The organism is Rhodococcus sp. MSC1_016 (assembly GCF_023667485.2).
Classification (GTDB): Bacteria; Actinomycetota; Actinomycetes; order Mycobacteriales; family Mycobacteriaceae; genus Rhodococcus_F; species Rhodococcus_F oxybenzonivorans.
Genome location: NZ_JAMOZI020000001.1, coordinates 1,776,611 through 1,891,953, shown reverse-complemented (window position 1 = coordinate 1,891,953; position 115,343 = coordinate 1,776,611). Strand labels below are relative to the sequence as shown.

The following is a 115,343-nucleotide window of genomic DNA, read 5'->3' as shown; positions in this document are numbered from 1 at the left end:
CCGCTCTGGAGTCGGCCACCACCGCGGGCCTGACGGGCATCGCCGCCCTGCCCTACACGGCCGATGACGGTGTACCGGACGACACCTATGCAGAGCGTGCGGCATCGCTCGTCGCTGCCGGTGCCGCCCGGGTGATGCTGCGAGACGAGAGCGGAGTCCTGACACCGGACCGGGCGCACACCCTTCTTCCCGCACTGGCCGAGGCCCTCGGTGACACTCCGCTCGACCTGCACACCCGATGCCACACCGCGCTCGGGACCGTCGTCGCCCTCGAGGCCGGCCGGCTCGGCGTCCGCGGCATCGACACCGCACTGCCCTCGGTGGCCAACGGGCCCTCCCTTCCGTCGCTGCCGTCCTTGATCCGCGTCCTGCGACACGACGAGCACTACCAGGATCTGCCCGTCCTCGATGCTCTGTTGTCCGCCGACGCGATCCTCGCCGAGATCGCCGATCAGGAAGGTTTTCCCGCGGCAACCCCGTGGCCGTTCGATCTGGCTGCGTACGTCCATCAGCTGCCGGGCGCGGTGGCGGCCGACGTGCACCGTGCCCTGCGCGAGCGCGGGCGTTGGGCCGACCTGCACCAGTTCGCCGCCGAATGTGCGGTCGTGCGCCGCGAGATGGGCTCGCCGCCGATGGTGGCTCCCTTCGCCCGGGCGATCGCCGAGCAGGCGATGTGCCATTTCGACGGCGAGCAACGGTACGAGAGCCTGCGGCCGGTGCTGCGCCGATTGCTGCAGGGCGTGTACGGCACGGTTACCGGTGACCTTCGCAAAGACCTCCAGGCCAGGGTCGGATCGATACTGTCATCGGAAATCGTCTCGCCAATGCTCGGCTCGGGTATCGGAACCGATGAGGACGTCCTGCTCGCCTGGGTCGCCGGAGTCCCGGTGGCCGGTGTCCCGCGCCGCGACGACGAGGTGACGCCGTACGAACCGCTGACACCGTACGAAAGCCTCACTCGCGGCCTTCTCGAGCGCGCCGGCCGCTATGCCACGCTGACGGTGCGTGCGCCCGGTATCCACATCCACCTGCAACAAGAAGGGTGAACCCTGTGCTTGCCAACCTTCGAACCCTTGTCGAGGCCGACCACGCCCGAACAGGTCAGCGCCGGACAATCACCCTGACCGACGGAACACTCCGGGATGCGCATCAATGCCTGTGGGCGACCCGGATGCGCACCGAACACATGTTGCCCATTGCGAACAAGATCGCCGACGCGGGCTTCGGCTCCGTCGAGGCCATCGCGATGGTCGGCTTCGACGCGGGAGTCCTTTTCTTGCAGCAAGACCCGTTCGAACGGGTGCGGCTGCTCGGTGACCGGATCACGACAACTCCCCTCCGCGCAGCCATCCGCAGCAATTTGCTGCACGGCTTCTACCCGCAACCGGACGACATCAACGAGCTGTTCGTCGAGCGGATGTTCGTCAACGGCATCCGTGACTTCGCGGTCCTCGACTCCCTGCACTCGTGGGACAACGTCGCACCCGGGATCCGCGTCGCGAAGCGGCTCGGTGCGAAGGTCACGATCGCCCTCGTATACAACCTCGCACCGGGATACGACGACGACTTCTACGTCCGTCAGGCCAGGGAGGTCATCGACCGGTTCGGCGTGGACACGATCTGCCTCGCCGACGCCGGCGGCAGCCTGACCGTCGAACGCACCCGGACCCTGGTACCGGCCCTGCGGGCCGCGATCGGCGACACCCGGCTGGAGCTGAACACGCACTGCTTGACCGGGATGGGCCCGCAGGTCGCGCTCGAGGCGGCCGTGTACGGCGCAGATCAAATCCTGACCGCCATCGATCCGCTGGCCAACGGCAACTCGCTGCCTTCGGCTCAGATGATGGCCCGGGATCTGCGCGCCCTCGGGTTCGATGTCGAGGTCGACGACCGGTCACTCGACGAGGTCGGCGACTACCTGGGCAAGCTCGCCGCACAACTGGACTACCCCGTCGGAGTCCCCGCAGAGTACGACCCCACCAACTACCAGACGCAGTACGCCGGCGGCGCCATGTCGAATCTCGAGGCGCAGCTGAAAGCCGCCGGAATCGCCGACAGACTGCCGGCGGTGATCGAGGAGATCGGGCGGGTCCGTGAGGAATTGGGTTCCCCGGTCATGGCCACACCGTTCCCGGCCATCGTCGCCGCCCAAGCGGTCATGAACGTCCTGAACCCCGAGCGCTACTCCGTGGTGCCGGACGAGGTGAAGAAGTACGTGTGCGGATACTTCGGTGCGCTGCCGCTGCCCGTCGACGACAACGTCAAGGACCTCGTGATGAACAACGGGTCGCGCGACATCTCAGAGACACCGCCGCACCTCGACCCGATCCTGCCGGAACTACGCAGGCGGCACGGGCACCTCTCGCCCGACGAGATGATCCTGCGATACATGTACGGCGATGAGAAGATCGACGCACTTGTCCCGGTCGAGGACACCTTCAGCGTCGAGCAGTCGGTCGTCGAACTGATAGCAGGACTGCGGCGGATGCGGACCAAGCACAACGTGCGCCTGGTCGCACCCGGAATCGAACTGCGGGCCAATGGCTGACACCACGCTGCGCCCGGAGCCGCGCTCCGCACGCGAGACCGCGCTACGTCCGGAACCGCGCCCGACCACCGAGACCGCGGCGTACTGGCACGCCGCCCGCGAGGAACGCCTCACGATACAGCGCTGTGAGCGGTGCGGGCGGCACCAGTTCTACCCCCGCGCCTTCTGCACGGCCTGCCTCTCCGAGGACCTCGAATGGGTGGACTCGGCAGGTGCGGGGAGCATCTACACCTTCACGATCTGCCGCGTACCGGCCCATCCCTCGATGGCGGACAAGGTTCCCTATGCAGTGGCCGTCATCGAGCTCGACGAGGGCGTGCGCCTGCTGACCAACATCGTGGACTGCCCGATCGACCGCATCCGCATCGGGGCTCGCGTCGAACTGCGTTTCGAACGGATCAGCACTACCACGGTTCTTCCCCAATTCACTCTGACAGATCGGGACGGCCGATGATCACCGACTACTTCGACTCAGGTGCCGCACGATTCCCGGAGCGAACGTTCCTGCAATCGGAGACAGTGCGGCTGAGCTACCAGGACGTCGTGACCACGTCGCACGCGATCGCACACGGGCTGACCCGGGAAGGATTGGGGACCAGAAGGATCGGCATACTCTCCCCCAACCACCCCGACAGCTTCGTCGCGATGCTCGGCGTCCTGCGCGCGGGCGCCACCTATGTGCCGCTCAACGCCCGCGACCAGATCGCAGACCTGATTTGGTTCATGCGATTCACCAAGGTCTCGGCGTTGATCTACCACGAACAGTACCTCCCCCACATCGACCGGATTCGGGCCGAAGTACCCACGCTCACAGCCTGTATCGCGTTCGACGAGCACACCGCACCCGGACTCAGCACCGAGGCCTGGCGGCGGATTCACAGTGGACAAACGTGCGAGACCCGTCGAGACCTCGACGACATCGCGCTGATCAAGTCCTCCGGCGGCACCACCGGCCGGCCCAAGGCGATCATGCAGAGCCACCGCTGCCTGCTCTCCGCCTACCGGATCGCCAACCAGTTCACCGCACCCGCGAAGGATCCGGTGCACCTGGTGGTGGCACCGCTGACCCACGCCGCCGGCGCGACGGCAATGGGGCTCTCCGCCTTCGGCACCCGCAACGTGATCGCGCCGTCGACCGATCCCGCGACCATCCTCGAACTGATCGAACGAGAGCACGTCACCCACATCTTCCTGCCGCCGACCATGATCTACCGGATCCTGGCGCACCCGAACGCCCAGACCCGCGACTGCTCCTCCCTCGAATACGTCATCTACGGCGCCGCCCCCATGTCCGTCGACAAACTTCGCGAAGGACTGGCACTGTGGGGTCAGGTGTTCGTCCAGTTCTACGGCCAATCCGAGGCACCGGGCGTGATCACCTGCCTGTCTCGGCAGGACCACTACCTGGGCGACGATTCCGCGGCAGTGAAACATCTCGCGTCGGCCGGCAGGCCTACCGGGGCGTGTGAGGTGGTACTGATGGACGAGGCCGGCAACGTCGTCCCCGCCGGTGAGCGCGGGGAGATCGTCGTCCGCGGTGAGCTGGTCTGTCCCGGGTACCTGGACAACCCCGAGGCCGACGCCGAAGCCCGGCGGTTCGGCTGGCACCACACCGGAGACATCGGGGTCTTCGACGAGAGCGGCTACCTGTACGTCGTCGATCGCACGAAGGACGTGGTGATCTCCGGGGGTTTCAACATCTACCCCAGCGAGATCGAACAGCTGATCTGGTCGCATCCCGCCGTGCAGGACTGCGCGGTCGTCGGCGTGCCCGACGAGGACTGGGGTGAGCGGCTCACCGCCGTCATCGAGCTGAAGTCGGACGCCGAGGTCACCGCCGAGAGCATCGTCGAGATGTGCCGGAACCGGTTCGGCAGCATGAAAACACCCAAGCAGGTCGAGTTCTGGCCCACACTCCCGCGCAGCTCGGTCGGCAAGGTCCTCAAAAAAGACGTCCGCGCCCAGCTCGTCACCGCACACACGATGGCGGACTGACAGATGGCGGACAAGAGCACGCTCGCGGGGCGATACGCCATCGTCGGGGTCGGTGAAGCCGGTCTGGGCAAGGCACCTGCAGGGGCCACCGCACTGTCGCTGCAGTGCCAGGCGGCACGCCTCGCACTGCTCGAGGCCGGGCTCGGTCTGGCCGACATCGACGGAGTCTTCGCTCACTGGGACGACCGCGCCAACGCGCTCCTCGTCGCGGAGTACCTGGACATTCACCCCCGGTACGTCGACAACACGGTCGTCGGTGGCCAGTCCAACATCACCCATCTGGTCCACGCGATGGCAGCGATCGAGGCCGGCTTGTGCGAGGTCGCCCTCGTCACCTACGGCAGCACCCAGTATCTGGACAAGAGTCGCGCGCGGGGCGGCGTCTCCCATGATCCACGCTCACCGATGGGCCAGTTCGCGACGCCGTACGGAATGCTCAACCCCGTCGGGTTCTATGCCATGCTTACCCAGCTGTACATGAGCCGCTTCGGTGGCACACCACAGGATCTCGGAGAGGTGGCCCTCGCCGCCCGCCGCTGGGCACAGCTCAATCCGAACGCGGCACGCCAGGAACCTCTGACTATGGAGGACTATCTCGCGTCTCCGATGGTCGCGGATCCGTTGCGTAAGCTCGACATCTGCCAGATCAACGACGGCGCCGGTGCCATGATCCTGACCAGCGCCGACCGTGCCCGCGACCTGGCCCGAAAACCGGTGTCGATCCGCGGTTTCGGTGATACCTACCGACATCACATGACCCCACTCGGTACCGAGGACTGGCTCGACAACGGAGCACTACGCGAAATCGCCGACGACGCACTGGCGATGGCGCAGCTCGACCGCCAGGACATCGACATGGCCCAGATCTACGACGCCTTCACCATCAACGTGCTCGTTGCGCTAGAAGCACTCGGGTTCTGTGAACCAGGTGGTGCCGGCACATTCGTCGGTGGCGGGCGAATAGCTCCCGGCGGGACATTTCCGCTGAACACCTCCGGTGGTGGGCTTTCCTTCAACCATTCCGGTCAGTTCGGAATGCAGCTGATGATCGAGGCCGTCCGTCAGCTGCGCGGCGAATGCGCCGCACGCCAGGTCCCGGATGCGCATACCTGTCTCGTACAGGCCGGGGGAATGGTCATGTCCGCACACATGGTCATGATCCTCGCAACCGACTGATCAATCCCCCGAATTCGGCGACCCTTCGCTCGTAAATGGTCGCTGCCTTCGCCGACCCCGAAAACAACCCTAGGAGGTTCGTCGTGTCTGAAAATACCGTCGCACCAGACGTTCTGGTGACTGCCAACCTGCTCTCTCGTCTGGATCGATTACCGATGACGAGGACAGCCCTACTGACCACAATTCTGGTGACCGTCATCTGGGTTGCGGAGGGCTTCGAGACGGGGGTCATCGGCCCGATCCTGCTGCTCGTCAAGGAGCCATGGGGTCTGTCCGCTCAGGGAACCGCTCAGCTCGGAATCGCATCCACGGCGGGCATCATCGTGGGTGCAGCCCTCGCCGGCCGTGTCATCGACCGCTACGGCCGTAAAGTGGTCCTACTCTGGGGCGTCTCACTGTTCTCGCTGTTCTCCGCACTGTGCGCGGTGTCGGCGGATGTCGGCTGGATCATGGCGATGCGTCTCCTCGGGGGCCTCGCGCTCGGAGCGGTCTTCCCCATTCCGTACCTCATGCTCTCGGAACTGCTCGGGACCCGTTCCCGTGCCAGGATGATCGCGGCGGCGTCTGCCATGCTCGCGCTGAGCTACCTGATTCCTCAGGCCGCTGCTCTTGCCATGGTCGGCCACCTCCCCGTCGATCTGACGTGGCGCATCCTGTTCCTCCTCGGCGCCCTGCCGATCCTGGCGGTGCCCTTCATCTCCCGGTATCTGCCCGAAAGCCCGCGGTGGCTGTTACTGAAGGGGCGTGGAGACGACGCTCGGGAACTCGTCGAGCGGATGGAACGCGAAGCCGGTTACGAGCACGACAACCACATGGTGCATCCCGGGATCGCTGCAATCGTGCAGGCTGAGTACGACGCCGGCACCGAACCAGGTGACAGGCGTAGTGACCTGCTGCGTCGGCCCCTGCTCAGCCGCTTCTTTCTGTGCCTGCTGATCTGCGCCGGCGCAAGTGCCGGCACCTACGTTCTCTTGGTGTACGCCTCGATCATGTACGCGGACATGGGGATGTCCGCCCAGGGAGCTCTGGTCACCACGATCGGAATCATGATCGCCGGCGCGGTGGGGGCGATCTCGGTGGGGCAATGCGCCGACAGACTCGGCCGGAAGAAGACCTTCCTCGTCTACAGCCTCGGCGCCATCTTCGGATTCGGCCTGCTCGCGTTGTCTCACAACATTGCCGTCGCTGTCGTCTGCGGGCTTGTCAGCGCGTTCTTCTGCACCGGCCTGGTGCCCTTCACCAAGCTGTTCACCTCCGAGCAGTTCCCCACCCATGCGAGGGGAACCGCTGCCGGATTCGTGGAAGCCGCGAGCAGGTGCTTCGGTGGAGTCCTCGTCGTCGCGTCGATCCCGTTCATCCAAACCAACCTCGGCACCAGCGCGCCGTTCTGGTTCATCAGCGCCATCTTCGTTCTCTGCCTCGGACCCGTCATGCTGCGCGCCCGTGAAACCAGAGGGATGAGTATTGATCAAGCAGGAGCCGTCTGAAATCCGATCACCATGACATCCTCACCAACCCCGCGGCCGAGGATGTCCGAGCCGGAACAACTCAGCCGTAAGCACTTCAAGACGGGCCGCATGCCGAGCTCAGACCCTTTCATCGATCACTGAATGCTTTTCTATGACAACTACACTCGCGTGAAAGCCCCCCGACGAGCTCGCCGGGCACCTCCGACCGTCCACCCACGAGATCGGACAAAGGTGTCGGTGACCCGCCTGGCAGCAGCACCAGTTGTTGCGGCGGACCGTGCAGGCCCACCGCGCGGGCGGCGCACACCGCGAACGGACTGTCCGGCGGCGCCGCACTGCACCGGATCGACGCCGACAAGATCCGCCTGGTACCCGACAACATCTCGAAGGAGTGGCCCCGACCAACAACCCGCACAAATTCTGACCGGTTTTTCAGAAGACAGATCGTCTCCGCCAGAACATCATCACCGTCCTCGATCCAACCCAAGCGTTCTACCTCCTCCCGCTCGCCGTGTCCTCCTCTCATAGAAATGAACAGTCTCACCATGAGAATCCGCAAAGTCTCTACCACCGCCATCCTGGCGATCGCCGCCGTAAGCATCGCTGCCGGCACTGCGCAGGCCGCCCCCACGACCGCCGAGGCTCCCGCGAACATCCAGAGCGCCCAGCAGGGAGTCGACTGGACCGTCAATCGTGACGGAAACCGTGTCATCGTTCAGACCGCATCCGGAACGTTGGCCACCGAGGGCAACCGCCTGGTGGTCCGTAACGGCCAGGGTGTCGTCGTGGAGTTCGTACCGTTGGCACTCGCAGTCGACGGCGCCGTCCACCCCGTCACCGCGCAGGTTTCGGGCAACACTGCCGCGCTCACCGCCGATACCGATCCCGCCGTCGCGAAACCTGTGCCCAACTACAGTGGGCTTCACGACGTAGATCTTCCTGCTGCAACTCTTGCGGTGCAGCCACCAATCATGTTGACCTCCGCGATCGGCGGCTTCCTCGGTGCCGCTACGGGTCTGGTCGGCGGCTGCGTGCTCGGCGCCGTCGTCGGGGGTGTTGTTTCCGCGCCGGCAGCCCTGCTCTTCGGGGCCGGCCCCCTCGCCGGCTGTATCGGTGGTGCCTTGATGCTCGGCGCCGGTGCCGGGCTTGCGGGCACGGCAATCGGAGGTCTCGGTTCCGCCGTGGCGAATGCACCACAGTTCATGCAACTGCTCAACCAGCCGCCCGCACCCAAGAAATAGTCGTCACGAGAACTCGGGTGGTTCCCACCGACGAACCGGGGTAGGCCTCGGACTTCGCGTGTGATGCAGCGTGGCCATAACGACGACGCTGACGCCTGTTCGAATGTGACGTCGCACCCGTGGAAGGGCCTATGCGCGCTCGGAGGCCGATACCGTCGGAAGGGTATTCGGCTCCCGCCGCGCCCGGCACCGCACCACCGAGTTCTTGGCATTCCGACGCAAGTTCGGCACTGAAGTGCCCGCCGCTCTGGCAGTGCATCTGGGGATCGACAACGCCTGGAAGCACAGACACTCGCAACAAGCCTCTGCTCACATCGCAACTGAACGGATCTTTTGTGACAACTACACCCGCGTCGGGGAACCCCGACGAGCTCGCCGTCCCCCTCGACCTGCTGTTGACCAACGGGACCAGCGGGTTCGCCGCACGCATGCTGCCGAACAGGTCCTGGATCAGGGCGGCCCGAAGTCTGGTCGATCAGCCACACACCCTCACCCTTCGCGGTGGTGCGCTCGTCCGCGAACTGGGCGCGATTGCCGCCGGCACCTCCGACCGCGCACCGGCACGATCAGACAAACGTTTCGGTGACCCAGCCTGGCAACAGAACCCGTTGTTGCGGCGCACCATGCAGGCCTATCTCGCGGCCGCGCACACCGCGAACGCACTGTTCGACGACGCCTCCCTGGACTGGCGTGACGCCGAGAAGATCCGCTTCGTACTCGACAACATCCTCGAAGGGGCCGCCCCGACCAACAACCCGGTCCTGAGCCCCCTGGGATGGAAGGCGATGATCGATACCGGGGGCCTGAGCGCTGTGCGCGGTGTGCGCACCTTCGCCCGCGACATGCTGGCCAGCCCGCGTGTGCCCGCCATGGTCGAACCGGATGCGTTCGCGGTGGGCGAAACCGTGGCCACCACGAAGGGCGCAGTCGTGCTGCAAACCCGGGCCTTCGAGCTGATCCATTACGCACCCCAAACCCCAACGGTGCATTCGACTCCGCTGCTGATCGTTCCCCCGGTCATCAACAAGTACTACATTCTCGATATCGCCCCGGAGCGGAGCCTGATCGAATACCTGGTACGGCAAGGGCAGCAGGTCTTCGCTATTTCGTGGCGCAATCCGCTGGCCCGCCACCGCAATTGGGGAACGGACACATACGGTGCGGCGATCATCGAAGCCCTCGGCACAGTGCAGACCGTCACCGGTTCCGGCAACGCGCACCTGCTGGGAACCTGCTCGGGTGGGATCCTCGCAGCCATGACGGTCGCCCACCTGACCGAGATCGGCCAAGGCGAGCGGGTCGCGGGCCTCACCCTCGCCGTCACCGTCCTGGACCAAACCAGAGCCGGGTTCGCATCGGCGGTCATGAGCGAACGCGCCGCCAGCGCCGCCATCCGCTCGTCCGCATCCAAGGGCTACCTCGACGGCCGCGCGATGACCGAGATCTTCGCCTGGTTACGCCCGACCGACCTGGTGTGGCGTTACTGGGTCAACAACTATGTGCAGGGCCGACGTCCGGCACCGTTCGACGTGCTGTTCTGGAATGCCGACACCACCCGGATGGCCGCAGCGCTGCACCGCGACCTCGTGCTGCTCGGCGTCCGCAACGCGCTCACTGTACCGGGAGCGGTGAGCATGCTCGGCACACCCGTGGATCTGGGGACAATCACCGCCGACGCGTACGTCGTCGGAGGAATCGCAGACCACATCAGCCCGTGGCAATCCACCTACCGCAGCGCCCGCCTGCTCGGCAGCAAGGACAACCGATTCGTGCTCTCGTCGAACGGTCACATCGCCTCGATGGTGAACCCACCGGGTAACCCGCGAGCGTCGTATCGGTTCGGGCAGGCCGACGCGGACACGGCGAACGACTGGATGACGTCCGCGGAGGAGGCCTCCGACTCGTGGTGGCCCGACTACGCGCGGTGGCTCGCCGAACGCAGTGGCCCCGACATCGAGGCACCGGGCACCCTCGGCTCCCGCGAGTACCCACCCCTCGCACCGGCTCCGGGCACATACGTCCATCAGAGCTGACAGCCACTCGAAGGAAGACGATGAGCACTCATCTCGCAGAACCGGCCGATCTACTCGGACTGATCGGACAGACGGTCGGCACCACCGACCTTTACTACCTCACGCAGTCTCAGATCAACCGATTCGCCGACGCCACGGGTGATCATCAGTGGATCCACACCGACATCGCACGCGCAGCACAAGGGCCCTTCGGTGGCACAATCGCGCACGGTTACCTGACATTGGCGCTCACACCACAGGTACTCGCCGAGGTCCTCACCGTCGACGACGTGACGGCCGCCCTCAACTACGGTCTGAACAGGGTACGGTTCCCGGCGCCGGTGCCGGCCGGTTCCCCGATCCGCGCGACGGTGGCCGTGACCGCTGCCCAGCAAAAGCATGGCGGCATCGAGGTGGTGTTCGGGGTCACGTTCACCGTTGACGGTGAACACCGTCCGGCCTGTATCGCCGACGTCGTGGTCTTGTACCGGTGACGGTGACGGAGTTGTTCGGCGACCGTCACCGGTCCGACCCGACGACCCTCGCCGTCGGTTGCCAGCGGATCCGGGTGAACGTACGCCGCGGTACCGGGATACCGCTCGTCCTGTGCAACGGAATCGGCGCCGGACTCGAGGTCCTCGACCCGCTGGTGGCCGAACTCGACCCGAAGACGACGATCGTCCGTTTCGACGTGCCCGGGGCAGGCGGATCCCCGGCATCGCGCCTGCCCTACGGGTTCCCGTACCTCGCGTGGGTGCTGGGACGACTGATCACCACACTCGGATTCGACGTCGTGGACGTGCTTGGATTGTCGTGGGGCGGTGCCCTGGCGCAGCAATTCGCACTGCAGAACCCCCGCCGCTGCCGCCGACTGGTTCTCGTCGCCACAGCATCCGGGGCACTCATGGTGCCGGGTCGTCCGCGGGTCCTGGCGAAAATGCTTACCCCGCGCAGGTTCACCGACCCCGACTACGCCGCATCGATCGCCGGCGAACTATACGGCGGTGCAGCCACCCGCAACCGCGACGACATCACCAAGCTATTCCTGCAGCAACTCCACGCAGGTTCCCGCTCGGGTTACCTCCACCAGCTGCTGGCCGGTGCAGTGTGGACCAGCCTGCCCGTGCTACCCCTGATTCGGCAACAGACTCTGATCGTCGCGGGCACCGACGACCCAATCATTCCAATCGCCAATGCCCGAATCATGAAACGGTTTCTCCCGCACGCCATAGTGCATACGCACGCGGGCGGCCACATCGACCTGGTCACCAACGCGACTGAACTTGCCCCAGTGATCGAAACATTCCGTCATATCTAGAGGAACCTGCCGGTTCGAGTCGTCCTCTGCGGGCTTCACCAATGGGGTATCCAGATGCCTTCGTCCACCCTTCTTCGACTTTGAGGGCCAACCACATCCGCGTCGGCAGACCAGTTGAGGGCACAATCTTCACGCTGATCGCGGTGGTTCTCCTCGAGGAGACTCTCCAACCGACCGGACTCGAAAAGTCCAGTTCACTTACTCTCGTTCGCGGACAATGGTTGGTCCCCACGGTGCTGCTATGGAACGCATTCATGACCAACCTGGCCGCGTTCTATGCAGTTCAGAGTTGGCTCCCAACAATCATTCAGCTCAAGGGCACTCTCCGAGCCTGGCTATTGCCCAAACCGTGTTGACCACCATCGGCGAAGTTGCGGCGGCAACCGTCGTTGGACCCGCGATGGACCGTATCAACGCCTTTCGAGTCCTTGGATCCGTCTACCTGGGTGGTGCAGTCTTTGTGGCGATACTCGGATCGGTTCTGATGGGAACATCCGCCGGGTCGCTCTTGATGGCGGCGTTCCTCACGGGTACCTGTGTCGCAGGTGGACAAATGAGTGTGATCGCGTTGGCAACGGTCGTGTATCCAACAGCGATGCGGCCAACTGGTGTGGGCTGGGCGCTGGGCATCGGTCGACACCCACCGACTCAGTGTGGATGGCGAATACGCTTGTTCTCCCTCACCATCAACGGTGTCGGCGGCGTCGACCAGGTACGCGGCATGACTGGGTGCGCCGGCAAAGCATGGTGTGCATGGGTTTCGCACCAGTTGCGGAAGCGCCGCCAATCGGAGGCATAGACCCTGCCGGCGCCGGGTGCCCGGGATGACGTGACAGCGCCGGCGATTCGTGTGGCTGCCCCGTCGCTCAGGTCCGGCGTCCACCCCAACCGGGCGGACCCGACCACATCCGAGTCCTGATTCGGTTCCACTTCCTTTTCGATTGTCACAAGCCGGACCCTACTGGGGTCACCGACACGGTCGTACGGTAGGAAACGCTGTGGGACCTGCACTCTCAGCGACTCGTGCAGGTCTCTGTCGACGACTCAGCTATTGCACTAGTTCGGCGGCACGTTTGTACAGGTCGATTCCCTTGTCGCTGTCCACGACAAGGCGTGGGGCGTTCGATGACAAGTCCGGGATGACCGAGAGGGTGAGAACCTCCCTGTCGGACAGGTTCGCGGTGTAGCTGACTGTGACTGACTGCTGAGAACCGTCCGGAGTCAACGTGATGATCTGTTTGCCCTTCGCCGGGACCCCATTGAGGTCGACCGGGTCGGGAACACGGAAGAACCCTTCACCTCCGGGCGCCCGCAACGAGCAGAGAAATTGCAGCGGCGCCCAAGACTCCGTCTGCGCGATAGCGTGCACATGATGATCCGAACGAAGGGATCCGGTGCGTGGCGGATGCGGTTGCTGGCACAGATCCGGGCAGGCATCGAAGAAACCCGACTCTCCGTCATCGCTCCCCGGGCGGAACGAGTACTCGAGGAGCCCCGAATCGGCTCGGTCAGCTACCGCTCGCTGCCTGCGAGGTCGAACGTCGGCCGAGCCCGTCCGTCGCCGACAACAAGCGCGGCGACTTCCCAACCAACTCCGCCTACCTGTTTACTCTAACGTCAGTCGGTGCCGCGGAGGTACGCGGCGAAAATGGCATTGAGCGAAACGATCTCGTTGATGGCGGTTCGATAGAACACCAACGACTCCGTGAGAGCAATCAACTCCCCGACGCGGTCCCCGGAGGCGGTCAGGCCCGCTTTGGTGAGGGCTAGCGCAGTCACTTCCCGGGAGATTGCATGCACCTCCGACTCCGATGTCAGCTTCGCTCGAAGGCCTGGAACCTCATCGAACTCGAGGATAAGGGCGTAGCGGGCTCTCATGTCGTCGCGGCGGGATGCGAGAGTCTCGACGAGCCGGGTGAGTAGAGAGGCGAGCTCGTCGACGTCGACTCGGTGTCCGCGGTCGAACGTCGCGTCGAGCGAGGCAGCGAGCTCTTCGGCATCAGCCTTAGAACGTGCTGCAAGCGCGTCGACGATGAGCTCCATCAGCGCGAGCCGCGTCCGTGCATGGTAGGAGGTCGATCCCTGTGGGATCCCCGCCTCGCGGTCAACGGCTCGATGCGTCAGGGCGCGCACACCATTACGGGCGATGATGCGGATTCCGCTCGTGGCGATCACCTCTCGCCGTTCACTGCTACTGGCCACGGAAGACACACCCGGATGCTACAGGTGTAGTGTCTCGATGTATCAAACGCTACACCTGTAGTGGGCTTGCCAGGTTCCGGCCACAAAGACGCGCAGCGCAGACCAGGAGAACAGCGCAATGATGATCGACTTCCTTCCCGACCCGAACCTCTACCCTTTCCAGTCGCGGTGGTTCGATTCGTCAGCTGGCCGGGTGCACTACATCGATGAGGGGACGGGGCCGGCAATCGTTTTTTGCCACGGTTCACCGACATGGAGCTTTCTCTACCGCCACATTGTGACCGGCCTTCGTGATCGGTACCGCTGCATCGCTGTGGACTACCCGGGCTTCGGCCTGTCTGAGCGGCCCATCGACTTCGGCTATACCGTCGCCGAACTCACGACGGTTGTCGGTGAACTGATCGACCACATCGAACTCGACGGCTTCGTCGTCATGGGGCACGACTGGGGCGGTCCGATCGGGCTCGGCGCAGCAACGACACGCGCAGATCGGGTCGCAGGGATCGTGCTGAGCAACACCGTGTTCTGGCCAATCGAGCCGCTGGCGAATCGGGTATTCAGCGTGATCATGAGCAGTGGCCCTATGCAGCGGCGCATCCTCGAGCAGAACCTGCTCGTGGAACAGTTCCTGCTCGGCAAAGCCGGCCCCGCACTGACCGATGCAGAGGCCGCGCACTATCGCATGGTCCAGCCCACGACGGACGCCCGATGTGCGCTCGCGGTCATGCCCCGCCAGATCCGCGCCGCACATCCACTGCTGGAGAAGCTCGCCGACGACGTTCCCGACCACCTCGGGGACAAACCCACCCTGGCGGTATGGGGAATGCGGGACATAGTGTTCCGGCCGAAAGCCTGTATCCCGCAAATTCGCACCTCCTTCACCGACCTCGAGATCGTCGAGCTCCCACACGCCAAGCACTTCATCCAAGAAGACGCCCCCGATCAGATCACCGCAGCGATCATCGAGCGCTTCTCCTGAACGAGGATCACGTTGCGGCCTACAGCCACCGTCCGCGCGATGGGGCGTCGCGCTCTCGCGTGCGACTCGAAAACTGGCAACAACGAGCCGTTCCCATGAAGTCTGGCTTTCCTCGCGTAACCAGCGGTACGGCGACCAGATCATCCCCGCATTCGCAGGGCGGACTTAATCCGGTACCCACCCACCCTGCGCCCAACTTCGTGGTCCCGCACCGTGACAGCGCTTCGGTGAACGCACCCGCCACCGCGACCTTCGACACGGGGCAGGCATAGGTCGGGTTCGCCCGGGAAGTCGGTGTGATCACCGAGCACCGTTGAACCGAGCACCCCGCCGACGTCGGAGCTCGATCGGACAGTCGTACCCTCGACGCGGCGTGAGCGACAGTCTCCATGTGACGCGGTTTGGCCGGATTTCAGAGCGGGTTCCACCATCGGACGAAGTTGTTCCACTCGAGGATCAACGGCCATACGCCCTCCTCGAGTGGATTCGCCAAGAAGAGGTCCGGTAACAGTCCGATCATCACCGACTCCTCTAGAACTGATTCCACCAGGTCGCGAACGAGTTCCACCACGTCCACGGCCACAACGTCACGTTCCCGATGCCTGCAGGAAGGTCGAACACAACACCAATCATGACTACACCTTTCGGGATAACTTCCCGACCGTGCTGTGTATCGGCGCCGCGGCCCTCAGCGCTACACCGGCGACAATTCGCCACAAGGGGCAGAGGCAGCAACCACCCACGCGACCGGGTGTCGTTCGTTCAGGGTGTTGACCTGTGGCGACGACCCTGATGTAAGCATTGGTCGTGAAAGCCGCACCGCCCGCAGGCGTACAGGGTCGCGGTTGACGGCCTGCCACACTCGGATCCACTCCACGAGGTGGGTCGCGCGCACTGCTTCGCTATCGGCATCAGCCCGTCGAGGACGGTGTGCGGGCGATTCGGGTTCGCGTTACAGCAATCCTGTCGGGGTCGCCCGATACCCCCGCGCCGACCACCGGTCTCGCTCCCCGGTGCTCGACGAACTTCGAACGTGTCATATCGTGCCCCGATGAGAACGCCAACACTGCGACGGGATGGAGTGGTTCCGGGGTAACTCCGCAGCCCATTGTCCTGGCTCTGTCCTCCTCAGAGTGCGAGCAGCCGCTGGAAAAACTCGCGGTACCGCTTAAGCGCGAGACGAAGATCCTCCGTCGAGCCCTCTTCGCCCCGAGCCCACTGCTCCTCGAGCCGGGAACGGGCCTCCGAGAATCCGGTGGTGATCCGATCGACGACGTCCGACACGAGACCATCGGCCTTGTGAACACACTCTCTGGGATCATCGACGAAGCCCGACTGAACCTCGTCCCAACGCGAGCGGAGGACCGACAACTCGTCCTCACCAAAAAGTGTCTGATCAGACGCTGATTCGGTCTCCTCGGCGGACGGTTGGGCTTTCTCCGTCGAGCGGACGGGCTCCTCAGTCGACCGCTGGTCCCCAACCGGATAACTAGAGGTGTCAGTGGACCGCTGCTCCTCGACCGGAGAACCAGAGGCGCCCGTGGACCGCTGGGTGCTCTCGGCTGCAGGGCCGGGAGCCTCGGTCGACGATTCGGTTGTTTCGGTCCGCCGTGCGGCTCCCTCACCCGACGTGCCGGGCGCCGTCGTCGGTGATTCCACCCGCCCGGTCGGGCTGGCGCTTTCGGGTTGCTGATCTGGGGTGGTCATGCGCGCGTCTCCTTCGGCTTGTCTTTGTTCTCATCCGTCTCGAGCAACTGCTCGAATAGCGCCCGATAGTGCACGAACGCCTCACGCTGATCCTCGGTACCGACGTCGCCCTGCTCCTGCGCCAGATAAATGCTGTGTGCCCTTCGGTAGTTCTCGACGACCTTCGGGTGATCCACCGAAATGTCGGCCGCCCGCTGATCGAAGTCGTCGATCGGGTAACCACGCTCGCGCATGACCTGGATCACGAGCCGGTCTGCGGCCCCGACCGCACCGGACGGATTGTCGACGAACTCGATCTGCACCGTCCGCCACGAGTCGGCGTACTTCGCACGCGCCTCGGGCGGCAACGAGACGATATCGAGCTTCTCCCGCTTTCGTTCGCGCGCGGCGAGCTCGTCCTCCGCGGCATCGAGGTTGCCGACCTCTCCCACAGTCCGCTCGTACTCGGGACCAAAGCGTCCCCTCAGCCGTTCCGTCCGCTGACCGCTGCTGACCGAGCGGGCAACGATGACCGCCACCACGGCAATCACGACGATAACCGCGATCAAGATCCATCCCCAAACAGGCATTCCTCAGACCTCCTCGTCCCTCGAACGGGAATACCCGCGCGGCTTGTTCGGAAACGCAATTGCGCTGAGTCGGTCGTCGTAAGGCACACGGCGGAGGTCGACTATCGACGTTGACGTCGAACGTGGAGATGCTCGGAATCCGCCGCGGGAGTCGGTATCACCTAAGGGTCGAGGAGCCGCCACCGACCCTGCGGCCGTGGCCCGCCGGGCCCGTGCAGGGTCGTGGTCTCACGCCGTGGTTCCGACGTATCAACAACAATGCGGCTTCGGCTGGGGGTCAGCGGGCTTTGCCGGTGATGATCTACACGAGGTCGTCGCGGCAACGAGGCGGCGGCTTCGTCCCGATCGACTAGCCAGCGCAACACCAGCCCATTCATCCACGTGAGGATGAACCTGGACCTGTTCGGCCGAGGTGGTGACCGAGGCGACCCCGGCTCGGCTCGCGCACAGGTCGAGGAACGCGACGGTTTCAGCGTCCATGGTGCGGTACTGCCGCTGCGCGATCTCACCCGTCGATCGGCTCCTGCACCACGCCCACGTCATCGTGACCAAGGGCAATTCACACCGCCTCCCCGACGCCCTCACCGGCAAAGGAGTGCACCCACTCGACAGACGACGCCGGACCAACGGCACCGGTCACCACCGGTCTTTACGACTACACATCCGGATTGTTGATGTCCACAGATCCGGAGAGCTCATGTCCGCCGGCCCAGGCACCCTCGTGTCCGTTGACAGCGCTTCATCCTGGGCGGTCAGACCAGTGCCGCAGGTGCGGGCCCGGGACCTCGTCTTCCGGGTCCGAGAGTTGCCGAATCCCACAGCTAGACTTGCCGATTCCGATGAACTGCCAGAACGCCGGAAACGCCGACACTGTCCGCATCAAGGCGGTGATCTGCGCTCGCGCGTTGAATCCGCCGTCGGTAAAGAACGTGTAGACGCGGCCGGCCAGGGTCGCGGCGATCGCTTCCCGGGTGAACGCGGTGAGTTCACGCAGCATCCTCGCCGGCAGGTGACAGAGGAGGGTCGGCTCGCTCGCGCGCAGGTCCGGGGGCTCGCGGAGGAAGAAGGAGATCGGGGTTGCGGTGAACCGGCACAGCGCCAGGAACTGCTCCCACGTCGGGTGATGCCCAGCTCCCAGTGATCGACGTCGGGTTCTTTTGTCCCGCAGTCGATATCTATCTTCGGTCCTTCGAGCCCGTTCATGTCGACGGCGGCGGTAGCGCGGTTATCACCTGCGTGCCGGACCGCAGTTCGGCGACGTCGTGCACGACGGCCCGCGCGCGCTCGACATCGGCAGAACCTGCCGCGATCGGACACGGCCGAGGACGCACTCGCCGTCCGAGACGGGCTCAGGGGCCGGTCATCGACCGGCTACCCTTGTCAGTCTTTCTGTGCGGCGCGGCGCGATGGGTCAGACCAAGCTCACTGCAGGAGAATCTTGTGAAGACCGGGGGGTACACGCCCAGGACGGGGCCACATCCGAGTGGATGCGGCCCCGTGGAGGTTTGTCAGACTCCCCGCACGCTCTGGGCCTGCGGACCCTTCTGCCCCTGGCCGACCTCGAACTCGACACGCTGGTTCTCGTCGAGCGACTTGTAGCCGCTGCCCTGAATCTCGGAGAAGTGGACGAAAAGATCAGCTCCGCCATCGTCCGGCGTGATGAATCCGAAGCCCTTTTCACCGTTGAACCACTTCACAACGCCCTGTGCCATGCTTCGTCTCCCTGCAGCAAAGTGCGAGCCGGGACCTCACAGCGAAGCCCCGATCTCATGCATGATCCTGCCAGCATCGGGCACCGTTCACCGGCACGGTGCCACCGAGGACGTCATTACATCGTTCACTGCGGTCACTCGTCCAAGAGACGGGCAGTGAGTTCCGGCATCAGGTGGACGTCAGGCTGCCGGAAGGGGGCTGGCGGGTTCAGGTATGTTTCCGCACATGAGAGCCGCATCGTGGTTGAGCGTGGCGACCGGGGTGCTGTCCGGCGCCGCCGTTGCCGCAGCGTGGCGGAGGGCATACCTTGCCGATCAGGCAAGGCTCGACGCCGAAGCCGAGCGGGACGCGGCATTAGCGCAAGTTGCCGAAATAAGGCGGACTGCCGTGCGGCAGGTATGCCCACGTCCGCAGAACGTCGACTTCCACGTACAACGCATCCGGGGAGCGGTCGACCGGTTCCGGCTTCGGAATGTCGGGGGCGGCACGGTCACGGACGTGCGATTCGTCATCGACCCCGCGGAGGAGCGGAACCGCCGCATTCCGACGCCACACTGGCTACAGGACGAGCCGGTGACCTTGCTGCCGAATCAATGGGCTGACTTCGGTGCGAGCGCTCTCACGCTCGTTGCCGGTTCCTGGCGAATAGTGTTTCCGGCGTTTGTCACCGTCCTCTGCGAAGAAGGCGGTACACCCTTGCGAATAAACCTGCCTACCGCCGGCGAGGCCGAAGACGACTCAATCAGCTGACCACTCGATTCGGCTTTCCGACAGACTGGCGTGGTCGATGCCGCCGTCACCCGACACAGACCAGCACACCCACGACCGCCACTGCAACCAGCGAAGCGCCGCCGCAGATCAACCACGCCCGCGTCGCCAGTTGCCGCCACCGCTCGCACCGCTCGTCCACGTCTACGTCCGAGCCGCTCAGATTCGGATCGGACGCTCGGGACGTCGAGAGGCGGCGAACCTTCGCGTCCGCTCGCGCCGCCACACCGAACGCGACGGGCACCATCAACAGTGCAGCCACCAGTAGAGCCACCATCGCACCCATGCCCGTCCCGAACACTGCCGTTCCTCTCATACCAACAGGCACCGTCACAGGTACCGCGCATTGATCACAGGCCAGGCGGTACCCACAGGCACAACCACGCCGCCGCCGTCAGCTCCATCGCTGCACGGCCACCGCCCCGCGTCTTACTTCGCGACGCCAGGCATCGGCGGGAGACCATGAAGCGCCGCGGGACTACACGCCGGGCATCGGGAACTTCCACACCGCCACCACAATCACGCCCATGATGAGTGCGGCGTAAAGAACGGTGCCAACCACACCGACCCGCAAAGTATTCAGCAGATTCGAGCCCAGGTTCTCGGTGATTCGTGCCATGACATCTCTTCCTCACGTGCAAATATTCTCGACTGCCACATCGACGGTGGCGTACGGCCTACCAGCTACCTTGGACCGTCTTCGACACCTGCACATCGGCCGAACTACCTACACCCATACCCGAAATCAGGTCTGGAGGTTTGGGTCCCGGTATAGGTTGGCAACCCAACATCCCCGAACGCCAGGCTTCTCCGAAGAATTGAGCTGTGTTATACGTCACATGACGGGGGCCTCGAACCTGAGGTCAGTCGTTTCCCACACGTTCTCACGAATAGTCGACATCGCACCTACCGGTCGGTTACTGAGGTGCGCCGAAAATAGTGCAATGGCGTGGGTCACACTCTCTGGACTTCGGGGCGTCGGCTATCGAAAATCATTGTTGCGCTGCTCGTTACTACGTGCAGATTGTCCGTGTAGCGCCCCCGCCCGCTGATATACATCGTTGGCGGGGGCTGCGCTTGGCTGCGCCGCCACATCACACCCTCACCGGGCGATCAGGGGCCCGCCCGCAGTGCGCCAGTGGACGAGGCCGCCGCTCATGTTGACTGCGTCGAATCCGTTCTCCACCAACAGGTTCGCAGCGCCGGCCGAGCGGATTCCGCCCGTGCAGAAAGTGATGAGCAGGCGGTCGTCAGGGAACTCCAGGCACCAATCGAGTAATTCCTCCAGTGGCGCACGCACGGCGCCGGGGATGTGAACCCGATTCCACTCGAACCGGCGTCGGACGTCGACAACGAGCGCGCCATCTTCGACGAGGCGAACCGCCTGCGCGGCGCTGACCGCCGGCGGCCGGTACAGGTAATGTCGAAAACTCATGCGCTGCGAGCCTCCTGCCGCAGGTTGACCATCGTGAGGGGGCCGCTGAGCACGGGCACGAGCGCACCGACGCGGGTCCGGGTCGTCAGACCGCGACCGAGAAGTGCCGTGACAGCGACGGCCAGGTAGAGCGCACCGTGGATCGGACCGAGGATGCGAGCCACCGTGGCGTCGTGCACGGTGCCGAGGTTGATCAGCAACGCCAGGACACTGACGGTCTCGAGCGCCGAGAGCGCCGCAAGAATGCGCAGCAACCCGGTCATACGTAATCCGATCCGGGCCGCACGATCATGAGCACGACGACTACCACCCACAGCAGGTTGAACAGGCCGGTCACCATGCCGAGGCGCCGGAGGTGGTCTCCGTCGCCGGGTGCGGTGAGCGCATGTTGCTGCATTGGGGCGATCTGCAGGGCGAGTAGTCCACCGGCAAGGGCAGTGAGCACCATCGCGACCACCACCCAGACCTCGCTCGTGCGGCCTTGCACGGATGCGAGGACCAGGCCGACGAGGGGGACTGCGAGCGCCAGGACCCCATAGCGGGTGATCCGGTGCAGCACACGGGCGGCGTGGATGCTCCGCTCGACCTGCGTCGCACCACTTGCCGGGGCGGTCACCGGCGCGTATCGGGGGAACAGACTGGTGGTCACCGCGACCGGACCCACGAAGAGGATGCCCGCCACGACATGGACGGAAAGCAACAGCGATTCCATAACCTTCAGCCTAACTGAAGGTTGGTGATGGGGGTCAGTCGGTGGCCGACATCACCCGCAGCATGTGCACCCGCAGGACCTCGGTCAGCTCGGGATGCTGCGCGGCGAACTCCGCGTCGAGTCGGGCAACCACCTCGGCCGCCCGAGCCAGCAGTGATTCCCCCTTCGCCGTGACCCGCAGAGTGGACGCCGCCCCGGCATGCGCAGTCCCGTCGTCGACCAGCCCGGACACGACGAACGCCGCGACCGCCGTGTGAGCGCTCTGCACAGTGATGCGGGACCGCCGAGCGAGCTCGCTGAACGAGATACCCGGCGTTCCGCGAATGTGCCCCAACAACCCGTACCTCCGGGTGGTCAACCCGAGCGGCTTCAACCCCTCGGCGAACGCGGCATCCCACACTCGGCCCACCGTCAGCAGCGCGACCGTGGGACTGAAAGGAGGAAGCTCCGACATGGGAGAAGGCTACCCATCGAACTCGATCGCATTCCGCATGCTCCGTTTCACGCCACGTCGACGAGGTCTTACCGATAATCGCGGTAACGTCTATCCTGTCGAGATGCCCACTCCAACGGTCTTCATCACCGGCGCTGCAGCCGGGATCGGACGTTCCACTGCCCTCGAATTCTCCCGCGCCGGATACCTCGTCGGGGCCTACGACATCGACGCGACGGGCCTCGCCTCGTTGCAGGAGGCGATCACGTCGGCCGGTGGGCGCGTCGTCACGGGCGTTCTGGACGTCACCGACCCCGAGCAGTGGGAGAAGCGCCTGAGAGAGTTCGACGCCGAAGCGGGTGGTCGTCTCGATATCCTCGTCAACAATGCCGGCATTCTGGTCGCGGGCCGGTTCGAGGAAATTCCGCTGGAGGTACACAAGCGGCAGATCGACATCAACGTCAACGGTGTCGTCTACGGAACACACGCCGCCTTCCCCTACCTGAAGGCAACGCCGGGCGCACAGGTGATCAATCTGTGTTCCGCCTCGGCGATCTACGGTCAACCGGAACTCGCCACCTACGGTGCCACCAAGTTCGCCGTGCGCGGCATCACCGAGGCACTCGACCTCGAATGGGCCGAGTACGACATCTCGGTGAAGGCGATGTGGCCGTTGTTCGTCAACACCGCCATGACTGCAGGCGTATCCACGGGCACCACCAACTCGCTCGGTATCAAACTGAGCGCCGACGACGTGTCAGCGAGCATCTTCAAGGCGACTCGTCCCTCGAAGCGGCCGTACCACAAGGTGCATTTCCCGGTGGGCCTGCAATCGAAAGCGCTGTCGTTGGGGTCCCGCTTCTCCCCCGCGTGGCTCACTCGTGAGGTCAACCGCAGACTCAGCCACACCTAGAGTCGCATGCTCGGCGCCGGTTTCCGTTCGACGTGGGAGGTAATCCTCTGCCCGGCCGGAATCCGGCGCGACCACGCGGATCTACCCTACGGAAGTCGGGTAGTGCTACTCATGTTTCGCGCAGAGTCAACCGCCAAACTGGGTTGCATGACACCGACACCGACACCCAGAACGACGACCGCCTTCTTCGTTCAGGCGGGTATCGCCTTCGCCATCAGTTTCGCAGGATCGCTCATCGGAATCGCCTATCTGCCCATCGATCCGTGGCAGCGTGGCTTTCTCTGCATGACGTTGCTGTTCCTGGTGACGAGTACGTTCACGCTCGCCAAGGTGGTGCGTGATCATCAGGAGGCATCGACGGTACGCGTTCGCGTGGACGAGGCGCGGCTCGAGAAGTTGATTGCCGAACACGACCCGTTCAAGACGGTGGCCTGATCGCGCCGAGATGCCGTGCAGTCACCGCACAACACCGGCGGCGACTCGCTATGCTCCGGCGATGCACTCTGCGAGATCGTCGATCGCCGTACGCTCGGTCATTTCACTCTGCGCAGTGATCATCAGCGCGGGAGCCCTTCCCGCGCATGTTTCGGCGCAGCCGCCAAGTTCCGTGAGCACGGCATGTGGTGAGGCACTGACGAAGCCGGAGCTCGCGCGGATCATCGAACTCTCCGACCTGTCGACTCTCCCGGACACCCCGTCACTGGAACGCCTCGAGGACGAGGTGGCCCGTCACGCGGAGATCACCGCCGTTCTTGTGCGCCATCACGATCGGCGCGGACTGTTCTCCCTCGGACTCGACGCGGTGGAACACTCTGCGGTGATGCCTCTGCAGCGCGACCCCACTGCGTTCGCGGATCGCCGGTGGGCACCTGCGATCAGTTCGGATCTGCTGCGCCGGTATCTCCGCAACCTGCATGCCGAGTTCACGGGCACCGCCGTCGAGCCACAGTGGGAGCGGTACTTCTCGCTGTCGAAGCAGTGCTCGCTGAGTCCCGCCCGTGTCGCGATGGTGGGGTACAACGCGCACATCACGATAGATCTGGCACGGGCAGTTGCGTCTTCCGGCACCGCCGCCGATGACATTCCCGACTACTACGAGATCGTCGATTCCATTGCTCGCGACGGCGACACCATCGTCTCCCGTACCAAAGAAATCTACGGTGCCGATCTCGGGCCTCTGTGGCGGTTCTACTTCGTCGGCGAGGGTCTCGATCGCCTGGCCGGATCCGATGTTCCCTCGGATCTTCTCCTACGCGCTGCGGACAGTGGTTACAACACTGTCACTCTCGCCAATGGCTTCGCACTGCAGTCACCCAACTCGGCGCCGGTCGCTGAGGCGGAGATGGCGGCGCTGGCACAGGCAACCGACGCCGCGCTGGAAGTCCTGTCCGATTTCGGTGGGCTCTGACGGGTATCGCCCTCCTCACCCCACTGTCGTGAATTCCCCCGCCGCGGACCATCTCTGCCGTTCGGCGGCGAAGGCGACGGTCTGCCCGGCGCGGAATTCGCTGATCGAATCGGCGTGCGCGCTGAGAAACCGCTCATGATCGGCGAGCGAAAATGTGCCGTCGGTGATGTCGATGCCACCCCCGCGCCCTGCTGCGACGTCGGACCGCAGATCCATCAGTTCCTCCGGTTCCACGGGATACCAGGAGATCCGGTCGAAGAAGCGAAGCAACCATGGAGTTCCGTCCTCGAACGGACCGGACTTCTCGGGGTGGCGGTGGTTCCACACTTGGGTCGTGCGGCCGACGAACTGGTATCCCCCGGGTCCTTCCATTCCGTAGATGCACAGGTACGCCCCGCCGATCCCGACCGCGTTCTCGGGGGTCCAGGTACGTGCCGGGTTGTACTTCGTCGTCACGAGCCGATGACGTGGGTCGAGGGGTGTTGCCACGGGCGCGCCGAGGTAGACATCGCCGAGACCGAGCACCATGTATTCGGCGCCGAACACGGTGTCGAATACGTCGTCGACACTGCTTAGACCGTTCATGCGGCGGATGAATTCGATGTTCCACGGGCACCAGGGGGCGTCGGCGCGAACTCCGTGCATGTACCGCTGGATTGCTTCCCGCGTCGAGGGGTCGTCCCAGGACAGCGGCATCCGAACGGACCGACTCGGAACGACGAGCTCGTTCGCCGCGGGCAATGCGTCCTCCGCGTCACCGAGCAATCCCATGAGCTTGGGAATGGGCAACACATCCGGATCGACCCGGACTTGCAGAGAACGGATCCCCGGGGTGAGGTCCAGAAGGCCGGCCGGCTTCTCGATCTCGAGCCGCTGATGCAGTGCGTGGGCCCGGGCCCGAAGAGCAAGATCCAGGGTCATGTCACCGTATTCGACCAGGACATTGTCGTCGCCGGATCGACGGTAGGTGACGGCGGTGTCACCGTCGCGGCGGGCGATCACGCCGTCGTCGCCGTCACCCGCGGTGGAGAAGACGGAGGAGTGCGCAGCGCGACGGGCAGGACCGAGCGCGCGGGTCGACGCCGTCCTATTTGCTTTGATGGGTACGAATCGCACCGTGTCGCCCGGGGCCAGCTGGCCGAGCTTCCATCGTTCCGCCACGACCACGGTGACCGGGCAGACGAAACCCCCGAGGCTCGGTCCGTCGGGTCCCAACAGGATCGGGGTGTCCCCGGTGAAGTCGAGTGCGCCGACGGAATACGCGTTGTCGTGAATGTTGGACGGGTGCAGTCCCGCCTCGCCGCCGTCGGTCCGGGCCCAGTCGGGTTTCGGACCGATCAGCCGCACCCCTGTGCGGTCCGAATTGAAATGCACCTCGTAATCGGTTCGGTACAACGTGTTGATGTCGGACCGAGTGAAGAATTCGGGAGCGCCGTGTGGCCCTTCGGTGACCGCGATCTCCCAGCGTCGGCACATCGCCGGAACATATTCGGCGGGAACGCCCTTCACGGACCCGTTCGCGTCACCGATTGCGAGGATGTCACCCGGTCGCAGGGTCCGGCCCTGGTGACCGCCGAACTTGCCGAGGGTGAACGTCGAGGCGCTCCCGAGGTAGTCCTCGACCTCGAGACCGCCCTGCACCAGCACGTAGATCCGCAGTCCGGGACCGGACACGGTACCGACGTCGAGAACTCCCCCAGCCGGTACGTGTATGGGGCGCCATTGCGCCGCCAGGTCACCGTCGACGGTGACCGGTGCCGGTGCACCCGTCACACACACCACCGTGTCCTTGTCGAACTGCAGGGCGGGACCTGCCATGGCGCACTCGAGTCCGGCGGCGCCCTCGTCGTTTCCGAGCGCACTGTTGCCGAGCCGGAAGGACAGATCGTCCATGGGGCCCGACGGCGGAACTCCGATGTGCCAGTAGCCGGTCCGGCCCGGAAAGTCCTGCACCGTGGTGAGCATGCCCGGCCGCTGCACGGTGATTTTGCCGGTCATCGCCGGACTCCCGTCGGGCGTGTCACGATCATGCGCACCGGTGTCGGATCGAAACCGTTGCACGGATTGTTGATCTGCGGGCAATTGGACACCAGTACCAGAACATCTCGTTCCGCGCGCAAAGCGAGCCGCTTGCCGGGGGCCGAGAGGCCGTCGACGATCCCCAGTGTCCCGTCCGCCTCGACGGGGACGTTCATGAAAAAGTTGATGTTCGACACGAGGTCGCGCTTGGCTATCCCCCACTTGGAACCCTCGGCGAGAAAGTTCTCCACGCACGCGTGCTGGTGTTTGGTGTGGTGGCCGTAGCGCAGCGTGTTCGATTCTTGCGAACAGGCTCCACCGACGGTGTCGTGGGAGCCGACTTCGTCCGCCACGAGGGTCATCAAGGCGTCGTGGTCGTCGGATCTCAGGACACTTCCGGTGGTGAGGAAGAGATTGCGCTGTGCAGACACGGTCGCGGCCGCCGAGTACCGCTGCCGGTGGTCGTCTGCGGCGTAGACAAGGGTGTCCACGGCCTGATTGCCGTACAGGTCGACGATGGTGAGGACGTCGCCGGCCTCGACGACGGCGGACCACGGCCCGCGGGCGCCGACTTCTTCGTCCAGGACGACCGTACCCGGTACCAGGGCGGCGGTGTCGATGCTGGTGGTCATGCCTGCTCCTGCCCCTGCGACTGCGCGGCAGCCCAGATGTCTTCAGTGTTGAGGAATGCCCGCCGGTATTCCGGCTCGGCTGCTGCGGGTACTTCGAAGCGTCCGCCCGACCACGCGAGTATCTCGAGCGCGGTCGTGTCGAAGGTCGGCGACGGGTCCAGCGGGTGAGCGGTGTTCGCGATCAGGACGACGAGTGGGAGATGCAGAACCAGCTCGACTACTGCGCCCGGTCCCGCCGAACCGATGCTGTTCAGGGAGCCGTCCGCGCCGACTCGTACTCCGTGGAACAACGACAGTGACGGTGGCAGATCACGTCGTTCGAGCCCGTGTTTCGCCGCGGCCACCGTGAAGAGTTCGCGGCCTGCCGGTGACGGTGAATGCAACGAACCGTCACCGTATTTCGCAGCGTTGGACGCGAGCGACGTAGTGCCGCACAGTGCGTCGTGGTGTCCGGACGTGTCGGCGACGACGGTGGCGAGCAACCTGCCTTGATCCGACAGCAGCGGATGTCCTTCACCGATATACGCCTGCCACGGCACTTTGACCGTGTCGGCGACGTTCAACCGCTCCCACGGCGCGTCTGCGCGGAACAGCAGAAGGTGTGCGCAGGCCAACCCCTCCACATCTCGCAGCCGCACACGTGTTCCGCGTTCGAGAACCTTGCTGGTGTAACGGCCGCCTGGAACCGTCTCGGCCCACGTCAGGGCCGCCGGGTCGACATCGGCGGGGGGCGCCGGCCACGCCGATGCCGGGACCACGGGCATCGATCCGGTGACCGCGCCCGCCTGGGCGCGCGCGTGTTCTTTCGCGGCAGTGGTGGTCGAGGTATCCGCTGAGGTCATGTCAGGCTCCGATCGTGACGGGGTTGGGGGTGCTGCGGCCGCGCGGGAAGCACAGAATTCCGAGTGCGATCACAGCGGCGACGGTGACGGGTGCGGCCCACCGCAGAAGCGGGTAGGCACCGCTCGGGTCGAAGACCTCGGCTCGCGGCCACGAGAGGTTCACCACCATGAGGGCGCCGTAGCCGACAGCCAGAATGTTCACGGGTAGGCCGAGTCGTCCCAGCGAGAATAAACTCCGGCCGTCCGCGTCCACCTGCGGGCCACCGTGCGGCCAGCCCTTCAGGCGGCGGACCAGGAGGGGCACCGTGACCATCAGATACGCGAGGTAGATCAGGATGATGCAGACACTCGACAAGGTGGCGAATATTGCGGAGTTTCCGACGTTCACCGCGAGGATCGCGATGCAGACGACACCGATGAGGACGGACGGGGCGATGGGAGTTCCTGTGCGCGCGTTCACCTTCGAGAGCACCTGCGAGGCGGGCAACCGACCGTCGCGGGCCATGGAAAACACCAACCTCGACGCCGCGGTCTGAATGGCGAGTGTGCAGACGAACACGGCGACCGCGACATCGGCCAGAAGCAATGTGCCCCAAGGCGAACTGAGAATCGACGACAACACGTACGGCAGACCCTCCGCGGCGAGGCGTCCGTCGGTCAAGCTCGGAGCCGCCATCAGCGCGCCGATGATCATCAGGCCACCACCGAGCGCCGAGACAGACAGCGCCAGCCGGATCGTGCGCGGGGCCACCCGCCGCGGGTTCCGCGTCTCCTCCGCGAGCTCGCCCGCCGAACCGAACCCGACCATCACGTAGGCGGCCATGAGGCCGGACACGATCCACGCCCAGCCGTAACCGGGGTCGGTGCCCGCCGCACCCGTGTCGAATACGACCTGCGGTCCCCGCTGCGCGTGCGTGAGGAACATACCGACCACAGCGACGACTCCGACGATCTCGCACGTGACACCGATGTTGTTGATGCGCGACATCCAGTTCACACCGATGCAGTTGATAAAGGTGGTGAGTACCAGCAGGACCGATCCGAGCAGGACCGCGTTGGCGGCACCGCTGGCGGACGTCAACGTGCTGTCTTCGCCGATGATCTGGAATCCGCTCCACACGTTCGGAAGCACCACTTGCAGTGCGATCGCCGCGGCCGAGGCCGTAACCATCTGCGCCAGGATCATGAACCAGCCGGCGAACCAGCCCACCACCTCCCCGCCCATCCGGCGCGACCACTGGTAGATGGCACCGGAGATGGGATACCGAGCAGCCAATTCGGCGAAGTTGAGCGCCACCATGAACTGACCGACGAATACCACCGGCCACGTCCAGAAGAACGCCGGTCCGGCGAATCCGAAACCGAGACCGAACAATTGGAAGATCGTCGTGAGGATCGACACGAAGGAGAAACCGGCCGCGAACGAAGCGAACTTCCCCAGTTTCCGGTGCAGTTGCTGCTCGTAGCCGAATTTACCGAGGTCGCCGGAGTCGTCGATTCTCCCGGCCCCGGTCGGAACAGGAGGTGCAAGTACCGGTGCGGACGGCACTTGCGCAGTCCTCGTAGGTGTACTCAAGGGCCTTCTCCTTCGGCGAGAGCAATATCTGTCGATCGATAGTTTTCTCTCGCGCCCGACCGGATGGGTGACGCGGACGTATACAGATCGGCCCCCGCCGTAACAGGATCGTTGCGAACGTTTCGAAGGTATGACGAAAAGCTCACGGCGGGTGTCCACGGTGGCGTGGAAAACCGACCTGACATCATGAGTAGGTGAGCACCGGGCCGGGACGACCGCGACTGACCAGTCAACGCAGGCCGGGTCGGACGACGCCCGAGGAGATACTCGACGCCGCCGGAGAGCTGTTCACCACCAAGGGCTTTGCTGCCACCTCCACGCGCGAGATCGCCGACATGGTGGGCATAAGACAGGCATCGCTTTATCACCACTTCGCCAACAAGGAGGAGATCCTGGTGGCGCTCCTCGAGGAAACAGTGTCGCCCGCGCTCGCCGCCGCCCGAGTCCTCGAGAAGATCGATGCGCCTGCCGTCGTACGCCTGCACGCACTCGCCACCTACGACGTCACCCAGCTCACCGGCACGCGCTGGAATCTCGGAGCCCTCTACCTCCTGCCCGAGCTACGCACCGAACGCTTCGCCCCGTTCCGGGCCCAACGTACTCTTCTGCGCTCGCACTATCAGCATTGCGCCGAACAGGCGCTCACCGAGATCACGGCCGGCGACACCGAATCAGCACCCGGCCTCACCGATCTCCCTTTTCGCATCGTCGAGAGCGCTATCGCCACCCGGGCGGACGTCGAAAGCGGAGCGGTACCGACACCCGAGAACACCGATGCCGCTGCCCTCCTCGCCGACGCCTGCTTGCGCGCACTCGGATGGTCGCAGCCACTCGACGAAATCCGAACGCAGTCGCGGATTCTCCTCGACCACACGACAGGTGGCACCTCCCGCGACCTTCCGCCGCCGGCGTCGGATCTGTGAGATAAAGTCTGGCGAACGCTTACTACCTGGGGGGTTATCTTGAGCGATGTCTTCGTCGTCACAGACGGCATTCGGCGTTACGGTGCGACGGCGGCGCAGGCCGCGGAGCAGATCAGTAGTGCTGCAGCGATCGACCTCGGTGCCGACCTCGCCGCGCTGGCGCCGGTGTTCGGTCCGATCGGAGCCGACTTCCTCGCGTCCTTCGCGGTGGCGCAGGGCAACCACGCCAAGTCGGTCGCCGAACTCGCATCCCACTACGCTCACACCGCTGTCACGTCCGGGGCCACCGCAGACTCCTACGATTCCGTCGACGACGCCAACGGCGGCGCCCTCGGAGACATCAGCGGAACCATCGGAGACCTCGCGTGACGTCTCCCGAGCCCGCCGGCGACATCGCGCACCCGTCGATCTTGGATCTGCTGCAAGGTTCCGCGTTCGGTGCGGCGGTGAACACGCCTCTGCCGAGCACGCCGCTCGAGGCGCTGCAAAGTTCGCCGCTCGGCCCGCTACTCGACACCCCGATCGGCGTGCCGTCGCTGCCCGAACTCCCACCGCTGCCTGCTCTTCCGCCGTTGCCGCCCAATCCGGTGGAGGCCCTCCTCCAGGGACAAGGCCTGCCCGGACTGCCGGGAATCGACGAGTTGTTCAAGCCACTCACCGACCTTGCGGGTGCCTTCGGTACCGGGACGTTCGGCTCCGTCGATCCGACATCGGTGCTCGACATGTCCTCCGGACTGATCGACCAGGCCATGTCGCTGAGCATGTCAGGACTGAAGGCGCTCGATCAGATCTGGCAGAGCCAGGCGGCGCAGGCCGCGCAGGTCCAGGGACAGCAGGCTCAGGTGAGCGGCGCAGAACTGAGCGAGCGCGGCACGCAGATTTCCGGGACCACCCAGACCGCCGCTGCTTCGGTGGCCCGTGGCAACGCAAATCTGATGACCATCTCCGAATCATTCGCGTCCACCGCGGTCGCTGCAGCACCGATGGTGATGACGCCGCCCGGGCAGGCGATGCTTCTCGCGTCGGCCGCCGAACACATCAAGGCCGCGATCGGAGTGGTCACGCAGACACGAACCGAGCTGAACGAGCAGACCCTCACCATGAACGGCCTCGCGGCACCGGTGCCCGTGCCGCCGCCGCCGCCGCCCGGACCGTCCGCCGCAGCGGCGACATCACCGTTTGCTGTCGCGAGCACTGTGCTCGAGAGCGTCGGTGCCCCGATGGTCTCCACAGTCACCGACAGCCTCGATCAACTCGTCTCGGCCACGACGCAAGCCGCGAGTGTGTCGCCCAGTGACGTGTCCGCCGACTCCGTCGCGGCCAGGTCCGGCTCGCCCGCGCCGGCCGGTGCAGCGCACGGTGTCCCCGGCTCGGTGGGCATCGCAGGTGGTACCGGAATCGGCATGTACGGCGCCGGCGGCGGAACAGCTTCTGGGAGCGTCGCTTCCGTGCCGCGCGCACCGGTGGCCGGTTTCGTTCCGCCAGGCGCTGCCGGTGTGGCGACTCCGGCTGCCACGGGCACGGCAGGAGCACTCGGCACGTCGACAACGACCGGAGTGGGAACAGCCGGCGGGCCGGTGGGCGCGATGGGCGGCGGCGCAGGAATGGCGGGGGCTGGTCGCGGGGGCGACGAACAGCTCAGCGGCCGAACCACACCCGGCTACCTCGTGAACGCGGGCGACAGCAACGCCTTCGTCGGCGACCTCCCAATGGTGGCTCCGGCCGTCATCGGCGGCGAAGAACTCGACGACGGCCAGATCGACGCCAGGAACTGACAGCCGCAGGTGGGGAGGAGGCACTGCCGCCCCACCTGGGTCTGTCTACTCGACGAGCGCTGCTACTTCGTGATCGGTGAGCGTGGTCATCGGGACTCGTCCGGCTGCACGTACCAACTCCACCGCCCGGAACAACGGGCGCTCGGTCAGCGCGGCGTCGCGCGCCTCGGCACGTAACTGCTCGATGAGCACCGAGGCGATCGCTGCGGCCGCCACCAGTTCGCTCGTGGTCAGTGCGTCGGCCAGCTTCCGCAGCCCCAGCACGTCCAGTTCACGGCCGCCGTCAGTGGTGTACAACGCCAACGGCACCGCGAGAACGCCGTCGGAATCGGTGATGCGGACACTGACTTCGCTGACCCGAGCCGAGCGCACCACCACCTCGGCCGCCACCGCCTTCGTGACATCGACGTGACGGGTTCGCACACCCCCGGTCGAAAAAATGACACCGCGTTCCAGCACGACCTTGCGGCGCAGGGTGACGAGCGCCGACAGGGCGGTAGGGACGGCGATCACACCACCCACCACCACGGCCAGCCACAACGGAGTGAAGAAGCTCAGCACGGCACCGACGACCGCGCCGATCAGTACGGCGATCATCGCGACCCGCCTGAGGCGCGGCGCAATCAGCTCGATGGGGACGAGGTCGAGTGACACCGGCGGATCGTGCTCAGGCGCCAAGGATCGCTCCGACGTGCGCGACGACATCGGTCGCCGAGATCGATTCCTGGTCACCGGTGGCCAAAGTCTTGATCCCGATGGTGCCCTCGGCGATGTCACGGTCACCCAGCACGAGTGCGAGTGCGGCACCGGAACGGTCCGCGGCCTTCATCGCGCCCTTCACGCCACGGTTGCCGTAGGCGAGATCGACCCGAATGCCCTGCGCGCGCAACTGCTGGGCGATCACCACCAGCTTCGCCTTCGCCTCGTCACCCAGCGGAACCCCGAAAACCTCGCAACGGGCGGTCGACCCCGCCGTCTTGCCCTCCGCAGCCAGCGCCAGGACGGTGCGGTCGACGCCGAGCCCGAAACCGATGCCGGACAACGGCTGACCGCCGAGTTGCGCCATCAAGCCGTCGTAGCGTCCGCCGCCGCCGATGCCCGACTGCGCGCCGAGACCGTCGTGCACGAACTCGAACGTGGTCTTCGTGTAGTAGTCGAGGCCGCGAACCATCCGCGGGTTGATGACATGCGGCACGCCCAATGCGTCGAGGTGGGCAAGGACCTCGTCGAAATGCGCCTTCGCGGTATCCGAGAGGTGGTCGAGCATGAGCGGCGCATCCGCGGTCATCTCCCGCACCTCCTTGCGCTTGTCATCGAGAACTCGCAGTGGATTGATCTCGGCGCGGCGACGCGTCTCCTCGTCGAGAGGAAGGCGGAAGAGAAACTCCTGCAGGCGTTCCCGGTACTGGGGCCGGCAGGTGTCGTCACCGAGTGACGTGATCTCCAGCCGGAACCCCTCGAGCCCGAGACCCCGGAACCCGGCGTCGGCAACTGCGATGACCTCGGCGTCCAGGGCCGGGTCGTCGACACCGATGGCCTCGACCCCGACCTGCTGCAGCTGTCGGTAACGTCCCGCCTGGGGACGCTCGTAGCGGAAGAACGGACCGGCATAGCTCAACTTGACCGGCAACTGGCCCCGGTCGAGACCGTGCTCGATCACAGCGCGCATCACGCCCGCGGTCCCCTCGGGGCGCAGGGTCACCGATCGATCACCCCGGTCCGCGAAGGTGTACATCTCCTTGCTGACGACGTCCGTCGATTCACCGACACCTCGCGCGAACAGTCCGGTGTCCTCGAAGATGGGAAGCTCGATGTGGCCGTAGCCGGCCAGTCGCGCAGCGCGGGTGAGCCCGTCGCGGACCGCGACGAATTCGGCGGACTGCGGCGGGACGTAGTCGGGAACGCCCTTGGGGGCGGAGAAGGTGCTGGCTTTACTCACTGTCGCTACTTTTCCTTACTTCGAGCCCGGGAGTCCAACGAGGAACGGGTTGGATGTGCGCTCGGCCCCGATGGAACTCGATCCGCCGTGCCCGGGCAGCACCGCCGTGTCGTCGGCGAGGACCAGAAGCTTGTCGGCGATCGACTGCAACAACTGTTCGTGGTTGCCACCGGGCAGGTCACTGCGCCCGATCGATCCCTGGAAGAGGGTGTCCCCGGTGAGGGCGAGCTCGACCCCACCGGTCTCCTGCTCGACCCGGGTCCGGAAGACCACGGAACCCTGTGTGTGCCCCGGAGTGTGATCGACGACGAACGAGATGCCCGCCTGCTCGATGTGATCGCCGTCCGACAGTTCGATCACCTCGCTCGGCTCCACGAAATCCATCCCCTCGATGAACGGTTTCATCGTCGGCCCGATGCCCCGTCCGGGGTCGGACAACATGTACCGGTCCCCGGGATGGATGTACGCGGGGATGCCGAACTTGTCGCACACCTCGTGCGCGTTCCAGACATGGTCCAGGTGACCGTGTGTGAGCAGCACCGCCGTCGGTGTGAGATTCGACTGGGCGAGAAAGTCGATCAGCGGGCCGGCAGCATCCTGACCGGGGTCGACGACGACGCACTCGCGGGCATCGTCCTGGGCGAGGATGTAGCAGTTGGTCTGGAACATCCCGGCCGGAAATCCTGTGACGAGCACGCGCGACGCTCCTGTTCGAGTGATCATTGCAGTCGCTACAGCCTAAGCTGCCGCCCCGCCAGCTCGTTCTCAGGTTCGGATGGCACACTCTGGAGGTCGTGTGCCGGGGGTAGATCACACCGACCAACTGCTATATCGACCGACTGCCAGAGAAGACCGATACGGGAGGACCACCGCAGTGCCGAGCAACGAGCAGCGCCGGGAAGCAGCGAAACGAAAGCTCGAGCGTCAACTCGAGCGCCGCGCGAACAGAGCACGCAAGCGCAAGCAGCTGACCATTGCCGGTTCGGTGCTCGGTGTAGTGCTCGTCGTGGCGGCCGGCGCGGTCGTTTTCGCCCTCACCAGCGGTGACGACGACACGACCGAAGCCTCCGCCGACTCGGTGTCCGCCTCGCCCCAGTCGCCCGGTGTCATGCCCGCAGGACGCGCCGAGCCGCTCCCCGAGAAGGTGTCGTGCACCTACACCCCGGACGGTCAGCCGCCGGCCAGACAGGTGAACCCGCCGCGCACCGAGGACATCGACACCACGGTCAGCGACGTCAGCGTCAGCGTGGAGACCACCCAGGGCAATATCGGACTGACGCTGGACAACGCCGACTCCCCCTGCACGGTCAACAACTTCCTCAGCCTCGCGAGCCAGAACTACTTCGACAACACGCCGTGCCACCGGCTCGTCACCTCCGAAGGCCTCAAGGTGCTGCAGTGTGGTGACCCGACCGGTTCCGGTACCGGTGGACCCGGTTACGGCTTCACGAACGAATTCCCCACCGACCAGTACCCCGCCGACGATCCGTCGCTGCAGGTTCCCGTCACGTACCCGCGCGGAACCATCGCGATGGCCAACAGCGGCCAGCCCGGCAGCAACGGCAGCCAGTTCTTCCTCGTCTACGCCGATTCCCAGCTGCCTCCGCAGTACACCGCTTTCGGAACCATCGACGAGACCGGCCTCGCCACCATCGAGAAGGTCGCGGCCGCCGGTGACGATGCCTCGATGCAGGCGGGCGGCGGCAAGCCGAACCTGCCGATCGACATCAAGTCCGTCCGGATGGACTGAGGCCGCCACATGTGAGGATGGACCGATGAAACGCACCTCGATTCTCGTCGCAGGCGTGGGCCTCGCGGTCCTCCTCGCCGGTTGTTCGGACTCGTCCGACTCGGGCGGTTCGGCAACCGGCACCTCGAAGGCATCCCCCACGAGCGCCGCGGCGCAGTCGCTCGACCTCTCTCGATTCGGCACGTTGCCACCGGTCCCCGCACCCGCCGCGCCAACCGTCGACTGCTCGTACCCGGCGGGTCGACCACCCGCCAAGGACGTCACCGCCCCGTCCGCCACCGGTGTGTCCACCGCAGGCACCGTCGCGGTGAACCTCACCACCAGCGCCGGCCCCATCGGTCTGACCCTCGATCGGGCCGAGGCACCGTGCACGGTGAACAGCTTCGTGAGCCTCGCCGAGCAGGGATACTTCGACGACACCCCGTGCCATCGCCTGACGACGGAACAAGGGTTGCAGGTCCTGCAATGTGGTGATCCGAGCGGCGTCGGCACCGGCGGTCCCGGCTACGGGTTCGACACCGAATATCCCGAAACAGCGTTCGCGGGCAACGATCCGGCGCTGGCCGAGCCGGTGGTCTACCCCCGCGGCACTGTCGCGATGGCGAACAGCGGACAGCCGGGTAGCAACGGCAGCCAGTTCTTCCTCGTCTACGCCGACTCGGTGCTCCCGCCCAATTACACCGTGTTCGGTTCGATCTCCGAGGAGGGCCTCGCAACGGTCGAGAAGGTGGCGGCCGACGGCGACGACGGCTCCATGTCCGCGGGCGGCGGCAAGCCGAACACCCCGGTTCAGATCGAGACCGCGAAGGTCGGCTGACCGCCCGACTTTCCGGCGCCCGGTCCCGTACCCCGTCATGCACGAACGGGACGTTCGTTCGGTCTAACCGAACGAACGTCCCGTTCGTGCATGCGGGACAGGGCGGAGCTGTCAGGCGGCGGAGGTCACCCGGTAGACGTCGTAGACGCCCTCCACGTTCCGGACGACGTTCAGCACGTGGCCGAGATGCTTCGGGTCACCCATCTCGAAGGTGAATTTGCTGATGGCCACCCGGTCACCCGACGTCGTCACCGACGCCGACAGGATGTTCACCTTCTCGTCCGCAAGAGCCTTGGTGACGTCGGAGAGCAGCCGGTGCCGATCGAGGGCCTCGATCTGGATGGCAACGAGGAATACCGAGGACGGTGACGGCGCCCACTGGACCTCGATGATGCGCTCGGACTGCTCCTGGAGAGACCCGGCGTTGGTGCAGTCGGTCCGGTGCACGCTGACCGCGCCGCCCCGGGTGACGAAGCCCATGATCTCGTCGCCCGGAACCGGCGTACAGCATTTGGCGAGCTTCGCGACGGTTCCTTCCGCTCCCGGCACCAGGACACCGGCGTCGCCGGTACTGCGCGGGCGCATCGGCATGGTGGACGGCGTGGCCCGCTCGGCCAGCTCCTCCTCCACGTCTCCGACACCACCGAGGTGGGCTACCAGTCGCTGCACCACGTGCTGCGCAGACACGTGGCTTTCCCCGACCGCGGTGTACAGCATCGACACGTCCGTGTAGTGGAGTTCGTGTGCGATAGCCGCCATCGATTCGGCGTTCATCAGTCGCTGCAGCGGGAGACCGACGCGTCGCACTTCCTTCGCGATCGCGTCCTTACCGTTCTCGAGCGCCTCCTCCCGGCGCTCCTTGGCGAACCACTGCCGAATCTTCGTCTTCGCCCGAGGGGACACCACGAACGACTGCCAGTCGCGGCTGGGGCCCGCATTGACCGCCTTGGAGGTGAAGACCTCCACCACTTCTCCGTTGTCGAGGGTGCGCTCGAGGGCGACCAGCCGCCCGTTGACCCGGGCGCCGATACAGCGATGCCCGACCTCGGTGTGGACTGCGTAGGCGAAGTCGACGGGCGTCGACCCTGCGGGCAACGTGACCACGTCCCCCTTGGGGGTGAACACGAAGATCTCCTTGACCGCGAGGTCGTAGCGGAGAGACTCGAGGAACTCGCCCGGATCGGCGGCCTCACGCTGCCAGTCGAGGAGCTGCCGCATCCACGCCATGTCGTCGACCTCGGCGACATCACCGGAGTGCTTGCCCTTGGTCTCCTTGTACCGCCAGTGCGCTGCGATCCCAAACTCGGCGGTACGGTGCATGTCGTGGGTGCGGATCTGCACCTCGAGTGGCTTGCCCTCGGGCCCGACCACGGTGGTGTGCAGCGACTGGTAGACGCCGTAGCGGGGTTGCGCGATGTAGTCCTTGAACCGGCCTGCCATGGGCTGCCACAACGAATGCACCACACCCACTGCCGCATAGCAGTCGCGGACCTCGTCGCAGAGGATCCGCACACCGACCAGGTCGTGGATGTCGTCGAAGTCGCGCCCCTTGACGATCATCTTCTGATAGATCGACCAGTAGTGCTTCGGTCGGCCTTCGACCACCGCGTTGATACGCGACGCCGTCAGGGTGGCGTTAATTTCCGCGCGCACCTTGGCCAGGTACGTATCCCGCGACGGCGCCCGGTCGGCGACCAGCCGCACAATTTCGTCGTATTTCTTGGGATGCAGAATCGCGAACGACAGGTCCTCGAGCTCCCACTTGACGGTCGCCATTCCCAGCCGGTGCGCCAGCGGGGCAATCACCTCGAGAGTCTCACGTGCCTTGCGAGCCTGCTTCTCGGGCGGCAGGAACCGCATGGTCCGCATGTTGTGCAGGCGGTCCGCCACCTTGATCACCAGCACGCGGGGGTCGCGCGCCATCGCGATGATCATCTTGCGGATGGTTTCACCCTCGGCCGCGTTACCCAGAACGACCTTGTCGAGTTTGGTGACGCCGTCGACGAGGTGCGCCACTTCGTCGCCGAACTCCTCGGTCAGCTGAGCGAGCGAATACCCGGTGTCCTCGACGGTGTCGTGCAGCAACGCCGCGACCAGAGTGGTCGTATCCATGCCGAGCTCGGCGAGGATGCTCGCGACGGCGAGTGGATGGGTGATGTACGGATCACCGGATTTGCGCTTCTGACTGGCGTGCTTTTCCTCGGCGACGTCGTACGCGCGCTGGAGGAGGGCCAGATCGGCCTTGGGATAGAGCTCGCGATGCAGACTGACGAGGGGCTCGAGAACCGGCCGGATGGTCGCGTTCCGTTGCCCCGTGATACGCCTGGCGAGTCGCGCTCGTACCCGGCGCGATGCAGACGCCGGAACGGCGAATCCCTGCGCTCCGCGGCTGTTGCCGGAAGCGGGATCCGCTACAGGTGACTCGGCATCGGACTGTGCAGACGAAGGGGATTTCGCGTTCTGCGACCGATCGAGATTCGAAGTCATGCCGTCACCTCCTACCACTGGTTAGCTGGGCCTTTCGGCACCACCAGGCACAACTTTAGTACTCAGACCGTGACGAGGGACGTGAGCGGGTACTTTCCGAGCCGCGTCCTGCCACCGAGGGCCGCGATCTCGAGAACCACCGCCACACCGATCACTACGGCACCTGCCGATTCGAGGAGGCGAGCGGTGGCCTCGATCGTCCCACCGGTGGCCAGGACGTCGTCGACGACGAGCACCGAGCGGCCGTCCAATCCAAGGGAGTCGGCAGGGATTTCGAGCGTCGCCGTACCGTATTCGAGGGTGTACGACTGTGCGAGCACCGGCGGCGGAAGCTTGCCCGCCTTGCGCACCGCCACCACGCCGGAGCCGAGCTCCCGTGCGACCCCGCCGCCGAGAAGAAATCCTCGCGCGTCGACGGCGGCGATCACCTCCGCATCCGGCGCGCATGCGGCCAGCGCATCGACCACGACGCGGAATCCGGTGGCATCGGAGAAGACGGGCGTGAGGTCCGCGAACCGCACCCCAGGCTCGGGAAAGTCGTCCGCCCACCGGGTGAGCCGGGTGACGACGTCATGTGCGGAAGAAGTGTCGGTCACCGCCGCAGAACCCACCTGTCCATATTCCATCCGGCGCCGGAACGCGTCGGATTGACCGTTCCGGCCTCCAGACCCGCTGCGAACCCGACGGTGCGAGGCTGATTGAACAACGGCACGGTGGGCACCTCCGACCACAGGATGTTCTCGGCCTCGGTGGACAAGGCCAGCTGTGTTGCGGTCGAGCTGTCGACCGCGAGCTGATCGACGATCTGGTCCACCCGGCCGTTGGCATAGTCCCCGAAGTTGTTTCTGCTACCGCCGCGAAGTGCGTACATCGAGGTAGTCGGCGCCGCAGTCCCGGCCGCGCCCGGAGCGGACGCCGTTCCCGCGAGCAGCGCGTCCACCTGTCCGTCTCGCAGCATCGACGGAGTGAACTCTTCGGACCCCGCGTCCTGCACGGTAATTCCGGCCGGGGCGCACGCCGCGGCCACGGCAGCCACGATCGCGGCACGGCGCGGATCGGGTCCCAGGTATCCGATCCGCACGGTGGCCGCGGTGTTGTCGGTCTCGGCCAGCGCCGCAGTGGCTGCGGTCGTATCCGACGTCTCGTACCGGCCACCGGCGGTTGCCGCGACCGACTCGTACACGAGGCTGTCGGGTGCCGTGAACCGGGTGTCGACGGAGGCCGCGGCGGCACCGTCCTCCGCGGCCTTTCCGAATTCCGCGGCCAACTCCTCGCGGGGCAGGCAGGAGGCGAAGGCGCGGCGCCCGGCCGGGGTCTCGAACAGCCCCGACGTGGACAGCACGAACTGCTCGACGCTGCGCGAGGGCACGTCTGTCACGTCGAAGCCGCCGAGTTCGATGTCCGGGACCGATCCCGTGGCCACGTCGACCACCTCGACGGACTCGTCTGCGATGCGCGCAGCCAAATCGGCCGCCTTGGGCCACACGACGATTCGGGAGGTGGCGGGACGATTTCCCCACCAGCGGTCGTTCGCCACCAGCACCAGGCCTTCGTCCGCGGAAAACGATTCGACCTTGTAAGGCCCGGACGCGGGGAAGAGGGCGAGATCGAGCTCGCCGGGCGTCATCGTCCATCCGTCGTTCCAGAAGTCTGCGATCCGGGCGAGCGCCTCGTTGTCCGAATTCTGAACGGCGGCAACAAGGTCGGGAACACCGGCGGCGCGGGCGACCACATGGGCGGGCATCATCGACGTCGCCCCGAACAGCGACCGCCAATCCGTGAAGTTTCGCCCCGCCTTGAAGGTCACCGTGGCTTCCTTTGCCCCAGTCTGGCAGTCGACACGGTCGATGTCCGAGTAGCCGGCGGTACTGGCCGCATCGAACAGCGGAACCGTTGCCTCGCCGGGTCGGGTGAACCGCCCGCTGTTCGCGGCCCAGGTGAGCACGAGATCATCGCAGGACATCGGAACTCCATCGGAATACACCGAATTGGGATTCAGCTTGTACTGCACCGTCAGCGCGTCCCCCGGCACGGCGTTGGCCGTGCCGATGTCGGTGTCGGCCACTGGCCCACCCTCCGGCCCGGTATAGGTGAATCCGGGCAGCACGCGGGCGAACGCCTGCCGTGCCCCCGACACCGAGCCGGCCACGGTTCCGGCGTTGTAGGTGGTAACGGTGCTGTCGATCGCGTACCCGATGGACGGGATCTGCTCCCCCTCGTCGGAGCATCCGACGAGCGTGCCCGCGAGCACGACGGTGGCGAGCAGGCCGGCGCCCGACACCGCCGCAGCGCGGTGGTGTCGGGTTCGAACTCGGGCCGATGCGCGCATGTCAGTGCCTCTTCTTGTGGCGCTTCCCGGTGGGACGCGTTCCGGGCCGGGGCGCACCGCCGGCGGCACGCCGCGGCGCGGCCCCCGCCGTGGCCCCGGCGCTCACTCCGGTCGGGGACGTTGCGGCGGCCGTCTTCACCGACGCGCCCTCCGCGAGCGCTGCTCGGCGAGCGAGCACCTTACGTGTGTGTGCAGCCACGGGACCCCACCGCTCCTTGAGTGACACCAGCAACGGCGTCGCGAAGAAGATCGACGAATACGCACCGACGATGATGCCGACGAGCTGAACCAACGCTAGATCCTTGAGGGTGCCCACACCAAGCATCCACACCGCGATCACCATCAGCGCAAGGACCGGCAGGACGCTGATCAGCGTGGTATTGATCGAGCGCATCAGCGTCTGGTTGACCGCCAGGTTCGCTTGCTCCGCGTACGTTCGGCGGGTCAGGTGCAGGATGCCGCGAGTGTTCTCCTCGACCTTGTCGAACACCACCACCGAGTCGTAGAGCGAGAAACCGAGGATGGTGAGCAGGCCGATCACCGTCGCGGGCGTGACCTCGAAGCCGACCAGTGAATACACGCCCGCCGTCACGGCGATATCGAAGAACAGTGCGACGATTGCCGCGATCGCCATGTCCCGCTCGAAACGGACGGCGATGTACACGCTGACGAGGACGAGGAACACCAGCAGCGCGATCAGCGCCTTCTGGGTGATCTGACCGCCCCACGTCTCGCTGACATCCGCGACGCTGATGGTGTTCTTACTCACCGCGCCGTTGCTGTCCTTGGGCTGGAACTCCTCGTACAGCGCGTCCTGGAGCGTGATCACCTGAGCGGCGTTGAGCGCCTCGGAGCGAATCTGCACCGTTGCGCTCGATCCCGACCCCACCGTTTGCACGGTGACGGGATCCGTTCCGAGCGCCTCGCTGTACACCTGTTCCACCTGCGCGGTGTCGACGCCGTCACCCGCGGGAAACTGGATGCGCGACCCTCCCTCGAAGTCGATACCGAGAGTGAACCCACGGACGAGGATGCTCAGCAGGGAGATGAGCACGATGACACCCGTCAGGATGTAGTAGAAGCGTCGCCTCCCGATGATCTCGAAGGCGCCGGTTCCGGTGTAGAGCCGGGAGAGCAGGCTGTGTTTCGGCATGGACGCCTGGTCGACACCCGAGTCGGACAGCGAGGTTTCGGCGTCCGCCGGGGATCCGGCCTGGGACGTGGTCGATTCGCTCATACTCGTGACTCCTTCGCCGACGCTGCGGCAGCCTTACGTTCCTTGGCGATCTGCTGCACGGCTCCCAGCCCGTTGACGCCCGGCCTGGACCAGAACGGCGACTTCGACGCCAGGTGCACCAGCGGCCACGTCACCAGGAAGACGACGACGACATCGAGGATCGTGGTCAGTCCGAGCGTGAACGCGAACCCGCGCACCTGACCGACCGCGAGCACGTAGAGGACGGCGGCGGCGATGAAGCTCACCGCATTTCCCGAGAGAATCGTGCGGCGCGCCCGAGCCCAACCGCGGGGAACAGCCGACCTGAAACTCCGGCCTTCCCTCATCTCGTCCTTGATTCTCTCGAAGAACACCACGAACGAGTCTGCAGTCATACCGATACCGATGATCAGACCAGCGATACCGGCCAGGTCGAGGGTGAAGTTGATGTACCGGCCGAGCAGAACCATGATCGCGTACACCATCACACCCGACAGCACCAGCGACAACGCTGTGAGCACCCCGAGCATGCGGTAGTACAGCAGGCAGTAGAGCAGCACGAGGATCAGACCCACGAGGCCGGCGATCAGACCCGCCTCCAGCGAGGCGAGACCGAGCGTCGCCGACACCGTCTCCGCCTCGGATGCCGCGAACGAGAGGGGCAGCGAGCCGTATTTCAACGTGTTCGCCAGTTCCTTGGCACTGGTCGCCGTGAACGAACCGGTGATCGAGGTGGAGCTGCCGGCGGGTGTGGCGCCCTGGACCACCGGCGCACTGACCACCTTGGAGTCGAGGGTGAAAGCTGCCTGTTTGCCGATGTTCTGCGACGTGAACGCGGCCCAGGTGTTACTGCCCTCCGTCTTGAACGTCAGGCTCACCTCGTGCCGCGACTGCTGGGAGTTGTAGCCGGACGTGGCGTCGGCGATCTCCTGCCCGTCGATGATCGACGGCGCGAGCAGGTACACCGCTTGGCCGTCGGTGGAGCACGCCACCAAGGGCAGCGCCGGATCGTCGTTTCCCCGCAGCGGGTCGGGAACCGAGCAGTCGAGCGTCGCCATCGCCGCCTGCTGTACTGCGGGGTCCGTACTCTGTCTGCTCGCGCGTGCCGCTGCGATCTCGTCGGCGGCCTCAGCGGTCTCGGACCCGGAGCCGTCGGCCGGGGCGGCCTCGTCGGACGGGGTCGGTTCGGCGGGTGCGGACGGATCCTGCGCCGGGAACGGACGGTTCTGTGGTGCCGGTGCCGGCGTGGCAGGTTCCGGTGTCCCGGTGGGCTCGGCCGGGGTTTCGCCGGCGGGAGCCTGCGCGCCGGGGGCAGCCGCCGCCTGCGACGTCTGCACAGGACGCACGTAGAGGCGGGCGGTCTGACCGAGCGAACGCGCCTGAGCACTGTCGTCACCAGGAACGGTGATCACCAGGTTGTCACCGTCGATGACTACCTCCGAGCCGGAGACTCCCAGCCCGTTCACACGGGTCTCGATGATCTCCTGCGCCTGACGCAGGCTGTCCGGCGTCGGCTTACTACCGTCGGGTGTGCGCGCCGTGAGGGTGACTCGGGTCCCGCCTTGCAGGTCGATGCCCAGCTTGGGTGTCGCGGACTTGTCGCCAGTGAAGAACACCAGGGCATACAGAACCGCTACGAGCACCGCAAAAACGGTGAGGTAGCGGACGGGATGCACCGATCCTGTGGAAGGTGCCACGATCTCTATGTCTCCTCAGTACGTGCAGTTCGAGTGGAACGTTCGGTGGGCACCCCGCCGCCCCTGCAGGGCTCGGCCCCGTGCAACGCCCGCCGCGCCTCGGACGCGACGGCTACGCGCGGTACGCAGCGGATGCGTCGATCAATCCTTGGTCAACCGCGGCGTGGTGTCTCCGCCGTTCTCGCGGTCATCGGGCGCAGCGTCAGACGCGGGCTCCCCGGGCTCGATCGGAGAGTCGACGATCTGCTCACGGATGACGAGGCGCGACCAGGTCGTGATCACGCCGGGGGCGATCTCGAGGTCGACCGTGTCGTCGTTCATCGCGACGATCGTCCCGTGCAGCCCCGCAGTAGTCAGGATGCGGTCGCCGACCGAGAGGGATTCCTGGAGAGCGGTGGTCTTGGCCATCTCCTTCTTCTGCCGGCGGATCCCCAGGAACATGGGAACGAGCAGCGCCAGAATGAGCAGCGGGAAGAGAAAGTCCATCGGTAAGTCAACCTCGAGGTGTGTCGCACGATCCGTAGCGCACCGGTCCCGGTTGGACCGATGCAGTACACCAGTGTGCCATTACCGTCCCGTACATCGGTTCGGTCGGCATGCGGCGGCGCGTTCCGCCCGGCCGATCAGGGGTCTTCCGGATCGAACAACGAGGCCTGCGGTTCGTTGACCCGCACCTCGATTCCGCCGGCGACGGCGTCCGGTGGCGGCGTCAGCCCGAGTTGGGTCCACGCGGCGGCCGTTGCCACTCGACCGCGGGGTGTGCGGGCGATCATGCCCGCCCGGACCAGGAACGGCTCGCAGACCTCTTCGACCGTCGCCGGCTCCTCACCCACCGCGACAGCGAGGGTGGACACGCCGACAGGGCCGCCACCGAAGCTTCGGACGAGGGCACTGAGAACGGAACGGTCGAGACGGTCGAGGCCCAGTTGGTCGACGTCGTAGACGGCGAGTGCCGCGTGGGCGATGTCGCGGGTGATGACGCCGTCGGCACGAACCTCGGCGTAATCACGCACCCGGCGCAGCAATCTGTTGGCGATGCGGGGGGTTCCGCGGGACCGGCCGGCGATCTCCGCCCCGGCCTCCGCACCGAGCTGCACACCGAGAATCCCTGCCGACCGCATGAGGATCTGCTCGAGTTCGGCGGGTTCGTAGAAATCCATGTGCGCCGTGAACCCGAACCGGTCGCGTAGCGGCCCCGTCAGCGCCCCCGAGCGGGTGGTGGCACCGACCAGCGTGAAGGGGGCAACTTCCAGGGGAATCGACGTAGCGCCCGGCCCCTTGCCCACGACGACGTCGACCCGGAAGTCCTCCATTGCGAGGTACAGCATCTCCTCCGCCGGACGGGCGATGCGATGGATCTCGTCGATGAACAGCACGTCCCCTTCGACGAGGTTGCTGAGCATGGCGGCGAGATCACCGGCCCGCTCGAGCGCCGGTCCGGAGGTCAGCCGCAACGACGACCCGAGTTCGGCGGCGATGATCATCGCCATACTGGTCTTTCCCAGGCCGGGTGGTCCGGACAGCAGGATGTGGTCGGGGGTGCCGCCGCGCATCTTCGCGCCGGTCAGGACGAGTTGGAGTTGTTCCCGCACACGGGGCTGACCGATGAAGTCGTGCAGGTTCTTGGGGCGCAGACTGGCTTCTATGTCGCCGTCGCCGGCAACGAGGTCGGGCGATACCGGTGACTCGTCCTCGAAGTCCGCGTGGGATTCGAGATTCATCGTGTCTTCCCGAGCAGGGACAGTGCGGAGCGTAACGCTGCGGACGTCGTCGATTCAGGTGATTCCACCAAGACGGAGTCGGTGGCCTGCTCGGCCTGCTTGGCCGGAAATCCGAGGCCGACGAGGGCTTCGACGACCTGATCGCGAATCGAACCGCTCCCGGCGGCGATCGCCACTGCCCCCGACGACGCAACCGCGTCCACCTTGTCGCGCAGTTCGACCACCATTCGTTCCGCTCCCCGTTTGCCGATCCCCGGTACCCGGGTCAGCGCGGTCACGTTGCCCTCGGCCAGGGCTGTGCGCAATGCGTCCGGTTCGAGGACAGCCAGCGTGGCCATGGCGAGCCGCGGTCCCACTCCCGACACCGTCTGCAAGAGGCCGAACAGTTCCTTCGACTCGGAATCGGGGAAGCCGTACAGCGTCATCGAGTCTTCACGCACGATCATGGCGGTGATCAGGCGGGCTTCACTTCCGCGGTGCAGCCCGCCGAGGGTGGCGGGGGTCGCGTTGACGCGGTATCCCACCCCTGCGGACTCGATCACCGCATGATCGAGCGCGATCTCGAGTACCTCGCCGCGGACGGACGCGATCATCGTGTACCTGCCTTCTTCACCTCGGCCAACCGGGCCTGGTATCGACGTTTCTGTTCGGCCGCGGCCGCCTCGGCCCGGGCCATGCGTTCGATCATCGGCGCTCGCCAACAGTGACAGATGGCGAGTGCCAGGGCATCCGCGGCGTCGGCGGGCTTCGGTGCGGCCGCGAGTCGCAGGATGCGCGTCACCATGGCCGTCACCTGAGCTTTGTCTGCCGATCCGCTGCCCGTGACCGCGGCCTTGACCTCGCTCGGAGTATGGAAGCAGACCGGGATCCCGCGGCGGGCGGCCGCAAGCGCGACCACACCACCGGCCTGCGCCGTGCCCATGGCAGTGCGCACGTTGTGCTGGGAAAACACCCGCTCGATGGCGACGACCTCGGGTCGGTGAAGGTCGATCCACGACTCGGCCGCCTCGGAGATCCGCAGCAGCCGGGCAGACAACTCGAGATCCGCGGGGGTACGCACCACGTCGACAGCCACCGGGATGACCGTCCGTCCTCCTGCGCCGTCGACCACACCGAATCCGCACCGGGTCAGACCGGGATCCACACCCAGCACACGCACGCCATGCCACCTCTCCCACGCCGAACAGCTGTTCGATAGCTTAGCCGGGGGGTCGGACGGTGAGGCGCACCAACACGCAGGACGAGTCGGGGCGGGCGAGCACCGCTCCCCCGCCCCTCACCGGTTGCCGGCGGTCAGTCCTCCAGCTCGGCGAGGACCTCGTCGGACAGGTCGACATTGGTGTAGACGTTCTGCACGTCGTCGGACTCCTCGAGAGCGTCGACGAGCTTGAAAACTTTGCGTGCCCCGTCTGCATCGACGGGAACCTCGACGGACGCGCGGAAGTCGGCCTCGGCGGAGTCGTAGTCGATTCCTGCCTCCTGCAGCGCGGTGCGCACGGCGACGAGGTCGGTGGGCTCACTGACGATTTCGAACGTGTCACCGAGATCGGTGACCTCTTCGGCCCCCGCGTCGAGGACGGCCATCAACACGTCGTCTTCGGACTGATCACCCTTCTCCAGGGTGACGACGCCCTTGCGGGTGAACAGGTAGGACACCGATCCCGGGTCTGCCATGTTGCCGCCGTTACGGGTCATCGCGGTACGCACCTCACCCGCGGCGCGGTTGCGGTTGTCGGTGAGGCACTCGATGAGGACGGCGACACCATTGGGTCCGTAGCCCTCGTACATGATGGTCTGCCAGTCGGCACCGCCCGCTTCTTCACCGGCACCGCGCTTGCGTGCGCGCTCGATGTTGTCGTTGGGCACCGAGGTCTTCTTGGCCTTCTGGATGGCGTCGTACAAGGTGGGGTTTCCCGCAGGATCGCCACCGCCGGTACGGGCCGCCACCTCGATGTTCTTGATCAGCTTCGCGAAGGCTTTGCCACGCTTGGCATCGATCACGGCCTTCTTGTGCTTGGTGGTGGCCCATTTGGAGTGGCCGCTCATGCGATTCAAGCCCCTTTCCTGCTGCCTGTGACACGCCGAATGCGCGGTTTCAGCTCTGACGATGTTACCCGCCCCTCCGTTGTTGCTGCGCGTTCCGGTGCACCGACTCGCTTTTATCGCCATTGTTTGCATAGAATGCAAACATGTTGATGCGAGTCGACCACGGGTCGAGCACTCCACTGGGCGAGCAGATCGCCGCGAATGTGCGCGGAGCGTTCATGAGGGGAGAGATAGCGGCCGGCGATCGCCTGCCCTCGGCCCGTGCGCTGGCCGAGTCCATCGACGTCAACCTGCACACCGTCCTGCGGGCGTACGCCGTGCTGCGCGACGAAGGACTGATCGACCTGCGGCGCGGACGGGGAGCGGTGATCCGCGCAGACACGAATTCCGCCCACGCCGGACTCACGGAAGCCGCCCGAGCATTCGTGGCCGAAGCACGACGCCTCGGCCTGGACACAGACCAGATGATCGACATGATCAAGGAGATTTCGAAGAAATGACCACCACCCGCATACGCCTCGGCGTCGGTGCCGCCGCCACCGTGCTTCCCCTACTCGCCCTCGTCGTCGCGCGGATCGGCTGGGGGGCTGAAGTGCCTCCCGTGATCCCGCAGCACTGGTCCGGGACGCAGCCGGACCGATTGGGGAACACCACGACGTATTTCTGGATCGCGCTGGCCGTGTGTTGCGTGGCCGCAGTGGTCGCCGGTCTGGTGGTGGCCCGCGACAGAAGTGACGCCGCGCTGTGGATCCCGATCACCGCACTCACCACCTGGACGGTGTCCTCGGCCTGGATCCTCGGTGTCGCCCTCACCGTGCGCGCCGGATCCCCTGCCGCCGCCACGATGGGCGCATGGATCGTCATCCCGCTACTCGGGTTGGCTTGGGGCGCGGCGGTATTCGCGATTGCACCCAAGGCAACCCGGGCGCGGCTCAGTGGGCCCACCCCGACCCTGTCCCCACCTCTGACGCCCAGCGAACGGGCCTCGTGGACGGCATACGCCCGCGGCCCCTGGGCCGCTGCGCTCACCCTCCTCATGACGGCCGCCGCGATCGGATCCCTGCTGATGGGCGTCTGGTGGCTCGCCCCGCTCTTCCTGATCCTGGCCGTGGCGAGCGGCGTATTCGCCTCTGTCGGTGTGCACGTCGATCGAGCGGGTCTGACGCTGTCGTCGTGGAATGTGCGGTGGCGGCGAATTCCCCTCGACAGCATCGAATCGGCTCAGGTGGCCACCATCCTGCCCGCCGAGTGGGGTGGATGGGGTTACCGTTTCAGCCCGCGAGGCACCGCAGTCGTGGTACAGGGCGGCGAGGGAATTCTGCTCACCTGCCGGGACGGCAGACAGTTCGCAGTCACGGTCCCTGCCGCGGAGCAGGGTGCCGCCCTGCTCAATTCGCTGCTGGCAGTGCGGGCAGCGAGTTAAGCCTCACGGACGAGGTCCACGAACAACTCGTGTACCCGCCGGTCGCCGGTCACCTCGGGATGGAAGGAGGTTGCCACCACGCGGCCCTGCCGGACGGCGACGATGCGTCCGGCAGCGGCGCCGCCCGACTCGGGGACACGAGCGAGCACCTCGACGGCGTCCCCGACCCGCTCGACCCAGGGGGCGCGGATGAAGACGGCGCGTACCGGATCGCCGACGATGCCCTCGAAGTCGAGGTCCGACTCGAACGAATCGACCTGCCGCCCGAAGGCGTTGCGGCGAACCGTCATATCGATCGCGCCGAGATGTTGCGCATCCGGCCGGGTGTCGAGGATCTCGCTCGCGAGGAGGATCATTCCAGCGCAGGAACCGTAGGCGGGCAGGCCGTCCCGTAGTCGCGTCTTCAGCGGCTCGAGCAGCTCGAAGATTTCCAGCAACTTGCTCATGGTGGTCGACTCGCCGCCCGGAATGACGAGACCGTCGACCTTGTCGAGCTCTTCCGGACGACGAATACCCACGGCGTCGGCGCCTGCGTCCTGCAGTGCGGCAAGGTGTTCACGCACATCGCCCTGGAGAGCGAGAACACCGACGAGGGGACGGGTCATGCCATATTTCCTGTCTGGATGTCGTTCTTGTCCTGGTCGCGTTGGATGCGGGTCAACCCCTCCTGGACCACCGCGGCCACCATCGCGCCGTTCTGGTCGAACATGCGGCCCTGGGTGAGAGCCCGACCGAATCCAGCAGAAGGTGAAGTCTGGTCGTAGAGCAGCCACTCGTCGGCGCGGAACGGGCGCATGAACCACATGGCGTGGTCGAGTGACGCCGTCTGGGTCACCACGCCGGGGTGCGGCACCTTCGACGCTCCGAGCAACGTGATGTCACTGAGGTACGCGAGGGTACAGATGTGAAGCACCTGGTCGTCCGGAAGCTTGTTGCGGTATCGCATCCAGACACGTTGCTGGGCGGCGATACCGGGAATCGGCTTGACGGCATCGGACGGAACGATGCGGACGTCCCATTCCTTCCACTCCTGATACAACTCGCTGTTCGCGAACTCCTCGACGGTCTGCGCGTCGACGAGTTCCTCCGGATCCGGCACAGACGGCATCGTGTCCTGATGTTCGATTCCGGCGTCCTCTGCGTGGAAGGAGGCGGACATGGTGAAGATCGCCTTGCCGTCCTGGATACCGGTGACGCGGCGAGTGCAGAAGGACCGGCCGTCACGAATGCGGTCGACGAGATACACGGTCGGCTCGGTGGGGTTACCCGGCCGCAGAAAGTACCCGTGGAGCGAGTGAACGCGAAACCTCTCGTCGACGGTGCGGACCGCCGACACCAGCGACTGACCGGCCACCTGGCCACCGAAGGTCCGCTTCAAAACCGAAGGATGCACCGCGCCGCGAAAGATGTCCTTCTCCAGCGCTTCCAGTTCGAGGATGTCTTCAATGCTCGCCATGTGCCCTCCTACGGTGCCCGTCAAGGTTATCTGCCCTGTTCGCGCTCGAGGCACGATGGGTGTCATGACGATGTTCACACCGACGAGCCCGGAAGGACTCGTCACACTCGTCACGACACGCTGCCTGGACGTCGACGGCACGGCTCTCGTCGCGATCGACGCACCCGACGGCGCTCGCCCGGAGCTGCTGGCGAACGCAGTCTGCGCAGCACTACGCGAGCGCGGACGCCCCTGTGACGTGGTCTCGCTCCACGACTATGTTCGACCGGCTTCCCTGCGCTTCGAGCACGGACGCGTCGACGAGCTGAGTTACCGCACGCTGTGGTTCGACTACGAGGCGCTCGACCGGGAGGTCCTGCGGTCGGCACGCACCGACGGCGTCTGGTTGCCGCGCCTGTGGGACGAAACGGCCGATCGCTCGGCGCGGTGTGCGCGTGTTCCCACCGCGGCGCGGCAGGTACTCCTCGTCACCGGTCCGATGCTCCTCGGGCGCGGACTCGACTTCGACGTCACTGTGGCCCTTCACCTGAGCGAGGGAGCGTTGCGCAGGCACACACCTGCAGATGCGCTCTGGACCGTGCCCGCGCTCATCCGGCATGCAGCCGGCGTCCTCGATCCACCGGACCTGCTGGTGCGATACGACCATCCACCGAAGCCGGCCGTGCAGACGCTTCGATGACGAGGCAGTGATTCACTCGGCGCGCAGGAACCGGGTCAACCCTTCCTGGACCACCGCTGCCACCAGGTTCCCGGCCCGATCGAAAATTCGGCCCTGGGCCACTGCCCGGCCAAAACCTGCGGACGGTGACGTCTGGTCGTACAGCAACCACTCGTCCGCGCGGAAGGGCCGCAGGAACCACAGCGCATGATCGAGAGAAGCACCGTTGATCTGCACATCCTTGTGGGGTGTCATGGCCGAACCGATCAGCGTCATGTCGCTCATGTACGCCAGCGCACACACGTGGAAAACCGGGTCGTCGGGCAACGTCTTCCGCGAACGGAACCACACCTGCTGCTGCGCGGCCATTCCGCGTCGGCGGTCGACCTCACCGTCACCGACCATCCTGATGTCCCAGTCGGACCATTCGCGGGCAAGCCTGGCGATCTCGGGGTCGTCCGAATCGCGGGCAAAAGGCAGGTTGTCCGGCGGCGGCACCACGGGCATGGCGTCGTGGTGCTCGATGCCGCTCTCGGAGACCTGGAAGGATGCGGACATCGTGAAGATCGCTTGACCGTCCTGAACCGCACTCACTCGCCTGGTCACGAACGATCGCCCATCTCGAATCCTGTCGACGAGATACACGATCGGCATGGTCGTGTTGCCCGGCCGCAAGAAGTAGCCGTGCAGCGAGTGCACCGCGAACTGGGGGTCAACCGTACGCACCGCAGCCACCAGCGCCTGCCCGGCCACTTGCCCGCCGAAGGTACGGGAAAGGGTGGTCTCGGTGGCAATGCCGCGGAAGATGTTCTTCTCGAGACGTTCCACCTCGAGAATTTCATCGATCGTCGCCATCTAGTGTCCCTTCCCGATGTTGTTCCGCTGACACTCTCACATCCCGAGCCGTCGGAGGCCTCGTCGTGGCAGCGTTGGGCCATGGCCCTCTCCACTGCCGTGTCGCTCGTGCGCACCGCGCACCCCGGCCCGGCCGCCGCGGTCACCGTGCTCACTCTGGTGATCGCGGTCGGTATGGATGCGAATCCGGGCACCGTGATGGTCCTCGGAACCGCAGTGCTGAGTGGTCAGCTCGTCGTCGGATGGACCAACGACCTGCTCGATCGCACCCGCGACCAGCTGGCCGGCCGTACGGAAAAACCTCTCGTCACCGGACGCATATCCGTGACCGCTGTCCGCCGGGCTGTCGGCATGGCATTCGCGACATGCGTGGTCGCGTCCTTGCTCTGCGGCCTGGAGGCGGGGCTTCTGCACCTGGTGCTCGTCGGTGCTGCCCTGGCATACAACGCGGGACTCAAATCGACGGTGTGGTCCTGGCTCCCGTACGCACTGGCGTTCGGAGGGTTACCTGCCGTCGTGTCACTGGCGCTCGACCCGGCGCAGATTCCGCCGCTGTGGATGGTGGTGGCCGGCGCACTGTTCGGGATCGCGGCGCACCTACTCAATGTCATGCCCGACCTCGCCGCGGACGCAGCCACCGGCGTGCGGGGGCTGCCACATCGCCTGAGCGCCCGCACCATTCGGATCGTCGCGGCACTGACCCTGGTGGCCGCCTCGGCCACCGTATTTCTCGGAACCGGTAACCCAGCCACGGTGTGGCACCGGGTATTGCTGGGCGCCGTTCTCATTCTTGCCGCGATGACCGTCCGGGCGCCGAACAGAACGCCGTTCTACGCAGCGATCGCCGTCGCCGGCGTCAACGGCGTGATGCTCCTGCTCGAGTGAACCGGGCCGACGACCCAGAAAATCGTCGGCCCGGATCGGTCACCGGTCGAGCGTGTAGATCACCAGCCGCGTTCGGCGAGGCGGTGCGGAACCGGGATGTCGTCGACGTTGATCCCGACCATCGCCTCGCCCAGCCCGCGAGAGACCTTCGCGAGCACGTCCGGGTCGTCGAAGAAGGTGGTGGCCTTCACGATCGCCGCGGCCCGCTCCGCCGGGTTACCGGACTTGAAGATCCCCGACCCGACGAACACCCCCTCCGCGCCGAGCTGCATCATCATCGCCGCATCCGCCGGGGTCGCGATGCCACCGGCGGTGAACATGGTGACCGGCAACTTCCCGGCCTTCGCCACCTCGACCACCAGGTCGTACGGCGCCTGCAACTCCTTCGCCGCCACATACAGCTCGTCCTCGCTCAGCGACGTCAACCGGCGAATCTCCCCACCGATGGTCCGCATATGCGTGGTGGCATTCGACACATCGCCGGTACCGGCCTCACCCTTCGACCGAATCATCGCCGCACCCTCGGTGATCCGCCGCAACGCCTCACCCAGGTTGGTCGCACCACAGACGAACGGGACGGTGAACTTCCACTTGTCGATGTGGTTCGCGTAGTCGGCCGGGGTCAGGACCTCGGACTCGTCGACATAGTCGACCCCGAGGGACTGCAGGATCTGCGCCTCGACGAAGTGCCCGATCCGGGCCTTGGCCATCACCGGGATCGAGACCGCGGAGATGATGCCGTCGATCATGTCCGGATCACTCATCCGCGACACCCCACCCTGCGCGCGGATGTCCGCGGGCACCCGCTCGAGCGCCATCACCGCGACCGCGCCGGCGTCCTCGGCGATCTTCGCCTGCTCGGGGGTGACGACGTCCATGATGACCCCACCCTTGAGCATCTCGGCCATGCCCCGCTTGACGCGCGCAGTGCCGGTGGTGGGGGTGGTGTCGGGGGTGCTCACAGCGAACTCCTGGGTAGTGGCGTGGTGGAACTTCGATGGCGGCATGCGCGAGCGACGACGTTCACGCTGCTTTGTTCGATTCTAGGACGACGGCCCGCGATGCTCTGTAGCCAGTCTCGGATTGCTGGCCTCGTCGAGTCCGCCCCGCGACTTACGTGATGGCGCGCACTTCGGGGTTGTCGGCGGCGGCTGCGACGGCTGCGGCCTCCTCGAGCAGATCGGCAAGATCGCGTGGATAGACAGCTTCACCGGCAGCCGTCAGTTCCCGGACACAGTCGGCAGTACACCACCGGTGTCCGGTGATGGTGCGCTCCTCGAGTTCTGTGAACCCGCCATGGTGAGGTTCGAAACCCTCCGTCTGCAGCGCGAAGAACAGTTCCTCGGAGCGAATCAGCTCACCGCCCCAGGAGAAGATCGCCACCCGGCGCCACATCGGGCCGCGAAGCGACTCCGCGGAAGCGGTGTACCCGGTCTCCTCGGCGATTTCCCGGACCGCCGCAGCACGCAGGTTCTCCCCTTTTTCGACCGCGCCACCGATCGTGAACCAGTAGTAAGTGTCGGGAATCTCCGGATCGTGGCCCCTCAGCAACAGCACACGGCCCCGCTCGTCGAGCAGCACCACCCGCGCGGACGTGCGTACGGAGTCGAGCGACAAACCGTCGGTGACCGCCGCAGCCGACGCCCGTTCCGTGATCTCGAAATAGGTGGGTAGCGGTGCGGTGCCGCCCAGGTGTAACCACCGAACGGGTCTGCGGGTACGTAGTGCCAGGGTGTCCCGCACGGCGTCGTTGTGGAAACGGCGCGCGATCAGGACCCTCGCCTCCGCGTCCGCGAGTTCCGCGACGAGCTGAGGTCTGAGATCTTCGGGATCGAGCAGCGAGAGCGCGCTGGACAACGCGTTCTCCGCGCTTTCGCGTTCGGTGCGCTCCGACCGCTCGGCGCGGGCGGCCAGGGCAGTGAGCCTTCTTGCCTCGGGTGGGTCCATCGCCGCAGCCGCAGCCCGCACGACCACCGCCCGACGGGCCAGCGCGGAGTCGAGGGCCTGCCAGGACAGATCGGAACGCACGTGCAAACGGTCGAGGCGGTTGGCCGTTCCGTAGGCCCACAACCCGATCACCAGAACGACCACTGCCACGAGGGCGAGAACGAAGATGGTCAGCGCGGAGAAGGTCACGATCCGACCTCGTGGACGCCGTCGCGCCCGACGGTTACCGTCTCGTACACCCGCAGAATCTGTTCGGCCACCACCGGCCAGTCGTATTCGGTGACGACCGTCCTCCCGACCTCGGTCAGTGCGGCACTGCGCGCAGGGTCGCCGAGCACGGAATCGATACCCTCGGCGAGCGCCGCGGAATCACCCACCGGCACGAGCACACCCGCCTGCCCGTCGCGGAGGACGCGGCGGAACGCGTCGAGTTCGCTTGCCACCACCGCGGCGCCGGCCGCCATCGCTTCCACCAGCACGATCCCGAAACTCTCCCCGCCCAGATTCGGGGCGCAGTACACGTCGGCACTACGCAGAGCCGACGCCTTCTCGGCGTCGCCGACCTGGCCGAGGAGGCACAAGTGCCCGAACAGCGGGCCCGCCTCACGACGTAGGCGGTCCTCGTCTCCCCGGCCGACCACCAGCACCTGCAGCTCCGGGTACTTGTCGACCAGCGCGGGAAGCGCGCGCAACAGCACCGACATGCCCTTGCGCGGCTCGTCGTATCGCCCGAGGAACACAATGGTCCGGCCCGGGCGGGGGTAGCCCGGCAACGGTTCGGCGTTCGCGAAGGCCCCCACGTCGACACCGTTGGGGATTTCGACGGCGTCCGACCCGAGCGATTCCACCTGCCATCGGCGCGCCAGTTCCGACACCGCGATCCGTCCGCTGATCCTCTCCAGGTAGGGCTGGAGGACTCCCTGAAAGGTGCTGAGCACCAATGATTTCGTCGTCGACGTGTGAAAGGTCGCCACGATCGGTCCCTCGGCCACCCGCATGGCGAGCATCGACAGGCTCGGCGCATTGGGTTCGTGGATGTGCAGGACATCGAAGTCGTTGTCGGAAATCCAGCGCCGCACCCGCGCGCTCGCGGCAGGTCCGAAACTCAACCGGGCCACCGATCCGTTGTACGGAATGGCCAGCGCCCGGCCGGCCGACACGACGAAGTCGGGCAATTCGATGTCGTCCGAAGCGGGGGCCAGGACGCTGACCTTGTGCCCGCGTTCGATCAACACCTCGGCGAGATCTACGACGTGGGCTTGTACCCCGCCCGGAACGTCGAACGAGTACGGACAGACCATGCCGATCTTCACGGGCTCTCCATACGCGTGAGTCTCGCCTGCGACAGGTCGGACAGCCAGAGCGGCTGCAGCATGTGCCAGTCCTCCGGGTGCTGTGCGATGTTCGCCTCGAACCGTTCCGCCAGCGCCTGGGTGGCCGCCGCCACCCCGACTGACGTATCGATCCGGGGATCGATACGGAAACCCCACCCGTCCTCGGTGAACCAGCAGTGCACGGGCAGGAGCGGAGCACCGGTGTCGATCGCCAGCTTCGCCGGACCTGCGGGCATCCGCGTCGGTTCCCCGAAAAATGTGACGGGAACGCCCTTCTTCGCGAGATCGCGTTCACCGAGGAGGCACACGATTCCGTTGTCGCGCAGGCGCGCCGACAATTCGACGAACGGAGGATGCTCTCCCCCGCTGAGCGGGAAGATTTCGAATCCCAGCCCTTCGCGGTAGTCGACGAAACGCTGATACAGCGACTCCGGCTTCAACCGCTCGGCCACAGTGGACAGCGCGCCCCAGTGCTGCACGCACCACACCCCAGCCATGTCCCAGTTACCGCTGTGCGGCAGTGCGAGTACCGCTCCGCGGCCCGCGGCTTTCGCGGCGTCCAGATGCTCCTGTCCTTCGATGAGGGCGTCGAGAGCCGCCCCGGTCTTCTCCAAATCCATGGCCGGCAGGCGGAACGCCTCCCGCCAGTACCGCGCATAGGACCGCAGCGACGCACGCACCAGCGACTCCGGAATCTCCTCCGGAGTCACTCGCAGCACGCGAGCAAGGTTGCGGCGCAACTGTTCAGGACCGCCGCCTTTGCGTGCGGCGAAGTCGGCACCCGTGTCGAACAGGGTGACAGCGACTCGCTCGGGCAGGGCGCGGACCAGCCGCCAGCCGGCCGCGTAGCCGAGGTCGGCGACCCGTTCACCGAGGCTCACTGCGCCGTCGCCTGTCCGTCTTCGGGCGTCGTGCCGGGTGCCGGCAGCGGGAGGACGTCCCGTGCGCCGGCCGACCCCCGCACCGCCAGAACCCGCTGGAATACCGTGAGCACGCTGCCCGCAGCGAGGAGCCACATGGCGATGTGGATCGCCCACGGCACGCCGAGCCCGGTGACACCGGCCCCGATGAGGACGATGACCAATCGATCGGGTCGTTCGATGAGTCCGCCGTCCGCGGACAACCCGCTCGCCTCGGCACGGGCCTTGGCGTAGGAGATCACCTGCGAGGTGACCAGGCACACCAAAGTCGCGATCACGAGCGGCTTGCTCGCCTCGTGGTACACGGCCCACCAGGCGAGACCGGCGAAGATCGCACCGTCCGCCACCCGGTCACAGGTGGCGTCGAGGACGGCGCCGAATCGGGTTCCCCCACCACGGGCCCGGGCCATCGCGCCGTCCAGCATGTCGAACAGGACGAACACGGTGATGACAACCGCACCCCAGAACAGATGTCCGCTGGGAAACAGCACGACCGCCCCAGCCACGGTCGCGACGGTCCCTATCACTGTGACCGAATCGGGGGTCAGCCCGGTCTTGACCAGAGCCCTCCCCAACGGCGCGGTCACCTTGGACACCGGTGCCCGTCCGAAAAAGCTCAGCACCTGCCCACCCCGTTCATCACGTTCTGCCACCGACCCTGCACGGAGGAGTGTGCGACCCCCGCGTCATTCATCTATCGAGTCATTCATTCCAAGCCTTCGCCAGCAGACCGCGGGTCTCGCGCAACAACTGTGGCATGACCTTGACGCCGGCGAGGACCGTGATGAAGTTGGCGTCCCCACCCCACCGGGGAACCACATGCTGATGGAGATGTTCAGCGAGGGAGCCGCCGGCGGCGGCCCCCAGGTTCAGACCCACATTGAAACCGTCCGGCCGCGACACCCGCTTGATGACGCGCAGCGCCTGCTGAGTGAAGGACATCAGCTCGGCGCTTTCTTCCTCCGTGAGGTCCTCGAGCGCGGCGACCTTGCGGTAGGGCACGACCATCAGGTGACCAGGGTTGTACGGATACAGGTTGAGCACCGCGTAGACGTGCTCGCCGCGCGCGACGATCAGCCCGTCCTCGTCGTTCATCTTCGGGATGTCGGTGAACGGTTCGTTCGGAGTGTCCGGAGACTTCGGCGCCTCGGCGATGTATGACATGCGGTGTGGCGACCAGATCCGCTGCAGATGGTCCGGCTGACCGGGACCACGATCGACAAGACTACCGGGACTGTCTCGCATCCCGTCGGCGGTCACATCATCCCCTCCTGCCATGTGTGTCACCCTCTCCCACCGGGTTGGAGCAGCTCCGCGGTCGGGGACGCGTTCTCACGGCGCGCGACCCATTCGGTGACGATCCGAACGGCATCGTCCACGGCCACACCGTTCACCTGAGTGCCGTCGCGGAAGCGGAAGCTCACGGCACCCGCCTCGACGTCGCGGGCACCCGCGAGGAGCATGAACGGCACCTTCTGCGCGGTATTGTTGAAGATCTTCTTCTGCATCCGGTCGTCGCTCGCGTCGACCTCCGCGCGGATCCCCGCCGCCTTCAACTGCTTCACCACGTCGAAAAGATGATCGGCGAACGCTTCGGCCACCGGGATGCCCACCACCTGAACGGGAGCAAGCCAGGCCGGGAACGCACCTGCGTAGTGCTCGGTCAGCACACCGAAGAATCGCTCGATGGACCCGAACAACGCGCGGTGGATCATCACCGGCCGCTTCTTCGTGCCGTCGTTCGCCGTGTACTCGAGGTCGAAGCGCTCGGGCAGGTTGAAGTCGAGTTGAATGGTCGACATCTGCCAGGTCCGACCCAGGGCGTCCTGCACCTGCACCGAAATCTTGGGACCGTAGAAAGCGGCACCCCCGGGGTCGGGCACGAGGTTCAGCCCCGACGCCTCGGCGACCTCGGCCAGTGTCTGCGTGGCCTCTTCCCACACCGCGTCGTCACCGACGAACTTGTCCGGGTTCTTGGTGGACAGTTCCAGGTAGAAGTCGTCGAGCCCGTAGTCCTTCAGGAGCCCGAGAACGAACTGCAGGGTGGTGGCCAATTCGTCGCGCATCTGCTCGCGGGTGCAGTAGATGTGCGCGTCGTCCTGTGTCATGCCGCGCACGCGGGTCAACCCGTGTACGACACCCGACTTCTCGTACCGGTACACGGAGCCGAACTCGAAGAGCCGCAACGGCAATTCCCGGTACGACCGTCCGCGGGACCGGAAGATCAGATTGTGCATCGGGCAGTTCATCGGCTTGAGGTAGTAGTCCTGGCCCGGCTTGCGCACGGTGCCGTCCTCGTTCAATTCCTCGTCGATGTGCATGGCCGGGAACATGCCGTCCCGGTACCAGTCGAGGTGACCCGACACCTCGTAGAGGTGCCCCTTCGTGATGTGCGGGGTGTTGACGAACTCGTAGCCCTCGTCGACGTGCCGCTTGCGCGAGTAATCCTCCATCTCGGTGCGGATGATGCCGCCCTTGGGGTGGAACACGGGCAGGCCCGAGCCGAGCTCGTCGGGGAAACTGAAGAGATCGAGTTCGGCGCCCAACTTCCGGTGATCGCGCCGTTCTGCTTCGGCGAGCAGCTCGAGGTGCTGTTCCTGGGCCTCGGCCGATTCCCAGGCGGTGCCGTAGATCCTCTGGAGATCGGCGTTGTCCTGGTTACCTCGCCAGTAGGCGGCGGAACTGCGGGTGAGCTTGAACGCGGGAATGTGCTTGGTGGTGGGGATGTGCGGGCCACGGCAGAGGTCGCCCCAGATCCTCTCCCCCGTGCGCGGATCCAGGTTGTCGTAGATGGTCAGCTCGTTGCCGCCGACTTCCATGACCTCCGGGTCGTCGATGCCCGACTTGTCGTCGATCAGCTCGAGCTTGAACGGTTCCTTCGCCAACTCCGCGCGAGCCTCGTCGAGAGAGTCGACGACACGACGAGAAAACCGCTGAGAGCCCTTGATGATCTTCTTCATCCGCTTCTCGAGGTTCGCGAGATCCTCCGGAGTGAAGGGACGATCGACCGAGAAGTCGTAGTAGAAGCCGTCCTTGATGGGCGGACCGATGCCGAGCTTGGCCTCGGGGAACTCCTGCTGCACGGCTTGCGCGAGGACGTGCGCCGCGGAGTGGCGGATGACGCTGCGCCCGTCCTCGGTATTCGCGGCCACCGGCTCGACGTCGGTGTCCACGTCCGGCACCCACGACAGGTCCTTCAGCTGACCCTCGGCGTCACGGACCACGACGACGACGTCCGGACCCTTGCTCGGGTAACCGGCTTCCCGAACCGCGGTTCCGGCCGTAGTCCCTGCGGGCACCCGGACGAGGGCGGCGGGGGCGACGGATGCGGGCGTGGTCACAGCGATGTTCTCCTAGGTGAGGTATGCGGTGCAGACATGAAGAATGTGCCAGCCCATGCTATCGGCCCAGCTGTGCTACCCAACCATGCGTCCGCTAGAGGGGGCTCTCCAGCCACGGGTAGTCGAGGCCGACCCACGTCCCGACCAGACCGAACGTTCCCAGTAACCACAGGGTGGCCAGCACGATCAAACCCGTCAGTACCGCGCCGGCACCCTTGACGAGCAGCGACTGCCGGGAGAACCAGTCCATGAACGCGTCGTACTTCGTCCGCGCGAAACGAAGCAGTCGATGAGCCCACTCGAACTCGGACGCCAGGATGCCGAGTCCGGCAAAAACGATCAGCCATCCAGGACCGGGATACGGAATTGCCAGCACGCCGGCGGCCAGCACCAAGGCGCCGATCACGCCGACGGCGATGCGGTAACCGAGGTTCAGACTCGGCTTGGCGGCGATCCGAGCGCGCCACCGCTTCCAGCGGCTCTCCGCCTCTTGGAACGGCGACAGGTCGGAATCCTCCGTGTCGACAGGGTCGGGACCCTCGGTGTCGACAGGGTCGGGACCCTCGGTGTCAATTGGGTCGGACCCCTCCGTGTCGGCCTTGTCGGCACGGTCGGCCTCGTCCGGCCGGACTTCCCCGGTGCTCACGATCTACCTGCCCCTCGTGTGTCGACCCAGTGTGAACGGCAATCCGTGACGAAGCAGGCACGGAGGCGCGAGTGAAACTGCCATCGTCCACCCTACCCAGTGCCCGCCGCACGGTCGCGCCGTCAGGTCCGGTCTAGCCCTTCACACACACGACCTGCCGCAGGTGTGCCACAACCTCGACCAAATCGGCCTGCGCATCGATCACCTGCTCGATGTCCTTGTACGCGGCCGGGATCTCGTCGATCACCCCTGCATCCTTACGCGACTCGACGCCGGACGTCTGACGCCTCAAGTCGTCGACCGTGAAACGCTTCTTCGCCTTCGTACGGCTCATGGTCCGACCGGCGCCGTGCGACGCGGAGTTGAAGGACAGTTCCGACCCCAGTCCGCGCACCACGTACGAACCGGTACCCATGGAACCGGGAATGAGACCGAGATCTCCCTTCCCTGCGCGAATAGCACCCTTGCGGGTCACGAGCATCGTCTCCCCGTCGACGACCTCCTCGGACACATAGTTGTGGTGACACGAGATCGGATCGTCGAAACGGACGGGCCGAGTCGGCAGAGCGTCCCGGAATGCCTGCATGATCAGGGCGAGCATGACGGCGCGGTTGCGGGCCGCGTACTCCTGGGCCCACGACAGGTCGTGGCGGTAGGCGTCCATCTCGGGTGTACCTGCGAGGAAGACCGCCAGATCACGATCGACCAGCCTCTGGTTGTGCTGCAACGTCCGCGCCACGGCGATGTGTCGCTCGGCCAGTTCCTTCCCGATGTTGCGGGATCCGGAGTGAAGCATGAGCCACACCTCGTCTGCGTCGGACAGACACACCTCGATGAAGTGATTCCCGCCGCCGAGCGTTCCGATCTGCTTCATCGCCTTCGATTCACGAGACTGGACGCCCGGGTGCAGATCGCGGAACTCCTGCCAGAAACGCGTCCATCCCTTGTGGACGCCGGCGCCGGACACCGAGAGGGCACCGGGGTCGAGTGACTTCTCGTGCATGGCGAACCCCACCGGAACCGCACGCTCGATGCGCGCGCGCAGCGACCGCAGACTGTCCGGTAGGTCGTCGGCGGTGACATCGGTCCTGACCGCTGTCATGCCGCAGCCGATGTCGACCCCCACGGCGGCAGGTGCGACAGCCTGACGCATCGCGATGACGGAGCCGACCGTCGCGCCCTTACCGACATGGACGTCGGGCATGACGCGGACACCGTGGACCCACGGCAGGTCTGCCATGGTGCGGAGCTGGGCAAGTGCGGCCGGCTCTATGGTCCGTTCTTCCGCCCACATCAAGGTCGGCGCGGCAGTGCCTTCGAGGGTGACGGGAAACATTCGACTTCGATCCTTCGACAGCGGCCACCACGGGTGCGGTTCGGCCTGCCCTGTCATTGTTCGCCGTTTCCGTGTACCCAGACAACCGAATATCGGCACGTGAGGGCACACACAGAAGAGGGCGTCTCCGAATTCCCGGAAACGCCCTCTTCATGTTCTCGGTGGTCCCGGCTGGGATCGAACCAGCGACCTCCCCGGTGTGAACGGGACGCTCTTCCACTGAGCCACGGGACCGAAGCACGCCACATGCTCGCGCTCGAACGAGTTGGAACATTAACACGACGGACCGGCCGAACGAAAATCACGTCGTGGTGATTCGCGGTCACCCGCACACACCACCGCTTTCTGGATGCGCCCCGAAGCCCGGCAGCACTCATGACCTGCAGATTTGTAACTAACAGGCATGGTCGGCTAATGTTCTCAACCGCACCACGGAGAACATTCTCCGCGAGTTACACGGTGCATGCGGACGTGGCGCAGCTGGTAGCGCACAACCTTGCCAAGGTTGGGGTCGCGGGTTCGAATCCCGTCGTCCGCTCGAGAGGTTGGACTCAACCTTCACGGTGGAGTGGCCGAGTGGTGAGGCAACGGCCTGCAAAGCCGTGCACACGGGTTCGATTCCCGTCTCCACCTCGCGCGATTAGCTCAGCGGGAGAGCGCTTCCCTGACACGGAAGAGGTCACTGGTTCAATCCCAGTATCGCGCACCGAGATAGATCGTAGGACTGTAGTACTTGCACGACAGTGAACTCCCCCGGACTCGGGGGTTTTCACGCATGCGGACGTGGCGCAGCTGGTAGCGCACAACCTTGCCAAGGTTGGGGTCGCGGGTTCGAATCCCGTCGTCCGCTCCATTTCTTCTTGATCTCGCGCGATTAGCTCAGCGGGAGAGCGCTTCCCTGACACGGAAGAGGTCACTGGTTCAATCCCAGTATCGCGCACCATCTCTTCGGTCCATCCGAAAAGACGTTCCCAGCGGTTCGGCCCCGGTCATACGACCGGGGCCGAACCGCGGTCTGTCACGCCGAGTGCACCCTGTTTGCGCCGGAAATCATCGCGCGCAGCGCCGACTCGGTGTCGGATTCACCGATTCCCATCGTCCACAATCGCACTCCCCGCGCCTCGCACCTCAGGAACGTTGCCGTGCGGTGCCCGATTCGATGCTGGTGGAAGGCGAGGATCTCGATCGAACATCCGGCGTCGTAGAGCATCGACGTCATCGCGGACACCGGGCCCGGCGCGAGTGCGCTCATCGTGCAGATCGATTCTCCGATACCCAAGGTGGCCTCGAAGACCCACTGGCCTGGGGCGGCTTTCTTCTCGGACCATCGACCGAGACGGAACGGGCCGGACATCGGCGCATACAGGCTCTCGAACGCGGTCCAGCTCATCCCGGCCGCCTCGTCCGCGAATTCGCGGGGGAGCGGCTTTCCGTGACGCGTCGCGAAGGGATCGGCGGCGCTGCTCGACGTGTGACAAGTTGCGGCAAACGAAGTGGAGGTGCTCATTCTCGTGGTCTTCCTGAAAGTGAAGGGAGGACCAACGCGTAGCTCAACGACCCGCAGCGAGGGGTCGGTCCGTATCAGACCCCGCTACGGCGGAGAACTACGAGAATGCGCTGCATGGGAAGACACTCTAGGCGAGGACCGTCCCGAAGGACAACCTGCCACCTCATCGAGGAGTTCGGCTGCATATCTTCCCGGTGACGAAATCGTTATCCACGGGCCTGGAACGTGAGGAAATCCTCATGTATCGTCGAACGTGCCATCCACCCCCCCGATGGCAATGAGCCCCAGCCATGACCCCCCATCCAAGGCTGGGGCTCAGTCTTGTTCCGGGTCTCCTCCGTCGAACAAAGTCCCGCTCACCGACTCGGGCTGTCATTCCTCCTTGCGCCGGACTCTGCGCAGTCGACAACGAAGCATCGCATACGGTCGGTTTCACACGCCGCACAGGGCGTGGCAGATTGCGGTGAGGACGCAGCTGCGGGACAGTACGCACATAATGGTGAAGAACAGGAAAGACGCGGTGACTGAACGGTGACGGTCGAAATAAATTCCGCGGGGATATGGGACTCCGAGGCGATCGCCGACGTAGCGGCGGCGACGTTTCCGCTCGCCTGCCCACCTGGCGCCACCCAGGACGACATCGCCACCTTCATCGATGATGTGCTGTCGGCCGAACGGTTTTCCGAGTACCTCACCGACCCGCGCCGAACCGTGCTCAAGGTGACCCACGAAGGCGCCATCGTCGGCTATGCAATGTTGATCGACGGCGAACCTGCAGATCCCGAGGTGGCCCGGAGCGTGTCACTGCGTCCGGTCACCGAGATCAGCAAGCTGTATGTGCTGCCGGGCAACCACGGCACCGGAGTCGCGTCCGCGCTGATGAACGCCATCGTCGAGCGCGCCGTCGCCGGGGATTGCGCGGGACTGTGGCTCGGAGTCAATCAGGAGAACCTGCGCGCCCAGCGTTTCTACGAGAAGCACGGCTTCGAGACCGTCGGGACGAAGACCTTCCTGGTGGGGTCACAGCTACACCACGATTTCGTGATGCGGCGGGCCCTCTGAGCCTGCCGGCTCAGTTCGCGGCTACCTCGAAGCGCGACAACGCGAGGAGCCGTGAGGTGGCGCGGAGATACTTCTTGCGGTACCCGCCGGCGAGCATCTCGGGCGTGAAGATGGAGTCGAGCTTCGCGCCCGCCACCGTGACCGGGATGCTGGCGTCGTACAGGCGGTCCGCGAGAACCACGAGCCGCAGAGCCACCGACTGGTCGTCGGCCGGATGGACACCGTCCAGGAACACTGCCGGGATGCCCTCGACCAGCTTGTTGTATCGCGACGGGTGCAGGGTGCTCAGGTGGGCACACAGCGCATCGAAGTCGTCGAGTGTGGCACCGGGGATGGCGTCGGCACGCTCGAGGAGCTCCTCCGAGGAGATCGGGTCGGGCGCCGGCGGCAGGTCGCGATGCCGGTAGTCGGGGCCATCCACCCGGATGGTCTCGAAGATCGAGCCCAGTTTCTTGATCTCCCGCAGGAAGTCCTGCGCTGCGAAGCGCCCCTCACCGAGCTGGCCGGGAAGGGTGTTCGACGTCGCGACGATGGATACACCACGCGCGGACAGCTCGGACAGCAACCGGGACACGAGCATGGTGTCACCCGGATCGTCGAGTTCGAACTCGTCGATGCAGAGGACACTGTGGTCGGAAAGCTGCTCGACCGCCTTGTTGAACCCCAGCGCGCCGACCACGTGGGTCAGCTCGACGAAGGTGCCGAATGCCTTCGGCGACGGGACGCTGTGGTAAATCGACGCGAGCAGGTGGGTCTTGCCGACGCCGAACCCACCGTCGAGGTAGAGACCGGCGCCGGTGGACGGCGTCTTCTTCCCGAAGAGGCCACGTCGGCCGCCGCTGCGGATCTTGCCGACCTTCTTCGAGAACTCCTCGGCCTTCTGCACAGCCACGGCCTGGCTGGGCTCGGCGGGGTCGGGGATGTACGACGCGAAGCTCACCTCGTCGAACATGGCCGGGGGCACCATTTGAGCTACCAACTGATCAGCCGGCACCACGGGGCTGCGATCGACAAGACGTGCATGCATACAAGCAGGGTATCCACGTGTTGTGATCACTAACATGCAGCGTGTACATTTTGCGACCTACCTCACATCGGACTCCGGGCAGCCGGGCACGGATACCGGTGAAGTGACCGGGGACGCCTTGCGGGAGCTGTATGCGTACCCGGTGGAGATGCCGCGACCGTGGGTGCGGGCGAATTTCGTGTGCAGCATCGACGGAGCCGTCTCTGTCGGCGGTGTGAGCGGAACGCTGGGAACGCCCGCCGACAAGAAGGTGTTCGACACCCTTCGGGAGGCGGCCGACGTCGTCCTGGTGGGAGCAGGAACCGTCCGCGCCGAAAACTACGGTGGCGTGCGAATCGACGCAGACGGCAGGCAACGCCGTATCGCATCGGGATTGTCCGCCGTCCCGCCGATTGCGGTCGTCTCGGCACGGGCACACCTCGACGCCGACGCCCGACTGTTCACCGACACCGAGGTCGCGCCCATCGTGATCACCTGCGCCGCCGCCGATCCGGTTCGGGTGGCTGCCCTCGCCGAGGCCGGTGCTCACGTCGTTCGCACCGGCGGTTCGGAGATCACAGGTCCTGAGGTGATCGCCGCAGTGGAGGGACTGGGACTGCGCAGAATTCTCTGTGAGGGCGGGCCGAGCCTGTTCGGACAGCTCGTGGCCGACGACCTCGTCGACGAACTCTGCCTCACCACGGCACCCGTCCTGGTGGGCGGAACCGCCGGGCGCATCGCCACCTCCCCCCACGTCGCCACGGTCTCGATGACACCTGCGCACGTCCTCGCCGACACCGACGGCACGGTTCTGACACGCTGGGTGCGGCTTCCCCGCCCGTGAAGGAACCTGGCAGGCTGTCCGGCATGCGCAGATTGGGGTTGCTCGCACTGGTTCTCGTGGTGTGCAGTGCGTGTGGAGCCGGACCGTCGAACCGGCCGCACGTCGCCGTCGAACGCGAGGGTGGCGGCAGCGAACCCACCCCGACAGAATCCCAGAACGCCGACGCTCCACCGCCCCAGTTGCAGGTTCCGAAGACGGACCTCACGTGGACGGACTGCACCCAGGGCACCCTCGAAACGCTGGGCCCCGGAGTGGTGGCGCCTTCGGGTCTGATCTTCGAGTGCGCGTCGTACGAATCGGCCGTCGACGAGAGCGGAGTCCTTCCCGGATCGTTCACAATGGGCGCGATGCGGGCGCGACTCGCGGACACCCCGGCAAACGCTGCCCCCCTCGTCCTGACGTCCGGGTCGGACCGGTCGTCGACGTCGACGCTCGCCGCGCTGAGCACGGGAGGGTTGGCGACTCTGCTCTCGACGCGTCCGGTTGTCGCCGTCGATCGCCGCGGAATCGCGTCGTCACAGAAGATCGAATGCCTTTCGCCGCCGACCTCCGACCTTCGGCGCAGGCTGGCCGACCTGGGACAATTCGATCCGGGTGCCGGCGACCAGGTCGACAAGGTGGCCGCTCTCGGGCGAGATGCCACCATCGCCTGCACCGATTACCTGCAACCGCAAGAACTCGCCTTCGACAGCACCCACGCCGCAGATGACATCGAAACGCTGCGTCGCACGTGGGAGGTCGACTCCCTCGGGATACTGGCCACCGGAAACGGGAGCGCCGTTGCATTGAGCTACGCCGCCGAATACCCGGGACGGGTCGGCCGGCTCGTCCTCGACTCCCCCGCGGTGACCACCGTGGACGCCGCGACCGTCACCGAGCAGCAGGTGGCCGGCCAGGAAGCGGCGTTCGACGCCTTCGCCCGGCAGTGCACCGCACTGAACTGTTCCCTCGGCCCCGACCCGCGGGCTGCGGTCACCGCAGCCGTTGCCGCGGCCGCGGCCGGTCGGATCCCCGGGGTGTCGTCGAATGCGCTGCTCACAGCGATTTCGGGGGTGCTGGGCACGGCCGGAGGTGACCAGCAGGGCCGGGTACGCATGTTGTCCGACGCCGTGTCGGCCGCCACCGCCGGCAACACCGCGCCGCTGCTGGCCCTCGCAGCGCAGGCGGAGGCGGCCTACGAGTCCGACGGCCAGTTCATCACCCGGTGCACGGACGGGCAGCAGTGGCCTGCCCCGGACCGCGTGCGCCAACTCCAGCGCGTGTGGGGTGAGCAGTTCCCGTTGTTCGGCCCCGATGCGGCCGTGGGCCTCCTGCTGTGCACGTCGTGGCCTGCGACTGCACCGCCCGCGCTCCCCGGTGACCTCTCGATGCCCGTGCTCGTACTCAGCGGCGCGGCCGACCCCGTCGTCGGCAACGCCGGCGTCGGCACCGTCACCGGAGCAGTGGGCAGCGCGGGCGCCACCACCGCCACCCTGACGTGGCACGGCCGGGGTCACCCGGCCACCCACTCGGACTGTGCGCAGAAGGCCATCGTCTCGTATCTCGCCGACGGAACACTGCCACCCGACGGCAGCGCCTGCCCCGCCTAGACGGTGACCGGGCCCGACACCCGCAGGGGGTGCGTGACCGCACGTCACGGCTAGCCGGTGTACCGTGCCGTGGTGTTCCTTCGACATCTCGAACCGCGCACCGGGCGGACTCCTCACGAGGTCATCAACTTCGCGTTGTGGCCGATCGCCGTCATGACCGTGCTGCATCGAGTGGTTGTCAAGGCGGTCAACGGCTACATCACCGACGACTTCCGGCCGGTCTACAACGCCGCCCTGGCGTTCCTCAACCGCCGCCCCGTCTACACCGCCAACTTCGACTGGGTGGACCCGCACTACCTGTATCCGCCGTCCGGAACGCTGCTGATGGCACCGATCGCGATCATCGATCCCGAGAAGTCGCGGTGGCTCTTCATCCTGGCCAACACGATCGCCATCGTCATCGCGTTGTACCTGCTGTTGCGGTTGTTCGGCCTCGGCCTGAACTCGATCGCCGCCCCGATCCTTCTCTTCGCGACGTTTTCGTCGGAAACCGTCACGAACACGCTGGTCTTCACCAACATCAACGGTCTGGTGCTGCTCGGGGAGATCGCGTTCCTGGTGCTGCTCATGAAGCGAAGGGACATGTGGTCCGGCGTCGCCATCGGCCTGACGTTCGCGGTGAAACCGATTCTGGCGCCACTTCTCTTACTTCCTCTCGTCCGCGGGCAGTGGAAAGTGTTCGTCACCGCCCTCGGCATCCCCCTCGTCCTCACCGCCGTAGCGTGGCCGCTGTCGGCGGATCCGATGGACTTCGTTCATCACACCGTTCCGTACCTGATGGAGTCGCGCGACTACTTCAACAGCGCGATCGTAGGCAACGGCAGGTACTACGGTCTCCCGACGTGGATGATTTTCACGCTCCGTGGAATTTTCGCCGCACTGGTGGCGGGGTCCCTGTGGCTGCTGTACCGCTACTACCGGCACGACGAACTGTTCTTCGTGGTGACCACGTCCGGTGTCCTGCTGACCGCGTCCTGGCTGCTCGGTTCGCTGGGCCAGATGTACTACTCGATGATGCTGTTCCCGCTCGTCATGTCGGTGGTACTGAAGAACTCGGTGATGCGAAATTGGCCCGCGTGGCTGGCGGTGTACGGGTTCCTCAGTTACGACAGTTGGTTGTCGGGACGGTTCGTCGAGGCAGGCCGCACCGCCGAATACATGAAGACCACCCTCGGGTGGAGTCTGCTGTTGATCGTCATCTTCGGGGTGCTCGCAGTCCGCTACCTCACCGCGAAGCGTGAGGGTCGGCTGGACCAGGGCATCGATCCGGCGTTCCTCCTCGAACCTCGCCCGAAGACCCCGTCGACGGAACCCGAGCTCGAACCGGAACCGGAACCGGAGTCGGCTGTCGCCAAGTCGTAGCCGTCTCGCCGCGCGCTGCGGACCCGCGAACGCGAAACGTATTAGCGTGGAGCCATGAGTTCGCAGCAGAAGGATCCCACCCAGTCCGCACCGAAGGTCGTCCTCTCCGACAGTGAATGGCGGGAGAAGCTGACGCCCGAGGAATACGCGGTACTGCGGCAGGCCGGAACCGAACGTCCCTACGTGGGTAAATACACCGACACGACAACCGAGGGTGTGTACCACTGCCGGGCATGTGGCGCGGAGTTGTTCCGCAGTACCGAGAAATTCGAATCCCATTGCGGGTGGCCGTCGTTCTTCGACCCCGCCGATTCCGATGCCGTCATTCTCCGCGAGGACACCTCGCTGGGGATGCGTCGCGTCGAGGTTATCTGCAAGACGTGCCACAGCCATCTCGGTCACGTCTTCGAAGGAGAGGGCTACCCCACCCCGACCGACCAGCGTTACTGCATCAACTCCATTTCGCTGGTCCTCGAGCCGACCGAGAAGTGATCATCGGCGGGTCGAAGGCGCGAATCGGCGGCAGCTTGTCCAGATAGCGTTCGATCTGCACCAGCACGTGCTGGCCCGTGCAGCCGCGGGACAGTGACGAACTGCCCACGTCCGCGGTCAACACGTTCGGGTTACCGTGCACGCACAGCGACTGCGGGTCGGTGGGGTCGAGCGGGTCGTACCAGGCACCCGTCGACAACTGCACCACGCCTCGCCGGACACCGTCGTCCACCACGACACCGGCGAGGCAGGAGCCGCGATCGTTGTAGACCCGGACGACGTCACCGGCGACGACGCCGCGAGCCGCGGCATCGTCGGGGTGAATCCGGAGCGGTTCGCGGCCCTTGATCTTCGATTCCCGGCTGGTCGCGCCGTGATCAAGTTGGCTGTGCAGCCGACTCCGCGGTTGATTGGCGATCAGGTGCAGCGGATACTGCTGTGCTCGATCGCCACCGAGCCATTCCTCCGGCTCGTACCAGCGTGGATGGCCGGCGCAGTCCGCGTAACCGAAGCTGTCGATGTCTGCCGAGAAGATCTCGATGCGACCGCTGGGTGTCGCGAGCGGGTGCGTGGCCGGGTCGGCACGGAAATCGCCGAACAGCACGAGGTCGTCTTCGGTGCGCATCCGCACCTGCCCGTCTGTCCAGAAGTCGTCGAAGCTCGGCGCCGGGCCGCCGTCCGCCCGGACGAATCCGCGCCATTGTTCGTAGAGGTGCTCGAGCCATTGCTGCGACGAGCGTCCTTCGGTGAACTTCTCGCCGGCACCCAACCTGCGGGCGAGCGCGCTGAAGGTGTCGTAATCGTCCTGGGCATCGGCGTACGGGTGCACTGCGGCGTGCATGGCGACGAGCAGCGGGTCGTTGCGGGTGCAGCTGATGTCGTCCCGCTCGAGCGACGTGGTGGACGGCACCACGATGTCGGCGTGCCGTGCCATCGGGGTCCAGTACGGCTCGTGGACCACGATCGTCTCGGGGCGTGCCAGGGCCCGCCTGAGCCGGCCGAGATCCTGATGGTGGTGAAACGGGTTGCCCCCAGCCCAGTACAGCATCCGGATATCCGGATAGGTCAGCCGCTGACCGTCGTAGTCGAAGGGTGCTCCCGGATTCAGGAGCATGTCCGAGACCGCCGCCACCGGGATGAAGTCCGGGACCGGGTTGAGTCCCTGCGGCAGGGTGGGCAGGGGGTACGGCACGGGTGCGAGGCCCGGCTCGTTCATCGAACCGTAGCCATGGCCGAAGCCCCCGCCGGGCAGACCGACCTGTCCGAGCATCGCGGCAAGAGTGACGCCCATCCACGGCGCCTGCTCCCCGTGCCGCACGCGCTGCAACGACCACGTGACGGTCACCATGGTCCGGCCCGCCGCCATCCGTCGCGCCAGTACCACCAGTTCGTCCGCGGCGATTCCCGAAATCTGCTCCGCCCACGCCGGCGATTTGGGCACTCCGTCGGAACGTCCGAGCAGGTACTCCTCGAAACGGTCGTAACCGACGCAATGGCTTGCCAGGAAGGCCGTGTCGTGCAGGCCTTCCGTCGCCAGAACATAGGCGAGGGCGAGCATGATGGCGACATCGGTGCCGGGGACGGGTGCGTGCCGTTCCGCGGCACCGTGGAGGTCGTCACGCAGCGGACTGAAGGACACGATGCAGCCACCGCGACGCCGGAGCGCGTCCAGCGCGCCTCGTGTCGGGTGGTCGCTCGTGCCGCCGTGATTCACTCCGGTGTTCTTCAGCGGGACACCGCCGAAGCACACCAGAAGTTCGGTGTGCTCGGCGATGACCTCCCAGGACGTCGACCGCGCGAACAACTTCCAGTGCGTACCGACGACGCGGGGCATGATCACGCCCGTCGCACCGAGTGAATAACTGTGGACGGACCGTGTGTAGCCACCGAGCGAGTTGAGGAACCGGTGCACCTGACTCTGCGCGTGGTGGAACCGCCCGGCGCTGGCCCATCCGTAGGAGCCGCCGAAGATCGCGCTGTTGCCGTACGTGTCGATCACTCGGCGCAGTTCGCCCGAGAGGCGCTCCGTCAGCTCTTCCCAATCGACGGACACGAACTCGTCCGAGCCTCGGGCACTGCTGGAGCCGGGTCCGTTCTCGAGCCAGCCGCGCCGCACGGCAGGGCCGGTGATGCGGGCCTTGTTGCGGACCGAACCGGCGATGTTGCCCATCGCCGGCGACGGGTCCGAGTCACCCGAATACGGGTGAACCGCGACGACCTCGCCGTCCGACACCTCGGCCTCGAACATCCCCCAATGGGACATGTGCTGGTAGCGGACCCCGCGGTCCGCCTCGTCGACGTCACTCATGGATGGTGCGGTAAATCACGGAAGAGCCGTGACGAGCTTCTCCACATCCACCCGGGGACCGGTGAAGAACGGTACTTCCTCCCGGACGTGCAGGCGTGCCTCGGTGGCCCGGAGATCGCGCATGAGATCGACGATGCGGTACAGCTCGGGCGCCTCGAACGCGAGGATCCACTCGTAGTCCCCCAACGCGAACGAGGGCACGGTGTTGGCGCGGACGTCCTTGTAGGCGCGGGCGGCCATGCCGTGGTCGGCGAGCATCTTGCGGCGCTCGTCGTCCGGCAGGAGGTACCACTCGTAGGACCGCACGAACGGGTACACGCAGATGTAGTTGCCCGGGTCCTCCCCCGCGAGGAAGGCGGGGATGTGGCTCTTGTTGAACTCGGCAGGGCGGTGGCAGGCCACATTGCTCCACACGGGTGCGCTCGCCCGCCCGAGCGCGGTGGTGCGCCGGAAGTCGGAGTACGTGGCCTGCAGCGCCTCGATGCTCGGCGAATGGGTCCAGATCATGAAGTCCGCATCGGCGCGAAGACCGGCCACGTCGTAGAGTCCGCGGACGACGACCCCCTTCTCCGCCTGAGCCTCGAAGAAAATCCGAGCCTCCTTGATCACAGCTTCCCGGTCGTCCCCGAGAACACCGGGTTCCACCTGGAACACGGAGAACATCAGGTAGCGGATTTCAGAGTTCAATGCGTCGAAGTCGAGGCGTGCCATGGGTCTATCGTGCCACTCGCTCGGCGAGGCGTGTAGCCGCCGTCGTCGCAGAGGCGACACAGGCGGGAACACCCACCCCGTGGAGCAACGCGCCGGACACCTCGACACCGTCCAGACCTGCGATGTCGCGCTCGATCTCGGCTACCCGGTCGAGGTGCCCGGGGCCGTACTGCGGCAATCCGCCGTACCACCGCTGGACCCGTGCCGCCACCGGTTCGTCCGTTACTCCGGTGACCGTACCGAGGTCGCGTCGCGCCGCCGCGACGAGATCCGTGTCGGGCGCATCGACGATGCCGGCGTCGCCGAACCTGCCGAACGACGCGCGGACCACTGCCACGTCCCGACCGGCGAGATGGGGCCATTTCCGGCTCGACAGCGTGAAGGCCTTGGCGGCGAGCGACGCGTCGGTTGCGACGAGGATTCCCGAGTTCTGCGGTAGGTCCGCCGCGGCGGGAAGAGCCAACGCCACAACAGCAGAGGAGGCGAGGGGAATGCGCCCGGCGGCCGCAGCCGCACCAGGCGCGATCTCGGCGAGCAGGTCCGCCAGTTGCGGTGCGGGTACGGCGAGGACGATGCCGTCCACGGGGCCGACCGGATCGGCCGACCAGCCGTCGGACTCGCGGGTGATGGTCCGTATCTGTTCGTGGACGACGTGCGCGCGTGCGGCGGCGGCGAGCGCGTCGAGGAGAACGCCGTAGCCGTCGCGCAATGCCCCGAAGACCGGCCCGGCGGAGGGCGGAGGAAGCGCCTCCGCTACGGCGGCAGACAGGCTTGCCGCTCCGCGATCGAGGGCGGCAGCAAGGGTGGGTAGGGCGGCCCGCACTCCGATCGTGTCCGCAAGACCCGAATACACGCCGCCGAGCAGCGGATCGACCGAGCGCCGCACGACCTGCTCCCCGAACCGCTCGCCCACCAGCGAGCCCACCGCGACGTCGGAGCCGGGAACCCAGCGCAGGGGCAGCTCCGACTCCTCCTCGATCCGGGCGAGTGTCCTATCGTCGACCAGTCCGGCGAGATCTTCGGGCCGGGCGGGGATGCCCATGAGCGTGTTCTGCGGCAACGGGTGCAGCGAATCCTGGGACCAGATGAGCGGACGCAGGCCCGCCGGATGCACAAGTTGCTCGGTCAGGCCCAATTCGGTCAGTAGCGCAGGCACCTCAGGGCGTCGTGCGATGAAGGCCTCGGCCCCCAGATCGAGGGGCTCCCCCGCCAGCAGGTCCGTGCGCAGCTTGCCGCCGAGTCGCCCGGCACCCTCCGCGAGGGTGATGCGCGCTTCGTCGCCCAATTGCTGACGCAGGCGGTACGCCGCGACCAGGCCGGAGATGCCGCCGCCGACCACGAGCACATTCGGCGACGACACCGTCACAGCGAGTGCACCAACTCGACGACGGCGGTGAGGACTCCCGGGTCGGTGTCGGGCAGAACGCCGTGACCGAGGTTGAAGATGTGACCGGTCGTACCGGATGCCATCGCGGCATCGGCGTCCGCCACGATCCGGCGGACTTGCTTCTCGACGGCCGCCGGTCCGGCGAACAGCACCGAGGGATCGAGGTTGCCCTGCAGCGCCTTACCCGGGCCGACGCGACGGGCCGCGACGTCCAGGGGAATCCGCCAGTCGACGCCTACCACGTCGGCACCCGCTTCCCCCATCGCACCGAGCAGTTCGCCGGTACCCACACCGAAGTGGATTCGAGGAACTCCGGCGCTCTGAATCTCGGCGAACACTCGTTCCGAGTGGGGCAGGACGAACTCGCGGTACTCCGCCAGGGACAGTGCGCCCGCCCACGAGTCGAACAGCTGGACCGCGTCAACCCCGGCGCGCAACTGGGCCTGCAGGAACGTGATCGTGGTGTCGGCCAGGGTGCTCAGTAGTGCGTGCCACGTCTTCGGGTCGGAGTGCATGAGCGCCTTGGTGCGCTCGTGGTTGCGGCTGGGGCCGCCCTCGACCAGATACGACGCGAGGGTGAAGGGGGCACCCGCGAAGCCGATCAACGGGGTCGAGCCGAGTTCGACCGTGAGCAGCCGGACTGCCTCGGCCACCGCGCCTACCTCCTCGGGGACGAGCCGTGGCAGCGCTGCCACGTCCCCGATCGATCGAACCGGGTTGGCCACCACGGGCCCCGTTCCCGCCACGATGTCCAGGTCGATACCGGCCGCTTTGAGCGGCACGACGATGTCGGAGAAGAGAATCGCGGCATCGACACCGTGGCGGCGCACCGGCTGCATGGTGATCTCACTGACCAGCGCAGGGTCGAAGCACGACTCGAGCATTCCGATGCCCGCCCTGATCTTGCGGTACTCGGGCAGCGAGCGCCCCGCCTGCCGCATGAACCAGACCGGACGGTGGCTCGGCGTGCGACCGTTCGCGGCCGCGAGGAACGGTGCGTCGGGAAGCACCCTCCTCGAGGTGAACGTGGCCCGCTCGGCCATGCCTGCATTCGTGCTTTCCAACCCGCTCATCGGTCCTCACGCTCTCTGCCGGCTCGTATTTCGGCAGCTCTCATGCTGCCATGTCCTCGCGCCGTCGCCGATCGGCCCTGCTCGGCGCGCCTCCGACGAGATGCGAACGTCCGGGTCTAACGTCCCGAGCTGTGACGACTTCGGGATCGCGCGCCGAACCCGCCGAGTTCCGCGCCGCCGTCGATGCGATGAACTCCGCGCAGGTTCGTGCGGACATCGAGCTGGGCCCCATCCGGCCCCCTCAGCGACTGGCGCCGTTCAGCTACGCCGTCGGCGCGGAAGTCGTGCACGAGGACACCGGTGTCGTTGCCGAACAGAGCGAAGGCGACGCGTTCGGCAGGCTGATCCTCCTCTACGACCCGGAGGGCGACGAGGCCTGGAACGGCACGATGCGGCTGGTCGCCTACATTCAGGCCGACCTCGATGCCGCTGTCGCGGCGGACCCGCTGCTTCCCGAGGTCGCGTGGAGCTGGCTGGTCGATGCCCTCGAGTCGCGTTCGGAACCACTCACTGCGCTCGGTGGCACGGTCACCGCCACCACGTCCGTCCGCTACGGCGACATCGCCGGACCACCACACGCACACCAATTGGAACTCCGCGCGTCGTGGACCGCGACGTCCGTCGAACTCGCCGCCCACGTCGAGGCGTTCTGCGAGGTGCTGGCCTACGCCGCGGGCCTGCCGCCGGCCGGTGTCGCCCAGCTCAAGACACAGAACGGCGATTAGCCGTTACGCGGGTTCCTCAGCCGCTGGAACGTCGGTGGTGGCGCTCCGCGACCATTCCAGGAACCGCCCGACCGCCTGGGTCACCGAGATGCTGCGAATCGACGGAAAGACGTCGAAGGCGTGCTGGGCTCCCCGCAGTTCGGCGTAGGCGACAGGATTGCGGGACATCTTGCGTAACTCGTCGACGAAGAACCGTGCCTCCGCGACCGGCACGAGGGAGTCGCTCGCGCCGTGGATGACGAAGAACGGCGGCGCGTCGGCCCGCACCTGCGCCAACGGTGACGCGGCCCGGTAGTCGTCGGGGAACGTGGCGTGCCTGCCGAGGATCAACGGCATCAGTCCGGAGTGGACACGCTGCAGGACGGCCCTGATCCCGGAGTCACCGGCGAAGTCGTAGACGCCGTAATACGGGACGCACGCGTGTACGGAAGTGTCGGCGTCCTCGAAACCGGGCTGAAACCGTGGGTCGTTGGCGGTGAGACCCACCATGGCAGCCAGGTGACCGCCCGCGGACCCACCCGTGACAGCGATGAAGTCGGGGTTGCCGCCGTAGTTCTCGATATTCTTCCTCATCCAGGCCAGCGCTTGCTTGATCGCGACAAGGTGTTCGGGCCACTTGGCCCGCGGCGAGAGCGGATAGTTCACCGCAACGCACACCCATCCGCGCGACGCCATCTCGAACATCAGCGGCAGACCCTGCTGGTCCTTGTTGCCGATGACCCACCCGCCGCCGTGGATCTGCAGCAGGATGGGGCTGCTCGCCGGGCGGTCCTTGTGGTGGTAGATGTCGAGTTGCGCACGACGACCGCCGGGGCCGTACGCGAGGTTGCGGATGCGGGTGACGTCTTCGTTGGCCATCCGGAACGGATTGAGGAGTTGACGCCATACCGGCCGTCCCGAACGTTCGATGGCGTCGTCGCGATCGGTGTAGTTTTCGCCGAGCGCCTCGACCAGCGCGCTTTCGGCTTCCTCACCTGCTCCACGGCCGGTGGCGATCGCGGCGGCCAGTCCGCTCATCGAGGCGATTGCGAGTGCGACCCCGATGCGGTCGGTGCGCGAACGGAGTCCGTGTCGCGCGACGTGGACGGCCGTGTCCGCAGCAGTCGCCGCGAGGAGGTGCGGCGCCAATTCGGTGGTGAGCCATCCGGAGAAGAAGGCGAACACCGACGTCGGTGCGCCGGGCAGGGGACGCAGCGCGTTGGCGGCGAGCGCGGCCCCCACGCCGTGCCGGAGAAGGAAGCCTCGAGTCATCCCGACATCGTAGAACATGTTCTATCGATCGACGTCAGGCGCGAGCGAGCACCGAGCTGAACAGATGACTGCGCACCTCCATCCCGTCCGGAGGCCGCCCATCTCGCATTCTTTCCTTTCCATGGACCGTTTACTAGAACGTGTTCTACTATTTGAAGATGCAGCGACTCAGCGGGCTCGATGCCTCCTTCCTGTACCTCGAAACCTCGACGCAGCTCCTCCACGTCTGCGGGCTCATCGTGCTCGATACGTCGACGGTCCCCGGCGGCTACTCCTACGGCCGGCTGAAGGAGGAACTCGGCATCCGGACCGAAGCCATCCCGTCGTTCCGGCGGAAGCTGCAGGATTCGCGCTTCAATCTGGATCACCCCGTCTGGGTGGACGACGCCGATTTCGACATCGACCGGCACTGCCATCGGGTGGCCGTTCCCGCCCCCGGCGGACGGGAGGAGCTCGCCGAACTATGCGGGAACATTGCAGGGCAACCCCTCGATCGCGCACGGCCACTGTGGGAGATGTGGGTCATCGAGGGCCTGGACGACGGGTCCGTCGCGGTGATGTCCAAGATGCATCACGCAGGAGTCGACGGAGTTACCGGCGCGAGCATGATCGCCCAGCTGTGCGGCCTCGAACCCGATTCGCCGAGGCCCGATCCCGCAGACTCCGCCCAGGGCGCCGGCGGGGCCAGCTCACTCGAGATCGCCGTCGGTGGATTGCTGTCCGTCGCGTCACGGCCGGTGAAGCTGTTGCAGATCATTCCCCGGAGCGTCGGCCTGCTCCCCCGCTGGATCGACCGTGCACGGCGTGGAGACGCGATGCCCGCGCCGTTCACCGCGCCCCGAACTTCGCTCAACGGCACGCTGACCAGCCACCGCACCATTGCCTTCACCCAGCTCGATTTCGACCTCGTCAAGCAGGTGAAGAACGCCTTCGGGGTCAAGGTGAACGACGTGGTCCTCGCCCTCTGCTCGGGAGCACTGCGGACCTACCTCGATATGCGTCGGGAACTACCCGACAAGTCGCTGGTCGCCATCGTGCCCGTGTCGGTGCGCGGCAAGTCGGACCGACCCGGGACCAATCAGGTGAGCGGGATGTTCACCGAGCTGGGCAGCGATATCGAGGATCCGGTGGAACGACTGCTCGCCATCGCCGAGCACAACTCCACGTCGAAAGAGCACAACGAGACGTTGGGCGCGACCCTCCTGCAGGACTGGTCCCAGTTCATCGGGCAATCCGTGTTCGGAGCTGCCATGCGCCTGTACTCGACACTCGGACTGGCCGAACGCCATCCCGTCGTGCACAACCTGGTGATCTCGAACGTGCCGGGACCAACAGATCCGCTCTACTTCCTGGGCGCCCTGATCAAGGCGATGTATCCGATGGGACCGATCTTCCACGGGGCCGGCCTCAATGTGACGGTGATGTCCCTGAACGGGCAACTCGACATCGGCTTGATGAGCTGCCCGGAGCTCGCTCCACAGCTCTGGGACCTTGCCGACGCCTTCCCCGACGCTCTGGACGAACTCGCCAAGGCCGCGGCCACCCGTGCCTGACACCGCCGAATCGCTGCAGGACCCGGGCGGCGACGTAGAGTCAGGTCTCATGTCCGAAGTCACCGACGAGACCTCGTCCACTGTCACCGACGAGACCTCGTCCACTGTCACCGACGAGACCTCGTCCCCTGTTGCCGACGAGCAGACGGCCCGGCAGGTAGTGCCGCTTCTTGCCCCGCGTGATGGGGTACCGCAGGTCGTGACCACAGCGGAGGGCGTGGCGAAGGCGGCTGCCGCCTTGGGTGAGGGCACCGGGCCCTTGGCTGTGGACGCCGAACGTGCCTCCGGTTTCCGGTATTCGGCTCGGGCGTACCTGGTGCAGCTGCGCCGGAAAGGCGCGGGGACGGTGCTGCTCGATCCGATTCCGACGGCGGCCGACCTCGCACCGCTCGCGGAGGCAATCAATCCGCTGGAGTGGATTCTCCATTCCGCTGATCAGGATCTGCCGGGGCTGGCCGAGTTGGGGCTGGCACCGGCGGCCTTGTTCGACACCGAACTCGCCGGTCGTCTCGCGGGCTTCGAGCGGGTGGGGCTTGCCGCCATCGTGGAGCGGACCTTGGGCCTCGAGCTGAGAAAGGGGCACGGTGCCGCGGATTGGTCGAAACGGCCTCTTCCCAACTCGTGGCTGAATTACGCCGCACTCGACGTCGAGGTTCTCATCGAGTTGCGCGAGGTCATGGCCGCGGAACTCGAGAAGCAGGGTAAGACCGAGTGGGCGGCGCAGGAGTTCGAGCACATCCGGCTGGCCGGTCCGCCGAAGCCCAAGCCCGACCGATGGCGTCGAACCTCACACATCACGTCGTTGAAGACGCAACGCCAGCTCGCCGCGGCGCGCTCCCTCTGGCAGGCGAGGGAGGACCTTGCCCGCACTCGTGACGTCTCCCCCAGCCGGGTGCTGCCCGACTCCGCGATCATCGAGGCGTCGGTGAAGAGTCCGCGGAGCATCGACACTCTGCGCGCCCTTCCGGTGTTCGGCGGCCCGCGTCAGCGGCGGCACACGCGAATCTGGTTGGCGGCGCTGGAGGAGGCGCGGGCGTTGCCGGACGCCGAGCTGCCACCCAAGACTCAGCCCTTCACGGGACCACCTCCGCCGAGCCGGTGGGCGCGGCACGACCCGGCCGCTGCCGACCGGTTGACTGCGGCTCGTGCTGCGTTGGCCACTCTCGGTGAGGAGGTGTCGGTTCCGGTGGAGAATTTGCTGACCCCGGATCTCGTGCGCCGACTGTGCTGGGACTGGACGCCGCCCGTGGACGGGGACGTCGGTGCAGCCGTCGACCGCATCCTCGCAGCGGGTGGCGCGCGTCCGTGGCAGCGGGAGTTGACGGTGCCGGTGCTCGGAGCGGCACTGTCAGCGACCCCCGGCGACGAGCCGCCCAGCGCCTGACCGGCACGATCGCCTGGTTCTACTGGCAAAATCCTGATGAAGCACCCATTAAGTTACCCGCGAGTAACGCTAGGGGTAGTCTGTGCCCGAGGCCGGACGCTTGGCCGTGATCCGGCACCAGACTGCTCCATCAGGAGGAATTCGCGTGGCTCCATCCACCACATCGCAACGCAACGTCGTGTTCGTCGACGGGATCCGGACCCCGTTCGGCAAGGCCGGCCCCAAGGGCATGTACGCCGAGACCCGGGCAGACGACCTCGTCGTCAAAACCATTCGTGAACTACTCCGCCGCAATCCGCAGCTCGATCCCGCACGGATCGACGAGGTCGCCATCGCCGCGACCACGCAGACCGGTGATCAGGGTCTGACCATCGGCCGCACCGCCGGCATCCTCGCCGGCCTGCCCGAAACGGTGCCCGGCTTCGCGATCGACCGAATGTGCGCCGGCGCCATGACGTCGGTCACCACCACCGCGTCCGGCATCGGTTTCGGCCAGTACGACGTGGTGATCGCCGGAGGCGTCGAGCACATGGGTCACCATCCGATGGGTGAGGGTGCCGACCCGAACCCGCGATTCCTCGCCGACCGCCTCGTCGACCCCAGCGCCCTGGTGATGGGCAACACCGCCGAGAACCTGCACGACCGGTTCCCCAGCATCACCAAGGACCGCACCGACGCGTACGCCGTCGCCAGCCAGAACAAGTACGACGCCGCCAAGAAGGCCGGCTTCATCGCCGACACCCTCGTTCCGGTGGCCACCCGCTCCGCCGCGGGGTGGGGACTCGCTACCGAGGACGAGCCGCCGCGCCCAGGCACCACGATCGAAGACCTCGCCAAGCTGAAGACTCCGTTCCGTCCGGCGGGCCGCATCACTGCCGGCAACGCCGCCGGTCTCAACGACGGCGCCACCGCGGCGATCCTCGCGGGTGAGGACACGGCACACGAGCTCGGACTGCCGATCGGCATGCGCATGGTCGGATTCGCGTTTCAGGGTGTCGACCCCGCCGTGATGGGCATCGGTCCCGTCCCTGCCACCGAGAAGCTGCTCGCCCGTACCGGTCTGAAGATCGAGGACATCGGCCTGTTCGAGATCAACGAGGCATTCGCCGTGCAGGTGCTCGCATTCCTCGAGCACTACGGCATCGCCGACGACGATCCGCGGGTCAACCAGTGGGGTGGCGCCATCGCCTGCGGTCACCCGCTCGCGTCCTCCGGCGTGCGCCTGATGACTCAGCTTTCCCGCCAGTTCGCCCAGCGTCCCGACGTCCGCTACGGCCTGACCACGATGTGCATCGGTCTGGGCATGGGTGGAACGGTGATCTGGGAGAACCCGATTTTCGACGGAGCGAAGTAAATGACTTCTATCACCACAGCATTCGCCGACGAGGTCGTGACGAACGCGTACACCAAGATCGTGGCAGTCCCGGGCATCGAGGGTCCGGTCGCCCTGATCACGCTCGACAACGGTTTCGACCACACCAAGCCGTCGTCGTTCGGCCCGGGCGGCCTCGCTGCCCTCGACGCAGCCCTGGACGAGGCGTTCGCGGCGAACCCGGTTGCGGTCGCGATCACCGGCAAGCCGTTCATCTTCGCTGCCGGCGCCGACCTCAAGGGCGTCCCGAGCATTACCGACCGCGAGCAGGCGCTCGAGCTCGGCCGGTTGGGTCACAGGGTGTTCCGTCGCCTGCGTGAGTCCTCCGTGCCGACCTTCGCCTTCGTCAACGGGGTCGCGCTCGGCGGCGGTCTCGAGGTCGCGCTGCACAGCCACTACCGCACGGCATCCGAGAGCGCCGGCGCGCTGGGTCTGCCCGAGACGTTCCTCGGTCTGGTCCCCGGCTGGGGCGGAACGCAGTTGCTGCCCAACCTGATCGGGCCCTCGAACGCGGTGACCGTCGTCCTCGAGAATGCGCTGAACCAGAACAAGATTCTCAACCCGAAGAAGGCTCTCGAGCTCGGTGTCGTCGATGCCGTGTTCGGTTCGGCCGACTTCCTCGAGCAGTCCTTCGCCTGGGCGGCACAGGTTCTCGCGGGTGAGATCACTCCGTCCCGTCCCGAGATCGATCGGGGTCAGGGCTGGGACGAGGCAATCTCGCGCGCGAAGGCCATCGTCGAAGGCAAGACGAAGAACAACGCTCCCGGACCGGTCAAGGCCGTCGAGCTGCTGGAATTGGCTCGCAACACCGACCTCACCGATCCGGCATCGCTGGACAAGGGTTTCGCCGCCGAAGACGAAGCTCTCGCCGACCTTCTGCTGGCGGACGAGCTCCGCGCCGGGCTGTACGCATTCGACCTGGTGAACAAGCGGGCGAAGCGTCCGGCGGGCGCGCCGGACAAGTCGCTCGCACGCAAGGTGACCGGCGTCGGCATCGTGGGCGCGGGCCTGATGGCCAGCCAGCTCGCCATGCTGTTCGTCCGGCAGCTGAAGGTTCCGGTGATCCTCACCGACATCGACCAGGAGCGCATCGACAAGGGTGTCGGCTACGTCCACGGTGAGATCGACAAGCTCCAGGGCAAGGGGCGGCTGTCTCCCGACGCCGCGAACCGCCTCAAGGGCCTGGTATCGGGATCGCTGGACAAGTCCGCCTTCGCGAAGACCGACTTCGTGATCGAGGCCGTGTTCGAAAATCTCGATCTGAAGAAGAAGATCTTCGCGGAACTCGAGGAGTACATCGCTCCCGAGACGATCCTGGCGACCAACACGTCTTCGCTGTCGATCACCAAGATGGCCGCGGACCTGAAGCACCCCGAGCGGGTCGTCGGTTTCCACTTCTTCAATCCTGTTGCGGTCCTCCCGCTTCTCGAGGTGATCAAGGGTGAGAAGACCGACGACGCCACTCTGGCAACGGCATTCGCGACCGCGAAGGCGCTGAAGAAGTCGGCCGTCGGTTCCGCCGACCTGCCCGGCTTCGTCTTCAACCGGCTTCTGATCCGCACCCTCGGTGAGGTGATGAACGCGGTGGACGAGGGTACCCCGTTCGAGGTGGCCGACAACGCCATCGCCGAACTGGGCATGCCGATGACGCCCTTCACGCTGCTCGCACTCGTCGGACCGGCGGTCGCGCTGCACACCGGCGAGACGCTCGCCGAGGCGTACCCCGAGCGGTTCCACAATTCCCCCGGGCTCGAGGCCTTGGTCGAGGCCAAGAAACCCGCGGTGTGGAGCTACGGCGCCGACGGCAAGCAGGTCGTCGACCCCGAGGTCGCCGAATTGTGGAAGCAGGGCGACAAGGCGTCCACGTCCGAAGAGGTACTGGAGCGCACTCGTCGCGCGTTCGCCGAAGAGATCCAGATCATGCTCGACGAGGGTGTCGTCGCCGCGGCCGAGGACATCGACCTCTGCCTGATCCTGGGCGGCGGGTTCGGTTTCTGGAACGGTGGCATCACGCCGTACCTGGACCGCACGGGCACCTCCGAGGCAGTCAACGGGAAGCGGTTCCTGGCGCCGGGCGTCGCAAGCGTCTGATTTCCTGGTGGGGGCGAAGGACACCACGGCGTCCTTCGCCCCCACCTGTGTCAGGCGACCGGGACGCTGTTCGCCGCGTTCAACGCCTGTCGGGCGTAGGCCCGTACGTCGGCATCGGTGTCGCCGAGGGCCTCGGTCAGAGCCTGAGCCGCAGTCCGATCGCCGGCCCACCGTCCGAGTGAGAGCACGGCTGCCTTCCGCACATCGAGGTGCGGATCCTCCAATGTTTCCGCGAGAGCGGGCACGGCAATGCCCGGGTCCGCTCCGGCCAGTCCGCGTGCTGCCCCCTGCCGTATCTGCCAGGCGGATTCGCGCAGTGCCGTGACGACGAGGGCGACATCGTCGTCGCGGCACCCCAATCCGGCGAATGCCGTCAGCGCCGCTGCACGCACCAGCGGGTCGCGGTCACCGGCCAACTCCCGCACTGCGTCGAGTCCACCGAGACCGATGGTAGCGAGCCCGTGCGCCACCGTGATCCGCACTTCCCGGTTCTCGTCGTGCGCCCCCGACGCCACCGACTCCCACTTGTCCAGCGACACCAGGCCTCGCACCGCTTCGATCCGAACGTGGTGATCGGAGTCGGACAGCGCCGTCAGGAACTGCTCCGCCGACCCCGCGTGCAGTGCGCGCAGCACGTCGATCACGGCGGCCCGGACCACGGCGTCACCCGACTCCAGATGCGCGTCGAGCCCAGCGGCGGAGGTGAGCACCTCGACCAGTTCGCGCAGCCCTTCGGCGGCGGCGCGGCGAACGGTGACGGCCTCGTCGGCGAGCGCCGCGAAGAGTGCTCCCGTGAAGCCGTCGGGCGTTCCCTCGGTCAGCACCGACAGTGCGGTCACCCGGACCTGGGGGTCGTTATTCCGGAGGTACGGCTCCAGCTCGTCGACGCTGGGTGCATCGAGGCCGAGCAGCGCGACGAGGGCGGGCGACGACGGTTCCTGCCGGACCGGCGCGGCGATACGCGAACGCTCCTCGACCGGCGCGCGTCCTCCGACCAGCGGCGGCTGATGCACCGCGATCACCGTCTGGTCCTGCGGCGGAAGGGAATCGAGGCCCGGAACCGAAACGAAGTAGGGTGCGACCGGCCTCTTGAAGAACTCCATCTCCCCGTTCGCCCCGCGACGCAGGTTCAGGTGATACCCCCATTCCTCGTCGCTCGACTCCGGTAGGTCGGCGCGCTCGTGGTAGAGCCCCCAGCGGCTCTCGGTTCTGGTGAGGGAACTGCGGGAGGCCATCTCGGCGCAGTCGCGAATGAAGGTGACCTCGGCGCAGCGCATCAACTCGTGCGGGGTGGTGGCGCCCATCTCGGCGATCTCGCGCTCCATCCGTTCGAAGGTTTCCACGGCAATGGACAGCTTGGTGGCCGTCTTCGGCGGCGCGACGTAGTCGTTGACGAATCGGCGCAACTTGTATTCCACCTGCGGCTGCGGGGGGCCGTCGGGGTTGCGCAGCGGCCGGTAGATCAGCTCGTGCGCCTCCTTCAACTGGTCTTCAGGGAGCAGGGTGGGCGCGGGGATACCGTCCAGTGTGCCGGTCGCGTGTGCCCCGGCGAGGTCACCGTAGACGAACGCGCCGATCATGTAATTGTGCGGAACGCAGGCGAGGTCGCCGGCGGCGTACAACCCGGGAACAGTGGTGGCGCCGTGCTCGTCTACCCACACTCCGGACGCGGAATGCCCGCTGCAGAGTCCGATCTCGGAGATGTGCATCTCGATGTCGTGACTGCGGTAGTCGTGACCGCGGCCCGCGTGGAAGGTGCCGCGGGTGGGACGCTCGGTGGTGTGGAGGATCGATTCCAGGGTGTCGAGCGTTTCCTCCGGAAGGTGGCTCACCTTGAGATAAATGGGCCCACGGGCCGACTCGATCTCGCTCTTGACCTCGCTCATCATCTGCCCCGACCAGTAGTCGGAATCGACGAACCGTTCACCGTGCGCGTTGACCTGATAGCCGCCGAACGGGTTGGCGACGTAGGCGCAGGCAGGCCCGTTGTAGTCCTTGATGAGCGGATTGATCTGGAAGCACTCGATGCCGCTGAGTTCTGCGCCGGCGTGGTAGGCCATCGAGTAGCCGTCGCCGGCGTTCGTCGGATTCTCGTAGGTGCCGTACAGGTATCCGGAGGCCGGTAGTCCCAGTCGGCCGCAGGGACCGGTCGCCAGGATCACCGCTTTCGCGCCGACTGCCACGAACTCCCCCGTGCGGGTGTTCAGCGCAGCAGCCCCGACGGCCCGGCCGTTCTCCGTGAGGACGCGCACGGGCATCAACCGGTTTTCGATGCGGATCTTCTCCCGCATCTTCCGCTGCCGCAGCACCCGGTACAGAGCCTTTTTCACGTCCTTGCCCTCGGGCATCGGCAGCACATAGGAACCGGAGCGATGCACGCGCCGCACCGCGTACTCCCCGTACTCGTCCTTCTCGAATTTCACTCCGTACTTTTCGAGGCGCTGCACCATGGCGAAGCCGCGGGTTGCGGTTTGATAGACCGTGCGCTGATTGACGATTCCGTCGTTGGCCCGGGTGATCTCCGCGACGTAGTCCTCGGGTTCGGCCTTGCCGGGAATGACCGCGTTGTTGACGCCGTCCATGCCCATGGCGAGGGCCCCTGAGTGCCGCACGTGTGCCTTTTCCAGCAGCAGGACGTTCGCCCCGTTCTCGGCTGCTGTCAGGGCAGCCATCGTGCCGGCTGTGCCACCGCCGATGACCAGTACATCGCAGTCGAGACGCACGGTGTCGGCAAGGTCGGGGATGTTCATCGGTTCTCCGGATCGTTCGTCGTCGGGGCGTCATCGGTCTGTTCCAGCGCCGCCAGTACCTCGCCGCGTGCGGCTCGGGTTTCGGCCTGGCCGAGGAACTCCCGCTTGCGCGGGTGGGGAATGTCCACGAGCGCCCGCAGTGGTCTGCCCGCGCCGCCCAGGACCGCCACCCGGTCTCCGAGGAGGACCGCCTCGTCCACGTCGTGGGTTACGAAGACCACCGTCGTGGGGTGGGTGCTCCAGGTGTCGACGAGAAGCCGCTGCATCACGCCGCGGGTCTGCGTGTCGAGAGCGCCGAACGGCTCGTCCATCATCACGGCGCGGGGTGCGCCGGCGAGACCACGCGCCAACTGCACACGTTGTCGCATGCCGCCGGAGAGGTTCTTCGGGAGAAAGTCTCCGAACCCGGTGAGACCGACTTCGTCGATCCAGCGATCGGCAGTGGCCCGGCGACCCTTCCTCGGCTCACCGCGAAGCGCCAGAGCAAGCTCGATGTTCGAGCGCACGCTGCGCCACGGCAGCAGAGCGTTGTCCTGAAACACCACAGCCCTGTCCCGGGACGTCGACACCACCGACTCACCGTCCGCGACCACCCGGCCGGCGGTGGGTGCCAGCAACCCGGCCAGAGCCCGGAGCACTGTCGATTTTCCGCAGCCGGACGGCCCCGTGAGGACGAGGATCTCACCCGGCACCACGGTCAGCGACAGCGAGCGGATGACCGGGGCTCCGGTGTACGACAGTGTGACGTCGTCGAGTATGAGGGACATTCCGGTCGCGAGCGTGGTGGCGGTCATGCGCGCTCCCCTCGGGGAAGCCAGCGGGTGACACGCCTGCCGAGCAGCTCCACCGCTGCCGATGTGGCGAAGCCCAGGATGCCGATGGTGATCATGCCGACGAATACACCGGGATAGTCGACGATCGTGTAGGCCTGCCAGGTGCGGTAGCCGACGCCGAGCTGGCCGGAGATCATCTCCGCGGAGATGACGCAGATCCACGCGACACCGATCCCGACCGACAAGCCACCGAACACTCCGGGCAGGATCCCCGGAAGCACCACCCGGGCCAACGCATCCCAGCGCCCACCCCCGAGGGTGCGCACCGAGTCTTCCCACAGCGTGGGCAACGCCCGGACCGCGTGCCGGGTGCTGACCATGATCGGAAAGAATGCGGCCACGAATGTGATGAAGACGATCCCGGCCTCGTCGCTCGGAAACAACAGGATCGCAACGGGGACCACTGCGATCGCCGGAATCGGCCGGGCCAGTTCGGTCAACGGTCCGAGGACGTCGGCGAACAGCGTCGACCTCCCGAGCGCGATCCCGGCGGCGACACCGATCACGGTGGCGAGTCCGAACCCGCTGAGAATACGGATCAGGGACTGGCCCAGGTCGAGGTAGAACAGGTCGTTGCGCAGCTGGGTGCCGAACTCGGACACGACGTCGGCGACGGTGGGAAGGGCGTCGAATCGCAACCACAGCCGCACGTCGTTGGCCGTCAGCAGCTGCCACGCTGCGATGGCGGCGACGACGGACGTGATGCGCAGAAGGCGGGATCGCCACGACGATGCCGACGCGGGCAGCGGTGCCGGATCGGGCTGCAGTACCGAAACCTCGGATTCGATCGATACGATCGACGGCTGCAGGGTGGTCACTGCCGAACCTCCTCCACAGCGCGGTCGTACGTGACAACCGTTCCCGCCGGGTGGGCGCGCAGGTAGCGGCCGGCGGCGGCGACGGTGGTGAAGGGCAGGAAGGTGTCACCGTCGCGCACCCACACCGCCTTGTCCGCAAACCAGCGGGTGCCCAGTTCGGCATCGGGAACGTACGCGCTGCGGACGTCACGACCCTCGGCGCGTGCCTGTTTGACCGCCCGGAGCAGGCAGGTCGGGCTCGCCGCAGGCTGGGTCTGCGCCGCATCGGCGAACCAGACTTCCCCGGCCAGAGCCGGATCGGTCGCAGGCGTGCCGCACACAGGATCGGTGCCGGTCACCGCTGCGGGGCTGCCGGGGGTCGTGACAGTGGCATCGTAGTTCTGCCCCTCGGCATCGAACGCCGCGCGCAGAGGCGCATCGTCGACGAACCCCTCGACGTCGAGATCCGCGAAGTCACCGATCGATTTCAGATACGGGACGTCTGCCTTCAACGCTTCGACCAGTTCGGGTCGGAGCGTGGTGTCGAACGTCGTACCACCGGGCCCGTTGTACAGGTAGACCACCTCCTGCGGCAGTCCGCTGTCTTCGGCGACGATGCGTGCAGCCTCGAGTGGCTCGGTCCGGATGAAGTGCGTGGCGTCGAGTTGTGCACGGAGGAACGCATCGACGACTTCGGGGTGCTCGTCCGCGTAGGCCTCCCGCACGACGACCCCGTGCAGGGTGGGTGTGTTCAGCTCGGCGCCGTCGTAGAGCAATTTCGCCTTGTCCTGGAACACGAGAAGCCCGGGCCAGGCCACGAACTGTGACAATGCCTCGACCTGACCGGATTCGAGGGCGGAGGATCCGACCGGCGGTTGCTGGTTGAGAACCTCGACGCCGGTGCTCGGGTCGATTCCGGCGCGGTCGAGTGCACGGACGAGGGTGCCGTGCCCGGCAGAACCGACGCTGGCGGACACTTTCCGGCCCGCGAGATCGGCGAGCGTGGTGGCGGGAGAGTTCGGAGGGACGACCACCATGTTCAGTGCACCCTCCGGGTTGTACCCGGTGACCGAGACGATCTCGGTTTTCGATCGCGGATTCGCCTGTGTGCGTGAACCGTTGATCAACATGGGATAATCACCCATCGAGCCGATGTCGATCTTCTCGGCCACCATCTGCGCGGTGATCGGCGCGCCGGTGTCGTAATCCTGCCATTCGACGGAGTACTTCGTCCCCGTCTCCTCGGTCAGTTCTTGCAGACGCTGTTCGAGGTAGCCCTGGGCTCGCAACAGTGTTCCGGCGGTGACCGTGTTGATCGTCTTCGATTGGTAACCGATCACCACGGGCACTGCATCGTCGCTCCCGGCGGTGGTGTCTTCCAGCGAGCAGCCGGTCGCGAGCAGTGCGACCGCAGCGGTCAGCACGAGAGAGGAGTAGGGACGCAACATGTTTTCGAAGTCTTTCGCTCAGCGGAGGAGGTACGGCATGTTCACGGTGACGGCGCCGGTGGGACAGCGGGCTGCGCACGGGCCGCAGTACCAGCATTCGTCGACGTGCATGAAGGCCTTGCCGTTGTCCGGGTTGATGGCCAGCGAGTCGAGAGGACAGATCTCGACGCACAGCGTGCACCCCTCGATGCACATTGACTCGTCGATGGTGACCGGTACGTCGGCGCGTGCGTTGACAAGTGTCATGTGAGCTCCCAGTTCGATATTTCGGGACGTCGGATGAGGTTGCTGCGCATGGTGATTCGATCACCGCGCATGCGGATGTACTCGAGGTCGACGGGACGTCCGTCGACGAGTCGGGTGAGACGCTCGAGCAACAGGAGCGCGGCCCCGTCCGGGGTCTGTAGGTTCGCCGCCGAGTGCGCATCCGCATTCACCGATTCGATCGCCACATCCGCGGAACCGAGTGGTTGCCCACAGACCTCCTCGATCAGCGTGAAGACGTCGTTGCGCTCGAGGTCGCGGCCGAGGATGTTACGCCCGATGTCGGGCACCAAATAGGTGAGGTCGAGACTGAGCGGGAGGTCACCGAGATAGCGGACACGTTCGATGTAGACCGCGGATTCCCCTGCTGCCAGCTGCAATCGGCGCACCACAGCCGGTGGTGGCGTGATCTCCCTCGCCACACGCACGTCGTTGCGCACCTCACCGTGTCCCTTCAAGGTCTCCCTCAGTCCGAGCAGGGCGTCGAGCCCGTGGTCGTACTTGCGCCGCGCCACGTGAGTGCCCACCCGGGGCGCACGGTCGATCAGGCCCTCCTGCTTGAGGAGCGCGAGCCCGTCCCGCACCGCGTTCCGAGACACCCCGAATTCGTGCGCCAACTCCGATTCCGGAGGCAGTCCGCGGTCGGCGAAAGAGTCCGCGTGGATCTGCTGCCGCAAGAGGTCGGCGAATCGGCGAGCCTCGTCGGCGCGAGATCTGCGGGCAGAGGGCTGGCCGTGCAGGGCAGTCGGAGCCACCACCGCCTCTGCATCATCCGCGGCGAGCGCCATGCTTTTCCTCCGTCGATTGTGCAGTGTGCTGAACGACAAGAGACGCTAACTGCTGTTCGACCACCGGAAGTCGCGCCTGCGGACCACCCGGCGCGGCCTCCTCGAATCTGCCGGTTGGACCCCGCGGACTGCCCCGCTCACCTGCGTAAACGCGAATACGGCGCCCCATTACGCCACCACTGAACCGGAAGCAGAGTTCGAATCACGGTGATCCGAAGTCGACCACAGAACCCGGCCCCGGCCCAATATATAGGTTAGGCTTACCTTTTACTCGCTCGTCGAAGGAGTCGTTGCCGTGTACACACCCCCACGCCCGATCGCTGGCGCACTCGCCGTGGCCGGCACCGCGCTGCTCGTCGCCGCCTGCTCGTCCGGCGACGGCGGCACGAGCGCGGAAGGCGGCGGAGCCGGCTTTCCGGTCACGATCGAGAACACCTTCGGATCCACCACGATCGACGCCGCCCCGGAGCGCATCGTCACCCTGGGCTGGAACGCCCAGGACGTCGTCTACGCGCTCGGCGAGACCCCCGTCGGCATGCCCAAGTACTCCTACGGCGCCGAGGCGAACGGAGTGATGCCCTGGCTCCAGGACCGCTACGACCCGAGCCGGACCACCCTCCTCGACACCGCAACCACCATTCCCGTCGAGCAAGTGGCCTCCCTGGCACCCGATGTCGTCCTCGCACCCTACGAGGGATTCGACCAGGGCACCTACGAAAAACTCTCCGCACTCGCCCCCACCGTCGCCTACCCGGACAAGGCGTGGCAGACCAGCTGGCAGGACCAGACCACCCTGATCGGTCAGGCGCTCGGTAAGACCGCCGAGGCGGAGGCTCTCGTCACCGGCCTCGACGACCGGCTCGCGCAGACCGCTGCCGAACACCCGGAGTTCGCCGGAAAGACGGTGTCGGTGGTGAACTTCGATACCGACGCTGCCACGGTGAACGTCTACATGCCCTCCGACCCCCGCGTGCAGGTGCTCACCGAGCTCGGATTCACAGTCGCACCCGGTGTGTCGAAGCTCGCCGAGTCGAATCCGGACAAGTTCTTCGCCGACATCTCGGTGGAGAACATCGCCGATATCGACGCCGATGTCGTGGTCGCGTTCGTCGCCGACGACAGCACCGTCGCGGCCAACCCTGCCTACGCGAATCTCGGCGCCCTCGGCCGGGGAACCGCGGTGACATTGTCGGATACGAAGGTGATCGCGGGACTCAGCCAGACCAGCGTGCTGGCTACTCCCTGGGCGCTCGAGAGGCTGACGCCGCAATTGAGCGAGGCGGCGAACAAGGCCGGTGCGTGAAGTCCCGCCTGATCAGGCGTCGCGGGCGTAGCGTGATTCCACACGAAATCTCGTAGCCGGCTCACAGCCACGCTCGCCGAAAGCAGGTATGCGATGACGCAGATGTCCGAAAGACACACCGCCAAGGTCATCGGGGTTACGGTCGCTGCCGCGGTCGGGGGTTTCCTGTTCGGATTCGACAGCTCGGTCATCAACGGGGCCGTCGATTCCATCCAGGGGCACTTCGAACTGAGTTCGTTCTTCACCGGCTTCGCCGTGGCCATCGCGTTGCTCGGATGCGCTGTGGGCGCGTGGTTTGCGGGCCGCCTCGCAGACCGGTGGGGCCGCAAGAAGGTGATGCTGCTGGGTTCGGTGTTGTTCGTCGTCTCGTCGATCGGCTCCGGACTCGCTTTCAGCGTCCCCGACCTGATGCTCTGGCGCATTCTCGGCGGCCTGGGAATCGGTATCGCGTCCGTCATTGCGCCGACCTACATCTCGGAGATCGCACCGGCACGCTACCGGGGCGGCCTGGCCTCTCTTCAACAGCTCGCGATCACCCTCGGCATCTTCGCCGCGCTGCTGTCGGACGCCGTGTTGCAGAACGCGGCCGGTGGAGCGTCGAACGAGCTCTGGCTCAATCTCGAGGCGTGGCGGTGGATGTTCCTCGTGGGAGTTGTGCCGGCGCTGGTGTACGGCCTTCTCGCACTGCTCATTCCCGAGTCGCCGCGATACCTGGTGGGTAAGCACCTCGATCAGGAAGCGGCGGACGTCCTCGCGAACATCACTGGTGAACTGGACCCGCACGAGCGGGTCTCCGAGATCCGTCTCACCCTCCGCCGGGAGTCGACGGCATCGTTCGACGACATCCGTGGCCCCAAGTTCGGCCTGCAGCCTCTGGTGTGGGTAGGCATCACGATGGCCGTCTTCCAGCAGTTCGTCGGCATCAACGCGATCTTCTACTATTCGACGACCCTCTGGAAGTCGGTCGGGTTTACCGAGAACGAGTCGTTTACCACCTCGGTCATCACAGCGGTGATCAATGTGGCCATGACGTTCGTCGCCATCCTGTTCGTCGACCGGATCGGTCGCCGGATACTTCTCATGGTCGGTTCGCTGGGAATGTTCGCCAGCCTGCTGTTGGCCTCGATCGCCTTCTCTCAGGCAACCGGTAGCGGTGACGACGTCCAGTTGCCGAGCCCGTGGGGCGCGCTGGCCCTGGTCGGCGCCAACCTGTTCGTGATCTTCTTCGCCGCTACGTGGGGCCCGATCATGTGGGTGATGCTCGGCGAAATGTTCCCCAACAACATGCGCGCCTACGCACTCGGCATCAGCACGGCGGCGAACTGGATCGCCAACTTCACCGTCACGCTGTCGTTCCCGCCGCTGACCCGTTCGGTGGGCCTGTGGTTCCTGTACGGCCTGTTCGCGTTCTTCGCGCTGCTGTCGTTCTTCTTCGTCCGGTCGAAGGTCCGGGAAACGAAGGGGATGGAACTCGAGGAGATGACGACCTGACGTGGTCTAAAAACAGATCCGGCCGAATCGTTTCGATTCGGCCGGATCTGTTTTTCACGGGTGTGTCAGCTCTGCCGGCCGCTGTTCTCGATGTGTTCGGCGCTCTCGTGCGCAACCACCCCGTTGGCCGCCGACGGGGGCTGGTTCCCCAGACTCGCCACCCAGCCGGTGATCTGGCGGGAGACATCCTGCGCGGTCAACCCCAGTTCGGCGTGAACCTGGGTGCGGGAGGCGTGGTCGAGGAACCGTTGCGGAACGCCCAGATCCCGGCACGGGACATCGACGCCGGCAGAGCGCAGGGCCGCCGACACGGTGGAACCGACGCCTCCATGCAGGCCACTGTCCTCGACCGTGACCACCATGCTGTAGTCCTCGGCGAGCTTGACCAGAGATTCCGGTACCGGGAGGACCCAACGCGGGTCGACGACCGTCGCAGAAATACCTTGCTGCTCGAGACGATCGGCCGCGGCCAGAGCGAGTCCGGCGAACGCTCCGACCGACACGAGCAGGACGTCCTTTCGGCCGGAGGAGTCCCGCAGGACGTCGACGACACCGTCGATTCGGCTCAGCGCGGGCACGTCGTCACCCACGGTGCCCTTGGGGAAGCGCACCGCCGTGGGCCCGTCGTCGACAGCCAGCGCCTCGTCCAGTTCTTCGCGCAGAGTCGCGGCGTCGCGCGGAGCCGCGACCCTCATGCCGGGCACGATGCCCAGCAGCGACATGTCCCACATGCCGTTGTGGCTGGCCCCGTCGTTTCCTGTGATTCCCGCGCGGTCCAGCACCAGGGTGACCGGCAACTTCAGCAGGGCGACATCCATCAACAGCTGGTCGAATGCACGATTGAGGAAGGTCGAATACACCGCGACCACCGGGTGCAGGCCTCCGAGTGCCAGCCCCGCCGCCGAGGTGACGGCGTGCTGCTCGGCGATGCCGACATCGAACATCCGGTCGGGATAGGCGTCACCGAACGCTGCCAGACCCGTCGGACCCGCCATCGCCGCAGTGATCGCAACGATGTCCTCGCGGCGACCGGCCTGCTCGATGAGCTCAGCCGAGAACACGGAGGTCCAGTCGGCGGACGCCGTCGCCGTCGACTTCCCGGTCAGGGGGTCGATCACACCGGTCGAATGCATCTGGTCGGCGACGTGATTCTCTGCGGGTGCGTACCCCATGCCCTTGCGGGTGACGGCGTGCACGATGACCGGTCCCCCGAACGCCTTGGCACGGCGCAGCGCAGACTCGAGGGCAGCTTCGTCGTGACCGTCGACGGGACCGAGGTACTTGATTCCCAGATCCGTGAACATGACCTGCGGGGCGACCGCGTCCTTGAGACCGGCTTTCATCCCGTGCAGGACGGAGTAGGCGGTACGGCCCACCCACGGCAGTTTCTTGACGATTCTGCGACCGTTGTCGAGCACCCGCTCATAGGCGGGCTGCAGACGGAGGGTGGCGAGGTGATCGGCGAGACCCCCGATCGTCGGCGCGTACGACCTGCCGTTGTCGTTGACGACGATGATCACCGATCGGCTCTTGCCCGCCGCGATGTTGTTGAGCGCCTCCCAGCACATACCGCCGGTCAGTGCGCCGTCACCGACGACGGCGACCACGTGGCGGGCCTGGCCGGTCAACTCGAATGCCTTCGCGAGACCGTCCGCATAGGACAGGGATGCGGAGGCGTGCGAGGACTCGACCCAGTCGTGTTCGCTCTCGGCGCGGCAGGGGTACCCCGACAGTCCGCCCTGCTTGCGGAGCGACTCGAAGTCGCCCTTGCGACCGGTGAGGATCTTGTGGACGTACGCCTGGTGACCGGTGTCGAAGATGATCGGGTCGGCGGGCGAGACGAACGTGCGGTGCAGCGCGAGCGTCAGCTCGACGACACCGAGGTTCGGTCCGAGGTGGCCGCCGGTCGCCGATACCTTCTGGACCAGGAACTCACGGATCTCCGCGGCGAGTTGCTTCATCTCCGCGGGGTTCAGCTGACGCAGATCGTCAGGCGTCTGGATACGGGCAAGAACACCCAACGAGATCGCTCCCTCCGTGATGCACGCCGCATTACGTGCCTCTGCGTCGTGGCTTCGTGCCACGTCACAGTGCACCCAGTCTACGGAGCCGCGGGACCGGGCGACACACCATGTGCACACAGGCGTCCTCCGAACACGCCCGCATCCTCGACAGCCGCGTGACCGGCCGTGAGCGGGTTCACACGACTGCGGCCACACGGGCACCCCTCGGAACCCCCGACTTCGCCGTCGTCAGGCTCTAGGGTCGTCTCATGAGCACCGTCGTCGACGCGTTGATCGGGAAGATCTTCTCCGAGACCTCCAGCAACCGCGGCGGCGAGCTGGCCGACTACATTCCGGAGCTGGCGGCCGTGGCCCCCGATTCGTTCGGTATCTGCATCGCCACGGTCGACGGATACGTGTACGAGGTGGGCGACACGCGCCTGCCGTTCACCATCCAGTCGATTTCGAAACCGTTCACCTATGCCCTCGCGCTCGCCGACCGAGGCGCGGAGGCCGTCGCGGAGAAGATCGACGTCGAACCGTCGGGGGAACCCTTCAACGAGATCAGCCTCGACCCGACGACCGAGCGGCCGCGCAATCCGATGATCAACGCCGGTGCCATCACTGCTGCGTCGTTGGTGGCCGGGCCCGACGTGGACTCGCGATTCGAACGAATCCGCGAGGCCTACTCTCGGTATGCAGGGCGAGAGCTCACCTTCAACGAGGCGGTGTACGCGTCCGAGTCGCACACGGGCCACCGGAACCGCGCCATCGGGCACATGCTGCGCTCGTTCGACATCATCACGGGCGACCCCGACGAGGCGGTAGACCTCTACTTCCGGCAGTGCTCGATCGACGTGACCTGCCGAGACCTGAGCCTGATGGCCGCGACGATGGCCAACAACGGGGTCAATCCCGTCACGCACGACACGGTGCTCGCGCCCGTCCTGGTCGAGCGGGTGCTGAGTGTGATGTCCACTTGCGGCATGTACGACGGCGCCGGTAAGTGGCTCTACGAGGTGGGTCTGCCCGCCAAGAGCGGCGTCGGCGGCGGGATCGTGGCGGTTCTGCCGGGCCAGATCGGCATCGCCATCTACTCGCCGAGGCTCGATGCCCACGGCAACAGCGTCCGCGGAGTAGAGGCGTGCAGGGCACTGTCAGCCGAACTCGAGTTGCATTTCCTCCACGTCACCCGGGCGGCACGCGCCGCGATCCGCGCCCGCTACTCCGTGTCGGATGCCCCGTCGCGCATGCGGCGCACCCCGGTCGAGCGGGCCACCCTCGACGATGTCGGCAAACGCAGCCGCATCTACGAACTGCACGGCGATCTGTTGTTCGCCGGCGCGGAGACCGCCGTCCGTGAGATCGGCGGCGTCGACGAGGACCTCGAGGTAGTGGTGGTCGACGTCCGGCGAGTCGACGATGTGAGCGGGGTGGCGTGCCGGATGATCGCCACCCTGCGCGGCACGCTCGCCCAGCGCGGATGCGCCGTGGCGTTCGTCGACCCTGGCGGATTGCTCGGCAACTCCCGCTCGGATCTCGCGGGAGACACCGGACGGGTATTCGCCGACCTCGACGCCGCCGTGCAATGGTGTGAAGACGTTCTCCTCGATCGGCACTGCCGGTCTGCCCGCCAGCCGGCCTCCCTCGCCGTCACCGAACATCCGGTCCTGTCCGCACTCGACCCCGAACAGCTCGATCGGCTCACCCGCGACCTCGAGATCCGAACCTTCGACCGCGGCGAGCGCATCGTTCACCGGGGGGATCCCGCCTCCGGGCTCTTCCTCATTCTCTCGGGGAAGGTGAGCACCACGATCACCGATCAGGCGGGGTCGACGTACCGGATCATCACCTTGTCAGCCGGGATGAGTTTCGGTGAGATGCCGATGATGCTCGATTCCCGCTTCCTCAACGACGTCCGGGCCGACACCGCGGTGACCGTCGCGGTGCTGACTCCCGAGCGGTATGCCGACATGGCGTCGAAGGAACCCGCACTGAAAGTCGCGCTGCTCGAGCGACTGGCGTCGGGCGCCTACGAACAGCTCGACCTCATGCTGCGGTCGCTGCTGAGGCAAGGGAACGGCAGCTGAGCGGCATACCGAAATCCGCTTGCCGGAATCGGAAAAATCGGACAGGCTCGGGGTCTCGGGATTCGACGCCATTCGAACGCGAAAGCAGGGTGCAATGCTGACAGCCACGAAGCTGGCCATCGAGACGACAGGACTCGTCAAGACTTTCGGTTCCACCCGTGCCGTCGACGGACTCGACCTCTGCGTACCCGTCGGCGGCGTCTACGGCGTCCTGGGTCCCAACGGTGCCGGCAAGACCACCGCGATCCGTATGCTCGCCACACTGCTGCCCCTCGACGGCGGATCGGCCACGGTACTCGGACACGACGTCGCCACCGAACCGGACGCCGTCCGCGGCAAAGTGTCGTTGACGGGTCAATTCGCCTCGCTCGACGAGGATCTGACGGGGACCGAAAACCTCCTGCTCCTCGGCCGCCTCTTCGGCTACTCCCGCGCGGCAGCGCGATCGCGGTGCGAGCGGCTGCTCGCGGCGTTCGGCCTCGAGGAGGCCGGTAATCGACAGGTGAAGAACTACTCGGGCGGGATGCGTCGCAAGCTCGACATCGCGGCGAGCATCATCGTCACACCCGAGATGATCTTCCTCGACGAACCCACCACCGGACTCGATCCCCGCAGCCGCAACCAAGTCTGGGACATCGTGCGCGCCCTCGTGGCCGGGGGGACGACAGTGCTGCTGACCACGCAGTACCTCGACGAGGCAGACCAGTTGGCCGACCGGGTGGCCGTGATCGATCACGGCAAGGTGATCGCGGAGGGCACCACCGGCGAACTCAAGGCGTCCGTCGGATCCGGGTCTCTGCATGTGCGCGTCACCGATGCGGGTACCCGGCCGGCCGCAGCGAGGTTGCTCCGTGACGTACTCGGTGTCCCGGTGACCGAGGAGAACGACCCCGTGGCGCTGACTGCCCGCATCGACGATCCGCGAAGGGTCGCGCAGGCACTCCCGGCCCTCCACGACGCCGGAATCGCCGTCAGCACATTTGCATTGGGGCAGCCGAGCCTCGACGAAGTATTCCTTTCCCTGACCGGCCGACCCACCGAGGAGCCTGCGTCATGACCTCCACCGCCGACCGGACCACCGACACCACGAAGGCGGTCGCCGACGTCCTGAAGATGCCCGGACCGCGCCCTTCGCGTCCCACTGCGTGGTCGACCTCCCTGTCGTTCGGGTGGCGTGCATTGCTGAAGATCAAGCACGTTCCCGAGCAACTCTTCGACGTCACCATGTTCCCGATCATGTTCACGTTGATGTTCACGTACCTGTTCGGTGGGGCACTCGCCGGATCGACCGACGCCTACGTCCAGTTCCTGCTGCCCGGCATCCTCGTTCAAACCGTCGTCATGATCACCATGTACACCGGCCTGACGCTGAACAAGGACATCGAGAAGGGTGTCTTCGACCGCTTCCGCTCGCTTCCGATCTGGCGTCCGTCGCCCCTCGTCGGCGCCCTGCTCGGTGACGTGGTGCGCTACACGATCGCCTCGATCATCGTCCTGATCCTCGGTCTGGTCCTGGGTTTCCGGCCGGATGGCGGGATCGTCGGAGTCGCGGCGTCGATCGGACTGCTGTTGCTGTTCTCCTTCAGCCTGTCCTGGATCTGGACGATGTTCGCGATGCTCATGCGAACCGAGCAGGCGGTGATGGGGGTGTCGATGTTCATCCTGTTTCCGCTGACATTCGCCAGCAACATCTTCGTCGATCCCGCCACGATGCCCGGCTGGCTCCAGGCGTTCGTGGGGGTCAATCCGATCAGCAAGCTGGTGACGGCCATTCGCGGACTGATGGCCGGATCGGTGCAGTCGGCTGACCTCATCGTGGTCTTCGGCTGGTGTGCCGGTTTCATCGTCATCTTCGGACCCCTGACGATGCGCCTCTACAACCGGAAGTCCTAGTGCCCGGCACCGGCCGGAAGCGGGTGTCTAGTCCTTCTGGGTCCGGACCGGGCGCTGAGGCGGCGCAGCACTCTGCACGCGACCGTTTCGCTGTTGCACAGACGCGGTAAACGTCTCGTTGAGTTGCAGCAGCGACGTCACCGCGGCCGATGCCTGCTCCTGGGACCAGCCGTCCAACATGGCCCGCAGTCGTTCCGCGCGACGTTCGGTTGTCTCGCGGAGGACGTCGAATCCCTTGGGTGACACCTGGATACGCGAAGCGCGTTTGTCGTGCGGGTCTGCCGTGCGCAGGACGTATCCCGCATCGACGAGTTCGGCGATCTGCCGGCTCAGGGACGACTGACTGACGCAGAGGTCGGCGGCGAGTTCGTTCTGCCGGCACTCACCACGGGTGGACAGCACGAACAACACGCTCGTCAGAGCGGGCGCGATCACCGTCTCACCGCTCGTGAAGACCACTGCACGCAGGGAGCGCCCCAGTGCGAGTACCGCATCGGCGAGCGCCCGCGCTGTATCTGGCTGTACCGACATCCGATCCCCGTCCTAGTCCCGCTGTTGCAGGGAAAACTATACGGAGGTCGGGGTGCGGCACGCCGATGCAGTCCGGTCAGCGCGTGAGCAGGGCGATGCACTCCACGTGGTGAGTCAACGGGAATGCATCGAAGGCCCGGACGGTATCGAGCCGGTAGCCCTCACCGAGATAGAGACCGACGTCCCGGGCGAAGGACGCCGGATCACATCCGACGTGCACGATGCGTTCGGCGCCTGCCGACGACACCGCCGCGATCACGTCTCGTCCCGCGCCGGTGCGCGGCGGGTCGAGCACCACCACCCGGGGCGGCCTCGCCAATTCGGACAGCGCACGTTCGACCCGCTCCGGGTGAAAACGGACCTGCGGTAGATCCGCCAGCGCTGCTCTTCCATCGGCGACAGCCTGCTTCGACGACTCCACCGACTCCACGAGCCCGGCGCCTGCCAGTGCTGCCGCGAACACACCCACCCCTCCGTAGAGGTCCCACGCCGTATCACTCGCGGTCACCCCGGCCCACTCCGCTACCACGGTCGAATACGTCTGCGCCGCTCCGCGATGCGCCTGCCAGAAACCGGTGGCAGCCAGCGTCCATTCTCGGTGGTGTACCCGTTCCCGGGGCCGCCCGGACCCCTCGAACAACCGCTCGACTCGCGGCGCCGCGACAGCCGCCCGCCGCGCTGCGGCACCCCGTCGACCGGGACTCGTGCGTCCCGTCTTCGACACCTTCGGGGGCGCGATCTCGACAACGTGGCGCTCTCCGGCCCCGTCGAGAACGATCTGCACCTCGCTGCCCGGCGTCCACTCGTGCTCGGCGATGCCGTCATACGCGGCACTCTCGATCTGCGGGCACGCGAGGTCGGTGACGATGCCCGAACTCCGGTACCGGTGATATCCCGGCAGCCCGTTGCCATCGACAGCCAACCGCACCCGGGTGCGCCAGCCGGTTCCGTCACCGGTGCCGGGCAATTCCTCCACGTGCACGTTCCGGTCCACCCGCGCGAGCCGCAGCAGCTGCTCGGACACGATCTGCGACTTCATCTGTCGCTGGAAGGCGAGGCGGGCATGAGACATGTCACAGCACCCGGCGCCTCCCGGTCCCGATATCCGGCAGATCGGCGCTATTCGCTCCGGCGACCCCTCGAGAATGTCGACGGCCTCCGCGCGGCAAAACGATCCGCCGCGATCTTCGGTGACGATCGCGATGACCCGCTCCCCCGGCAGGCCATGACGCACGAACACCACCCGCCCCTCGTGCCGTGCGACGACGAATCCACCGTGCCCCGGATTGCCGAGGGTCAGCTCGAGGCGCCGGCCGGTCCAGTTCTCACTCAACACTGCCATCCGTCCATCACTGCCATCCGTCACTTCTCTTCGGGGTCGTACCCACGCCGGGTGGCGCCGGCGGTGTACTCGACTCCGAGCGTCTTCGCCTTCTCCGACGAGTTCAGCTGCCAGGGAACGCTGGTCACCATCACACCTGGTTGGAACAACAGCCTGCTCTTCAATCTCAGCGCGCTCTGGTTGTGCAGGATCTGCTCCCACCAGTGCCCGACGACATACTCGGGAATGAATACGGTGACGACGTCACGCGGAGCATCCTTGCGGACCCGCCGCACGTAGTCGAGGACCGGTTTGGTGATCTCACGGTAGGGCGATTCGATGACCTTCAGGGGCACCGCGATGTCGCTCTTCTCCCACTGCCGCACCAGCGCCCGCGTATCCGGTTCGTCGACGTTGACGGTGATCGCCTCGAGGGTGTCGGGGCGAGTGGCCCGGGCGTACGCGAGTGCTCGCATGGTCGGCATGTGGAGCTTGGACACCAGGACGATCGAGTGGGTCCGGCTCGGCAGCACACCGTCCCATTCCTGCTCTTCGAGCTCGGCAGTGACACTGTCGTAATGCTTCCGGATCATCTTCATCACCACGAAGATGGCCACCATGGCGACGATGGCGATCCATGCCCCGGCCGCGAACTTGGTGATCAACACGATGATCAGGACCGCGCCGGTCATGGTGAGACCGATCGTGTTGATCACCCGCGAACGCTGCATCCGGCGGCGTTGCCGCGGATCGGTCTCCGACGCGAGATGCCGGGTCCAGTGCCGGATCATCCCGGTCTGGCTCAGGACGAACGAGACGAACACCCCGACGATGTAGAGCTGGATCAGCTTGGTGACCTCGGCGTCGAAGAGGACGACGAACGCAATGGCCGCACCGGAGAGGAACAGGATGCCGTTGCTGAAGGCGAGCCGGTCACCACGGGTGTGCAGCTGCCGCGGCAGATACCTGTCCTGCGCCAAGATGGAACCCAGGACCGGGAACCCGTTGAACGCCGTGTTGGCCGCCAGCACGAGGATGAGCGCCGTGACGATGGCAATGAAGTAGAAGCCGATGGGAAATCCGCCGAAGACCGTCTCGGCCACCTGAGCGATCAGTGTCTTCTGCTCGTAGCCGCTCGGCGCGCCGATCAACTGTGCAGCGGGATTGTGTGCGTAGACGATTCCGATCTTCTGCGCCAGGATGATGATGCCCATCAGGAGGACGATCGCGATCGTGCCCAGCAGGAGCAGCGTCGTGGCCGCGTTCCGGGACTTCGGTTTACGGAACGCGGGAACACCGTTGCTGATGGCCTCCACACCGGTGAGCGCCGCGCACCCCGAGGAGAACGCGCGCGCGATGAGGAAGGCGAAGGCGATGCCGTACAGGTGGGAGTCCTCGGCGGCGAGTTCGAACCCCGCGGATTCCGCCTGTAGGTCCTCGCCGAGGACGTAGATCCGGAACAGCCCCCAGGACAGCATCAGCACCATGCCGAAGATGAAGGCATACGTCGGAATCGCGAACGCGGTACCTGATTCGCGGATGCCGCGAAGGTTGATCGCGGTGAGCAGGACGATGGCCGCCACGGCGAAGAGAACCTTGTGCTGAGCCACGAACGGCACAGCCGAGCCGATGTTGGACGCTGCCGACGAGATGGACACCGCGACGGTCAGCACGTAGTCGACCAGCAGCGCGCTGCCCACGGTGAGACCGGCAGTGGGACCCAGATTGACCGTGGCGACCTCGTAGTCGCCGCCGCCCGACGGATAGGCGTGCACGTTCTGCCGATAGCTCGCCACCACCACCGCCATCACGGCGGCGACGGCAAGTCCGATCCACGGCGTGTACGCGTACGCGGAGATGCCTGCCACCGACAGCACCAGGAAGATTTCCTCAGGCGCGTACGCGACCGAGGACATCGCGTCGGACGCGAAGACCGGTAGTGCGATTCTTTTGGGAAGCAGCGTGTGCCCGAGCTTGTCGCTCCGGAAGGGTCTGCCGAGCAGTAGCCGCTTGGTGGCGGTCGAGAGCTTTGACACTGGCAAAGCGTAAGCCGTCCGCGAAGAAACTGGACCGTCGCCCACCGAAGTGTCCGGATTGCGATCTGTGTCTCGGTTGCTCTTTCGCCTGGGCACTGTACGGTTCGATTCGGTATGCACGTGCTCGGGACGTGACACCACAAGTCCATGAACGGAGTAACAGGTGTATGTGGTCATCATGGGATGCGGCCGAGTCGGCTCGTCCCTCGCCGGATCGCTGACCCGCATCGGACATGACGTCGCGGTCATCGACCGCGATCCGGCCGCATTTCTGCGACTCGATCCCGACTTTCCCGGACGCACGGTCGTCGGGATGGGCTTCGACCGCGACGTACTGGTGAAGTCCGGTATCGAACGGGCCGAGGCGTTCGCGGCCGTGTCTTCCGGCGACAACTCCAACATCATCTCGGCACGTGTGGCGCGGGAGACGTTCGGAGTCGAGCGCGTAGTCGCCCGCATCTACGACGCGAAGCGCGCCGCCGTCTACGAGCGGCTCGGAATCCCCACGGTAGCGACGGTCCCGTGGTCGACAGATCGTTTCCTGCACACCCTGACTCGTGACAGCCAGACGGCCAAATGGCGTGACCCCTCGGGAACCGTTGCCGTCACCGAGTTGTCGCTCCACGAGGACTGGATTGGCAGGCCGATCGCCGAACTCGAGGCCGCCACCTCGTCACGGGTGGCCTTCATCATCCGTTTCGGAACGGGCATCCTCCCCGACCGCAAGACGATCTTCCAGGCTGACGATCAGGTGTATATCGCGGCAGTGTCCGGAACCGTCGCCGAAGCCGTCGCTCTCGCGGGCAATCCCCCACCCTCGGAGAACTGAATGTCAGTGAGAAATTTCACGATCGAACACCCGAACGGAAGCAGCCGATGAGAGTCGCAATCGCAGGCGCAGGTGCCGTAGGACGCTCCATCGCGCGGGAATTGGTGCGCAGCGAACACGACGTCATGCTGATCGAGCGCAAGCTCGAACACATCGAGCAGGAGTCCGTACCCGAGGCCACCTGGGTTCACGCCGACGCCTGTGAACTGAGCAGCCTCGAGGCCGCCACCCTGGAAACGTACGAAGTGGTAATCGCTGCCACCGGCGACGACAAGGCGAATCTCGTCCTCAGTCTGCTCGCCAAAACCGAGTTCGGGGTTCGCCGCGTCGTCGCCCGGGTCAACGACCCCCGCAACGAATGGCTGTTCGACGAGTCGTGGGGCGTCGACGTGGCGGTGTCGACGCCACGGATGCTGGCGTCACTCGTCGAGGAGGCGGTGTCGGTCGGCGACCTGGTTCGCCTCATGACCCTCCGTCAAGGGCAGGCCAACCTGGTCGAGGTCACGCTGCCCGACAACACCCCACTTGCAGGCAAAGCCGTGCGCAAGCTCCAGTTGCCGCGTGACGCAGCGCTGGTCACCATTCTTCGCGGTGGTCGAGTGATCGTGCCTCAGCCGGACGACCCGCTCGAGGGCGGCGACGAGCTTCTCTTCGTCGCCGGAGTCGACGTCGAAGACGATCTCCGGACCGCTGTCGGCCTCTCGTAGGCTCGCGGAGAAGCGGATGAGGCGGTCGGGGCGACCGCCTACGACGACCGTGGATCCTCGCGGGGTCCACCCGCCTCCGTGTCGTCGGTCGGCATGACCGCGTCCTCCGGATGATCGGTGGGCTCGGCCGCCTCCGGATGATCGGTGGGCTCGGCGGCCTCCGGTGGCCGCGGCTCGACGATCCGATCGGCGCGCCGCACGGCCCAGATGGTCACCAGCAGAGCCAATCCGGCGAGCGGCCACCCCATCGCTATGCGGGCGACGGCGAGCCAGCCCGTCTGGTCGGAATCGTACAACTGGGACTGCACGAGGTACCGGGCACCGAACACCAGCGCCCACGCCCCAGTCGCCACGTCATAGGCCCGCACGGCGCCCCGGTGGCGACGCCACAGATTCCCGTGGCCATTCAGGAACCCCCAGATGATGCCGACGATCGGCCAGCGCACGAGGATCGAGCCGAGAAACACCGCCGCGTACGCGAGGCTGGTGTAGATCCCGAAGAGGAAGTAGCCCTTCGCATCACCGGTGCGATAGGCGATGAAGGCAGAAATTCCGACCCCGAAGAAGCCGGAGATGGCCGGTTGGACGGGACTGCGGCGAATGATGCGCCACACAAGGATCGACGCGGCAACCCCCAGGGCGGCCCAGATCGCCGGACCGAGACCCCATACTCCGTTGACCGGCACGAAGACGAGAATGGGCAGGGTGGAATAGATCAGTCCGCTGAACCCACCGAGCTGCTCGAGAACGGACTGCTGCTTCGTTTCGGTCACTCGACGAGAGTGCCACACGAACCGGGACCTACGATTCGCCCCGCAACTCGTAGTACGGGTTGAAGATCACCTTCTGGCCGTCGCGATCACCGACACGACCCCGGACCAACAGGGTTTTACCGGGTTCGATCCCCGGAATCCTGCGTCTTCCGATCCAGACCAGCTTGACCTGTTCGGTGCCGTCGAAGAACTCCGCTTCGATGCTGGCATTGCCGGACTTGGGACACGCCTCGACGCTGCGGAGCCGGCCCAGCATGGTTACTTCCTCGCCGCGGCTGCAGTCGCAGGCCCGCTGCGCGCCGGACGCCTGAGACGTCTCGGCCATTTCCTCGGCGTCCAGCTGATCGAGGTCTTCGGTGAGCCTGCGAGTGAGCCGACGAAAATATCCTGCCGTGGCGGGTGCCATTGCGCGCTCCTGGAGCATGTGCGGCGCGAGATCTTCGCGCCGCTCGTAGGGCTGTGTAATCGCCACTGTAGACCCAATGCTTCGCGGCAACCACACGACCACAGTGGCATCACGACGGACCAGGCAAGATCACCTCATGCCTTCGACATGCCGGCCACGCACGGCCGTGGTCCTGCCAGGAACGGGATCCGACGCGGACTTCGTCGCACGGGCCTTTACGGAGCCACTTGCCCGGCGCGGAGTTCGGACGCTGGCCGTCGACCCGGACCCCCGGAGGGTCGTCGGAAGCTACGTGGATGCACTGAACACCGCCGCCGCGGCCGGTGAACCGATACTGGTCGGTGGAGTCTCCATCGGCGCCGCGGTTGCGCTGCAGTGGGCTGCGACCCACCACGAACACACGGCCGGTGTGCTGGCGGTTCTCCCGGCCTGGACCGGAACGGCCGAGGATGCGCCAGCGGCCGCGAGCGCACGTTTCACAGCGGCCCGGCTGCGCGCAGACGGCCTCGAACAGGTGACCGCCGAGATGGTCGCATCCAGTCCGCCCTGGCTCGGCCGCGAACTGGCGAAGTCGTGGCGGTCGCAGTGGCCGCATCTTCCGGCTGCCCTGGACGAGGCGTCGCGGTACCACGGTCCCGGCGAGGACGATTTGGAACGGATCGACGTGCCGGTAGGCATCGCCGCGGCCACCGACGACGCCGTTCACCCGATCGAGGTGGCCCGGACGTGGGCTGCTCTACTACCGCACGCGGGCCTGGTGACCGTGTCACTCGACGACATCGGCGTGGACCCGGCGGTACTCGGATACGCGAGCCTGCGTGGGCTGGACTCGGTTCTGCGCCGGCCCTGAGTGCGTCAGCGGCCCAGCTGCTGCATCGCGGAGCCGGATTCGCCGCGCCGTTGTTGGGGCGGAGCCGGTGCCGGCTGGCCGTCCTGGGGTTGCGCGGGAGCTGTTGCGGGCTGCGCACCGGATTGCTGCGGAGCAGGCTGGGCGGCGGCTTGCTGCTGAGCCAGCTGCTGCTGCTGGTGGGCCGCCGCGAGTTGCTGGGCGAGAGCCTGCGGCAGGACGACCGGGAGCGGGGTCCGGACCGGGTGCGGTTCGGTTCCCCGCTTGACCACGGTGTCCCGCAGAATGGCCCGGGCTGTGGCGACGAGGTCGGAGTCGGCCGTGTTTCCGCCACTGGGACCGGCGACGACGCACCGCACCATCCACCGGTAACCGTCCACTCCGATGAAGCGAAGGTCTGCGTTGGGCGTCACGGCGAAGACCTCACGTCCCCACGGCCCGTTCTCGATGCTGACGGTGGCGTTGTCACCCCTCAGGGACTCGGCGAGATCGCCGGCCACTTCCCGCCACTGGCCGGGTGACTTGGGTGCGGCGTACGCCGCGACCGTGATCCGTCCGAGCTGGGTGACCAGATGAACAGCCTGCGGAGAACCGTCGGGCGCCATCTCGACCTGCAACTGAGCGCCCTGAGGCATCGGGACGAGCACCGACCCGAGATCGAGCCGGGTCCCCACCTCGCCCACCGTGAGGTCGGCGTCCGATTCGAGGTCGTCGGCGTCGTAGGGGCCGCCGTCCACGTCGCTGATCGCGTCGTAGTCACCCTCGGCATCGTCGTAGTCGTCAGCGGGGATTGCCGCGTCGGCGTCGTCGAAGAAACCGGGACGGTCCTCCTCGGATTCGTTCTTCTTGCGGCGTCCGAACATGATCACGCTCCTTCTCTGGCGTTGCCGACGAGGCTGGCATGGCCTCCGCTCGACCCGTGTCCGTCGGTGCCGCGGGTGGTGTCGTCGAGCGACTCCACCTCGACGAAGGACACCAATTCCACACGCTGCACCAGTAGCTGTGCTATGCGGTCGCCGCGGCGGATCTCGATCGGTGTCTCACGATCGTGGTTGATCAGGCAGACCTTGATCTCGCCGCGGTATCCGGCGTCGATGGTGCCGGGCGTGTTGACCACCGACAGTCCCGACTTCGCGGCCAGACCGGATCGGGGGTGAATCAGCCCGACGGTGCCCAAGGGCAGGGCGATGGCGATTCCGGTACCGACGAGGGCGCGCTGACCCGGTTCGAGGGTGAGATCGGAAGTGCTGCACAGGTCGACACCGGCGTCGCCGTCGTGCGCGCGTCGCGGTACCGGAATGGCTGGATCCAACCGCTGGAGGGCAACGGGGGGAAGGGCTGCAGTTCCTCCGAGAGGAAGGCCGGGAGATAGGTCGCTCACGTGCACCGAGCCTACTCGTAGGCAGCGACTATCCTGGTGGCGTGTCAGAAACGTCCAGGCCCGAAGCCGCGCCCACCGATCACACTTCGCCGACGCTGTACTCGGAACGCCTGTGGGTACCCGTCTGGTGGTGGATCGCGGGCCTCTTCGTCGCCGGACTGCTGGCTGCAGAGGTACACATGGGTGCGCCCGGCCTTCGTGCCTGGTTGCCCTATGTCCTGCTACTTCCCCTCCCGATCTGGGGAATGGTGTGGCTCAGCAGAACGAGAGTCGAACTCGTCGACGAGGCGGACGGCGTCCACCTCCGGGTCGGACAGGCTCACCTGCCGGTCGATGTCATCGCGCGGGTTGCCGAGGTTCCGGCCACCGCGAAGAGCGCAGCACTAGGACGGCAGCTCGACCCGGCCGCCTTCGTGCAGCACCGGGTGTGGGTGAAGACGATGGTGCTGATCGTCCTGGACGATCCCGAGGATCCGACTCCGTACTGGTTGATCAGCACCCGACGGCCGGCCGAATTGCTGGCCGCTCTCAACCGGGTGCGTCCCAAGGGACGCTGAACCGGGTCCTGTACCGGCGGTACCGGCGCGGTCGGCTTCGCAGACACAAGGCACGGTCCGCTCCGCAGACACAAGGGACGGATCAGTCCCCGGGCACATAAAACGGACGGTGGTATTCCACCGTCCGTCGCATGCGCTCGTACGTCAGGCTGCGCAGTCCCTGCACACAAGCACTCCGCCTGCATCGGTGGCGAGGCGGCTGCGGTGGTGCACGAGGAAGCAGCTCGAACAAGTGAACTCGTCGGCCTGCTTGGGGATGACCCGCACCGAGAGTTCCTCGCCGGACAGGTCGGCGCCCGGAAGTTCGAACGATTCCGCGGTGTCGGATTCGTCTACGTCGACAACAGCCGACTGAGCCTCGTTGCGTCGCGCCTTGAGCTCCTCCAGCGAATCCTCCGAAACCTCGTCGGACTCCGTTCGCCGCGGTGCGTCGTAGTCAGTTGCCATGTCGTCTTCCCCTCATCTTCTTTCATGTATCCCGGCCTCGCGGGGCCCGTCGAACGGAAGTCGGTCGATCGTCCACACGAAAACCGCCTCGGCGCAGATCACACCCGCGGCTGCACAACGTTGCAGGGGCCGCCCACGTGCCCGGATCCAGCTCCCGGGGACATGATGTGCGCCTCACTTCGTCTCTTCTGTCCGCCCTCGTCGTACGTGCATTTAACGACTGGGGCCGCCAGACAGTAGCCGAAGGGAGTACAAAAGTCGTAACCGAATCAACGGATCGCGCAAATTGTCTGCTAATCGTCACCAACCCCACAGCAAGCTGTGACATTCGACAACAGGGACGGGTACGGAGATATGACACTGGTGGGATCTAAGGTAGGTGCCGAACCTGCGCCACAACGTGTGGCCGGGCCCTGTATCGATGCGCTGTACGGGGTGGACGTAGCCAGCGCTGTTCGTAGGAGAGGTCGAGGCACACTGTGGTTTCACTGATCACCGAAGGCAGTTCGCGCGACGAGAACGGTCGTCCGTTCCGGCGACGGCGAGCGTTGCCCATTCTCGTGGTGTTCGCGGTTCTCGCCCTACTCGGCGCGGTGGTGTGGGCGGGAATTCTGGGCGAGGACGAAAACCTCGCCACCACCGTGGATTGCAACGCTCCTGGGGCGGCGTCGCAACCGGCGGATCCGGGGGCACCGCCGCAACAGACTCTCGGCGAGAAGGTAGACCCGTCGATGCTCCGGGACGTCGAGCCGGCCGCCCTGTCCGCCACGAAGGTGCGGGTGTTCAACGCGAACGGTGAGCACGGCCAGGCAGCCCAGGTCGCCGCCCAGCTGAGCGACTACGGATTCGCGAGCGCACCCGACGTGCAAGCCGGCAACGACCCGATCTACCTCGACCAGAACATGCAGTGCCAGGGGCAGCTGCGGTTCGGTCCCCAGGGTCTCGCTGCCGCGAGCGCCGTCTGGCTGGTGGCACCGTGCGCGGAACTGATCCAGGATGCACGCACCGACGACACCGTCGATTTCGCGCTCGGCACCTACTTCCGGAAGATCTCACCGAACACCGACGCCGAGGAGGTGTTGCGGTCCCTGAAGGATCCTCCTCCGGGAACGCAGCCCGCCCCACTCGACATCGACCTGCTGAAGGCCGCTCGCACCGCCCGCTGCTGATCCCGCGGCCGTTACTCCGGGATGGGCCGGTCGCACCCGACCTCCGCGAACAATGCGTCGAGGGCGTCGGCGATGCCGGGGGCGGCAGCGACGGTGATCTCCCCGTCGGCGCTGGAGGTGTGCGGTGACGGGACGCGTACGCGGGCGCCCGCCTCCGCGGCGATCAGCGATCCGGCGGCCCAGTCCCAGGGGCTCAAACCGTGTTCGAAGTGGGCATCCACCCGGCCCGCAGCGACCATGCACAGGTCGAGGGCCGCTGAGCCGATGCGTCGAATGTCCCGCACGCGCGGCAGAATGTCGCCGATCAGTGCGCCCTGTACGGCGCGCCTGCCTGCGCCGTATCCGAATCCTGTGGCGAGCAGAGTCATCGACAGCTCGCGGACAGGGTTGCAGCGTAATTCGCTCACGCGGCCGTCCACATCGGTCATCGTGGCACCGCGGCCCGACGCGGCGGAGTAGGTCGACTGCGCCGCCACGTCGACGACCGCCCCGGCGACCGAGACCCCGTCGATCTGCGCCGCCACCGACACGGCGTAGGCCGGTACGCCGTACAAGAAGTTCACCGTGCCATCGATCGGATCCACCACCCACCGCACGCCGTCGAGCGAATCCCCCTCTCCCCCACCTTCTTCCCCGAGGATCGCATCGTCCGGACGCCACTGCGCGAGGCGCTCCCGGATGACGAGTTCAGCTTCGGTGTCGACCACCGTCACCGGATCGGTCGGACTACTCTTCGACGCCACCGACTCGCCGGAACCGAGTCGGCTCCCGACGATCCCGAACACCTCGGGCCGCCGCGTGCGGACATGAGCTGCGGCCTCCTGCGCCACCGCCACGGCAACCTCGCGGAGATGCTGGGGATCGGGGGCGGTGTGGCCTCGGACAGTGTCTCGACTCTGGGGTGCGTGCACAGACCCATCGGATCACACTTCCCCTGCCTCCCACCACCGCTGGAGGCTCGATGAGCCTCCGGGTCAACCACCACCCAACTCGGCACCACCCATTAGTGTGACGATCAGCAGCAGCGTTTCCGAGCACGCCACAGTCGACACGGAGGAGTACACGCGATGACCAGGACCGGGTTCGGCGTCGACGTCGGAGGCAGTGGCGTCAAGGGCGGTGTGGTGGACCTCGAGACCGGCAAGCTGGTCGGGGATCGCATCAAGATTCTCACTCCACAACCGTCCACACCGGAGGCTGTCGCCGACACCGTCGCCGAAATCGTTCGTCAGGCGTCGTGGGACGGGCCGGTGGGGATCGCCTTGCCGAGCGTCGTCACCGGCGGCGTCGCCCGGTCCGCGGCGAACATCGACAAGAAGTGGATCGGTACGGACGCCCGTGCACTGTTCAGCGAGGCGCTCGGCGGACGGAGCGTCACCGTCCTCAACGACGCCGACGCCGCCGGGATTGCCGAGGACGCCCTCGGCGCCGGCAGGGACGCCAAGGGGGTCATCATCCTCCTCACCTTCGGTACGGGGATCGGATCGGCGATCCTCCACAACGGCGTCCTGCTTCCCAACACCGAGTTCGGGCACATGGAAGTGGACGGGAAGGAAGCCGAGCATCGTGCGGCGTCCTCGGTCAAGGACGACAAGGATCTCTCCTACAAGGAGTGGGCGGTGGAGGTGTCCCGGGTGCTCACCCGCTTCGAGGACCTCCTGTGGCCGGATCTGTTCATCGCCGGGGGCGGAATCAGCCGCAAACACGAGAAGTGGATTCCGCATCTCACCAACCGGACCACCGTCGTACCTGCTGCGCTCCTGAACTCGGCGGGCATCGTCGGTGCTGCTCTGGCGGCCGAAACGGGCATCGCTCCGTAACTGTTTCGGATAGGTCGTTACAATGGAAGAGCCCGGCTGCGCGCCGGCAAAACCAGTAGACCTCTCCGCCGGATGACCACTCTGGCGTGACGCCGCACGACACCGTCACGAAAGGGCGTACGTGGCAGCCACCGATACACGTCAGACTGCTGATTCGACTTCAGAGTCAGGACCGGAAGCACCAGTCGCACAGGCCGCCGACGGAACTGCTTCGGCAGTCGAGGAAGCTCCCGCGAAAAAGGCTCCGGCCAAGAAGGCTCCCGCCAAGAAAGCGGCGGCAAAGAAGGCTCCTGCGAAGAAGGCAGCAGCAAAGAAGGCGGGCGGCAAGAAGGCCACGTCCGGCAAGGCCGGCGACGGTGAGGACGGCCCCGACGAGGATGTCGCGGACATCGAGGACATCGACATCACCGAGGGCGACCTCGCGGAGGTCGAGTCCGATGTCGTCGAGGTCGTTGCAGTCGGCGAGGAGGACGAAGCCGAAGAGCCGTCCGACAAGGACAAGGCATCCGGCGACTTCGTGTGGGACGAGGAAGAGTCGGAGGCGCTCCGGCAGGCCCGCAAGGACGCCGAACTGACGGCCTCGGCCGACTCGGTCCGCGCCTACCTCAAGCAGATCGGCAAGGTCGCCCTCCTGAACGCCGAGGAGGAGGTGGAACTCGCCAAGCGGATCGAGGCGGGCTTGTACGCCACCCAGATCATGCAGGAACTCGCCGACGCGGGCGAGAAGCTTCCCGCCGCCCAGCGTCGCGACATGAGCTGGATCTGCCGTGACGGCAACCGCGCCAAAAATCACCTGCTCGAGGCGAACCTTCGCCTCGTGGTGTCGTTGGCCAAGCGCTACACCGGCCGCGGCATGGCTTTCCTCGACCTCATCCAGGAAGGCAACCTGGGCCTCATCCGTGCAGTCGAGAAGTTCGACTACACCAAGGGCTACAAGTTCTCGACCTACGCAACGTGGTGGATCCGACAGGCCATCACCCGCGCCATGGCGGACCAGGCACGCACCATCCGTATCCCGGTGCACATGGTCGAGGTCATCAACAAGCTCGGCCGCATCCAGCGTGAACTGCTCCAGGACCTGGGTCGCGAACCCACTCCCGAAGAGCTCGCGAAGGAAATGGACATCACGCCGGAGAAGGTGCTGGAAATCCAGCAGTACGCCCGTGAGCCCATCTCCCTCGACCAGACCATCGGCGACGAGGGCGACAGCCAGCTCGGTGACTTCATCGAGGACTCCGAAGCCGTCGTGGCCGTCGACGCCGTGTCGTTCACGTTGTTGCAGGACCAGCTGCAGTCGGTACTCGAGACGCTGTCCGAGCGCGAAGCAGGTGTCGTCCGCCTCCGCTTCGGACTCACCGACGGGCAGCCGCGCACGCTCGACGAGATCGGACAGGTGTACGGCGTCACGCGCGAGCGCATCCGTCAGATCGAATCCAAGACGATGTCGAAGCTGCGGCACCCGTCCCGGTCCCAGGTGCTGCGCGACTACCTGGACTAGACGCACAGATCACACTCGATGCCCCAGACTTCCGAGTCCGGGGCATCGTCGTGTCGCAGGGACCGGTGTCGCGCCCTCAGGCGCTCGCGCGCACCCGCAGCCAGGCTTCGGCGACCGGTTCGACCACCCGCGCCGCGATGGGTCCGATGACCGCCATCAGGAGAACGTAGGCCGTGGCGAGGGCGACGAGTTGGCTTTCGACTGCGCCGGCAGCCACGGCAAGTCCGGCGATGACGATCGAGAATTCCCCCCGCGCGATCAGCGCCACCCCTGCCCTGGCGCGGCCCAGGCGTCCGACACCCTGTTGCTTGGCCGCCCACGCACCGGTGATCATCTTGGTGAGCGCTGTGGTGACCGCCAGGAGGACGGCCCAGCCGAGGACCGGGGGAATTGCCGTCGGATCCGTATTGAGACCAAACACGACAAAGAACATGGCGGCGAAGAGATCGCGGAGGGGTTCGAGGACACGGCTCGCG

112 protein-coding genes, 6 tRNA genes and 1 pseudogene (2 of these 119 running past the window's edge) are annotated in these 115,343 nt (G+C 66.1%); 53 read left to right on the top strand and 66 right to left on the bottom strand.

All coding sequences use genetic code 11. From position 1 onward, the window contains the following. The 11 genes from L1080_RS08880 to L1080_RS08830 all read left to right on the top strand — a co-directional run. Positions 1-1,046 carry the 3' portion of an acetyl-CoA carboxylase biotin carboxylase subunit family protein gene (locus L1080_RS08880; protein WP_250763595.1) on the top strand. It extends 391 nt beyond the left edge of the window, so the window shows 1,046 of its 1,437 coding nt (coding positions 392-1,437); its start codon lies beyond the left edge, outside the window; its stop codon occupies positions 1,044-1,046. A 5-nt stretch (positions 1,047-1,051) separates the two neighbouring features. Further along, positions 1,052-2,548, top strand: coding sequence for a pyruvate carboxylase (locus L1080_RS08875; protein ID WP_250763598.1), 1,497 nt, complete (start codon positions 1,052-1,054; stop codon positions 2,546-2,548). Continuing rightward, a complete protein-coding gene (locus L1080_RS08870) occupies positions 2,541-3,002 on the top strand; it encodes a Zn-ribbon domain-containing OB-fold protein (RefSeq protein WP_250763601.1) in 462 nt (153 codons plus the stop codon). Before L1080_RS08875 ends, L1080_RS08870 begins: the two co-directional genes overlap by 8 nt. Continuing rightward, a complete protein-coding gene (locus tag L1080_RS08865; protein ID WP_250763604.1) occupies positions 2,999-4,543 on the top strand; it encodes a class I adenylate-forming enzyme family protein in 1,545 nt (514 codons plus the stop codon). The genes L1080_RS08870 and L1080_RS08865 overlap by 4 nt, the downstream gene beginning before the upstream one ends. Before the next feature lie 3 nt (positions 4,544-4,546). Then, positions 4,547-5,719, top strand: a complete 1,173-nt coding sequence (locus L1080_RS08860; RefSeq protein WP_250763607.1) for a thiolase C-terminal domain-containing protein — start codon at positions 4,547-4,549, stop codon at positions 5,717-5,719. A gap of 155 nt (positions 5,720-5,874) precedes the next feature. After that, on the top strand, positions 5,875-7,206 hold the full coding sequence (locus L1080_RS08855) for an MFS transporter (protein ID WP_250763609.1): 1,332 nt from the start codon (positions 5,875-5,877) through the stop codon (positions 7,204-7,206). A gap of 527 nt (positions 7,207-7,733) precedes the next feature. Next, entirely contained in the window at positions 7,734-8,429 is a 696-nt protein-coding gene (locus L1080_RS08850) for a hypothetical protein (RefSeq protein ID WP_250763611.1), read from the top strand. Between the two features lie 335 nt (positions 8,430-8,764). Then, on the top strand, positions 8,765-10,462 hold the full coding sequence (locus L1080_RS08845) for a PHA/PHB synthase family protein (RefSeq protein ID WP_250763613.1): 1,698 nt from the start codon (positions 8,765-8,767) through the stop codon (positions 10,460-10,462). 20 nt (positions 10,463-10,482) lie between these two features. Further along, on the top strand, positions 10,483-10,935 hold the full coding sequence (locus L1080_RS08840; RefSeq protein WP_250763615.1) for a MaoC family dehydratase: 453 nt from the start codon (positions 10,483-10,485) through the stop codon (positions 10,933-10,935). Further along, positions 10,932-11,759, top strand: coding sequence for an alpha/beta fold hydrolase (locus tag L1080_RS08835; protein ID WP_250763617.1), 828 nt, complete (start codon positions 10,932-10,934; stop codon positions 11,757-11,759). Before L1080_RS08840 ends, L1080_RS08835 begins: the two co-directional genes overlap by 4 nt. A gap of 241 nt (positions 11,760-12,000) precedes the next feature. Then, on the top strand, positions 12,001-12,558 hold the full coding sequence (locus L1080_RS08830) for a hypothetical protein (RefSeq protein WP_459030704.1): 558 nt from the start codon (positions 12,001-12,003) through the stop codon (positions 12,556-12,558). Positions 12,559-12,807: 249 nt separating this feature from the next. Here the strand turns inward: L1080_RS08830 and L1080_RS08825 are convergent, their stop codons facing one another. Both L1080_RS08825 and L1080_RS08820 read right to left on the bottom strand, forming a co-directional pair. After that, a complete protein-coding gene (locus L1080_RS08825) occupies positions 12,808-13,128 on the bottom strand; it encodes a hypothetical protein (protein WP_250763619.1) in 321 nt (106 codons plus the stop codon). A gap of 248 nt (positions 13,129-13,376) precedes the next feature. Continuing rightward, positions 13,377-13,970, bottom strand: coding sequence for a TetR/AcrR family transcriptional regulator (locus tag L1080_RS08820; RefSeq protein WP_250763622.1), 594 nt, complete (start codon positions 13,968-13,970; stop codon positions 13,377-13,379). Positions 13,971-14,079: 109 nt separating this feature from the next. Here L1080_RS08820 and L1080_RS08815 point away from each other — a divergent pair, with 109 nt between their 5' ends. Continuing rightward, complete coding sequence (locus tag L1080_RS08815; protein WP_250763625.1) at positions 14,080-14,940, top strand: haloalkane dehalogenase; 861 nt, start codon at positions 14,080-14,082, stop codon at positions 14,938-14,940. Between the two features lie 1,128 nt (positions 14,941-16,068). Here L1080_RS08815 and L1080_RS08810 read toward each other — a convergent pair. Both L1080_RS08810 and L1080_RS08805 read right to left on the bottom strand, forming a co-directional pair. Next, positions 16,069-16,647, bottom strand: coding sequence for a hypothetical protein (locus L1080_RS08810; RefSeq protein WP_250763628.1), 579 nt, complete (start codon positions 16,645-16,647; stop codon positions 16,069-16,071). Beyond that, the gene (locus L1080_RS08805; protein WP_250763631.1) at positions 16,644-17,216 is read right to left on the bottom strand and encodes a hypothetical protein; all 573 of its coding nucleotides are present in this window, start codon (positions 17,214-17,216) and stop codon (positions 16,644-16,646) included. Before L1080_RS08805 ends, L1080_RS08810 begins: the two co-directional genes overlap by 4 nt. A gap of 499 nt (positions 17,217-17,715) precedes the next feature. Between L1080_RS08805 and L1080_RS08800 the strand changes: the two are divergent. Continuing rightward, positions 17,716-17,823, top strand: a pseudogene (locus L1080_RS08800) (ATP-binding protein); the annotation flags it as partial. 132 nt (positions 17,824-17,955) lie between these two features. On the opposite strand, the gene L1080_RS08795 reads toward L1080_RS08800, so the two are convergent. Beyond that, the gene (locus L1080_RS08795; RefSeq protein WP_250765161.1) at positions 17,956-18,213 is read right to left on the bottom strand and encodes a VWA domain-containing protein; all 258 of its coding nucleotides are present in this window, start codon (positions 18,211-18,213) and stop codon (positions 17,956-17,958) included. 511 nt (positions 18,214-18,724) lie between these two features. Beyond that, entirely contained in the window at positions 18,725-18,928 is a 204-nt protein-coding gene (locus tag L1080_RS08790; RefSeq protein WP_109330492.1) for a cold-shock protein, read from the bottom strand. 226 nt (positions 18,929-19,154) lie between these two features. On the opposite strand from L1080_RS08790, the gene L1080_RS08785 reads away from it, so the two are divergent. Beyond that, positions 19,155-19,679, top strand: a complete 525-nt coding sequence (locus L1080_RS08785) for a hypothetical protein (RefSeq protein WP_159926507.1) — start codon at positions 19,155-19,157, stop codon at positions 19,677-19,679. 46 nt (positions 19,680-19,725) lie between these two features. Here L1080_RS08785 and L1080_RS08780 read toward each other — a convergent pair whose 3' ends face one another. The 6 genes from L1080_RS08780 to L1080_RS08755 all read right to left on the bottom strand — a co-directional run bounded on the left by L1080_RS08780 (position 19,726) and on the right by L1080_RS08755 (position 22,298). Then, positions 19,726-20,013, bottom strand: a complete 288-nt coding sequence (locus L1080_RS08780) for a hypothetical protein (RefSeq protein WP_236603311.1) — start codon at positions 20,011-20,013, stop codon at positions 19,726-19,728. Between the two features lie 162 nt (positions 20,014-20,175). Next, a complete protein-coding gene (locus L1080_RS08775) occupies positions 20,176-20,316 on the bottom strand; it encodes a hypothetical protein (protein WP_201453476.1) in 141 nt (46 codons plus the stop codon). Between the two features lie 483 nt (positions 20,317-20,799). Further along, on the bottom strand, positions 20,800-21,132 hold the full coding sequence (locus tag L1080_RS08770; protein ID WP_250763634.1) for a rhodanese-like domain-containing protein: 333 nt from the start codon (positions 21,130-21,132) through the stop codon (positions 20,800-20,802). After that, positions 21,129-21,395: a hypothetical protein gene (locus tag L1080_RS08765; protein ID WP_250763637.1), complete on the bottom strand. Its 267-nt coding sequence runs from the start codon at positions 21,393-21,395 to the stop codon at positions 21,129-21,131. Before L1080_RS08765 ends, L1080_RS08770 begins: the two co-directional genes overlap by 4 nt. Next, positions 21,392-21,844, bottom strand: a complete 453-nt coding sequence (locus L1080_RS08760; protein ID WP_250763640.1) for a hypothetical protein — start codon at positions 21,842-21,844, stop codon at positions 21,392-21,394. Before L1080_RS08760 ends, L1080_RS08765 begins: the two co-directional genes overlap by 4 nt. 34 nt (positions 21,845-21,878) lie before the next feature. Continuing rightward, positions 21,879-22,298: a MarR family winged helix-turn-helix transcriptional regulator gene (locus L1080_RS08755; protein WP_250763643.1), complete on the bottom strand. Its 420-nt coding sequence runs from the start codon at positions 22,296-22,298 to the stop codon at positions 21,879-21,881. Between the two features lie 103 nt (positions 22,299-22,401). Between L1080_RS08755 and L1080_RS08750 the strand changes: the two genes are divergently transcribed. From L1080_RS08750 to L1080_RS08740, 3 genes are all read left to right on the top strand, one after another. Continuing rightward, positions 22,402-23,190 carry an SDR family oxidoreductase gene (locus L1080_RS08750; RefSeq protein WP_250763646.1) on the top strand — a complete coding sequence of 263 codons (789 nt, stop codon included), beginning with the start codon at positions 22,402-22,404 and terminating at the stop codon, positions 23,188-23,190. Positions 23,191-23,337: 147 nt separating this feature from the next. Then, positions 23,338-23,625: a YiaA/YiaB family inner membrane protein gene (locus tag L1080_RS08745; protein ID WP_213571830.1), complete on the top strand. Its 288-nt coding sequence runs from the start codon at positions 23,338-23,340 to the stop codon at positions 23,623-23,625. Positions 23,626-23,686: 61 nt separating this feature from the next. After that, positions 23,687-24,598 carry a DUF5995 family protein gene (locus L1080_RS08740; protein ID WP_250763649.1) on the top strand — a complete coding sequence of 304 codons (912 nt, stop codon included), beginning with the start codon at positions 23,687-23,689 and terminating at the stop codon, positions 24,596-24,598. A gap of 15 nt (positions 24,599-24,613) precedes the next feature. Here the strand turns inward: L1080_RS08740 and L1080_RS08735 are convergent, their stop codons facing one another. The 4 genes from L1080_RS08735 to L1080_RS08720 are packed head-to-tail and all read right to left on the bottom strand — an operon-like array spanning position 24,614 to position 29,640. Beyond that, positions 24,614-26,596, bottom strand: coding sequence for a 5-oxoprolinase/urea amidolyase family protein (locus L1080_RS08735; RefSeq protein WP_250763652.1), 1,983 nt, complete (start codon positions 26,594-26,596; stop codon positions 24,614-24,616). Beyond that, entirely contained in the window at positions 26,593-27,249 is a 657-nt protein-coding gene (locus L1080_RS08730) for an urea amidolyase associated protein UAAP2 (RefSeq protein ID WP_109330528.1), read from the bottom strand. Before L1080_RS08730 ends, L1080_RS08735 begins: the two co-directional genes overlap by 4 nt. Beyond that, entirely contained in the window at positions 27,246-28,091 is an 846-nt protein-coding gene (locus L1080_RS08725) for an urea amidolyase associated protein UAAP1 (RefSeq protein ID WP_159926489.1), read from the bottom strand. The genes L1080_RS08730 and L1080_RS08725 overlap by 4 nt, the downstream gene beginning before the upstream one ends. A 1-nt stretch (position 28,092) precedes the next feature. After that, complete coding sequence (locus L1080_RS08720; RefSeq protein WP_250764969.1) at positions 28,093-29,640, bottom strand: amino acid permease; 1,548 nt, start codon at positions 29,638-29,640, stop codon at positions 28,093-28,095. Positions 29,641-29,861: 221 nt separating this feature from the next. Here L1080_RS08720 and L1080_RS08715 point away from each other — a divergent pair, with 221 nt between their 5' ends. The 3 genes from L1080_RS08715 to L1080_RS08705 are packed head-to-tail and all read left to right on the top strand — an operon-like array spanning position 29,862 to position 32,365. Then, positions 29,862-30,590 (top strand): TetR/AcrR family transcriptional regulator, encoded by a 729-nt coding sequence (locus L1080_RS08715; protein ID WP_250763655.1) that lies wholly within the window; start codon positions 29,862-29,864, stop codon positions 30,588-30,590. A 39-nt stretch (positions 30,591-30,629) separates the two neighbouring features. Further along, a complete protein-coding gene (locus L1080_RS08710) occupies positions 30,630-30,959 on the top strand; it encodes a type VII secretion target (RefSeq protein WP_250763658.1) in 330 nt (109 codons plus the stop codon). Beyond that, a complete protein-coding gene (locus L1080_RS08705; protein ID WP_250763661.1) occupies positions 30,956-32,365 on the top strand; it encodes a hypothetical protein in 1,410 nt (469 codons plus the stop codon). The genes L1080_RS08710 and L1080_RS08705 overlap by 4 nt, the downstream gene beginning before the upstream one ends. 45 nt (positions 32,366-32,410) lie before the next feature. On the opposite strand, the gene L1080_RS08700 is transcribed toward L1080_RS08705, so the two are convergent. Genes L1080_RS08700 through L1080_RS08690 form a run of 3 tightly spaced genes read right to left on the bottom strand, consistent with a single transcriptional unit; the run spans position 32,411 to position 35,000 of the window. Further along, positions 32,411-33,070, bottom strand: coding sequence for a hypothetical protein (locus L1080_RS08700; RefSeq protein ID WP_250763664.1), 660 nt, complete (start codon positions 33,068-33,070; stop codon positions 32,411-32,413). After that, positions 33,033-34,304 (bottom strand): histidine--tRNA ligase, encoded by a 1,272-nt coding sequence (gene hisS, locus L1080_RS08695; protein ID WP_250763666.1) that lies wholly within the window; start codon positions 34,302-34,304, stop codon positions 33,033-33,035. Before hisS ends, L1080_RS08700 begins: the two co-directional genes overlap by 38 nt. 15 nt (positions 34,305-34,319) lie before the next feature. Next, positions 34,320-35,000 carry an MBL fold metallo-hydrolase gene (locus tag L1080_RS08690; protein ID WP_201453475.1) on the bottom strand — a complete coding sequence of 227 codons (681 nt, stop codon included), beginning with the start codon at positions 34,998-35,000 and terminating at the stop codon, positions 34,320-34,322. 178 nt (positions 35,001-35,178) lie between these two features. Here L1080_RS08690 and L1080_RS08685 point away from each other — a divergent pair, with 178 nt between their 5' ends. Together L1080_RS08685 and L1080_RS08680 are read left to right on the top strand one after the other, a co-directional pair. After that, the gene (locus L1080_RS08685) at positions 35,179-36,054 is read left to right on the top strand and encodes a peptidylprolyl isomerase (protein WP_159926475.1); all 876 of its coding nucleotides are present in this window, start codon (positions 35,179-35,181) and stop codon (positions 36,052-36,054) included. A gap of 25 nt (positions 36,055-36,079) precedes the next feature. Then, a complete protein-coding gene (locus L1080_RS08680; protein ID WP_159926473.1) occupies positions 36,080-36,871 on the top strand; it encodes a peptidylprolyl isomerase in 792 nt (263 codons plus the stop codon). Between the two features lie 111 nt (positions 36,872-36,982). Here the strand turns inward: L1080_RS08680 and L1080_RS08675 are convergent, their stop codons facing one another. From L1080_RS08675 to L1080_RS08630, 10 genes are all read right to left on the bottom strand, one after another. Further along, a complete protein-coding gene (locus L1080_RS08675) occupies positions 36,983-39,358 on the bottom strand; it encodes a RelA/SpoT family protein (protein ID WP_109330548.1) in 2,376 nt (791 codons plus the stop codon). A 62-nt stretch (positions 39,359-39,420) separates the two neighbouring features. Continuing rightward, positions 39,421-39,954: an adenine phosphoribosyltransferase gene (locus tag L1080_RS08670; protein ID WP_204164763.1), complete on the bottom strand. Its 534-nt coding sequence runs from the start codon at positions 39,952-39,954 to the stop codon at positions 39,421-39,423. Continuing rightward, positions 39,951-41,687, bottom strand: coding sequence for an ABC transporter substrate-binding protein (locus L1080_RS08665; RefSeq protein ID WP_250763669.1), 1,737 nt, complete (start codon positions 41,685-41,687; stop codon positions 39,951-39,953). Before L1080_RS08665 ends, L1080_RS08670 begins: the two co-directional genes overlap by 4 nt. 1 nt (position 41,688) lies before the next feature. Further along, positions 41,689-42,924, bottom strand: coding sequence for a protein translocase subunit SecF (gene secF, locus L1080_RS08660; protein WP_159926467.1), 1,236 nt, complete (start codon positions 42,922-42,924; stop codon positions 41,689-41,691). After that, complete coding sequence (gene secD, locus L1080_RS08655; RefSeq protein WP_159926465.1) at positions 42,921-44,600, bottom strand: protein translocase subunit SecD; 1,680 nt, start codon at positions 44,598-44,600, stop codon at positions 42,921-42,923. The genes secF and secD overlap by 4 nt, the downstream gene beginning before the upstream one ends. Positions 44,601-44,741: 141 nt before the next feature. Then, entirely contained in the window at positions 44,742-45,086 is a 345-nt protein-coding gene (gene yajC, locus L1080_RS08650) for a preprotein translocase subunit YajC (RefSeq protein ID WP_159926463.1), read from the bottom strand. A gap of 137 nt (positions 45,087-45,223) precedes the next feature. Further along, positions 45,224-46,321, bottom strand: a complete 1,098-nt coding sequence (gene ruvB / locus L1080_RS08645; protein ID WP_109330560.1) for a Holliday junction branch migration DNA helicase RuvB — start codon at positions 46,319-46,321, stop codon at positions 45,224-45,226. After that, a complete protein-coding gene (gene ruvA / locus L1080_RS08640; protein WP_250763672.1) occupies positions 46,318-46,914 on the bottom strand; it encodes a Holliday junction branch migration protein RuvA in 597 nt (198 codons plus the stop codon). Before ruvA ends, ruvB begins: the two co-directional genes overlap by 4 nt. Continuing rightward, positions 46,911-47,480, bottom strand: coding sequence for a crossover junction endodeoxyribonuclease RuvC (gene ruvC, locus L1080_RS08635; protein WP_109330564.1), 570 nt, complete (start codon positions 47,478-47,480; stop codon positions 46,911-46,913). The genes ruvA and ruvC overlap by 4 nt, the downstream gene beginning before the upstream one ends. Positions 47,481-47,614: 134 nt before the next feature. Then, positions 47,615-48,367 (bottom strand): YebC/PmpR family DNA-binding transcriptional regulator, encoded by a 753-nt coding sequence (locus L1080_RS08630; RefSeq protein WP_109330566.1) that lies wholly within the window; start codon positions 48,365-48,367, stop codon positions 47,615-47,617. 143 nt (positions 48,368-48,510) lie between these two features. On the opposite strand from L1080_RS08630, the gene L1080_RS08625 reads away from it, so the two are divergent. Next, positions 48,511-48,867 carry a GntR family transcriptional regulator gene (locus tag L1080_RS08625; protein WP_159926459.1) on the top strand — a complete coding sequence of 119 codons (357 nt, stop codon included), beginning with the start codon at positions 48,511-48,513 and terminating at the stop codon, positions 48,865-48,867. Next, positions 48,864-49,790 (top strand): hypothetical protein, encoded by a 927-nt coding sequence (locus L1080_RS08620; protein ID WP_250763676.1) that lies wholly within the window; start codon positions 48,864-48,866, stop codon positions 49,788-49,790. The genes L1080_RS08625 and L1080_RS08620 overlap by 4 nt, the downstream gene beginning before the upstream one ends. Here the strand turns inward: L1080_RS08620 and pdxT are convergent. Continuing rightward, entirely contained in the window at positions 49,787-50,395 is a 609-nt protein-coding gene (gene pdxT, locus L1080_RS08615; protein ID WP_159926455.1) for a pyridoxal 5'-phosphate synthase glutaminase subunit PdxT, read from the bottom strand. The genes L1080_RS08620 and pdxT overlap by 4 nt on opposite strands. Then, positions 50,392-51,246, bottom strand: coding sequence for an acyl-CoA thioesterase (locus tag L1080_RS08610; RefSeq protein WP_159926453.1), 855 nt, complete (start codon positions 51,244-51,246; stop codon positions 50,392-50,394). The genes pdxT and L1080_RS08610 overlap by 4 nt, the downstream gene beginning before the upstream one ends. A gap of 55 nt (positions 51,247-51,301) precedes the next feature. Between L1080_RS08610 and L1080_RS08605 the strand changes: the two genes are divergently transcribed. After that, entirely contained in the window at positions 51,302-51,925 is a 624-nt protein-coding gene (locus L1080_RS08605) for a nucleoside/nucleotide kinase family protein (protein WP_250764971.1), read from the top strand. A gap of 12 nt (positions 51,926-51,937) precedes the next feature. Here L1080_RS08605 and L1080_RS08600 read toward each other — a convergent pair whose 3' ends face one another. Continuing rightward, the gene (locus L1080_RS08600) at positions 51,938-52,759 is read right to left on the bottom strand and encodes an acyl-CoA thioesterase (protein ID WP_250763679.1); all 822 of its coding nucleotides are present in this window, start codon (positions 52,757-52,759) and stop codon (positions 51,938-51,940) included. A gap of 81 nt (positions 52,760-52,840) precedes the next feature. Between L1080_RS08600 and L1080_RS08595 the strand changes: the two genes are divergently transcribed. Beyond that, on the top strand, positions 52,841-53,644 hold the full coding sequence (locus tag L1080_RS08595) for a UbiA family prenyltransferase (RefSeq protein WP_250763682.1): 804 nt from the start codon (positions 52,841-52,843) through the stop codon (positions 53,642-53,644). Positions 53,645-53,703: 59 nt separating this feature from the next. On the opposite strand, the gene pdxS is transcribed toward L1080_RS08595, so the two are convergent. From pdxS to L1080_RS08545, 10 genes are all read right to left on the bottom strand, one after another. Then, positions 53,704-54,606, bottom strand: coding sequence for a pyridoxal 5'-phosphate synthase lyase subunit PdxS (pdxS, locus tag L1080_RS08590; RefSeq protein WP_159926445.1), 903 nt, complete (start codon positions 54,604-54,606; stop codon positions 53,704-53,706). Between the two features lie 151 nt (positions 54,607-54,757). Continuing rightward, complete coding sequence (locus L1080_RS08585) at positions 54,758-55,780, bottom strand: NUDIX hydrolase (protein ID WP_159926443.1); 1,023 nt, start codon at positions 55,778-55,780, stop codon at positions 54,758-54,760. Beyond that, positions 55,777-56,904 (bottom strand): glycosyltransferase family 4 protein, encoded by a 1,128-nt coding sequence (locus L1080_RS08580; RefSeq protein WP_159926441.1) that lies wholly within the window; start codon positions 56,902-56,904, stop codon positions 55,777-55,779. The genes L1080_RS08585 and L1080_RS08580 overlap by 4 nt, the downstream gene beginning before the upstream one ends. Then, complete coding sequence (locus L1080_RS08575; protein ID WP_250763685.1) at positions 56,901-57,806, bottom strand: phosphatidylinositol mannoside acyltransferase; 906 nt, start codon at positions 57,804-57,806, stop codon at positions 56,901-56,903. Before L1080_RS08575 ends, L1080_RS08580 begins: the two co-directional genes overlap by 4 nt. Further along, positions 57,803-58,468, bottom strand: coding sequence for a phosphatidylinositol phosphate synthase (gene pgsA, locus L1080_RS08570; protein WP_109330586.1), 666 nt, complete (start codon positions 58,466-58,468; stop codon positions 57,803-57,805). The genes L1080_RS08575 and pgsA overlap by 4 nt, the downstream gene beginning before the upstream one ends. Before the next feature lie 79 nt (positions 58,469-58,547). Beyond that, positions 58,548-59,123, bottom strand: a complete 576-nt coding sequence (locus L1080_RS08565; RefSeq protein WP_109330588.1) for an ATP adenylyltransferase — start codon at positions 59,121-59,123, stop codon at positions 58,548-58,550. A 5-nt stretch (positions 59,124-59,128) separates the two neighbouring features. Beyond that, complete coding sequence (thrS, locus tag L1080_RS08560; protein ID WP_250763688.1) at positions 59,129-61,186, bottom strand: threonine--tRNA ligase; 2,058 nt, start codon at positions 61,184-61,186, stop codon at positions 59,129-59,131. Positions 61,187-61,280: 94 nt separating this feature from the next. Next, a complete protein-coding gene (locus L1080_RS08555; protein WP_109335151.1) occupies positions 61,281-61,691 on the bottom strand; it encodes a TIGR02611 family protein in 411 nt (136 codons plus the stop codon). A 274-nt stretch (positions 61,692-61,965) separates the two neighbouring features. Next, positions 61,966-63,168, bottom strand: coding sequence for an RtcB family protein (locus tag L1080_RS08550; protein WP_159926435.1), 1,203 nt, complete (start codon positions 63,166-63,168; stop codon positions 61,966-61,968). A 162-nt stretch (positions 63,169-63,330) separates the two neighbouring features. After that, positions 63,331-63,402 (bottom strand) — tRNA-Val (locus L1080_RS08545). Positions 63,403-63,633: 231 nt separating this feature from the next. Here L1080_RS08545 and L1080_RS08540 point away from each other — a divergent pair. The 5 genes from L1080_RS08540 to L1080_RS08520 all read left to right on the top strand — a co-directional run bounded on the left by L1080_RS08540 (position 63,634) and on the right by L1080_RS08520 (position 64,111). After that, positions 63,634-63,706: transfer RNA gene (locus tag L1080_RS08540), tRNA-Gly, on the top strand. A 24-nt stretch (positions 63,707-63,730) separates the two neighbouring features. Then, positions 63,731-63,801: transfer RNA gene (locus tag L1080_RS08535), tRNA-Cys, on the top strand. 1 nt (position 63,802) lies between these two features. Continuing rightward, positions 63,803-63,874, top strand: a tRNA-Val gene (locus tag L1080_RS08530). 71 nt (positions 63,875-63,945) lie between these two features. Then, positions 63,946-64,021 (top strand) — tRNA-Gly (locus L1080_RS08525). 15 nt (positions 64,022-64,036) lie between these two features. Next, positions 64,037-64,111, top strand: a tRNA-Val gene (locus L1080_RS08520). A gap of 75 nt (positions 64,112-64,186) precedes the next feature. Here L1080_RS08520 and L1080_RS08515 read toward each other — a convergent pair. Then, positions 64,187-64,675 (bottom strand): 2-isopropylmalate synthase, encoded by a 489-nt coding sequence (locus tag L1080_RS08515; RefSeq protein ID WP_159926433.1) that lies wholly within the window; start codon positions 64,673-64,675, stop codon positions 64,187-64,189. Positions 64,676-65,206: 531 nt separating this feature from the next. On the opposite strand from L1080_RS08515, the gene L1080_RS08510 reads away from it, so the two are divergent. Further along, positions 65,207-65,737 carry a GNAT family N-acetyltransferase gene (locus tag L1080_RS08510; RefSeq protein ID WP_250763691.1) on the top strand — a complete coding sequence of 177 codons (531 nt, stop codon included), beginning with the start codon at positions 65,207-65,209 and terminating at the stop codon, positions 65,735-65,737. 10 nt (positions 65,738-65,747) lie between these two features. Here the strand turns inward: L1080_RS08510 and zapE are convergent, their stop codons facing one another. Then, a complete protein-coding gene (gene zapE / locus L1080_RS08505) occupies positions 65,748-66,764 on the bottom strand; it encodes a cell division protein ZapE (RefSeq protein ID WP_109330598.1) in 1,017 nt (338 codons plus the stop codon). Between the two features lie 34 nt (positions 66,765-66,798). Here zapE and L1080_RS08500 point away from each other — a divergent pair, with 34 nt between their 5' ends. The 4 genes from L1080_RS08500 to msrB all read left to right on the top strand — a co-directional run bounded on the left by L1080_RS08500 (position 66,799) and on the right by msrB (position 71,030). Beyond that, complete coding sequence (locus L1080_RS08500; protein ID WP_250763694.1) at positions 66,799-67,587, top strand: pyrimidine reductase family protein; 789 nt, start codon at positions 66,799-66,801, stop codon at positions 67,585-67,587. A gap of 23 nt (positions 67,588-67,610) precedes the next feature. Continuing rightward, positions 67,611-69,176 (top strand): alpha/beta hydrolase, encoded by a 1,566-nt coding sequence (locus L1080_RS08495; protein ID WP_201453473.1) that lies wholly within the window; start codon positions 67,611-67,613, stop codon positions 69,174-69,176. A gap of 72 nt (positions 69,177-69,248) precedes the next feature. Next, positions 69,249-70,538, top strand: coding sequence for a glycosyltransferase family 87 protein (locus L1080_RS08490; RefSeq protein WP_250763697.1), 1,290 nt, complete (start codon positions 69,249-69,251; stop codon positions 70,536-70,538). 54 nt (positions 70,539-70,592) lie between these two features. Next, positions 70,593-71,030 (top strand): peptide-methionine (R)-S-oxide reductase MsrB, encoded by a 438-nt coding sequence (gene msrB / locus L1080_RS08485; RefSeq protein ID WP_159926427.1) that lies wholly within the window; start codon positions 70,593-70,595, stop codon positions 71,028-71,030. Here the strand turns inward: msrB and L1080_RS08480 are convergent. The 4 genes from L1080_RS08480 to hemE are packed head-to-tail and all read right to left on the bottom strand — an operon-like array spanning position 70,990 to position 76,479. Then, complete coding sequence (locus L1080_RS08480; protein WP_250763701.1) at positions 70,990-73,338, bottom strand: molybdopterin-dependent oxidoreductase; 2,349 nt, start codon at positions 73,336-73,338, stop codon at positions 70,990-70,992. The genes msrB and L1080_RS08480 overlap by 41 nt on opposite strands. A gap of 15 nt (positions 73,339-73,353) precedes the next feature. Continuing rightward, the gene (gene hemQ / locus L1080_RS08475) at positions 73,354-74,049 is read right to left on the bottom strand and encodes a hydrogen peroxide-dependent heme synthase (protein WP_159926425.1); all 696 of its coding nucleotides are present in this window, start codon (positions 74,047-74,049) and stop codon (positions 73,354-73,356) included. A 4-nt stretch (positions 74,050-74,053) separates the two neighbouring features. Beyond that, a complete protein-coding gene (locus L1080_RS08470) occupies positions 74,054-75,415 on the bottom strand; it encodes a protoporphyrinogen oxidase (protein ID WP_250763703.1) in 1,362 nt (453 codons plus the stop codon). Next, complete coding sequence (hemE, locus tag L1080_RS08465; RefSeq protein WP_250764973.1) at positions 75,412-76,479, bottom strand: uroporphyrinogen decarboxylase; 1,068 nt, start codon at positions 76,477-76,479, stop codon at positions 75,412-75,414. Before hemE ends, L1080_RS08470 begins: the two co-directional genes overlap by 4 nt. 161 nt (positions 76,480-76,640) lie before the next feature. On the opposite strand from hemE, the gene L1080_RS08460 reads away from it, so the two are divergent. Then, positions 76,641-77,234, top strand: coding sequence for a DUF3000 domain-containing protein (locus L1080_RS08460; RefSeq protein ID WP_109330612.1), 594 nt, complete (start codon positions 76,641-76,643; stop codon positions 77,232-77,234). 3 nt (positions 77,235-77,237) lie between these two features. On the opposite strand, the gene L1080_RS08455 is transcribed toward L1080_RS08460, so the two are convergent. Continuing rightward, on the bottom strand, positions 77,238-78,485 hold the full coding sequence (locus L1080_RS08455) for an alpha/beta hydrolase (RefSeq protein WP_159926419.1): 1,248 nt from the start codon (positions 78,483-78,485) through the stop codon (positions 77,238-77,240). Between the two features lie 158 nt (positions 78,486-78,643). Between L1080_RS08455 and L1080_RS08450 the strand changes: the two genes are divergently transcribed. The 4 genes from L1080_RS08450 to L1080_RS08435 all read left to right on the top strand — a co-directional run bounded on the left by L1080_RS08450 (position 78,644) and on the right by L1080_RS08435 (position 84,885). Then, on the top strand, positions 78,644-80,038 hold the full coding sequence (locus tag L1080_RS08450; protein WP_159926417.1) for a WS/DGAT/MGAT family O-acyltransferase: 1,395 nt from the start codon (positions 78,644-78,646) through the stop codon (positions 80,036-80,038). A 49-nt stretch (positions 80,039-80,087) separates the two neighbouring features. Then, the gene (locus tag L1080_RS08445) at positions 80,088-81,422 is read left to right on the top strand and encodes a ribonuclease D (protein ID WP_250763706.1); all 1,335 of its coding nucleotides are present in this window, start codon (positions 80,088-80,090) and stop codon (positions 81,420-81,422) included. 145 nt (positions 81,423-81,567) lie between these two features. After that, positions 81,568-82,776 (top strand): thiolase family protein, encoded by a 1,209-nt coding sequence (locus tag L1080_RS08440; protein WP_109330614.1) that lies wholly within the window; start codon positions 81,568-81,570, stop codon positions 82,774-82,776. Further along, positions 82,777-84,885: a 3-hydroxyacyl-CoA dehydrogenase NAD-binding domain-containing protein gene (locus L1080_RS08435; RefSeq protein ID WP_208961409.1), complete on the top strand. Its 2,109-nt coding sequence runs from the start codon at positions 82,777-82,779 to the stop codon at positions 84,883-84,885. It begins immediately after the preceding gene. Positions 84,886-84,935: 50 nt separating this feature from the next. On the opposite strand, the gene L1080_RS08430 is transcribed toward L1080_RS08435, so the two are convergent. Genes L1080_RS08430 through L1080_RS08405 form a run of 6 tightly spaced genes read right to left on the bottom strand, consistent with a single transcriptional unit; the run spans position 84,936 to position 91,765 of the window. Beyond that, complete coding sequence (locus tag L1080_RS08430) at positions 84,936-87,635, bottom strand: fumarate reductase/succinate dehydrogenase flavoprotein subunit (protein WP_250763709.1); 2,700 nt, start codon at positions 87,633-87,635, stop codon at positions 84,936-84,938. After that, entirely contained in the window at positions 87,632-88,429 is a 798-nt protein-coding gene (locus L1080_RS08425; protein WP_250763712.1) for an ABC transporter ATP-binding protein, read from the bottom strand. The genes L1080_RS08430 and L1080_RS08425 overlap by 4 nt, the downstream gene beginning before the upstream one ends. Continuing rightward, positions 88,426-89,286, bottom strand: a complete 861-nt coding sequence (locus L1080_RS08420) for an ABC transporter permease (RefSeq protein ID WP_250763714.1) — start codon at positions 89,284-89,286, stop codon at positions 88,426-88,428. Before L1080_RS08420 ends, L1080_RS08425 begins: the two co-directional genes overlap by 4 nt. Next, positions 89,283-90,713 carry an ABC transporter substrate-binding protein gene (locus tag L1080_RS08415; RefSeq protein WP_159926405.1) on the bottom strand — a complete coding sequence of 477 codons (1,431 nt, stop codon included), beginning with the start codon at positions 90,711-90,713 and terminating at the stop codon, positions 89,283-89,285. Before L1080_RS08415 ends, L1080_RS08420 begins: the two co-directional genes overlap by 4 nt. 18 nt (positions 90,714-90,731) lie before the next feature. Then, positions 90,732-90,959: a 4Fe-4S dicluster domain-containing protein gene (locus tag L1080_RS08410; RefSeq protein WP_250763717.1), complete on the bottom strand. Its 228-nt coding sequence runs from the start codon at positions 90,957-90,959 to the stop codon at positions 90,732-90,734. Continuing rightward, positions 90,956-91,765 carry a GntR family transcriptional regulator gene (locus tag L1080_RS08405; RefSeq protein WP_159926403.1) on the bottom strand — a complete coding sequence of 270 codons (810 nt, stop codon included), beginning with the start codon at positions 91,763-91,765 and terminating at the stop codon, positions 90,956-90,958. The genes L1080_RS08410 and L1080_RS08405 overlap by 4 nt, the downstream gene beginning before the upstream one ends. 295 nt (positions 91,766-92,060) lie before the next feature. On the opposite strand from L1080_RS08405, the gene L1080_RS08400 reads away from it, so the two are divergent. Together L1080_RS08400 and L1080_RS08395 are read left to right on the top strand one after the other, a co-directional pair. Then, positions 92,061-93,068, top strand: coding sequence for an iron-siderophore ABC transporter substrate-binding protein (locus L1080_RS08400; RefSeq protein ID WP_250763720.1), 1,008 nt, complete (start codon positions 92,061-92,063; stop codon positions 93,066-93,068). Between the two features lie 93 nt (positions 93,069-93,161). Then, complete coding sequence (locus tag L1080_RS08395; protein ID WP_159926399.1) at positions 93,162-94,559, top strand: sugar porter family MFS transporter; 1,398 nt, start codon at positions 93,162-93,164, stop codon at positions 94,557-94,559. A 65-nt stretch (positions 94,560-94,624) separates the two neighbouring features. Here L1080_RS08395 and dxs read toward each other — a convergent pair whose 3' ends face one another. Continuing rightward, positions 94,625-96,580, bottom strand: a complete 1,956-nt coding sequence (gene dxs / locus L1080_RS08390; protein WP_284707239.1) for a 1-deoxy-D-xylulose-5-phosphate synthase — start codon at positions 96,578-96,580, stop codon at positions 94,625-94,627. A gap of 251 nt (positions 96,581-96,831) precedes the next feature. Here dxs and glsA point away from each other — a divergent pair, with 251 nt between their 5' ends. From glsA to L1080_RS08375, 3 genes are all read left to right on the top strand, one after another. Further along, a complete protein-coding gene (gene glsA, locus L1080_RS08385) occupies positions 96,832-98,652 on the top strand; it encodes a glutaminase A (protein WP_250763723.1) in 1,821 nt (606 codons plus the stop codon). Positions 98,653-98,746: 94 nt separating this feature from the next. Next, positions 98,747-99,709 (top strand): ATP-binding cassette domain-containing protein, encoded by a 963-nt coding sequence (locus L1080_RS08380; RefSeq protein ID WP_250763726.1) that lies wholly within the window; start codon positions 98,747-98,749, stop codon positions 99,707-99,709. Further along, on the top strand, positions 99,706-100,545 hold the full coding sequence (locus L1080_RS08375; RefSeq protein ID WP_159926393.1) for an ABC transporter permease: 840 nt from the start codon (positions 99,706-99,708) through the stop codon (positions 100,543-100,545). Before L1080_RS08380 ends, L1080_RS08375 begins: the two co-directional genes overlap by 4 nt. Positions 100,546-100,572: 27 nt before the next feature. On the opposite strand, the gene L1080_RS08370 is transcribed toward L1080_RS08375, so the two are convergent. The 3 genes from L1080_RS08370 to L1080_RS08360 all read right to left on the bottom strand — a co-directional run bounded on the left by L1080_RS08370 (position 100,573) and on the right by L1080_RS08360 (position 104,433). After that, positions 100,573-101,076 (bottom strand): MarR family winged helix-turn-helix transcriptional regulator, encoded by a 504-nt coding sequence (locus tag L1080_RS08370; RefSeq protein WP_159926391.1) that lies wholly within the window; start codon positions 101,074-101,076, stop codon positions 100,573-100,575. Between the two features lie 76 nt (positions 101,077-101,152). Next, positions 101,153-102,409, bottom strand: coding sequence for a class I SAM-dependent RNA methyltransferase (locus tag L1080_RS08365; protein WP_250764988.1), 1,257 nt, complete (start codon positions 102,407-102,409; stop codon positions 101,153-101,155). Between the two features lie 29 nt (positions 102,410-102,438). Then, complete coding sequence (locus tag L1080_RS08360) at positions 102,439-104,433, bottom strand: APC family permease (protein WP_159926389.1); 1,995 nt, start codon at positions 104,431-104,433, stop codon at positions 102,439-102,441. Positions 104,434-104,596: 163 nt separating this feature from the next. On the opposite strand from L1080_RS08360, the gene L1080_RS08355 reads away from it, so the two are divergent. Together L1080_RS08355 and L1080_RS08350 are read left to right on the top strand one after the other, a co-directional pair. Next, positions 104,597-105,262 carry a potassium channel family protein gene (locus tag L1080_RS08355; protein ID WP_109330643.1) on the top strand — a complete coding sequence of 222 codons (666 nt, stop codon included), beginning with the start codon at positions 104,597-104,599 and terminating at the stop codon, positions 105,260-105,262. A gap of 47 nt (positions 105,263-105,309) precedes the next feature. Beyond that, positions 105,310-105,969: a potassium channel family protein gene (locus L1080_RS08350; RefSeq protein ID WP_159926387.1), complete on the top strand. Its 660-nt coding sequence runs from the start codon at positions 105,310-105,312 to the stop codon at positions 105,967-105,969. A gap of 38 nt (positions 105,970-106,007) precedes the next feature. Here L1080_RS08350 and L1080_RS08345 read toward each other — a convergent pair whose 3' ends face one another. Then, positions 106,008-106,742, bottom strand: a complete 735-nt coding sequence (locus L1080_RS08345) for a DUF3159 domain-containing protein (protein WP_250763730.1) — start codon at positions 106,740-106,742, stop codon at positions 106,008-106,010. A 28-nt stretch (positions 106,743-106,770) separates the two neighbouring features. Then, the gene (locus L1080_RS08340) at positions 106,771-107,148 is read right to left on the bottom strand and encodes an OB-fold nucleic acid binding domain-containing protein (RefSeq protein ID WP_109330649.1); all 378 of its coding nucleotides are present in this window, start codon (positions 107,146-107,148) and stop codon (positions 106,771-106,773) included. Between the two features lie 136 nt (positions 107,149-107,284). Here L1080_RS08340 and L1080_RS08335 point away from each other — a divergent pair, with 136 nt between their 5' ends. Then, complete coding sequence (locus tag L1080_RS08335) at positions 107,285-107,998, top strand: alpha/beta fold hydrolase (RefSeq protein ID WP_250763733.1); 714 nt, start codon at positions 107,285-107,287, stop codon at positions 107,996-107,998. Positions 107,999-108,003: 5 nt separating this feature from the next. Here the strand turns inward: L1080_RS08335 and L1080_RS08330 are convergent, their stop codons facing one another. After that, positions 108,004-108,858 carry a DUF3710 domain-containing protein gene (locus L1080_RS08330; protein ID WP_250763736.1) on the bottom strand — a complete coding sequence of 285 codons (855 nt, stop codon included), beginning with the start codon at positions 108,856-108,858 and terminating at the stop codon, positions 108,004-108,006. Positions 108,859-108,860: 2 nt separating this feature from the next. Further along, positions 108,861-109,382, bottom strand: a complete 522-nt coding sequence (gene dut, locus L1080_RS08325) for a dUTP diphosphatase (protein WP_201453471.1) — start codon at positions 109,380-109,382, stop codon at positions 108,861-108,863. A 35-nt stretch (positions 109,383-109,417) separates the two neighbouring features. Between dut and L1080_RS08320 the strand changes: the two genes are divergently transcribed. Next, the gene (locus L1080_RS08320; protein ID WP_250763738.1) at positions 109,418-109,933 is read left to right on the top strand and encodes a DUF3093 domain-containing protein; all 516 of its coding nucleotides are present in this window, start codon (positions 109,418-109,420) and stop codon (positions 109,931-109,933) included. Positions 109,934-110,077: 144 nt separating this feature from the next. On the opposite strand, the gene L1080_RS08315 is transcribed toward L1080_RS08320, so the two are convergent. After that, positions 110,078-110,380 carry a DUF4193 domain-containing protein gene (locus L1080_RS08315; protein WP_109330657.1) on the bottom strand — a complete coding sequence of 101 codons (303 nt, stop codon included), beginning with the start codon at positions 110,378-110,380 and terminating at the stop codon, positions 110,078-110,080. 479 nt (positions 110,381-110,859) lie between these two features. Between L1080_RS08315 and cei the strand changes: the two genes are divergently transcribed. Continuing rightward, positions 110,860-111,549, top strand: a complete 690-nt coding sequence (cei, locus tag L1080_RS08310) for an envelope integrity protein Cei (RefSeq protein WP_159926377.1) — start codon at positions 110,860-110,862, stop codon at positions 111,547-111,549. 11 nt (positions 111,550-111,560) lie between these two features. On the opposite strand, the gene L1080_RS08305 is transcribed toward cei, so the two are convergent. Continuing rightward, positions 111,561-112,460: an inositol monophosphatase family protein gene (locus L1080_RS08305; protein WP_159926375.1), complete on the bottom strand. Its 900-nt coding sequence runs from the start codon at positions 112,458-112,460 to the stop codon at positions 111,561-111,563. A gap of 156 nt (positions 112,461-112,616) precedes the next feature. On the opposite strand from L1080_RS08305, the gene ppgK reads away from it, so the two are divergent. Both ppgK and L1080_RS08295 read left to right on the top strand, forming a co-directional pair. Continuing rightward, positions 112,617-113,369, top strand: a complete 753-nt coding sequence (gene ppgK, locus L1080_RS08300) for a polyphosphate--glucose phosphotransferase (RefSeq protein WP_159926373.1) — start codon at positions 112,617-112,619, stop codon at positions 113,367-113,369. Between the two features lie 121 nt (positions 113,370-113,490). Then, a complete protein-coding gene (locus L1080_RS08295) occupies positions 113,491-114,867 on the top strand; it encodes an RNA polymerase sigma factor (protein ID WP_159926372.1) in 1,377 nt (458 codons plus the stop codon). Positions 114,868-114,943: 76 nt separating this feature from the next. Here L1080_RS08295 and L1080_RS08290 read toward each other — a convergent pair whose 3' ends face one another. Further along, positions 114,944-115,343 carry the 3' portion of a cation:proton antiporter gene (locus tag L1080_RS08290; protein ID WP_159926370.1) on the bottom strand. 773 nt of this gene lie beyond the right edge of the window, so 400 of the gene's 1,173 nt are visible here — the last part of the coding sequence; its start codon lies beyond the right edge, outside the window; it ends in the stop codon at positions 114,944-114,946.

Coding starts and splice junctions, on each gene's coding strand:
- L1080_RS08870 (WP_250763601.1), top strand. CDS start 2,541: ATGGCTGACACCACGCTGCGCCCGGAGCCGCGCTCCGCACGCGAGACC.
- L1080_RS08865 (WP_250763604.1), top strand. CDS start 2,999: ATGATCACCGACTACTTCGACTCAGGTGCCGCACGATTCCCGGAGCGA.
- L1080_RS08860 (WP_250763607.1), top strand. CDS start 4,547: ATGGCGGACAAGAGCACGCTCGCGGGGCGATACGCCATCGTCGGGGTC.
- L1080_RS08855 (WP_250763609.1), top strand. CDS start 5,875: ATGACGAGGACAGCCCTACTGACCACAATTCTGGTGACCGTCATCTGG.
- L1080_RS08850 (WP_250763611.1), top strand. CDS start 7,734: ATGAGAATCCGCAAAGTCTCTACCACCGCCATCCTGGCGATCGCCGCC.
- L1080_RS08840 (WP_250763615.1), top strand. CDS start 10,483: ATGAGCACTCATCTCGCAGAACCGGCCGATCTACTCGGACTGATCGGA.
- L1080_RS08830 (WP_459030704.1), top strand. CDS start 12,001: ATGGAACGCATTCATGACCAACCTGGCCGCGTTCTATGCAGTTCAGAG.
- L1080_RS08815 (WP_250763625.1), top strand. CDS start 14,080: ATGATGATCGACTTCCTTCCCGACCCGAACCTCTACCCTTTCCAGTCG.
- L1080_RS08810 (WP_250763628.1), bottom strand. CDS start 16,647: ATGACCACCCCAGATCAGCAACCCGAAAGCGCCAGCCCGACCGGGCGG.
- L1080_RS08805 (WP_250763631.1), bottom strand. CDS start 17,216: ATGCCTGTTTGGGGATGGATCTTGATCGCGGTTATCGTCGTGATTGCC.
- L1080_RS08795 (WP_250765161.1), bottom strand. CDS start 18,213: ATGCTGCGTGAACTCACCGCGTTCACCCGGGAAGCGATCGCCGCGACC.
- L1080_RS08790 (WP_109330492.1), bottom strand. CDS start 18,928: ATGGCACAGGGCGTTGTGAAGTGGTTCAACGGTGAAAAGGGCTTCGGA.
- L1080_RS08785 (WP_159926507.1), top strand. CDS start 19,155: ATGAGAGCCGCATCGTGGTTGAGCGTGGCGACCGGGGTGCTGTCCGGC.
- L1080_RS08780 (WP_236603311.1), bottom strand. CDS start 20,013: ATGAGAGGAACGGCAGTGTTCGGGACGGGCATGGGTGCGATGGTGGCT.
- L1080_RS08775 (WP_201453476.1), bottom strand. CDS start 20,316: ATGGCACGAATCACCGAGAACCTGGGCTCGAATCTGCTGAATACTTTG.
- L1080_RS08770 (WP_250763634.1), bottom strand. CDS start 21,132: ATGAGTTTTCGACATTACCTGTACCGGCCGCCGGCGGTCAGCGCCGCG.
- L1080_RS08765 (WP_250763637.1), bottom strand. CDS start 21,395: ATGACCGGGTTGCTGCGCATTCTTGCGGCGCTCTCGGCGCTCGAGACC.
- L1080_RS08760 (WP_250763640.1), bottom strand. CDS start 21,844: ATGGAATCGCTGTTGCTTTCCGTCCATGTCGTGGCGGGCATCCTCTTC.
- L1080_RS08755 (WP_250763643.1), bottom strand. CDS start 22,298: ATGTCGGAGCTTCCTCCTTTCAGTCCCACGGTCGCGCTGCTGACGGTG.
- L1080_RS08750 (WP_250763646.1), top strand. CDS start 22,402: ATGCCCACTCCAACGGTCTTCATCACCGGCGCTGCAGCCGGGATCGGA.
- L1080_RS08745 (WP_213571830.1), top strand. CDS start 23,338: ATGACACCGACACCGACACCCAGAACGACGACCGCCTTCTTCGTTCAG.
- L1080_RS08740 (WP_250763649.1), top strand. CDS start 23,687: ATGCACTCTGCGAGATCGTCGATCGCCGTACGCTCGGTCATTTCACTC.
- L1080_RS08735 (WP_250763652.1), bottom strand. CDS start 26,596: ATGACCGGCAAAATCACCGTGCAGCGGCCGGGCATGCTCACCACGGTG.
- L1080_RS08730 (WP_109330528.1), bottom strand. CDS start 27,249: ATGACCACCAGCATCGACACCGCCGCCCTGGTACCGGGTACGGTCGTC.
- L1080_RS08725 (WP_159926489.1), bottom strand. CDS start 28,091: ATGACCTCAGCGGATACCTCGACCACCACTGCCGCGAAAGAACACGCG.
- L1080_RS08700 (WP_250763664.1), bottom strand. CDS start 33,070: ATGTCGTCGCGCACGTCGGAGCGATCCTTGGCGCCTGAGCACGATCCG.
- L1080_RS08680 (WP_159926473.1), top strand. CDS start 36,080: ATGAAACGCACCTCGATTCTCGTCGCAGGCGTGGGCCTCGCGGTCCTC.
- L1080_RS08675 (WP_109330548.1), bottom strand. CDS start 39,358: ATGACTTCGAATCTCGATCGGTCGCAGAACGCGAAATCCCCTTCGTCT.
- L1080_RS08665 (WP_250763669.1), bottom strand. CDS start 41,687: ATGCGCGCATCGGCCCGAGTTCGAACCCGACACCACCGCGCTGCGGCG.
- secF (WP_159926467.1), bottom strand. CDS start 42,924: ATGAGCGAATCGACCACGTCCCAGGCCGGATCCCCGGCGGACGCCGAA.
- yajC (WP_159926463.1), bottom strand. CDS start 45,086: ATGGACTTTCTCTTCCCGCTGCTCATTCTGGCGCTGCTCGTTCCCATG.
- ruvB (WP_109330560.1), bottom strand. CDS start 46,321: ATGAATCTCGAATCCCACGCGGACTTCGAGGACGAGTCACCGGTATCG.
- ruvA (WP_250763672.1), bottom strand. CDS start 46,914: ATGATCGCGTCCGTCCGCGGCGAGGTACTCGAGATCGCGCTCGATCAT.
- L1080_RS08630 (WP_109330566.1), bottom strand. CDS start 48,367: ATGAGCGGCCACTCCAAATGGGCCACCACCAAGCACAAGAAGGCCGTG.
- L1080_RS08625 (WP_159926459.1), top strand. CDS start 48,511: ATGTTGATGCGAGTCGACCACGGGTCGAGCACTCCACTGGGCGAGCAG.
- L1080_RS08620 (WP_250763676.1), top strand. CDS start 48,864: ATGACCACCACCCGCATACGCCTCGGCGTCGGTGCCGCCGCCACCGTG.
- pdxT (WP_159926455.1), bottom strand. CDS start 50,395: ATGACCCGTCCCCTCGTCGGTGTTCTCGCTCTCCAGGGCGATGTGCGT.
- L1080_RS08610 (WP_159926453.1), bottom strand. CDS start 51,246: ATGGCGAGCATTGAAGACATCCTCGAACTGGAAGCGCTGGAGAAGGAC.
- L1080_RS08605 (WP_250764971.1), top strand. CDS start 51,302: ATGGGTGTCATGACGATGTTCACACCGACGAGCCCGGAAGGACTCGTC.
- L1080_RS08600 (WP_250763679.1), bottom strand. CDS start 52,759: ATGGCGACGATCGATGAAATTCTCGAGGTGGAACGTCTCGAGAAGAAC.
- L1080_RS08595 (WP_250763682.1), top strand. CDS start 52,841: ATGGCCCTCTCCACTGCCGTGTCGCTCGTGCGCACCGCGCACCCCGGC.
- L1080_RS08565 (WP_109330588.1), bottom strand. CDS start 59,123: ATGGCAGGAGGGGATGATGTGACCGCCGACGGGATGCGAGACAGTCCC.
- L1080_RS08550 (WP_159926435.1), bottom strand. CDS start 63,168: ATGTTTCCCGTCACCCTCGAAGGCACTGCCGCGCCGACCTTGATGTGG.
- L1080_RS08515 (WP_159926433.1), bottom strand. CDS start 64,675: ATGAGCACCTCCACTTCGTTTGCCGCAACTTGTCACACGTCGAGCAGC.
- zapE (WP_109330598.1), bottom strand. CDS start 66,764: ATGCATGCACGTCTTGTCGATCGCAGCCCCGTGGTGCCGGCTGATCAG.
- L1080_RS08500 (WP_250763694.1), top strand. CDS start 66,799: ATGCAGCGTGTACATTTTGCGACCTACCTCACATCGGACTCCGGGCAG.
- L1080_RS08495 (WP_201453473.1), top strand. CDS start 67,611: ATGCGCAGATTGGGGTTGCTCGCACTGGTTCTCGTGGTGTGCAGTGCG.
- msrB (WP_159926427.1), top strand. CDS start 70,593: ATGAGTTCGCAGCAGAAGGATCCCACCCAGTCCGCACCGAAGGTCGTC.
- L1080_RS08480 (WP_250763701.1), bottom strand. CDS start 73,338: ATGAGTGACGTCGACGAGGCGGACCGCGGGGTCCGCTACCAGCACATG.
- hemQ (WP_159926425.1), bottom strand. CDS start 74,049: ATGGCACGCCTCGACTTCGACGCATTGAACTCTGAAATCCGCTACCTG.
- hemE (WP_250764973.1), bottom strand. CDS start 76,479: ATGGCCGAGCGGGCCACGTTCACCTCGAGGAGGGTGCTTCCCGACGCA.
- L1080_RS08455 (WP_159926419.1), bottom strand. CDS start 78,485: ATGACTCGAGGCTTCCTTCTCCGGCACGGCGTGGGGGCCGCGCTCGCC.
- L1080_RS08450 (WP_159926417.1), top strand. CDS start 78,644: ATGCAGCGACTCAGCGGGCTCGATGCCTCCTTCCTGTACCTCGAAACC.
- L1080_RS08445 (WP_250763706.1), top strand. CDS start 80,088: ATGTCCGAAGTCACCGACGAGACCTCGTCCACTGTCACCGACGAGACC.
- L1080_RS08435 (WP_208961409.1), top strand. CDS start 82,777: ATGACTTCTATCACCACAGCATTCGCCGACGAGGTCGTGACGAACGCG.
- L1080_RS08430 (WP_250763709.1), bottom strand. CDS start 87,635: ATGAACATCCCCGACCTTGCCGACACCGTGCGTCTCGACTGCGATGTA.
- L1080_RS08425 (WP_250763712.1), bottom strand. CDS start 88,429: ATGACCGCCACCACGCTCGCGACCGGAATGTCCCTCATACTCGACGAC.
- L1080_RS08415 (WP_159926405.1), bottom strand. CDS start 90,713: ATGTTGCGTCCCTACTCCTCTCTCGTGCTGACCGCTGCGGTCGCACTG.
- L1080_RS08410 (WP_250763717.1), bottom strand. CDS start 90,959: ATGACACTTGTCAACGCACGCGCCGACGTACCGGTCACCATCGACGAG.
- L1080_RS08405 (WP_159926403.1), bottom strand. CDS start 91,765: ATGGCGCTCGCCGCGGATGATGCAGAGGCGGTGGTGGCTCCGACTGCC.
- L1080_RS08395 (WP_159926399.1), top strand. CDS start 93,162: ATGACGCAGATGTCCGAAAGACACACCGCCAAGGTCATCGGGGTTACG.
- glsA (WP_250763723.1), top strand. CDS start 96,832: ATGAGCACCGTCGTCGACGCGTTGATCGGGAAGATCTTCTCCGAGACC.
- L1080_RS08380 (WP_250763726.1), top strand. CDS start 98,747: ATGCTGACAGCCACGAAGCTGGCCATCGAGACGACAGGACTCGTCAAG.
- L1080_RS08375 (WP_159926393.1), top strand. CDS start 99,706: ATGACCTCCACCGCCGACCGGACCACCGACACCACGAAGGCGGTCGCC.
- L1080_RS08370 (WP_159926391.1), bottom strand. CDS start 101,076: ATGTCGGTACAGCCAGATACAGCGCGGGCGCTCGCCGATGCGGTACTC.
- L1080_RS08350 (WP_159926387.1), top strand. CDS start 105,310: ATGAGAGTCGCAATCGCAGGCGCAGGTGCCGTAGGACGCTCCATCGCG.
- L1080_RS08340 (WP_109330649.1), bottom strand. CDS start 107,148: ATGGCACCCGCCACGGCAGGATATTTTCGTCGGCTCACTCGCAGGCTC.
- L1080_RS08335 (WP_250763733.1), top strand. CDS start 107,285: ATGCCTTCGACATGCCGGCCACGCACGGCCGTGGTCCTGCCAGGAACG.
- L1080_RS08330 (WP_250763736.1), bottom strand. CDS start 108,858: ATGTTCGGACGCCGCAAGAAGAACGAATCCGAGGAGGACCGTCCCGGT.
- L1080_RS08315 (WP_109330657.1), bottom strand. CDS start 110,380: ATGGCAACTGACTACGACGCACCGCGGCGAACGGAGTCCGACGAGGTT.
- ppgK (WP_159926373.1), top strand. CDS start 112,617: ATGACCAGGACCGGGTTCGGCGTCGACGTCGGAGGCAGTGGCGTCAAG.